At 45.3% G+C, this 102,298-nt stretch carries 82 protein-coding genes, 1 tRNA gene and 1 other RNA gene (1 of these 84 running past the window's edge); 49 read left to right on the forward strand and 35 right to left on the reverse strand.

What is annotated here, in order from left to right; translation table 11 throughout:
* The 6 genes from VX941_11915 to hflK form a co-directional block, all read right to left on the reverse strand.
* Window positions 1-399, reverse strand: the beginning of a protein-coding gene (locus VX941_11915) for an MFS transporter (GenBank protein MEE2934111.1). It extends 819 nt beyond the left edge of the window; only the first 399 of its 1,218 coding nucleotides appear in the window; the start codon lies at window positions 397-399; its stop codon lies off the left edge, out of view.
* A 118-nt stretch (window positions 400-517) separates the two neighbouring features.
* Window positions 518-1,747, reverse strand: a complete 1,230-nt coding sequence (locus tag VX941_11920; GenBank protein MEE2934112.1) for an MFS transporter — start codon at window positions 1,745-1,747, stop codon at window positions 518-520.
* 237 nt (window positions 1,748-1,984) lie between these two features.
* The gene (locus tag VX941_11925) at window positions 1,985-3,472 is read right to left on the reverse strand and encodes a DegQ family serine endoprotease (protein MEE2934113.1); all 1,488 of its coding nucleotides are present in this window, start codon (window positions 3,470-3,472) and stop codon (window positions 1,985-1,987) included.
* A gap of 168 nt (window positions 3,473-3,640) precedes the next feature.
* Entirely contained in the window at window positions 3,641-4,000 is a 360-nt protein-coding gene (locus tag VX941_11930; GenBank protein ID MEE2934114.1) for a DUF2065 family protein, read from the reverse strand.
* 13 nt (window positions 4,001-4,013) lie between these two features.
* Complete coding sequence (locus VX941_11935; protein ID MEE2934115.1) at window positions 4,014-4,895, reverse strand: protease modulator HflC; 882 nt, start codon at window positions 4,893-4,895, stop codon at window positions 4,014-4,016.
* A gap of 12 nt (window positions 4,896-4,907) precedes the next feature.
* Window positions 4,908-6,089 (reverse strand): FtsH protease activity modulator HflK, encoded by a 1,182-nt coding sequence (hflK, locus tag VX941_11940; GenBank protein MEE2934116.1) that lies wholly within the window; start codon window positions 6,087-6,089, stop codon window positions 4,908-4,910.
* 160 nt (window positions 6,090-6,249) lie between these two features.
* On the opposite strand from hflK, the gene apbC reads away from it, so the two are divergent.
* A complete protein-coding gene (gene apbC / locus VX941_11945; protein ID MEE2934117.1) occupies window positions 6,250-7,380 on the forward strand; it encodes an iron-sulfur cluster carrier protein ApbC in 1,131 nt (376 codons plus the stop codon).
* A 194-nt stretch (window positions 7,381-7,574) separates the two neighbouring features.
* Here apbC and VX941_11950 read toward each other — a convergent pair whose 3' ends face one another.
* Entirely contained in the window at window positions 7,575-8,066 is a 492-nt protein-coding gene (locus tag VX941_11950) for a dihydrofolate reductase (protein ID MEE2934118.1), read from the reverse strand.
* Between the two features lie 6 nt (window positions 8,067-8,072).
* The gene (locus VX941_11955) at window positions 8,073-8,867 is read right to left on the reverse strand and encodes a thymidylate synthase (protein MEE2934119.1); all 795 of its coding nucleotides are present in this window, start codon (window positions 8,865-8,867) and stop codon (window positions 8,073-8,075) included.
* A gap of 522 nt (window positions 8,868-9,389) precedes the next feature.
* On the opposite strand from VX941_11955, the gene VX941_11960 reads away from it, so the two are divergent.
* From VX941_11960 to VX941_11970, 3 genes are all read left to right on the forward strand, one after another.
* Window positions 9,390-9,893 (forward strand): ClpXP protease specificity-enhancing factor SspB, encoded by a 504-nt coding sequence (locus tag VX941_11960; protein ID MEE2934120.1) that lies wholly within the window; start codon window positions 9,390-9,392, stop codon window positions 9,891-9,893.
* A gap of 239 nt (window positions 9,894-10,132) precedes the next feature.
* Window positions 10,133-10,765 carry an alpha/beta fold hydrolase gene (locus tag VX941_11965; GenBank protein MEE2934121.1) on the forward strand — a complete coding sequence of 211 codons (633 nt, stop codon included), beginning with the start codon at window positions 10,133-10,135 and terminating at the stop codon, window positions 10,763-10,765.
* A gap of 44 nt (window positions 10,766-10,809) precedes the next feature.
* On the forward strand, window positions 10,810-11,055 hold the full coding sequence (locus tag VX941_11970; protein ID MEE2934122.1) for a ribbon-helix-helix domain-containing protein: 246 nt from the start codon (window positions 10,810-10,812) through the stop codon (window positions 11,053-11,055).
* A gap of 3 nt (window positions 11,056-11,058) precedes the next feature.
* Here the strand turns inward: VX941_11970 and VX941_11975 are convergent, their stop codons facing one another.
* From VX941_11975 to VX941_11985, 3 genes are all read right to left on the reverse strand, one after another.
* Entirely contained in the window at window positions 11,059-14,562 is a 3,504-nt protein-coding gene (locus VX941_11975) for an AsmA family protein (GenBank protein MEE2934123.1), read from the reverse strand.
* Between the two features lie 140 nt (window positions 14,563-14,702).
* Complete coding sequence (locus VX941_11980; protein MEE2934124.1) at window positions 14,703-15,497, reverse strand: enoyl-CoA hydratase; 795 nt, start codon at window positions 15,495-15,497, stop codon at window positions 14,703-14,705.
* A 47-nt stretch (window positions 15,498-15,544) separates the two neighbouring features.
* Entirely contained in the window at window positions 15,545-16,741 is a 1,197-nt protein-coding gene (locus tag VX941_11985; protein MEE2934125.1) for a CoA transferase, read from the reverse strand.
* A 122-nt stretch (window positions 16,742-16,863) separates the two neighbouring features.
* Between VX941_11985 and VX941_11990 the strand changes: the two genes are divergently transcribed.
* Window positions 16,864-18,237: an amidase family protein gene (locus tag VX941_11990; protein MEE2934126.1), complete on the forward strand. Its 1,374-nt coding sequence runs from the start codon at window positions 16,864-16,866 to the stop codon at window positions 18,235-18,237.
* Here the strand turns inward: VX941_11990 and VX941_11995 are convergent.
* The gene (locus VX941_11995; protein MEE2934127.1) at window positions 18,234-19,628 is read right to left on the reverse strand and encodes an FAD-linked oxidase C-terminal domain-containing protein; all 1,395 of its coding nucleotides are present in this window, start codon (window positions 19,626-19,628) and stop codon (window positions 18,234-18,236) included. The two genes, VX941_11990 and VX941_11995, sit on opposite strands and share 4 nt — an antisense overlap.
* 98 nt (window positions 19,629-19,726) lie before the next feature.
* Here VX941_11995 and VX941_12000 point away from each other — a divergent pair, with 98 nt between their 5' ends.
* Window positions 19,727-20,872: a tetratricopeptide repeat protein gene (locus VX941_12000; GenBank protein MEE2934128.1), complete on the forward strand. Its 1,146-nt coding sequence runs from the start codon at window positions 19,727-19,729 to the stop codon at window positions 20,870-20,872.
* A gap of 100 nt (window positions 20,873-20,972) precedes the next feature.
* Here the strand turns inward: VX941_12000 and VX941_12005 are convergent, their stop codons facing one another.
* From VX941_12005 to VX941_12015, 3 genes are all read right to left on the reverse strand, one after another.
* Window positions 20,973-21,632 (reverse strand): DUF6134 family protein, encoded by a 660-nt coding sequence (locus VX941_12005; GenBank protein MEE2934129.1) that lies wholly within the window; start codon window positions 21,630-21,632, stop codon window positions 20,973-20,975.
* Between the two features lie 72 nt (window positions 21,633-21,704).
* On the reverse strand, window positions 21,705-25,343 hold the full coding sequence (locus VX941_12010) for a hydantoinase B/oxoprolinase family protein (protein MEE2934130.1): 3,639 nt from the start codon (window positions 25,341-25,343) through the stop codon (window positions 21,705-21,707).
* Window positions 25,344-26,167: 824 nt separating this feature from the next.
* On the reverse strand, window positions 26,168-28,030 hold the full coding sequence (locus VX941_12015; protein MEE2934131.1) for a sulfotransferase: 1,863 nt from the start codon (window positions 28,028-28,030) through the stop codon (window positions 26,168-26,170).
* A 302-nt stretch (window positions 28,031-28,332) separates the two neighbouring features.
* On the opposite strand from VX941_12015, the gene VX941_12020 reads away from it, so the two are divergent.
* The 22 genes from VX941_12020 to ligA all read left to right on the forward strand — a co-directional run bounded on the left by VX941_12020 (window position 28,333) and on the right by ligA (window position 54,337).
* Window positions 28,333-28,992 carry an N-acetylmuramoyl-L-alanine amidase gene (locus VX941_12020; protein MEE2934132.1) on the forward strand — a complete coding sequence of 220 codons (660 nt, stop codon included), beginning with the start codon at window positions 28,333-28,335 and terminating at the stop codon, window positions 28,990-28,992.
* Window positions 28,993-29,057: 65 nt separating this feature from the next.
* Window positions 29,058-29,438: RNase P RNA component class A (gene rnpB / locus VX941_12025), an RNA gene on the forward strand.
* A gap of 359 nt (window positions 29,439-29,797) precedes the next feature.
* Window positions 29,798-30,274, forward strand: coding sequence for a division/cell wall cluster transcriptional repressor MraZ (locus VX941_12030; GenBank protein MEE2934133.1), 477 nt, complete (start codon window positions 29,798-29,800; stop codon window positions 30,272-30,274).
* Window positions 30,274-31,251, forward strand: a complete 978-nt coding sequence (rsmH, locus tag VX941_12035) for a 16S rRNA (cytosine(1402)-N(4))-methyltransferase RsmH (protein ID MEE2934134.1) — start codon at window positions 30,274-30,276, stop codon at window positions 31,249-31,251. The genes VX941_12030 and rsmH overlap by 1 nt, the downstream gene beginning before the upstream one ends.
* Window positions 31,248-31,622, forward strand: coding sequence for a hypothetical protein (locus tag VX941_12040; GenBank protein ID MEE2934135.1), 375 nt, complete (start codon window positions 31,248-31,250; stop codon window positions 31,620-31,622). The genes rsmH and VX941_12040 overlap by 4 nt, the downstream gene beginning before the upstream one ends.
* Window positions 31,609-33,384: a penicillin-binding protein 2 gene (locus VX941_12045; protein MEE2934136.1), complete on the forward strand. Its 1,776-nt coding sequence runs from the start codon at window positions 31,609-31,611 to the stop codon at window positions 33,382-33,384. Before VX941_12040 ends, VX941_12045 begins: the two co-directional genes overlap by 14 nt.
* On the forward strand, window positions 33,362-34,822 hold the full coding sequence (locus VX941_12050) for a UDP-N-acetylmuramoyl-L-alanyl-D-glutamate--2,6-diaminopimelate ligase (GenBank protein MEE2934137.1): 1,461 nt from the start codon (window positions 33,362-33,364) through the stop codon (window positions 34,820-34,822). The genes VX941_12045 and VX941_12050 overlap by 23 nt, the downstream gene beginning before the upstream one ends.
* Entirely contained in the window at window positions 34,819-36,240 is a 1,422-nt protein-coding gene (gene murF / locus VX941_12055; GenBank protein ID MEE2934138.1) for a UDP-N-acetylmuramoyl-tripeptide--D-alanyl-D-alanine ligase, read from the forward strand. Before VX941_12050 ends, murF begins: the two co-directional genes overlap by 4 nt.
* Complete coding sequence (gene mraY, locus VX941_12060; protein ID MEE2934139.1) at window positions 36,241-37,326, forward strand: phospho-N-acetylmuramoyl-pentapeptide-transferase; 1,086 nt, start codon at window positions 36,241-36,243, stop codon at window positions 37,324-37,326. It begins immediately after the preceding gene.
* Window positions 37,327-37,345: 19 nt separating this feature from the next.
* A complete protein-coding gene (gene murD / locus VX941_12065) occupies window positions 37,346-38,767 on the forward strand; it encodes a UDP-N-acetylmuramoyl-L-alanine--D-glutamate ligase (protein MEE2934140.1) in 1,422 nt (473 codons plus the stop codon).
* Window positions 38,767-39,885 carry a putative lipid II flippase FtsW gene (ftsW, locus tag VX941_12070; GenBank protein ID MEE2934141.1) on the forward strand — a complete coding sequence of 373 codons (1,119 nt, stop codon included), beginning with the start codon at window positions 38,767-38,769 and terminating at the stop codon, window positions 39,883-39,885. The genes murD and ftsW overlap by 1 nt, the downstream gene beginning before the upstream one ends.
* On the forward strand, window positions 39,882-41,021 hold the full coding sequence (gene murG / locus VX941_12075; protein ID MEE2934142.1) for an undecaprenyldiphospho-muramoylpentapeptide beta-N-acetylglucosaminyltransferase: 1,140 nt from the start codon (window positions 39,882-39,884) through the stop codon (window positions 41,019-41,021). Before ftsW ends, murG begins: the two co-directional genes overlap by 4 nt.
* Complete coding sequence (gene murC, locus VX941_12080) at window positions 41,018-42,442, forward strand: UDP-N-acetylmuramate--L-alanine ligase (GenBank protein ID MEE2934143.1); 1,425 nt, start codon at window positions 41,018-41,020, stop codon at window positions 42,440-42,442. Before murG ends, murC begins: the two co-directional genes overlap by 4 nt.
* A gap of 5 nt (window positions 42,443-42,447) precedes the next feature.
* The gene (gene murB, locus VX941_12085) at window positions 42,448-43,380 is read left to right on the forward strand and encodes a UDP-N-acetylmuramate dehydrogenase (GenBank protein ID MEE2934144.1); all 933 of its coding nucleotides are present in this window, start codon (window positions 42,448-42,450) and stop codon (window positions 43,378-43,380) included.
* Complete coding sequence (locus tag VX941_12090) at window positions 43,377-44,300, forward strand: D-alanine--D-alanine ligase (GenBank protein ID MEE2934145.1); 924 nt, start codon at window positions 43,377-43,379, stop codon at window positions 44,298-44,300. Before murB ends, VX941_12090 begins: the two co-directional genes overlap by 4 nt.
* Window positions 44,300-45,163 (forward strand): cell division protein FtsQ/DivIB, encoded by an 864-nt coding sequence (locus tag VX941_12095; protein ID MEE2934146.1) that lies wholly within the window; start codon window positions 44,300-44,302, stop codon window positions 45,161-45,163. Before VX941_12090 ends, VX941_12095 begins: the two co-directional genes overlap by 1 nt.
* Window positions 45,164-45,204: 41 nt before the next feature.
* The gene (ftsA, locus tag VX941_12100; GenBank protein ID MEE2934147.1) at window positions 45,205-46,443 is read left to right on the forward strand and encodes a cell division protein FtsA; all 1,239 of its coding nucleotides are present in this window, start codon (window positions 45,205-45,207) and stop codon (window positions 46,441-46,443) included.
* Between the two features lie 102 nt (window positions 46,444-46,545).
* Window positions 46,546-48,393: a cell division protein FtsZ gene (ftsZ, locus tag VX941_12105; protein ID MEE2934148.1), complete on the forward strand. Its 1,848-nt coding sequence runs from the start codon at window positions 46,546-46,548 to the stop codon at window positions 48,391-48,393.
* A gap of 246 nt (window positions 48,394-48,639) precedes the next feature.
* Entirely contained in the window at window positions 48,640-49,569 is a 930-nt protein-coding gene (lpxC, locus tag VX941_12110; protein MEE2934149.1) for a UDP-3-O-acyl-N-acetylglucosamine deacetylase, read from the forward strand.
* 202 nt (window positions 49,570-49,771) lie between these two features.
* Window positions 49,772-50,596, forward strand: a complete 825-nt coding sequence (locus VX941_12115) for an outer membrane protein assembly factor BamD (protein MEE2934150.1) — start codon at window positions 49,772-49,774, stop codon at window positions 50,594-50,596.
* Window positions 50,597-50,606: 10 nt separating this feature from the next.
* On the forward strand, window positions 50,607-52,277 hold the full coding sequence (gene recN / locus VX941_12120) for a DNA repair protein RecN (GenBank protein ID MEE2934151.1): 1,671 nt from the start codon (window positions 50,607-50,609) through the stop codon (window positions 52,275-52,277).
* Complete coding sequence (gene ligA, locus VX941_12125) at window positions 52,274-54,337, forward strand: NAD-dependent DNA ligase LigA (GenBank protein MEE2934152.1); 2,064 nt, start codon at window positions 52,274-52,276, stop codon at window positions 54,335-54,337. Before recN ends, ligA begins: the two co-directional genes overlap by 4 nt.
* Before the next feature lie 86 nt (window positions 54,338-54,423).
* Here the strand turns inward: ligA and VX941_12130 are convergent, their stop codons facing one another.
* From VX941_12130 to VX941_12160, 7 genes are all read right to left on the reverse strand, one after another.
* Entirely contained in the window at window positions 54,424-56,457 is a 2,034-nt protein-coding gene (locus VX941_12130; GenBank protein ID MEE2934153.1) for an aminopeptidase P family protein, read from the reverse strand.
* Complete coding sequence (locus tag VX941_12135; GenBank protein MEE2934154.1) at window positions 56,458-57,357, reverse strand: 50S ribosomal protein L11 methyltransferase; 900 nt, start codon at window positions 57,355-57,357, stop codon at window positions 56,458-56,460.
* Window positions 57,358-57,591: 234 nt separating this feature from the next.
* Window positions 57,592-59,880: a UvrD-helicase domain-containing protein gene (locus VX941_12140; GenBank protein MEE2934155.1), complete on the reverse strand. Its 2,289-nt coding sequence runs from the start codon at window positions 59,878-59,880 to the stop codon at window positions 57,592-57,594.
* Between the two features lie 76 nt (window positions 59,881-59,956).
* Complete coding sequence (locus VX941_12145) at window positions 59,957-60,457, reverse strand: thioesterase family protein (protein ID MEE2934156.1); 501 nt, start codon at window positions 60,455-60,457, stop codon at window positions 59,957-59,959.
* Between the two features lie 46 nt (window positions 60,458-60,503).
* On the reverse strand, window positions 60,504-64,223 hold the full coding sequence (gene metH / locus VX941_12150) for a methionine synthase (GenBank protein ID MEE2934157.1): 3,720 nt from the start codon (window positions 64,221-64,223) through the stop codon (window positions 60,504-60,506).
* 8 nt (window positions 64,224-64,231) lie between these two features.
* A complete protein-coding gene (gene metF, locus VX941_12155) occupies window positions 64,232-65,092 on the reverse strand; it encodes a methylenetetrahydrofolate reductase [NAD(P)H] (protein MEE2934158.1) in 861 nt (286 codons plus the stop codon).
* Entirely contained in the window at window positions 65,089-66,051 is a 963-nt protein-coding gene (locus tag VX941_12160; protein MEE2934159.1) for a metalloregulator ArsR/SmtB family transcription factor, read from the reverse strand. The genes metF and VX941_12160 overlap by 4 nt, the downstream gene beginning before the upstream one ends.
* Window positions 66,052-66,378: 327 nt before the next feature.
* Between VX941_12160 and VX941_12165 the strand changes: the two genes are divergently transcribed.
* A complete protein-coding gene (locus tag VX941_12165; protein MEE2934160.1) occupies window positions 66,379-67,194 on the forward strand; it encodes a VacJ family lipoprotein in 816 nt (271 codons plus the stop codon).
* Between the two features lie 24 nt (window positions 67,195-67,218).
* Complete coding sequence (locus VX941_12170) at window positions 67,219-67,929, forward strand: ABC transporter substrate-binding protein (protein ID MEE2934161.1); 711 nt, start codon at window positions 67,219-67,221, stop codon at window positions 67,927-67,929.
* A gap of 44 nt (window positions 67,930-67,973) precedes the next feature.
* Here the strand turns inward: VX941_12170 and ettA are convergent, their stop codons facing one another.
* Window positions 67,974-69,653 carry an energy-dependent translational throttle protein EttA gene (ettA, locus tag VX941_12175; protein ID MEE2934162.1) on the reverse strand — a complete coding sequence of 560 codons (1,680 nt, stop codon included), beginning with the start codon at window positions 69,651-69,653 and terminating at the stop codon, window positions 67,974-67,976.
* A gap of 402 nt (window positions 69,654-70,055) precedes the next feature.
* On the opposite strand from ettA, the gene VX941_12180 reads away from it, so the two are divergent.
* The gene (locus tag VX941_12180) at window positions 70,056-70,952 is read left to right on the forward strand and encodes a TauD/TfdA family dioxygenase (GenBank protein MEE2934163.1); all 897 of its coding nucleotides are present in this window, start codon (window positions 70,056-70,058) and stop codon (window positions 70,950-70,952) included.
* Window positions 70,953-71,000: 48 nt separating this feature from the next.
* Window positions 71,001-72,029 carry an NADP-dependent oxidoreductase gene (locus tag VX941_12185; protein ID MEE2934164.1) on the forward strand — a complete coding sequence of 343 codons (1,029 nt, stop codon included), beginning with the start codon at window positions 71,001-71,003 and terminating at the stop codon, window positions 72,027-72,029.
* A gap of 46 nt (window positions 72,030-72,075) precedes the next feature.
* Here the strand turns inward: VX941_12185 and VX941_12190 are convergent, their stop codons facing one another.
* Together VX941_12190 and VX941_12195 are read right to left on the reverse strand one after the other, a co-directional pair.
* Window positions 72,076-72,519, reverse strand: a complete 444-nt coding sequence (locus VX941_12190) for a peroxiredoxin (protein ID MEE2934165.1) — start codon at window positions 72,517-72,519, stop codon at window positions 72,076-72,078.
* Window positions 72,520-72,638: 119 nt separating this feature from the next.
* Window positions 72,639-73,082, reverse strand: coding sequence for a peroxiredoxin (locus VX941_12195; protein ID MEE2934166.1), 444 nt, complete (start codon window positions 73,080-73,082; stop codon window positions 72,639-72,641).
* Between the two features lie 339 nt (window positions 73,083-73,421).
* Between VX941_12195 and VX941_12200 the strand changes: the two genes are divergently transcribed.
* A complete protein-coding gene (locus VX941_12200; protein MEE2934167.1) occupies window positions 73,422-74,144 on the forward strand; it encodes a dienelactone hydrolase family protein in 723 nt (240 codons plus the stop codon).
* An 81-nt stretch (window positions 74,145-74,225) separates the two neighbouring features.
* A complete protein-coding gene (locus VX941_12205; GenBank protein ID MEE2934168.1) occupies window positions 74,226-74,732 on the forward strand; it encodes a hypothetical protein in 507 nt (168 codons plus the stop codon).
* Between the two features lie 101 nt (window positions 74,733-74,833).
* Here the strand turns inward: VX941_12205 and VX941_12210 are convergent, their stop codons facing one another.
* Both VX941_12210 and VX941_12215 read right to left on the reverse strand, forming a co-directional pair.
* Window positions 74,834-75,499: a ChrR family anti-sigma-E factor gene (locus VX941_12210; protein ID MEE2934169.1), complete on the reverse strand. Its 666-nt coding sequence runs from the start codon at window positions 75,497-75,499 to the stop codon at window positions 74,834-74,836.
* The gene (locus VX941_12215) at window positions 75,496-76,158 is read right to left on the reverse strand and encodes a sigma-70 family RNA polymerase sigma factor (protein MEE2934170.1); all 663 of its coding nucleotides are present in this window, start codon (window positions 76,156-76,158) and stop codon (window positions 75,496-75,498) included. The genes VX941_12210 and VX941_12215 overlap by 4 nt, the downstream gene beginning before the upstream one ends.
* A 105-nt stretch (window positions 76,159-76,263) precedes the next feature.
* Between VX941_12215 and VX941_12220 the strand changes: the two genes are divergently transcribed.
* The 5 genes from VX941_12220 to VX941_12240 are packed head-to-tail and all read left to right on the forward strand — an operon-like array spanning window position 76,264 to window position 81,570.
* Window positions 76,264-77,628, forward strand: a complete 1,365-nt coding sequence (locus VX941_12220) for an FAD-dependent oxidoreductase (GenBank protein MEE2934171.1) — start codon at window positions 76,264-76,266, stop codon at window positions 77,626-77,628.
* On the forward strand, window positions 77,625-78,446 hold the full coding sequence (locus VX941_12225) for a DUF1365 domain-containing protein (protein ID MEE2934172.1): 822 nt from the start codon (window positions 77,625-77,627) through the stop codon (window positions 78,444-78,446). The genes VX941_12220 and VX941_12225 overlap by 4 nt, the downstream gene beginning before the upstream one ends.
* 12 nt (window positions 78,447-78,458) lie before the next feature.
* Entirely contained in the window at window positions 78,459-79,673 is a 1,215-nt protein-coding gene (locus VX941_12230; GenBank protein MEE2934173.1) for a cyclopropane-fatty-acyl-phospholipid synthase family protein, read from the forward strand.
* A gap of 36 nt (window positions 79,674-79,709) precedes the next feature.
* Window positions 79,710-81,062 carry an MFS transporter gene (locus tag VX941_12235; protein ID MEE2934174.1) on the forward strand — a complete coding sequence of 451 codons (1,353 nt, stop codon included), beginning with the start codon at window positions 79,710-79,712 and terminating at the stop codon, window positions 81,060-81,062.
* The gene (locus VX941_12240) at window positions 81,052-81,570 is read left to right on the forward strand and encodes a DUF3833 domain-containing protein (protein ID MEE2934175.1); all 519 of its coding nucleotides are present in this window, start codon (window positions 81,052-81,054) and stop codon (window positions 81,568-81,570) included. The genes VX941_12235 and VX941_12240 overlap by 11 nt, the downstream gene beginning before the upstream one ends.
* A 20-nt stretch (window positions 81,571-81,590) precedes the next feature.
* On the opposite strand, the gene VX941_12245 is transcribed toward VX941_12240, so the two are convergent.
* Together VX941_12245 and VX941_12250 are read right to left on the reverse strand one after the other, a co-directional pair.
* Complete coding sequence (locus VX941_12245; GenBank protein ID MEE2934176.1) at window positions 81,591-82,361, reverse strand: SDR family NAD(P)-dependent oxidoreductase; 771 nt, start codon at window positions 82,359-82,361, stop codon at window positions 81,591-81,593.
* A 46-nt stretch (window positions 82,362-82,407) separates the two neighbouring features.
* The gene (locus VX941_12250; protein ID MEE2934177.1) at window positions 82,408-83,097 is read right to left on the reverse strand and encodes a DUF6134 family protein; all 690 of its coding nucleotides are present in this window, start codon (window positions 83,095-83,097) and stop codon (window positions 82,408-82,410) included.
* Between the two features lie 126 nt (window positions 83,098-83,223).
* On the opposite strand from VX941_12250, the gene VX941_12255 reads away from it, so the two are divergent.
* Together VX941_12255 and VX941_12260 are read left to right on the forward strand one after the other, a co-directional pair.
* Window positions 83,224-83,664 carry a pyridoxamine 5'-phosphate oxidase family protein gene (locus tag VX941_12255; GenBank protein ID MEE2934178.1) on the forward strand — a complete coding sequence of 147 codons (441 nt, stop codon included), beginning with the start codon at window positions 83,224-83,226 and terminating at the stop codon, window positions 83,662-83,664.
* A gap of 52 nt (window positions 83,665-83,716) precedes the next feature.
* A complete protein-coding gene (locus tag VX941_12260; protein ID MEE2934179.1) occupies window positions 83,717-84,436 on the forward strand; it encodes an SDR family NAD(P)-dependent oxidoreductase in 720 nt (239 codons plus the stop codon).
* A gap of 26 nt (window positions 84,437-84,462) precedes the next feature.
* Here VX941_12260 and VX941_12265 read toward each other — a convergent pair.
* The 4 genes from VX941_12265 to VX941_12280 all read right to left on the reverse strand — a co-directional run bounded on the left by VX941_12265 (window position 84,463) and on the right by VX941_12280 (window position 89,057).
* Window positions 84,463-84,540, reverse strand: a tRNA-Ile gene (locus tag VX941_12265).
* A gap of 35 nt (window positions 84,541-84,575) precedes the next feature.
* Complete coding sequence (gene rpoD / locus VX941_12270; protein MEE2934180.1) at window positions 84,576-86,573, reverse strand: RNA polymerase sigma factor RpoD; 1,998 nt, start codon at window positions 86,571-86,573, stop codon at window positions 84,576-84,578.
* Between the two features lie 57 nt (window positions 86,574-86,630).
* The gene (dnaG, locus tag VX941_12275) at window positions 86,631-88,502 is read right to left on the reverse strand and encodes a DNA primase (GenBank protein ID MEE2934181.1); all 1,872 of its coding nucleotides are present in this window, start codon (window positions 88,500-88,502) and stop codon (window positions 86,631-86,633) included.
* A 99-nt stretch (window positions 88,503-88,601) separates the two neighbouring features.
* Window positions 88,602-89,057, reverse strand: coding sequence for a GatB/YqeY domain-containing protein (locus VX941_12280; protein MEE2934182.1), 456 nt, complete (start codon window positions 89,055-89,057; stop codon window positions 88,602-88,604).
* 250 nt (window positions 89,058-89,307) lie between these two features.
* Between VX941_12280 and carA the strand changes: the two genes are divergently transcribed.
* From carA to greA, 3 genes are all read left to right on the forward strand, one after another.
* Window positions 89,308-90,492, forward strand: a complete 1,185-nt coding sequence (gene carA, locus VX941_12285; protein MEE2934183.1) for a glutamine-hydrolyzing carbamoyl-phosphate synthase small subunit — start codon at window positions 89,308-89,310, stop codon at window positions 90,490-90,492.
* Window positions 90,485-93,727 (forward strand): carbamoyl-phosphate synthase large subunit, encoded by a 3,243-nt coding sequence (gene carB / locus VX941_12290; GenBank protein ID MEE2934184.1) that lies wholly within the window; start codon window positions 90,485-90,487, stop codon window positions 93,725-93,727. Before carA ends, carB begins: the two co-directional genes overlap by 8 nt.
* Window positions 93,728-93,830: 103 nt before the next feature.
* Complete coding sequence (gene greA / locus VX941_12295; protein ID MEE2934185.1) at window positions 93,831-94,304, forward strand: transcription elongation factor GreA; 474 nt, start codon at window positions 93,831-93,833, stop codon at window positions 94,302-94,304.
* A gap of 253 nt (window positions 94,305-94,557) precedes the next feature.
* Here the strand turns inward: greA and VX941_12300 are convergent, their stop codons facing one another.
* On the reverse strand, window positions 94,558-95,061 hold the full coding sequence (locus VX941_12300; protein MEE2934186.1) for an Lrp/AsnC family transcriptional regulator: 504 nt from the start codon (window positions 95,059-95,061) through the stop codon (window positions 94,558-94,560).
* Window positions 95,062-95,175: 114 nt separating this feature from the next.
* Here VX941_12300 and VX941_12305 point away from each other — a divergent pair, with 114 nt between their 5' ends.
* Genes VX941_12305 through VX941_12320 form a run of 4 tightly spaced genes read left to right on the forward strand, consistent with a single transcriptional unit; the run spans window position 95,176 to window position 99,739 of the window.
* Window positions 95,176-96,159 (forward strand): mitochondrial fission ELM1 family protein, encoded by a 984-nt coding sequence (locus VX941_12305; GenBank protein ID MEE2934187.1) that lies wholly within the window; start codon window positions 95,176-95,178, stop codon window positions 96,157-96,159.
* Between the two features lie 39 nt (window positions 96,160-96,198).
* On the forward strand, window positions 96,199-96,867 hold the full coding sequence (locus VX941_12310) for a 2OG-Fe(II) oxygenase (GenBank protein MEE2934188.1): 669 nt from the start codon (window positions 96,199-96,201) through the stop codon (window positions 96,865-96,867).
* Between the two features lie 28 nt (window positions 96,868-96,895).
* Window positions 96,896-98,812, forward strand: coding sequence for a hypothetical protein (locus VX941_12315; protein MEE2934189.1), 1,917 nt, complete (start codon window positions 96,896-96,898; stop codon window positions 98,810-98,812).
* A gap of 21 nt (window positions 98,813-98,833) precedes the next feature.
* Entirely contained in the window at window positions 98,834-99,739 is a 906-nt protein-coding gene (locus VX941_12320) for a LysR family transcriptional regulator (GenBank protein MEE2934190.1), read from the forward strand.
* A 175-nt stretch (window positions 99,740-99,914) separates the two neighbouring features.
* On the opposite strand, the gene msrP is transcribed toward VX941_12320, so the two are convergent.
* Complete coding sequence (gene msrP, locus VX941_12325; protein ID MEE2934191.1) at window positions 99,915-100,898, reverse strand: protein-methionine-sulfoxide reductase catalytic subunit MsrP; 984 nt, start codon at window positions 100,896-100,898, stop codon at window positions 99,915-99,917.
* Window positions 100,899-101,085: 187 nt separating this feature from the next.
* On the opposite strand from msrP, the gene VX941_12330 reads away from it, so the two are divergent.
* Window positions 101,086-101,835 carry a DUF6445 family protein gene (locus tag VX941_12330; GenBank protein ID MEE2934192.1) on the forward strand — a complete coding sequence of 250 codons (750 nt, stop codon included), beginning with the start codon at window positions 101,086-101,088 and terminating at the stop codon, window positions 101,833-101,835.
* The last annotated feature ends 463 nt before the right edge of the window (window positions 101,836-102,298 follow it).

Genomic DNA, 102,298 nt, shown 5'->3' on the forward strand with positions numbered 1-102,298 from the left:
GGTATAATAAAACGAAAGGAAAGCGGTAGCCGGAGCATGCCAAAATTGTGTCATGCCACCCAATAATGCGGCTAGAATACAGAATGTTAAAATATTAGAGGCTACGGAAAATGCCACCATCGCTAAACCCCCAACAGCCAAAGCACATACCTGGAAGACCACACGTCGACCAGACATATCTACCACGGGGCCACTTACGAGGCTAAAAATTAACACTCCAGCCTCAAATGAGGTTAGCAGCCAGCCAATTTGCAAATAAGTGAATTGGTATTCTTCCCTTATAAAAGGCAAAAGAATATAAAACACGCCGATCATCCAGTGGGTTGCTGCATGTCCGGCTAGCATTCCGAATGCAGGCCCGGGATCCCGGAGTTTGAACGCAGCAAGAATTTTTTGCATAGGCTTAAAGACAATCTACAAAATATATTGCTACTGCAGAATTCAGTAACTTAGAAAAGGACATTAGGCCTCAATTGAGAATAATGCAAAAAATGCAGAAAACAGTTACTGGGAGTACCTAGGGGTTATCCTTCGGCAAAAAGAATACTACTGCATTGGCAAGCAAAAGCATGATTGCAAACCAATAAAATATTGCAGCAATACCATATATGTCTGCTATGATGCCGGTTATCGCCATGCTCGGGATAGAGAAAGCAGACTGGGTAGCAAACATTAGACTGGTGGCAGTACCCCGAAACTGACTCTCCACGGTGTCCATCATCCAACTTATTAGCACTGGACGCGTAGCATAGATTGAAAACCCAACTAGACAAATTCCAATAACTATTAAAAATTCGTCCTGTAAGAGAGGCAACATTAATATGAATATTGTGGCTGCGGCAATTGCAGCCAGCATAACCTTTCGACGACCACAGCGATCTGAAGCAATACCTGCTGGCACTGCAGCAACCGACCCTCCCAAATTAAGCAAAAGAAGTGCGATCCCAGCTTGAGTGAGACTCCAATTAAATTGATCCACCAAGTATACCGGAAGGAAATTTCTTGAACCAGATTGTGCCGTCGTCCTCAAGCCAGCTATTAAACCTATCCCCAGTACCGTCTTATTTTTCCCTTGTTCAATGATACCCGCTATATAATGGCTAAAATTTATACTATTTTCACTCGTATCTCCGGTCCGTTCCCGAATCGCCCTTACCATTAACGGGGGAAGGATCAATAAACCAGGTACCGTATTAATGAGCATCACATTCCGCCAGGACATCGGTTCGAGCTGAATGATCATATAATTGCCGGTGAGCATTGCAGGAACTAGGAGCGGCACCAAGATGTCACCGATATTTGAACCCATACCGTGAATGGACATGACATAACCGCGATGAGAATGAAAACGCGTGGCGAGATAGGGAATAGCGGCAGGGTGCCATAACTGGTTAGAAAACGCTATGAATACGCCAAGGACCAGAAGAACTGCATACTCATTGGCAAAGCCAAGAAATATGACAGCTAACGATAAAATTGCTATCGAGAGCACCTGTAGTAATTGTCTCCGGCCTGTAAGGTCAGCAAAGGGCCCACCAGTAATTGCCGAAAAAAAACTTCCAGTTGTGTATATAGTAAAGAATAAGCCTAGCTCAGTGTAAGAGAGATTAAATTTTTCTTTTATAAGTGGACTAACAACTAGCACGATGGAATGCAAGTAGTGGGTCACTCCATGCCCTGTGCTGATCAATGCCACAACACCCTGTTCACGAAAAGTGAGTGGTGGCACACTATCAACCTGTACCATAAATCCATTCCTTACGAACGACTAATGACCACCTCAGTTATAAACTCTTTTTCAATAAGCGAAAAACCCTGCTTTAAAAAAGGTACGAGTGCAACTAGGCCATCGCAAACAAGGACGTTTAAACAAATTGAATGGCATTTTGGGTCAAACACTTTATAGATGTTATATGCACGAAGCTAAAATGCCCGTTCAAACCTACCCTAGTTGGCGTGTCTTTTTTGCACAATTAAAAATTCTCTATTTCTCTAACTTCAAGCCAACAAATCGTACTTCTTCTCCTTCTTTAATCAAAAGTAGAATTGACTTTTGATTTGAACCTTTAGCTTTTTCCAAAGCTGCAGAAAAGTCCTTTGGATTTTTTATCTTAACTTGATTCACTTCGACGATGATTGATCCCGGCCTCAATCCTTTGTCAGCTGCCAAACTGCCTGGTTTTACCGCAGTGACAACGGCGCCCTCTGCTGAGTCGGGTAATTTGAAGCGTTTGACGAGATCATCACTTACTGGTGCCACACTTAGCCCAAGGGCATCAAATTTGCTCACTTTACCATTTGTACGGGGTTTCCCAGTACGAGCGACTGTCTGGTCTACCTTCTCGAGTTCACCGAGTTGCACATATAATTGACGGTTTCGTTTGTTACGCCAAATGACAACTCGGACACTCTTTCCGACATTAGTTTCAGCGACCATACGTGGCAAACGGCGTGATTCATCCACTCGCTTTCCATCAAACTTCAATATCACATCCCCGCTCTTAAATCCGGCACGATCGGCGGGGCTCCCTTTCACCACGCCAGCTACAAGCGCACCGTAAACTTCGCTCAAGCCCAAGCTGTCAGCAATATCCTGTGAAACAGTCTGGATCTGCACGCCAAGCCACCCACGTTTTGTAACGCCAAATCTTTTTAGTTGACTGATGACGCCCTTAGCCAATTGTGACGGTATTGAAAATCCTATGCCTATACTACCCCCGTTTGGAGACAGTATTGCCGTGTTAATGCCTATCACACGGCCCTTCATATCAAACAAGGGTCCCCCTGAATTTCCCCGATTTATAGGAGCGTCAGTCTGGATAAAGTCATCATACGGACCGGACCTAATATCACGTCCGCGAGCTGAAATTATGCCGGCAGAAACCGACCCCCCCAAGCCAAGCGGATTACCTATAGCAAGCACCCAATCACCAACACGAGCTTTATCTGAGTCGCCCCATTCCAACGCAGGTAGAGGTTTTGCCGATTCAACCTTTAGCAAGGCTAAGTCTGTTTTCTCATCCTTTCCAACCACCTTCGCTTCCAGACGCCTCTTATCCTTCATAACTACTGTGATCTGATCAGCCCCATCGATAACGTGATTGTTAGTCACAATCAGGCCGCTACTATCTATAACGAAACCAGAGCCAAGGGAGGTAGCCTTTTCACTAGGCTCAGGAGAACCTTTACGCTGTTGTTTAAACTGATCAAAGAACTCCTTGAATGGAGATCCCGGAGGAAGATCAAAATCTGGAAAGCCCTGAGGACTTTTCCGAGTTACCTTTTGGCTTGTCGAGATATTTACCACCGCAGGTAACATTTTTTCTACCAAATCAGCGAAACTGTCAGGCGCGCTGCGTGCCAGCGCCGATGGATAATGAAACATTACCGCAGCAAAAATCATCAACTTTAAAAAAGCAGGTATGAAAGCTGCTTTAAGAAAAGTTAATCTAATCGAACCTATTCGGCTCATTGGCTCCTCCATATTCAAAACAGCGTGCGAAGAGATTTACACACTACAACCACACTTCCTCGCCTCTTAACATGTGCACCGCCGACGGATGCAAACTTATCTAAAACGCACAACATATTAGTGACCCCAAAACAGTGGCTGAAATATGGCGCGTGAAGTGCCTTAAAGTCATATAAAAATTGCGAGGCCAGCTGCCCCGATACCTAATGCCGTCTCTCCCCATATTTTTACAACTGCCATGCTGGCCTTAGAGCCGTGATGCATAGCCCTTTTCATAACTACTGGGAACAAACCGTAGAGTGTGCCCTCCAACACAATGGTGAGGCAAGCTATTTGCAGTATGCCATCAGTTATGCCAGCGAGCACTCCGCCGAAAGCAACAAAAAAGAGCCCGACAAAACCCAACGTTTTTATCGGCACATCCTGTAGATCCGCCATTTTGCGACGCGTCCAACCTGGCCAAAAAGCAGCAATAGCGCCCTCAATCGCTAGAAATAAAGCCACCGCTAAAAATATGAGCTGGAACATGCAGCCCTTCTTACTACTTCCTTTTCTTCCCAAGATTGAAGTTGTTAAAAAATCTAAAAAACTCGCTATCCGGACTTAAAACCATAGTTGTATCATTTCCGATTAAAGCCTTCTGATACTGTTCCAGCGACTTGTAAAATGCAAAAAATTGGGGGTCTCTACCATAAGCTTCCCCCAATATATTGTTACGACCGGCTTCTCCTTGGCCACGCTGGATTTGAGCATCTCGCTCAGCATTAGCTAATATAACGGTACGTTCCTTATCAGCCTGAGCGCGTATTTTTTGAGCGATCTCCTTACCCTCAGCACGGGCCTCACGGGCCTGGCGCTCTCTTTCTGTACGCATGCGGTTAAACACCGCTTGGCTAGTTTGTTCGGGCAGGTCCGTACGACCTATTCGTATATCAACAATCTTGATACCAAACCGCAATGCATCGGCTTCGATATCTTTTTGAATTTGCTCCATCAGGTCAGTACGTTTCGCGGACAGAACTTCTTTAAGTGAAACCCGAGCGATTACTGCACGCAGTGCCGGATTAACAAGTGCTGCCAACCTATCGCGGGCACCTATTTCGTTTTGAACGGTTTTGAAAAATTCCAACGCATTTACAATTCTGTACCGTGCGAAAGCATCTACATTTATACGCTTTTTGTCGGTCAAAAGAACCTCAAAAGGAGGTGGGTCCAGATCGAGGGTCCGTTTCTCATAAAACGTAACGTTCTGCACAAACGGAACTTTCCAATGCAGACCAGGTTTATCTTTCACTGCACGGGGATCTCCAAATTGGAGAACTATCGCCTGCTGCGTTTCATGGACAGTAAAAAAGGTTTGGGAAATCACTACCAATGTAACGAGTGCGAATACGCCAAAGATGACTGGTTTTTTGCTCTTCATACTACTACCCCTTTACCGCTGACTCGGTGTGGTTTGCGCATCTGATTCGTTAAGCTGCTCATTCCGTTCCTCCGAGCTTTCACGAATTCGGCGCTGAACTTCTGGCAGAGGTAGATAGGGAACCACACCCGACCCCTGCCCGGTTTTTTGGTCTATAATGACCTTTTGAGCATCTCCGTAGACCTGACCAATCACTTCTAAATACATACGCCGTTTTGTGACCTCGGGTGCCGCTTTATAAGACGCATACACATCTTCGAACCGCTTTGCCTCACCAGTTGCTTCCTGAATTTGCTGCTCTCTGTAGGCCTCTGCTTCTTTTATTTTTTGTTCCGCCTGACCTCGCGCCTCAGGCACTATCGAGTTCGCGTAAGCCTCAGCCTCATTTCTCATTCGGCTGCGATCTTGGCGCGCACGTTGTACGTCGTTAAAAGCATCGATGACTTCTTTTGGAGGATCGGACTGCTCGAGTTGTACATTCACGATGTCGATGCCCGATTTGTAATCATCGAGGTATTTTTGCATCAGCGCTTTGGTCCGACTTTGAATTAGCTCACGCCCGACCGTCACTGCATCATCAAACGATGTTTGCCCTACGACTTCGCGCATAGCGCTCTCAGCTACGACTTTGACTGTGCCCTCTGGGTCTCGTATGTTAAATAAATAATCTGTACCATTTTTAATGCGCCACAGAACAGCGAAATCCATGTCAACGATATTCTCATCTTGAGTTAGCATCAAGCTTTCAGCTGGGACATCTTGAGGAGAGCCTCGACCACCTCGACGGTCAGTTCGGCTTATGTAGCCAACGTCGACCCTGTTCACGCGCGTCACCTTCGGAGTAAGGACTTCCCCAAAAGGAGCCGGATAAAAGTAATGCAAACCAGGTGGGGTAGGTTGTTTTGTCCGATCGACCTTGCCAAATAGCACTTCTACGCCTTGCTCATCTGCTTGGACACGATAGAAACCGGTAGCAAGCCAAACGGCTATTAAACCGGCAATGATTAAAGCTAGAAGCTTTCCAGAGCCGCCTCCCGGAAAAATTTGTTTCAAGCGGTCTTGGCTTTTGCGCAACACCTCATCTAAGTCTGGAGGGGTCCCACTGCCACCGCTGCCACCGCCCCATGGTCCCTGTCCTCCACCGCCGGAGCCCCCCCATGGGCCTCCACCGCCACTCTGATTTTGCCAAGGCATACTTTTTCCCCGTCGTAATTAATTTGTTCGAGCCAATACAGACCTTTAACTCTGCGCAATCTAACCATATATGACACTGCGAGCACAAATGCGCAAATAACGAAATTGTTGCGCTTACCCCGCCAACATCATATTAGAGCGGTCGAAAGGAATTTCAACAATGTCTTCAGTAACAAAAGCGCAAATTGTAGAAGCTTTAAAGACTGTAAAAGAACCGGCTAGCGGCAAAGACTTAATAACGTTGAATATGGTCAGCGGATTAGTGATCAAAGATGGCAACGTTGGTTTTTCAATCGAAGTTCAACCAGATAAAGGCGCCGAAATGGAACCAGTTCGGCGCGCAGCAACTACGGCTGTGAATAAAATCAATGGTGTAGCTTCCGTTACCGCAGTTTTAACTGCTCACCGTGCTGCCTCACAGAATAAGACAGATGCAGGCCCACAGGCGCAACCTCAAAAAACCATCCCATCAAACAAGCAATCGGTTGCAGGGGTTAAAAATATTATAGCGGTAGCAAGCGGAAAGGGCGGCGTCGGAAAATCAACAGTAGCCACAAATCTCGCATTAGCATTTAACACAATCGGCTTGAAAACAGCTTTGTTAGACGCCGATATATATGGTCCATCGCAACCTCGAATGATGGGTCTGGCGGGCGAAAAACCGTCAGGCGGCGACGGGGAAAAACTCAAGCCCATTGAAAAATATGGTTTAAAATTAATGTCAATGGGTTTCCTGGTTGAAGAGGAAACCCCCATGATTTGGCGCGGCCCCATGGTGATGAGCGCTCTGCAACAATTCATGCGAGATGTTGAATGGGGCGATTGTGACATTATGGTAGTTGATATGCCGCCGGGAACTGGGGATGCGCAATTAACACTGGCGCAACAAGTGCCGCTAGCAGGAGCCGTTATTGTCTCTACGCCCCAAGATATAGCGCTTATTGATGCCAGAAAGGGTCTCAATATGTTCCGTAAGGTTGAGATCCCTGTACTCGGAATAGTCGAGAACATGAGCTATTTTCTCTGCCCTAACTGCGACCACCAAGCTGATATTTTTGGTCATGGAGGCGCGAGAGCGGAAGCAGAAAAACTTGACGTCCAATTTCTGGGTGAAATTCCGCTCCACATGCAAATACGCGAGACCTCAGATGGTGGGGCGCCCGTAGTCGTAAGTGACCCAGCAAGTTTAAATTCGGAGGTTTTTCTCTCAATTGCAAGCAAGGTTTGGGCAATTTTGGAAGACGATTCGGCAGACTCACGGCCTGCCCCTAACATAATTATCGAAAAATGAGTTGCAATTTTGGATAGGCAGACCAGCTATCTTCCGTTCTATATCGTTTGACGTTCATATCGGATGTGTTCCCGCAGTTTGGGAAAACAGTGTAAGGTGGCTTAGGCAATTTCGATATCGGTTTTATTGATTTTTATCACAGAATGATGTGAAAGTTCCTTCCACGAAGCCGCATATGCTGGTTTGAACAAATTTCATTCCTGCAGCAACGTCACGAAGCTGTACGTTAAGCCGCTTTGCTCATCTTGAAAAGGGCCTTGGCGCTCCGTTTCAATCCAAGCATCACGATTAAATCGAGGGAAAAATGTGTCGCCAGATATAGATCTATGGATTTCCGTGAGGTAGATACAATTCACGTAGCAGAGTGCTGCGCGATATATTTCTGCTCCACCTATAATCATAATTTCATGCTCTGTTAAACTTTCAGCTATAGTTAGCGCATCCTCCAAAGTATGCGCGCTGGACACCCCATCAACGGCAAAATTTGGATCTCGGCTTAGCACAATATGTGGACGACCTGGCAATATTCTTCCCAGCGAATCCCATGTCCGACGACCCATGATTATTGGCTTACCCATTGTAATTGACTTGAAATGTTTCAGATCTTCCGGAATATGCCATGGTAACGCGTCACCACGACCGATAACGCCGTTCTTAGCCATCGCAACTATAAGCGAGAGTGTCATCGGCCCTTAAATCGCTACTTTTGCAGCAATGTGCGGATGGAATTTGTAACCTTCAAGCGAGAAATCATCAAACTTAAAAGCAAACAAATCCTTCACATCTGGATTCAAAAACATCTTCGGCAAGTCGTAAGGCTTTCGTCTTAGCTGTTCATCGGCCTGCTCAAGGTGGTTGGAGTAGATGTGTGCATCTCCAAACGTATGGACGAAATCGCCGAGTTCTAAGCCGCATACTTGCGCTATCATTCCAGTTAATAAAGAGTATGAGGCAATATTGAATGGCACGCCCAGAAATATGTCAGCGCTCCGTTGATACAACTGACAAGAGAGTTTTCCATTAGCAATATAGAACTGGAACAAGCAATGACAGGGGGGCAAGGCCATTCTGTCAACTTCACTCACGTTCCACGCACAAACGATTAACCGTCGTGAGTTAGGATTGTTATTAATTTGCTCCAACAACTTCGTAATTTGATCAATACTACCTCCATTCGGGTTCGGCCACGATCTCCATTGATGCCCATAAACTGGCCCGAGCTCGCCATATTCGTCGGCCCACTCATCCCAGATCGAAACCCCATTATCATTCAAATATTTGATGTTGGTGTCACCGCTTAAAAACCAGAGCAACTCGTGTATTATGGATTTTAAGTGTAGCTTTTTGGTAGTTAGTATAGGAAACCCTCTACCCAAGTCGAAGCGCATTTGATACCCAAATATTGAATGGGTACCAACACCGGTGCGGTCATTTTTAAAGACCCCTTCGGTTTTAACGTAACGTAACATGTCTAAGTACTGCAGCATAATTGTATTTTATTCCTGACAATTTGTATGAAAAAAACCGTAAAATACTGTGAATTAGGTGAAAGATGGGGAAGATATTTTTAAGTTAAGAAAAAAGTTAAATTTTTGTTCAACTATTTATATCTTTTCTGATTCAAACTATAGTTGAGGTGCCGGTTCACCGGCTATGGCGCTAAACGGTTTGCGGAATAAGCGTTGCGGACCCGGGGGCGGTACCCGGCGCCTCCACCATTACACCGATTGGATATGAGTCAGGTGGTTCTGTGGGGGCGAAATAGGATCGACGCATGTAGTAAAGGCAAACTTTGTTCCCGGCATTGTACCACCGTTATCGGGCTATAGTCGTTAAATGCCAACGACAACTTTGCGGGCGAAGCCCGCCTCGCTGCTTAACTTCGGTTAAGCAAGCGCGGTTCGGGGGGCACCGGGCAACAGAAGCCCCCCACTTTTAATATTCGGTGGATTTTATTCTCATGGAAGATCGCACCGTACAAAGTGAATAGCTGGGAACATAGAAACGATATGGATTCAATTGCATTACGATATGACCAATTAATAGACACCGCGTTAAAAGGCGTTGTTAGGGAAGCGCTACGTCAAATTCAAGAGACCGGCCTTCCGGGTTCACACCATATTTATGTAACGTTCTCAACTCAGTATCCGGGAGTCGACATACCAGAATTTCTGCAAGAAAAATATCCCACCGAAATGACCATAGTGCTGCAACACCAGTTCTGGAATTTGGACGTGGAAGAAAATAAATTCGCCGTTTCTCTAAGTTTTAACGATAATCAAGAAAGACTTCATATCCCATTCGCTGCCGTGACGGCTTTTGCAGATCCATCCGTAAATTTCGAACTACAATTTCAACTCGTTGTCCAAGATGTCCAAACACCCAGCAACACTGCATCATATGCAGTTCCATCAAATAAGCTCAACCGAAAGGAGCCACGTGCTGCCAGCACTGATCCGTCGATAGGGGATGATAATAATGTCGTGGCACTCGATGTATTTCGGAAGGATTGAAGGGTGCATAAAAATTACCGATGAGCGACGAGAAAAACTTTGTGGGTCACTTATATAAACTAGGGAGCAGTGATCTCTCAAAAAACCCTTTTAGGATAATAAGTGTTAGTGAGGCTTAACATGTCTGAGAGAAAACGTGTATTGCAAAATTCGGTATGAATTTGAGTCCTTCGGCATGTTTTTTCTTATTACTCAGGAGATGTCTAATTTTTTCTTACCTACTATGAGAGATTTGGATAATGTTAAACGTATTCATTGATGGCGCCTTAAAAGCAGACCGAACTCTCATCCTTGCTCACGGAGCGGGAGCAGGCAAGGACCATTACTTCATGAATTTTTTTGCCCGCGAACTTGCAACCGATCAATTCCGAGTCGTCCGGTTTGACTTCCCGTACATGGCACGGTCTCGTTTGACTGGCAAAAGAACTCCACCGGATCGTCAAATTAAATTAATGACCTCGTGGCAGGAAATAATTTCCAAATTCAGGACCAAGGAGCTCATTATTGGCGGAAAATCGTTGGGCGGCCGAATCGCAAGTATTATTGCGGACTCACAGGGGGTGGATGGTTTAGTCTGCCTTGGTTACCCCTTTCACGCGCCAGGCAAGTTTGATAGACCCCGCGTAGCGCACCTTCGCTTACTTCAAACGCCTACTCTTATTTGCCAAGGCACCCGAGATCCATTTGGAAATATAGATGATGTTGGCACTTATCAACTTCCAGAAAACATATTTTTTAAATGGCTTAAGGATGGCGACCACAGCTTTAAACCTCGCAAGAGTTCAGGTCTAACTGAGGCTGACAATCTTTCAACAAGCCTGAAAGCTGTTAAAACGTTTTCTCAAAATTTATTTGAAGGTAAGAAGACGTAAGCCTTACATATGTTGTCACCTTTAGTTCTGAAGCAATAGACCGTATGAAAAACAAGCCTGACCCTAAAGATATCAAAAAACACTCTGTCAATCTTAGCGGCCATAGAACAAGCATAACTTTAGAGAATATTTTTTGGGATCAAATCAAAACTCTCGCCACCGATCGTGGTGTAACTGTGAATCAATTGCTTACCGAAATTGATCTTGACCGCAAAGGTAACCTATCGAGTGCAGCTCGGGTTTATGTCCTTGAACATATCACAAACAAAACCGTTACCACTAATCGATGAATCTTATGGTTTGAAAATGCCTTTGAAAATATCTTGGGGCTTCGGAGGTGTTCCTTGCGAAGCAGAGGGCTGACCGGGTTTCCTGGGCTGGGCCGGTGTTCGGGAAGATTTCCCAGCTTTCAGCCATCTTCCACCGATTTTTACCTTCGGTCGATCTAAATCGCCTTTAACCGCAGCACTTATAAAAGTTTCTCCCTTGCGGCCAGTCTCGATAACTTGGGAATTGCTCTGAATCTGCCAAGGCGAGAGGGCTGCATTCCCGGCTGTAAGCAAAACTGCACCACGACCTAATAATTGCAGGTTCTGAGTACTAACCGTGCCATTTAAGATGGTGAGATCACCCAAGAACTTGTTAGGAGCATTCCCAAAGTATCCAATCAGCCGGTTCGTTGTTTTAGACACCCGGCCTATTGTTCCCAGTCCCTTCACTTTGTTACCAAACAGAACTGCAGCGATGCCAGCCGCATTATTGACATTCTGACTTCCCTTAGACAACGTAATGTTAAGTACACCATCAATGCGGCCCGCACCGTTGAGAGACGAAATAATTTCTGCTGTACTCGAACCTTGAGCAAGTAGGTTCAAATTTCTTATGTTTGCTTTACCGCTGATTTTCCCGCCAAGACGAAACGGGCCCGCATTAATGCGTACCTTTTCCAGTTCTGGGATAAGTTTATTTACCGGAATATTTTCTGCGCTCATTGAAAGTGAGAACTTTGGTATCTTAGTCTTGACGTCGAATTTTGCACCACCAACAAAAGACCCACCGCCCATTCTTGCTTTCAATACCTTAAGGTTTAGAATACCCTCGCTGAGATTGCCTCGCGCCTCCAATCTGTTCAATTGTTTTTGAGACAAGCGGAACCTTTCAATTCGGACTTTAAAGTCCGCCTCAATATTCTTGAGAAGCTCAAAACTAGCTTGTTTCCGTGACCACCGCGGATGTACGCCAATCGAATTCTTACCGACTGTAAACTTGCGCCGCGAATAAGACCTTTTAGGTGTTTGTATCCGGTTGGGACTCTTGGTAGCGGTATTCGCCCCTTTCCTGTTTCGGTTCTGAAACCTGTCAAAATCAAGGTCTCCAAAACTCAAATTTACCTTCAATCTCGGCGTAGTATGGCCCAATTTCAACGCTGCAGTACCTGCTATTGACGTTTTACTTATGTTTCCCTTGATGTCAGATATTAAGAGCTGATTTTTATCTCCACCCGCGCGAAAAGTAAGAACTGATGGGCCCAATCTACCTGAAACCACGCGATAGCCAGGTTCAAAAATTTTTGCTAACTTTCCGGTCTCTAAAGTACTCAGGCCTACCCGAACATCAAAACCTAAGTCACTTAAAAGATTTCTAAACTCCCCGCGCAGTTTTGCCTCCGCACCGCCAAGCTTCATGATGGTGTTAAGTTTGAGAACCCTAAAATCACCATTGAATGTGCCTTTCGCCGAAAATTTACCAGCTCGCCGCACAGCGGCTGGAGGCCATCCGCCAAAATACTTAAATAACCGCTTGCTATCATTGACTGTAACGTTAAACCCTATTGCGGATTCTTTAGTGCCTCTTGGACCAAATAATCGACCGCTTATTGCACCAGATGCGCCAGCGAAATCGAGGACACTTATTCTCTTTGCTGTTACCAAGCCATCTATTACAGATAATTCGGCGTTAACATTGGTAAATTTATTTTTCTTAAATAATAAGTCTTTGACAGTTAACGCAATATTTGCGTTAAATTCGCTCAATATTTTAGCAAATTCAAGTTGAGTAGTCCCCTTTTTCTGGTTTGAAAGTGTCTTGGTTTGTGCCACGTACACATTGCTATTTTGGTTGCTTGGAGCCTGACCTTTTACGGGCCTGACATCATCTTTCAGGTAGGAATCTAAATTTAAGCGATCAATAGCAAGTCGTGCTCCAAATGCTATTTTTGGACCGATCACTAGCGAAAGTCCTCCACGAATATCCGTGTTATCAAGCCTTGACTTTATAGCGTGCACCCTCAATCTTGGAGCGCTTCCAAACAATATCATCTCAAGCGAAAAACTACGTAATCGTGACGGAGGAATATGGTGTAGCTCTATCCCGGCCCAGCTCAGCAAGTTGCGCAGTCGTTTTGATTTTACTTGGATTCTTATGTTTGCAAATGGCTTGCCCTTCACAAGCTGGACTGTCCCCGCCATTCCAGCAGAACTATCACCAGGCAAAAGAATACCTATTTGCTGAATTTGAAGTTTCCCGTTTGCAAAACGAATTTTAGCGGATGCCTGGCGTAAAAGTTCAGACCGATATTTTATAGAATCCGCAAAAGCCGTAATAGTGAAATCAATATTTGAAGGAATTACAGCCTTAGAACCGGAAGGGCCAGATTTAGACTCACTGTTACTATTTTTTTCAACGCCCTTTTCCTGAGATTGAGATGATATTGACCCTGGTTTTTTAGTCACAGGATAATTCATTTCAGCCAAGAGTTCATCGAAATCGAGGCTCTCCGCAGTAAATCGAAGAGAACCAGATAATCCGTCACTCCATGATAACGAGGTTTCCGCTTCTCCCTGCATTGACCCTAGTTTCAAATTAGCTGCCGACAATTTGATCTGGGCAAGACCACCCCTTAATTCCCCGGAAACATCAAATTTCTTTGCAAGAGACTTCGGTGTGATACCCGTTAGAGAAGCATATGTAGTCGCGAAGTTTTCTGCACTTGCAGATAGCGTACCCTTCAATTCAGGAGAGCCAGTCGAATAGTCGATCACCCCATCTAATGCGACTTTGCTCCCAAGACTGCTCAAATGTAATTTTGCAGCAACTGCCATGGCATTTTCAAATTCTTCCTTGCGCATTACAATATCAAATATAAGCGGATATTTGTGCAACTCGGCCTCGCCCTTAACAAAAAAGGGGCCTTTGAGAGAAGCGAAAGAAACCTCCGAATTAAGGTTGGTCACACTTTCCATTTTGCCGGTTTGCCCATCTAGAAAAGTGAGAGCCCCTTCTTTTATAAGAAAGCTATCGAGTTGCAAATCAAACGGACGCGACTCCTCTTTGAGAGAACGATTGGTTTTTATATCTTTTTCCGGGAAAGCATTCTGTACCGGAGAACTATTTTTTATTACCTGTCTCCTTGGCACAAAATCCCAACTAGCGTTGCCGTCTTTGGTCACTTCAAGTGCGACAACAGGCTTGTTGAGAGTTATAACCAATCGGAGGTGTCCCTTTAGCAAATCACCAAAAGCAATGCCCATACGCATATCTTCTGCCACGAGCATGTCTTTTTTGACTGCCCCAGCAACGTTAGCAAACCTCACTCGGGTTATTTTCAATGCGAGTTCAGGAAACATAGTTACCACAATGTCTCCGTCGACGGTCAACCTACGCCCTGTGGCATTTTGCACCGCTGAAATAATAGTGGGCTTGTATGAACTCCAATTGATAAATTGGGGAACAATTGTCAAAGCAGCCGCGATAATTAGCAGTGCTGCCATGAAGGTGATAGTTAATTTCTTTACCATTATTCCTAAGTGCAAAAACTGACCCACAAATAATACATTAAACTTCACACCTAAACATGAATTAAAATGCTACAACTAGAATTACTGCGCAATTGTGGGGAGCATTTAACCCTTGCAGAAACATAGCGAGGGACTTGATGTTATTCCCCCGTAAAAACTGGTTTCCTTTTCTCCATAAAGGCTGTGCGACCCTCTCTGTAGTCCTTGCTGTTAAAACAAGTTTTACCAATCTCTTCAATGGCAACAAGGTTTCGGTCTGCCGGATTTTTAAGAATTTCATCAACTGTAAGTTTGCTAGCTTGCATAGAGAGGGGTGCATTTTCAAGTATGGCTTGGGTGTATTCGGCTACCTTTTCCTCCAGACCAGCCAATGTTGTAACCTGATTCACAAGCCCAATACGAAGTGCCTCGGGCGCCTTTATGCGACGCGCGGTAATTAAAATATCTTTCGCAATAGATGGGCCAACAAGGCTACAGAGCCGATGAATTGCATCGAATGAGTAAGCAATACTCAATCGAGCTGCTGGAATACCAAGCTGTGAGTCCTCGGAACAAATACGAAAGTCTGTCGACAAAGCAACCTCCATACCTCCGCCAAGACAGTACCCCTGAATCATTGAAATGGATGGCTTGGGAAAGTTTTTCAAAGCCTTTTTCCCCTCCGAGGATATGCGTGCGTATTCAGCAGCAGCATTTGCATCTGACCTTGCCTTTTCGAACTCTGATATATCCGCTCCAGCGACGAAACTCTTATCGCCTGCCCCGGAAACCACTAGGCATTTAACGTCAGGATCTTTTGAGAAATCATCCAGAGCAACTTTCGCTGCTTGCCACATCTCGAGTGACGTTGCATTTCTCTTTTCAGGATTATTGAAGATAAGGTGACCTACACCGTTTCTTTTTTCTCCGATCATTTTATCGGTTTTTAAACCCATATCAGTCTCCGATTAATTTTGTTTGAGAGAAGCCTTGATAAGACAAATCATACAATATTGCGTTCATGAAAATCTTTGATTTTGTCATCGCCAAACCCCAATTCTTTTAAAACCTCGTCAGTATGTTGGCCTAAGTCGGGCGTCGGCTTTCGAACGTGATTCTCGACGTTAGTCCTACTCATGACAATTGGAGTACGAACAACCGGAAAATCGCCAGCTGACCCACCCTCCATCGACCATGCCATTCCTAGATGCTTGACCTGTGGATCTTCGAATACGTCACCCATGTTGTATATGGGGCCACAGGGAACGCCAATGTCTTGCATCATATCTACCCAGTGCTCCGATGTCTGTTTCCGTGTTTCTCCCTCTATTTCTACTCTCAGTGCATCCCGATTATCGGATCTCTCCTGAAAACCATTAAACCGCGGGTCCTCTATCAGATCCTCGCGCTTGATAGCCTTGCAAAAGCGCTCGTATAGGACACCGCCAGATGCTGCAATGTTAATGTGCCCATCTTTGGTCTCAAACACACCTGTGGGTACTGACGTGGGATGGTCGTTCCCCATTTGTCTCGGAATATCACCATCTTTTAAGACACGCGCTGCCTGAAAATCCATCATCGCGATAATTGCCTGCAAAAGCGACGTCTGTACCCATTGACCCTTACCCGAACGTTCACGCTCAAACAAAGCAGAAGCTAATCCAAACCCGAGGAACATTCCCGATGTCAGATCGCAAATAGGAATGCCTACCCTCACGGGTCCCTGTCCAGGAATACCGGTGACTGACATTAATCCACCCATGCCTTGTAAAATCTGATCCACACCAGGACGATTGTCGTAAGGGCCATCTTGCCCAAACCCAGACAATGAGCCATACACAATTTGTGGGTTTATTTTTGCACAGCTTTCATAATCAACTTTGAGGCGATGTTTGGTTTGTGACCGAAAGTTTTCAACAACAACGTCAGAGACCTTCACCAAATCATAAAACAAGTCGAGTCCATCGGGGTTCTTGAGATCAATGGTCATACTCCGCTTGTTACGGTGCAGGTTTTGTAGGTCAAATCCGTTTCGAGCACCCAAAATGCTGCCCTTGTCTTTGCTGATTGATTCGGGTTGTTCGATTTTTATAGTGTCAGCACCCCAATCAGATAATAAACGTACGGCAGTGGGGCCAGCGCGATGAGCAGTCAGGTCCAGAACCTTTACACCAGCGAACGGTAAACTGTATTCAGACATTACATTCTCCTATTAAGTCATCAAAACTGAAACTATAGTTTTAAACAGACATTTTTCTCTTTTGTCGCCGGTTATAACAAGAAAACTTTCATTTGAAAGCAACTCAAGGAGTTACCCCATTTATGGAGAGAGCCAAAGCACCAAAATACAATCCGCAAAAACCAATGTTACTTCAATTTCATAATGCAATCCCAGACTTCCTTGATTGCGTTGATACACCGCGCGACTATCTTGAGAGATGTCTTAATGTGATTGAAAAAAAGGAACCGAACGTTGCCGCTTGGGTTTGTTTAGCTATAGAAAATGCGCGCGCGGCAGCCGATGCCGCCACTGAAAGATATAAAATGGGCCGACCACGCTCTTTACTTGATGGATGCCCCATGGCGATTAAAGATATTATTGAGACCATCGACATGCCCACACAAATGAACAGCGGCATTTACGAAGGTTGGCAATCCAAAAGTGATGCTGCGGCCGTGTATGCTTTGAGGCAGAGCGGGGCTGTCATACTAGGTAAGACTGTAACAACCGAGTTCGCAACTGGTGCGGCTGGCCCTACCAAAAATCCGTTCGACTATGCTCGAACACCCGGAGGATCATCGAGTGGAACAGCAGCAGCAGTGGGATGTGGAATGGTGCCCGCTGGGTTAGGCACGCAAACCGCCGGTTCTGTAGTGCGCCCTGCTGCCTACTGTGGGGCTTTTGGCTTCAAGCCGACGCATGCCTCACTCAATATGGGTGGTATTCACCCCATCTCTAATAGCCATGATACACTTGGAACAATAGCCGGAAGCATTGAAGATTGCTGGCGTGTTGCTCATAAAATTGCCGAAACTGTTGGCGGAACTGCACCCCATTCCGGAATAAGTGGACCGGAAAAACTTGGGGCCGGTATAAAGCCATCACGTCTTATACGACTGTATACCGATGGTTGGGCCGAGGTTGAAGAAACGACCCGCAGTGGCTTTGAGAGTCTTCTTATTAAGCTTGAGGATTCGAATGTAGAGATTATTGATAACCGAAAAGATTCACACGTAGCAGAACTCGAAAGGCTCCTTAAAGGCGTCGGCCCGGTTGCGCGCACCATCACTCAGTATGAGCGTCGATGGCCCTTCGAACATTATTATGAACAGTGGAAGGATAAACTGAGCCAAGAACTTCGAGAGAGTATTAAAAATTCAAAAAATATAACACACCTAGAATATTGCAAAGCTATTGATCAGCGTAAAAAAATTCGTCAAAAAATTACTTGCCTACGGAAAAAATGTGATGGGTTCATAACGCTCACAGCTGCCGGCCCTGCACCTCTTGGTCTAAAAAATACCGGCAATCGTTCATTTCAAATTGCGTGGACCCTCACTGCAGCGCCATGTTTTACGCTTCCTTTGCTAGACCTCGACGGGTTACCAATGGGCATTCAGTTGATGGGTTTCCCTAACAATGACAAAGCTCTTGCACTTCACGCGAAATGGGTCGCCCAAGCGTCGCTCACTTAGGAGTCGATCATCTTTCCTGGGTTCATAATATTGTTGGGATCAAGAGCATGCTTCAAAGTTCGCATGATCGTTAAGCTCTCACCGTGTTCATCAAGCAAATAGGGCATTTTGCCCAAGCCAACTCCGTGTTCACCTGAACAAGTACCACCCATAGCAAGTGTCCGACGGATTAACCGTTTATTGATTGCATGAGCCCGAGCAATTTCGTCTTCATCGTTTGGATCGTATAAGATAATAAGGTGAAAGTTTCCATCACCCGCATGGCTGACGATCGGGACAGTGAGTTTATACTTTTTAATGTCCGCGCGAGTTTCAATCATACAATCTGCAAGACGTGAAATTGGCACGCATGCATCGGTGGTAAGCGCCTTTTTCCCTGGCTGTAATGCTAGGCCGGCATAATATGCATCATGCCGTGCTTGCCATAATTGATTACGTTCTTCAGATTTTATTGCCCATTGAAAGGCTTTGCCCCCTAGGTCTCTAGAAATCGTGCCAACCATTTCAGCTTGTTCTACCACCGATTTTTCAGTGCCATGAAACTCAAAGAATAAAGTTGGACTGGCAGAGAATCCTTTTAACCTAGAATATTGAATGCAAGCATCCATTTGGACCTCATCTAAGAGCTCAATACGTGCTACTGGAATACAATTTTGAATAGTGGAAATAACCGTATTTAAAGCTGCCTCGAGATTTGGATATTGACAGACTGCAACTGAAGTGTTCTGAGGTATTCCAAATAGACGAAGTTGAACTTCAGTGATCACGCCAAGAGTACCTTCCGAGCCGACGTAAAGCCGGGTTAGGTCATAACCGGCGGCAGATTTTTTTGTTCTCCCCCCTGTCTTGATTATCCGCCCGTCAGGCAACACAACTGTAAGGCCGAGCACATTCTCTCGCATAGTTCCATATCGAACAGCATTGGTGCCGCTTGCTCGAGTTGCACTCATACCTCCAATTGAGGCATCGGCGCCAGGATCAATCGGGAAAAAAAGCCCGGTATCACGGAGGTGCGTATTCAATTGCTTACGAGTGACTCCCGCCTGAACACGGCAGTCTGAGTCCTCCACATTTACAACAAGTATCTTATTCATAGGGGTCAAAGCAATAGAGACGCCGCCTCTAACTGCTTGAACGTGCCCCTCTAATGACGTGCCTGTTCCATAAGGTATGATAGGAACATTGTTCTCGGCACAGAGCCTCACAATTTCAGATACCTCTTCCGTACTGTTAGCAAAACAGACTGCGTCTGGTGGCTGGGTTGTATGGTGTCCCTCACTCTTACCGTGGTGCTCAAGGACAGCGGGAGCTGTTGTCAAACGTTTGCCCAGGAGCGCACGCAGCGCATCTTCTAAAACAGGCTGAAAGCTAGCTTTACTTGGTATTACCATAGCACCTAAATTATCCTGTGCGACTTGACAGGGCAATGCGTTTGAACGAAAAGGCAACGATGAACAAAAAAAGGAAGAGCATTACGAAGAATCTACGGATGGGAAGACTCCATGCTGAAGCTGGTCGTTTAGATAGTGCAGAAGCGTCGTTCTCTGAAGCGGCAACCGAGGATCCAACATGCTCAGAAGCCCATTTCAACCTTGCTGTTTTATTTTTAGAAAAAGGGAGAGCTGATCACGCAATCGAAAAATTCCTCAAAGTTATCACACTATCACCTGATATAGTTTCAGTTCATAAAGAATTCGGTGAGACAATCATTGATTATGAAGTGCCTTATTTCGACTCTAAAACCGAATTTAAAAATATGAGTGCCCTTAATTCTGCCATGGCGTCATACCGTGAGGCAATCGACGCGATCCCGATCTTGCGTGAATGCCACCGAAATATTGGCGAAATTTTAATGACAAAGGGGCAATATTCCGAAGCCGACACAGCATTCGCGGAAGCCACCAAAATACCCGGCGATCTTCAGGAGGTATTCCACAATGTCGGTGCAACGATTCATTGCCCGGGAAATTTAGATAATGCCATTTCGATGCATCGGTCTGTAATGTCCGGCGCGCCTGATTACGAAGGAGATGAAATATCGGAACAATCATATTTAGAAACAGATCTAACGTTTACTGACAATGAAATATTATTACCGGACGGGTTTGAAGTAATGATGGAATGGGAGCGCCCTATAATGGAACGCTCAGCAGAAATTATCACTATAAACAGCGGTGATGTTCTGAATGTAGGTCATGGAATGGCGATTATTGATACAGCAATTCAAACCCACGACGTATCCACGCACTCAATAATTGAAGCGCACCCTCAAGTGGTTCGTAGGGCAAGAGCTTGGGCCCGAGATAAAAATGGAATCAATATCATAGCAAAACGTTGGCAAGATGCTATTGGCGATATAGGCCCTTTTGATGGTATATATTTCGACACCTTAATGCCTCCAATGGTACCATTTCTCCTTGAATCCCCTAATCTTCTTAAAAAGGGTGGAGTTCTTACGTTTTTCCAAATGATGGTGCAGTTTGAAAACATGGAGGCAATGGCTACCACAGGATTGAACTTCGTGCTCGAACGACTGTCCTTTGAAGCGGTAGAAAAAAATCGGTACTACCGGCTACTAGAGAAGGATAGCTCAGGGCACTACTCAGCTCCGTTATTTATATACCGCAAGATTTAATATTAATGATCAATTACAATAATATAAAACCAATTCCACGCGAACTTTCGAGGCTTGGAAAACGGCTATGCACGTGCATTATTCATAGCAGCTTTCACCCTCATTTGAGCTGGTATTCCACAATGGACCCGTCTTTTGCCTCAAATTTGAGGTACACCAACGACATATTATCCGAGCTATCAAACCAAAGATCGCGCTCAACGCCCCCTGTCATCCTATAATGCTTTGTGGGCCGAGGCTCGCCTTTTACCTCCAAGATTTGATCGCCAATATATTCAACCTCTATGGGCAGAATCCCGCCACGAAGGGTGCTGAATAGGGTCTCAGAATTTAACATCGCCGCACTCCAGAAACTGGCGGGTAGCGTTGTTCCGGGTAATTTTTCTCGCCCTTGAAGACTTTCAATTATAAGCCCGTCATCTGACACCTGAACAGAGAGAACTAATCTCTCACCATCATCATTTGTTGTGGCTTCCATAGATATCAAACGCCCATCTTGCCATATCTCCGTCGCTACGTGGCTATGGGTATAAATCGGTATAGAGAACAGACGATAATTTATTTCTGCACTTACCCCTACTTTGAGACGTTGCTGATTTGTAATAAACTTAAATCTATGGTGACCTAGGACTTTGCCATTTCGAACTACTTCGAAATTAGAACTTCCCGATTTTGGAACACTCAGAAACGTTGTGTCAGCGAGCGATGCAGAATGCCAAAACAGAATCAAAATTAATAAGGTGAGAAAACGAGAAAACATGATCAATTTTTTTTGTTCACACGCAAATCGTTAATGCGAAGGATACGACTTTGATAATTGAGGAGATGGAGACTATTTTTTCCCAAAACCGCCGCCCCCAGGTGTCTCGACCTCAAACACATCGCCCGGCGATACATCTAAACTGACGCAGCCTGGCAAACCTTTGCGCCTACCGTCAACATATTCAATCCAATTTTGCCCTACGCTACCGGGGCAACCCCCCGCTTGGCCATGCGGGGCAACTTTGCGCCGCCCCGATAAAATAGAGAGCGTCATGGCTTCCTCAAATCGAAGTCTTCGACGCACTCCATTCCCACCACGCCATTTCCCGGCCCCACCGGACCCATCGCGGATTTCAAACTTTTCTACCAGTATCGGAAAACGCGATTCCAGCACTTCCGGGTCAGTAAGTCTTGAGTTTGTCATATGAGTTTGCACTGCATCGACACCATTAAAGCCGACCCCACGAAACACTCCTGCACCTGAACCGCCACATATAGTTTCATAGTACTGATAATTTTCATTTCCAAATGTAATATTATTCATAGTTCCTTGAGCACCGGCCATTATGCCAAGGGCTCCATAAAGAGCATCAGTTATGGCTTGTGAAATCTCAACATTACCGGCAACCACAGCAGCTGGATATCGGGGATTGAGCATTGATCCCTCGGGAACTATCAATTTCAATGGCTTTAAACAGCCCTCGTTCATAGGAATTTCAGAAGATACCAATGTCCTAAACACATAAAGCACCGAAGCCCGACAAACCGCCAGAGGAGCATTAAAATTCGTACTACATTGCCCACTAGTTCCGGTAAAATCAATTTTTGCCGTTCGCGTGTCACGGTCTACTGTTACGCGTACTTTCACTGCAGAGTTGTTATCCAAAGTGCACACAAATTCACCGGGCTCAAGAATATTTATTATTTTTCTGACTGCTTCCTCAGCGTTCATCTGCACGTGATCCATATAAGCTTGGACAGTAGCAAGGCCAAAATGATCGATCATGCGCCAAATCTCTGAAGCTCCCGTTTCATTTGCGGCAATCTGCGCCTTGATATCAGCGATGTTTTGGTCGGGATTTCGTGCCGGATATTTCCCGTGGCCTAACAAATCACGAAACTTTTGTTCTTGAAAAGAACCGCGCTTTACAAGCTTGAAATTATCAATCACGACCCCCTCTTCTTCAATGCTCCGGCTCAACGGGGGCACAGAACCTGGCGTAATACCTCCGATATCCGCTTGATGGCCGCGACTACCCAAGAAAAATAGTACTTCGGATCCAGATTTATTGAATACCGGTGTTATGACAGTGACGTCTGGAAGATGTGTACCGCCATTGTATGGTGCATTCAGAGCAAATACATCGCCCGGCATGATGGATTCTTTGTTATTTGATATTACAGAACGGACACTCTCACTCATTGATCCCAGGTGAACGGGTACATGCGGTGCATTTGCAATTAAATGCCCCTTCGAATCAAAAAGCGCACAAGAAAAATCAAGCCTCTCTTTTATATTCACAGACGAAGCAGTATTTTGAAGCGTAAACCCCATCTGTTCCGCTATTGAAACAAAAAGATTGTTGAAAATCTCGAGCATTACTGGGTCACATTCAGTTCCGATGGAAAATTTTGTTTTACGGGGTGTGACACGCCGAAGCCTCATTACTCCATTCTCCGTCATTCGCAGCTGCCAGCCTGGCTCTACAACCGTTGTTGCAAGCTGCCCCGCAATAATTGCGGGTCCATCAAACCTTACCCCAGGCGTTAAGTCTTCAAACCGATAAACTGCGGTTTTGTATACCATCCCATCGAAAGTGACTGGTCTTACTGCAGCAGCTTTTGCGGCAGAAGGCTTATTGTCAGACCCCCGCTTGATTGGAGTTTCAGATCTCGCAATTACTTCCGCCTCTAAAGTCTCAGCAATCAATTCCTTTTTGGGTATGGTAAAACCGTAACGTTTTCGGTGTGCAGCTTCAAAATCTGTCCTCATTACCTCCATCTTTGAAAAATTAACGGGTTCAGCAATATCTGTCCCAACATATTTAAGATATAGGCGTTTCTTGATGATAACCTCCGCCCCTAGCACGCCTTGTTCTACTAATTCAGATTTGGCAGCAGCTGAAAGACGATCAAGACGTTTTCTGATACGCGCTATTTGCTGATTATTAAGACCGGTCTCGAGAGTTTCCTGTCGAAGCACACGTAAATGAGCAAGGCCTATACCGTAGGCCGAAAGCACGCCGGCCATCGGATGGACCAATATTTCTTCCAATCCAAGTGCATCAGCCACAAGGCATGCGTGCTGTCCTCCAGCTCCGCCGAATGAACATAGGGCATATTCCGTAACATCATGCCCCTTTTGAACGGAAATCTTCTTAATTCCATTTGCCATATTATCAACTGCTATTCTAAGAAAACCCTCTGCCACCTCCGTTGGGGTACGCTTATCTCCGTTGTTCGACTGAATTTCTTCTGCTAACTTGCTGAATTTTTTTGTAACAATATTTACATCCAAAGATTGATCCTGTTTCGGACCAAATACCTTGGGAAAGAAATCCGGCTGCAGCTTGCCTAATATCAAATTACAATCAGTAACAGTAAGTGGCCCGTTTTTACGATAACATGCTGGTCCTGGCTCGGCACCGGCCGAAGCAGGGCCAACGCGATAACGCCCACCCTCAAAAGAACAGATTGAACCACCGCCAGCAGCAATAGTATGAATTTGCATCATTGGAGCGCGAATGCAAATTCCATCCACCTTAGTTTCAAGCGATCGCTCATATTCGCCACCGTAGTGCGCCACATCAGTTGAGGTACCTCCCATATCAAAACTAATTATGCGATTGAGACCAGCTGCCTTCATTACCGAAACAGCACCAATCACGCCCGCTGCTGGACCGGATAGAATTGCATCCTTACCTTGGAACCGCCACCCCTCCGTAAGCCCTCCATGCGACTGCATAAAGTAGAGCGGTATATTGCCCAATTTTTTTGTAATTCGATCTACATAACTACGCAGGCTGGGAGTAAGGTATGCATCAGCTACTGTAGTATCGCCGCGCCCTACGAACTTCATCAGTGGGCTAGTACCATGGCTTGTCGAAATTTGGTTGAAACCTAGCTCAGCGGCAATCTCTGCAGCCCTCGCTTCGTGATCATTATATTGGTATCCATGCATGAAAAGAATTGCAACCGAACGAAAGCCACAGCCATATGCCCTCTCAAGGGATGTACGCGTACTCTTTTGGTCTAGCTTTTTTAATACAGATCCGTCAGCCGAGATTCTTTCGTTTACCTCTATAACCTGATCATACAAAATAGGTGGAAGTTTTATTTTTAAGTCAAAAAGTTTCGGGCGTGATTGATACCCTATGCGGAGAGCATCTTTAAAGCCTTTCGTAACCAATAATAGTGTACGTTCCCCTTTTCGCTCTAGGAGAGCATTTGTTGCAATAGTTGTACCTATACGTACATCTATGATTGGCTTCTCGCTGAGCATTGTTTCAGAATTGATATTCAACGCTCGACGTATACCTTCCTCGGCAGGATCTTCATATTTGCCGGGATTACTTGAAAGAAGTTTTTCTGTAGTGATCGACCCGTTGGGGTGACAGGCTACAACATCCGTAAATGTACCGCCTCGGTCTATCCAAAAGCGCCAGCCTTTTTGATTGCATGGCACTGCCTTTGAATATTTTTTTTCCAATTGTCTATCCAAATCTCAGTAGTGTTCATCGAAATTTTTTCAGAATCCCATATCGAAGTAATAATCGCTCCGTCCGTGGAATAAATCAATGAATTCTATTAGTCTTATGTAAATAAAGGCTGTGATAATTCCACATTTATTTTTATTTAAATATTATAGTTTAATTTATATAGAAATACTATTCACTGCCGTATACAATAATATTATTTTTAAAAATTCATTTATTATTCTAATATGCATAAGACCTTTGTAATATGTATAAAGAAGGGAGGACGCTATCCTCCCTTCCGTGAATATGCAGGCACTGAAGCCAGACAAACCCAAAATATTAGGAAGAATTACAAGGTCTCCTTTGCAATCCCATCTGGCGAATTCGACTAACCTTCGGTGCATCAATATCACTAGACATTAGATCACCTCCTTTCTGCTGTTTCAGTCCGGTCAGTATACCAGAAAAAATGAACGCCGTAGATCAAATGCAAAAATTTTTTGCGCTCGCAACGTGGAGTTTCAAGTCACGACAATCTCAATTTATCGACTTATACGATGCTGAAACATTCAAAATATGGGGGGATATTGTGTTATTACCTTTCAATATGATATCGCATTTGGACAAACCAATTTTTCCGAAATTCTTTTCCATGCCCAACATGGCGTAAATGAATTGATGTGGACTACGGATTCTAATAATTCAACCAGGTATAAGAACCTCAAGATCAATATTTCGATTCTATCTTTCACGGGTAGTAGCAGTTGTTGAATTAAGAAATAGACTCCGTCAGACACTTCCGTGCAAACAAGACACATAACTACGTGCGCGAGGTTTATTTTAATAGCCCGCCTCCCCTAAGTGAGCGAACGAGCGGTTGCAAATGGCTCTCGTATTGCTCCCATCGCCGAACTGCATCGCTGTAAATCGGACGTCGCACACCTTCGGGGTTAGTAAACACTGGCCGTTCTGTTTTATAAAAATGGAGGCATTTTTCGTCCCAGTTGAGGCCACAAGCTGCAATTAAACGGCGGCTTTCAATTTCAAAGCTTTCGACCAAATCTTCATATACAACCTCGACTATCCGACCGGGAAATACTGAATTCCAGTGGCTCATTATGCGCTGGTACAAACCGTAGAACTGTCCAAGCTCTCGAAGGTCATAGCTATATGGATGATTATGCGAAAAAAGACGCTTATAGCACGAAAGACAGGTGTCTATCGGGTCACGCCGGCAATGCACTATAGTTGCAGCCGGCATTGCCAATGCTATTGGTCCAAGGAACAGAAAATTAGTTGGCATTTTATCTACAATATATGCGGCTTTCGGAGCAAGCTTACTTATTGCAGATACATACGTTTTCCCGATTTTTATTAGTTGATCCATGCATATATTTTCAAAATTATCGGTGGAAGGAAACCGTTCTCTGAAAAGTCTCTCAAACAAGTCAAGCTCGCCAGCCCCATGAACCGAGGAGTGGCTCGCAAGCACTTGCTCTACCAAGGTAGTCCCTGAACGCGGCATGCCCAAAACGAAAATTGGTTTTTTGCCATCCCGACTCGTATCAAATGCAGCAGGTCTTAGTTTATCAGCGTCAAACGATTTGATCATTATCTCTACAAATGCTTCATCCTCACCTATATTGTATGTCAATGAGGATCGATAACGCTGATTTGCCGCTTTGAAGGCCGCAAAAGCTTGATCGAATTCTCCAATATCCTCTCTAATTTTACCTAACGCAAATCCTATCTGCACCGCCTCATTTTGCGAAATATTATCCCGTTTCGATTGCGAATAAACTGCCGCAGCATCTCCATCAAAAGCTTCAAACCGTTTAATTTCAGCCAAGTTACAATGTGCGATTACTAAATTCTTTTCGGCAGATAAAGATTTCCGAAAAAATTGCTCCGCCAACCTGATATTTCCAAGTGAGACTTGTATAGTTCCTAACCCATTCAGAGCAACAGCACAAAATGGGTCAGCCGAAAGTGCATTTTCATATGCGCGCTTTGCTTCTGCTAATTTTCCTATGTCAGCAAGCAAGCAACCAAGGTTACAATAGGCCTCTGAATAATCGGAATCAATTTCCGTAGCTTCATAAAGTAATCGTATTGCTTGGGGATCGTTGCCAAGCTCGTGCATTACTTTAGCGTAATAGAATTTTGCCTCAGCATCGTTTGGAGCAAAATGCACTGCCCGGGCAAAGGCGGCATTGGCAACATCAAATTTTTCCAAAATAATGGCCGCCCTACCTTGACCAAAATACGCATCACCATGCTCAATATCTTCAGCTAAGATACAGTCAAAGGCTGCCAACGCCTCTTCGGCATCACCCACCTCCAATAACAAAAACCCATAATTGAGCCAATCGTCCAAAGATGCATTGGGAAGTGAAACTATTTTTTTTGCAAAACTCTTAGCCTCAGATAGTTGTCCAGATCTCTGATACGCAATTGCCATGGGTCGTAAGATGTCAGGGGAAATTTCCTCGTAATCGATAAAACTCAGCAGGCGGTCGAAGCATTTTGCAGATTGTTTTGGTTGGTCGCGCTCGAGGAGGATAATAGCACTTAAATGAAGAACATCTAAGTTTTCTGATGACGGCCCACCGAGGGTTTTCAAAACTGCTTCAGCGCCAACCAAGTCACCTGACTTAAATCTTTGCATAGCTTTTGAAAATTCAGGCGAATTATTCATTCCTATTTCAATGTATTTGTTATTAATTGGGATTAATTATATCTTTAATTTAAGTTTAACGAAACGCGTATGCTTCATCCGAGGAAATAACAAAAAAGCTATATTTAAACGGCAATATACTACTTTATGGCATGATGGCAAAAACGGACTTACCGTTAAGTAGTATTCAGAACGTTCCTGCTCGTTTTACCCAGGATTGTCGGGTAGCGTCGTCAATTTTAAGGCTGACGGTAATTTACAAAAGTTGTTCGGGGCTGCCATGACCAAAGCTATGAAGAATTTGCTGAGCTTAGACCTACGAAATGCGTAGCGTATATTCACCCAACTTTGGTCCGCGCCGCAGAAATACACCAGTCGATATGTTAGTGTTTCATTACACGGGGATGCAAACAGCGCAATCTGCCATTAACAAGCTATGCGATCCCGATTCAAATGTAAGCGCGCATTATTGTATAGACGAAAACGGCCTTATCTTTTCATTAGTAGATGAGAGCAAACGTGCGTGGCATGCAGGTGAGAGTTACTGGCGCGGGGAAACCGATATTAATAGTCGCTCAATCGGCATTGAAATCGTAAATCCAGGGCATCATTTCGGTTACTGTTCCTTTCCAGAGAGTCAAATGAACTCTGTTGTAAATCTCTCTAAGGATATTCTGTCTCGTTTTTCTATTCCCGCTTGGAATGTTGTAGGCCATTCTGATATCGCACCCGATCGTAAAATAGACCCAGGCGAATTTTTTGACTGGAAAAAACTCGCGGCTGCGGGAGTTGGTGTTTGGCCAACACCCAGAGCTTCCAAATTATGCAACTTAAAATTAATGCTTACTAACTACGGTTATGACAGCGAGGCATACAATACGATTGCAGCTTTCCAAAGACATTTTCGCCCGTCTGCAATAACTGGCAAAGCCGATGAAGAGAGTTGTCGGATTGCTGCTGGGCTACTCGAATTGGTTACTTAATTTTGACCTTTTTCATTTCGTAATGCTAGCATCTTCCTTCAAAAACACGCATAATATTATCTGTGCCAGATGGCCGTATGGCTGCCTTTCGACAATGGGGAAACTCGTCGAGGGGAGGAAAGTCCGGGCTCCATAAGAACACGATGCCGGGTAACACCCGGCGGGGGAAACCCTAGGGAAAGTGCCACAGAAAGGAAACCGCCAAACAATGCCAAGCAGTGTTATGGTAAGGATGAAAGGGTGTGGTAAGAGCGCACCGCGGCATTGGTAACAGTGTCGGCATGGCAAACCCCATTGGGAGCAAGACCGAATAGGAGTGGCTAATGCGAGTTCTTACGCCGCTACTCGGGTAGGTCGCATGAGGCGCTTGGTAACAGGCGTCCCAGATGAATGGCCATACGTCAAATTTTTGACGACAGAACCCGGCTTACAGGCCATCTGGTGCATACCCATGTGAGCCGAATCAAACAAATTGTGCACCATAACCCCGATTATTTCTCTGTAGTTACCATTTTTATTTACTCACCTTCAGCAGAACAAAAGAAGAATACTTGTGGGTTTTTTGATGACGATCTTTAAATATAGCTTCAGAATACTAGGATTTGTGAATGAAATTTCCAAATAACAATATTGAGTAGATAAAATTTATTGTAAAAAGATAAGTTTTACCGGCATATTTACTTAAGAATTGTTGACTTCCCATAAAAACCCATGATATCCCATACCATCCCATGCAGAAGGCGCGGGTGTATTGTTATGCTTTCAAGGCAAAAGTTCAGCGAGGACAATACAGAGGCTGGAGAAAATGGCGCTATTTATTTCAGAGCAGACAAATAAGGTGGATAAAAAAGGTCGAGTATCAGTTCCGGCCCAATTTCGATCTGCGCTTGGCGAAGCCCTGTCGTTGGGTATTGCTGCATTTCCATCTTTCAGCCTCCAAAAACAAGCTATCGATGTTTGGCCATTAGCTAGGTTGGAACAACTACAAAACAGCTTGGATGCAAATTCTGATCGTTTTACGGCGGGTCAAAAAAATCTGGCTCAGCTGATATTTGCTGATGCCAGACAATTGAGCTTTGACGACAATGGTAGAGTGTTATTGCCGCCTTTGTTGCTTGAATCCGCTGGAATTAAGGAAGAGGCATTGTTCGTTGGCCAAGGTCGCACCTTTCAAATTTGGTCGCCAGATCGCTACACGCCCTACAAAGCCGGAATAGAAAGCTTGGTTTCTGATGGCGAAAAGTCACTTTCCATATTTCCTTCTGCTGAGGTGCACGGTTGATGAAATTTTCCCACCAACCAGTAATGCTGTGCGAAATGCTGCAGGCTCTAAATCCTGTTGATGGCGAGACATATTTAGACGCAACCTTTGGCGGTGGTGGCTATTCAAAAGCAATCCTTAGTAAGGCTACTTGCATGGTTTGGGCAATCGACCGGGATCCAGATGCCGTAGCGCGAGCATTAAAAATGTCAGAGCCAAGGCTCACAATTCTCCATGGGAATTTCGGCGACATGGAGAATTTGTTGTCTGACCATAGGATTGAGCGACTAAATGGCATCGTCATGGATCTTGGAATTTCCTCACCGCAAATTGATGATGCAGCGCGCGGTTTTTCTTTTCGTTATGACGGCCCGCTTGACATGCGTATGAGCCAGGAGGGGCCGACCGCAGCAGAACTCATCAACGAAGCCGACGAAGAGAATCTCGCTGGAATTATAAGAATCTTTGGAGAAGAACGCTTCGCGCGCCGCATAGCGAAGGCAATAGTTGCCGCGCGAATTCATAAATCCATTAAGAATACCCACGCACTTGTCGATATAATAAAATCTGCGGTGCCAAAAACTAAAGACGGGTTAAATCCAGCAACGCGCACATTTATGGCGCTCCGCATTTATATAAATGATGAGCTTGGTCAGCTGGAACGTGCGCTTGATGCTGCTGAGCGGCTTCTCGCTCCAGGGGGGCGGCTAGTAGTTGTTTCTTTTCACTCGTTGGAGGACCGCCGAGTCAAGCAATTCCTAGACTCGCGTACGGGCCACGGCATCTCGAGATCACGTCACCTGCCACCGATTGATGTTGAAAATAAACCCACTTTTTATCAAGCAAAACGTCAGGCGCTGAAACCCTTAGAGAATGAGATCGAGGTTAACCCGAGGGCACGATCAGCACGGCTCCGAATTGCGCATCGCACGGATGTCGCAGCAGGTGGATTTCCACCTTTCCAAACCTCATCCATCCAAATTGGAGCATCAGCATGAAAACCTTAAGCCTTACAGTTTGGCTCACACTCGCCGCTATGACTGGTTATGCAATGTTTCACGTAACATTCGAAGTTGAACGGTTGGAGTCAGAACTGAGAGATGTCAATCGGCTTTCTGAAAAGGGAAAGGACGAAGTTCATCATTTGAAAGCAGAATGGAGCTATCTCAATCGTCCCGACCGGTTGTCTGAATTAACGCGGAATTTTCTCCCAGATTGGGCTCCGCCTGAGACCGATCAAATTATTGCAATTGACAATTTATCTGAAAATTTAGCCGATAGAAAAAAACCCTCAAAAACAAAGTCAAACATGACAAAAACAAAGCACGGTTCAAAAAAGCCAGAAAGGCGACGCTATGCAAAACACTGATGGAAGAAAAGGATATCCTTTCATTCGTTCTGGGGGTGTCAATAAGCCAGCTGGGATACGCACTATTAATGATAGTTTTCAACCATTTCATGCTGCCATCGAAACTGGTCGCAACCGACTCTTAATCGCGGCAACCGTAATCAGCCTTACCTTTGCCGCCATTGGTACCAAACTTGTCGAACTATCGATTCTTGATAACGCTGGTAAAGTTGCTAGCAAGAACGGCACACATGCTACTAAGCGCCAAGCGAGGTCAGACATATTAGATCGCAACGGTAACGTTCTAGCAACCGACTTGACTATGGCCTCACTATATGCGGACCCTTTCAACATTATTGAGCCAGCGAAGGCTGCTGCTGCGATAACTGGCATATTACCGGAACTTGATGCAAATAAGGTGCTCTCACTTCTTAAACGTGAGCGCAGGTTCGTCTGGATAAAACGCCATCTTAGTCCTAGACAGCAACAAGCAATACATCAGCTCGGAATTCCCGGACTTGATTTCCGGCGCGAATATAAGCGCGTTTATCCACACGGCACACTTATGGCGCATGCGCTAGGTTACGTCGACATTGACAATAATGGCATTGCGGGCATTGAAAAAAGTTTCAATGTACGCCTTCGAAAGGAAAATCGTCCCATACACCTATCATTAGATGTACGAGTACAGCATAAGCTGCGCACTGAACTTTTAACTAGCATGGCACACCACCAGGCAAAGGGAGCCGCTGGATTGGTGCTCGATGTAACTAACGGCGAAATTATATCGATGGTCTCACTTCCAGACTTCGATCCTAATATACCCGGGAAAGTTTTAGATGGGCGACACTTTAATAAAGCGAGTCTTGGTGTTTATGAGTTAGGCTCCGCTTTCAAAATTCTAACCTCTGCCATTGCATTTAATGAGGGCATAATTACTTTTCGTGACGGTTACGACACCAGCAAGCCTATACGCATTTCTGGTTTCACTATAAGAGATCACTATGGCAAAAATCGCTGGTTATCTGTGCCGGAAATTTTTATTTACTCTTCAAATATTGGGGCTGGTCGTATGGCTCTGGATATAGGGGCTAAAACCCAGCAACTATATTTTGGAAGACTTGGCTTGCTCGAACCGGCCGACACTGAGCTGCCGGAGATAGGGTTACCTATTATTCCAACTAATTGGAGCCGCACTCAGGCTGTAACAATTGGTTTTGGTCACGGAATATCTGTCAGCCCACTGCAATTGTCTGCATCAGTGGCAGCATCCGTTAATGGGGGTGTTTTCTTCCAGCCTACATTTATAAAGCGGAGCGAAAAAAATCTTTTGGATGGTGGCTTACGCGTCTTTACCGAGGCGACATCAAGTAAAATACGACGTTTGCTAAGACTATCGGTGCTTGACGGAACCGGAAAAAATGCGGATGCGAAAGGTTATCTTGTTGGCGGCAAAACAGGAACTGCCGAAAAGAAAATAGGGGGTGGCTACAGTAAAGATATGTTGATTTCATCATTTGTAGGCGTCTTTCCCATGACAAAGCCGCGTTACGCTATCTTCGCGATGCTCGATGAGCCCATCGGCACCAAAGAGACATTTGGACGTGCCACGGGTGGTTGGGTTGCGGCGCCTATAGTCAAACGAGTAGTTGAACAAATTGCGCCAATTTTGAGCATAGCTCCTCTTGACGAAGACAGCCAAATAATCCGGCGTACCCTTGCTATAGACGAGTTCCAATCGAAAGTGGAGGCACGTACGCTTGCATCTTTCAAAGCTCATTGAAAAAGAAACGACTAAACTGCGACAAGGCTGGACCGACGTAGAGATAAGCGGCCTTAGTGCAGATAGCAGAAATATTCGGCCGGGGAATTTATTTGCTGCAATTCCCGGTGCTGCAATTGATGGACGCCGTTTCATAGACGAGGCAATTGCCAAGGGTGCAAGTGCAATTTTGGCACCACCGAACACACATCTCGATGCCTCACACAAAAAGATACCGCTTGTGATCGAGGCAAACCCACGCCGCGCGCTTGCTAAAATTTCTGCCCGTTTCTTTAATACCCAACCCAAAACAACGGTCGCTATCACCGGCACTAACGGAAAAACCTCGGTAGCTCATATCACACAACAACTATGGAACAACCTTGGGAAGAAGGCTGCAAGCCTTGGTACTTTGGGTGTAGTTGGATCTTGCAACCTAAACCTCAGCAAGCTTACCACGCCGGATCCTGTAGAGCTCCATCGTTTGCTTCACAAGCTCGCCTCGAAAAGAATAAATCACCTAGCACTTGAGGCCTCGAGCCATGGCCTCAGCCAATACCGTCTTGATGGCGTCGTTATTCAAGCAGCTGTCTTTACTAACTTTAGCCGTGATCATTTAGATTATCACAAAACTATGGCCGCTTATCTAAACGCCAAGCTTAGGCTTTTCCACGAATTAGTATGCGATGGCGGAACCGCCATTGCTTACTCCGGCGCTCCCGAGGCTGCTATCATAGAATCCATTGCTAAGCGAAAGCGCCAGAATTACATAAGTTACGGATCAGTTTCTGCGGATATTTCAGTTGTTGAGAAATATCAGACGAATGAGGGCTGGTCCGCAAACATTCAAGCATTCGGGAAGACCTATCCAGTGATGCTAGGTTTTGCGGGGGGATTCCAGATACAAAATCTGCTCGCCGCAATAGCTTTGGTGCACTCAACTGGCACACCACTGGAAAATATCATCCCTAAAATTGAAACACTCACAGGAGTGCCGGGTAGGATGCAACGCGCTGGCAAGTCGATCGCCGGCGGCACAGTTTATATTGACTATGCCCATACGCCCGATGCTCTCAAGAATGCTCTCTTTGCATTACGGCCTCTTATTGCGAACAAACTTATATTAATTTTTGGCTGTGGCGGCGATCGTGACATTGGAAAACGCACTAAGATGGGTGCAATAGCTTGCCAGTTTGCTGACCGAGTGATTGTTACTGATGACAATCCCAGAACTGAAGATGCTGCTGCCATCCGTCGCAGTATATTGAAAGGATGTGCAAGTGCCTGCGAAATAAGCGACCGACGCGAAGCCATTGAAAATACTATTGCTCAATTAGAATGTGGTGATGGGCTCTTGATCGCTGGGAAAGGCCATGAAACGGGCCAGATAATGGGCAATGAAGTATTACCGTTTAATGACCTTGAAATAGCTAAAGCTGCGTTAGGGGGTGCCACGTGAGTACCCTTTGGACACATACGGAGGCATCAAAAGCGACAGGCGGGAAAGCGTATGGCGCTTGGCAAGCAAACGGTGTGTCAATCGACAGCAGGACTGCCAAAGCCGGTGACCTCTTCGTTGCGATTAAAGGACTAAATTCCGATGGTCATGATTATGTAACCTCAGCAATCGCCCGAGGTGCAGCCGCAGCAATGGTCACTAAAAGGCGTGCAAATTGGGACAAAAATATGCCGTTATTAGAGGTGCCAGATGCTAATTTGGGACTTTCTGCTTTAGGCCAATTTGCACGACAGCGACTCAGCAAGAAAGGGCGTATTATTGGTGTCACAGGAAGCGTTGGTAAAACCGGAATAAAAGAAGCGCTTCGGCATTGTTTGAGCCAACAAGCTCCTACTTCTGCGACTAAAGGAAATCTAAATAATAAATGGGGACTGCCGCTCAGCCTTGCGCGCATGCCGGCTTCAACGGTGTATGGCATTTTCGAAATAGGCATGAATTGCTCTGGAGAGATCTCTTCGCTTTCCAAGATACTGAAACCCGAAATAGCAATTATCTCAAACATAGAGGCGGTTCACATTGAATTTTTTGACAGTGTTGGCGACATAGCCAACGCGAAAGCTGAGATCTTTCATGGAATGGGAAAAAACGGGATTGCAATTCTGAACCGCGACAATCACTATTTCAAAAAACTCGAAAATCACGCCGAAATTGCCCATCTCTCTGAAGTAATCAGTTTTGGCAGCAGTAAAAATGCAGATGCTCGGCTACTGAATTTTAATCTTGAAGCAAACTTCACTACAGTCCAAGCAGATATCTTCGGTGAGATTTTAAAATATCAGATCGGAGTGCCAGGAGACCATTGGGCCCTGAATAGCCTAGCCGTTCTGGCCGCTGTGAAAGCCAGCGGTGGCAATATTTTTCTTGCCGCAGATTCACTCCGTGAAATGCCCCAACTCAAAGGGCGTGGCGAACAAACTAAAATTTCAATGCCTGATGGCGATTTCATTCTCATCGATGAAAGTTATAATGCTAGCCCTGTTTCAGTTCGAGCTGCACTCAAAGTGCTGTCGAATATGCAGCCGGCTCCACCTGGTAGAAGAATAGCTGTTCTTGGCGATATGCTTGAGCTGGGCGATTGCTCTAATAAGCTTCACGCAGAACTCGCAGTCGAAATTGAAGAAGCCGGCGTAGACGTTGTTTTCACCGTTGGAAACAGAATGGCAGCGCTAGCAGAAAAACTGCCTGGCCAGATCATCTCATGGCATGAAATTACCAGCGATAAAATCATTCCTAAGGTTGTAAGTGAGGTGCGAGCCGGAGACGTCATCACGATCAAAGGCTCATTTGGAAGCCGCATGGGCCTAGTTGCAGATGCACTGAGAACTCTCTGCAAAGATAAAAGAGAGGAATTTAAATAGATGCTTTATAACCTCCTCGCCCCACTCGCCGATGATTTTGGGCCGCTAAATCTTTTCCGTTATCTGACCTTTCGCACAGGTGGTGCGATAATGACTGCGCTGATAGTCAGCTTCATACTTGGCCCAACTATAATCATGTGGCTCAAAGGACGACAAGAAGGAGCGACTAATATCCGGGAAGATGTGCCTCGAGGGCATTTAAAAAAAGCGGGCACGCCAACGATGGGAGGCTTTCTCATCCTAATTGCTATTTTAACTAGCACGCTTCTTTGGGCTGACTTAAGCAACACCTATGTTTGGCTGGTTATATTGGTAACATTAGGCTTCGGGGCAATCGGATTTGCTGACGATTATTTGAAATTAACAGAAAAAACTTCAAAGGGTTTGGAGGGGCGCACCAAGCTAGCATTAGAGATTTTGATAGCAACCGCGGCTGCGTACTGGCTAACTTCACTTACTCCCACACCCCTTGATAAAGGGCTTACTATCCCATTTTTCAAAAATGTCCTGATTGATTTGGGCTGGTTCTTCATCCCTTTCGCTGTTTTTGTTGTAGTTGGAGCTTCAAATGCAGTGAATTTGACTGATGGCCTGGATGGCCTTGCTATTGTGCCCGTGATGATAGCTGCTGGCTGTTTCGGCATCATTTCATATTTGGTTGGACACTTTGTCTATTCTGGTTATCTGCAAATTTACCATCTACCCGGAACAGGTGAATTGTCGATCTTCTGTGGAGCCCTTGTCGGGGCCAGCCTCGGGTTTCTTTGGTATAATGCGCCGCCAGCTATGGTGTTTATGGGAGATACCGGCTCACTCGCTGTAGGTGCCGCTCTTGGTGTCCTCTCCGTTGTTACGAAACACGAACTAGTTCTTGCTATTATAGGCGGCCTATTTGTACTCGAAACGATTTCGGTCATGGTGCAAGTCATCTCATTCAAACTAACTGGCAAACGAGTTTTCGCTATGGCACCTCTGCACCATCATTTCGAGAAAAAGGGGTGGGCAGAATCAACAATTGTCATCCGATTTTGGATTATCGCGATGGTTTTGGCATTAATTGGCCTCTCAACTTTAAAACTGCGTTAAGGAAACTTTCTAAAGAATTATGATTGACCTTTCATCACACAGCGGCAGAACTATTGCATTGATGGGGCTTGGAAAGTCTGGCCTAGCGACTGCTCAAAGACTTTGTGATGCAGGCGCAAAAGTATTAGCGTGGGACGATTCTGAAATCGCAAGGAAAAACGCAACGGATGCCGGCATCCCAATTTCCAACCTCATGTGTGATGATTGGACAGAAATAGATCACTTAATTCTAAGCCCGGGCATACCACATACCCATCCGAAGCCACACGCTGCTGCCATCGCAGCGAAAAAAGCAGGTAAAAAGATAATTGGAGACATAGAACTTCTGATTCGTGCCAACAAAGAAGCACGTGTGGTGGCAATTACTGGCACTAATGGGAAATCAACCACGACGGCATTAATCGGACATATTTTAAAATCTGCGGGCATTGAGACTGGTATCGGTGGAAACCTTGGAACACCCGCCCTTGATCTGCCCGCATTAAATACGAAGGGTGTGTATGTGTTAGAACTATCCTCTTATCAGTTGGAGCTTACTCCATCACTATGCCCCCAAGTCGCCGTCTTGCTAAATATTTCTCCCGACCACCTCGACCGTCACGGTGGATTAGAGGGCTATATTGATGCCAAGAGCCTTATATTCAAAAACCAATCAATTGATGACACAACATTAATCGGCATAGACGAGGCAATCGGTAAAGATTTATATGACGATGCCATGGCGAGGAATGAGCAGCAGGTCATTCCTCTCTCTGGGCACCAACAAGCTCAAGGTGGCATTTTTGGTGTAGATAGAGTGCTTTACGATGACCGCAACCATCTCAAAAAGCCAATCGTTTCACTTCACGGTAGTAACAACTTACCTGGCAACCATAATGTCCAAAATGCAGCAGCAGCAGCGGGCACTGCACTAACACTTGGGCTCACACCAAATATCATTGCCGATGGCATACGAAGCTTTCCTGGTCTTGCCCACCGTCAACAATTAGCAGCAACTATTGATGGTGTGCGATATGTTAACGACAGTAAGGCGACAAATGTAGACGCTGCCGCTCGTGCATTACATTCGTATAAAAAGATTTATTGGATAGCAGGAGGACTTGCCAAAGAAGGTGGTCTTGATAGCCTATTGGATAAGATTAGTGCAGTCCGACATGCATTTCTTATAGGTGAAGCGGAACGAGAATTTGAGAAGGCGCTCAGAAATAAAGTTCCTGTCACATGCTGTGGTAAAATGGAAACGGCAATTTATGCAGCGCACAAGCTATCCCATCGCGAACGACTCTCAAATGCAGTCGTGCTATTGTCGCCCGCATGCGCCTCCTGGGACCAATATAGCAGCTTCGAAGAACGTGGTTCCGAATTCTGCCGATTGATAGCTCAATTGCCCGGAACTGAAAGAGAAATTTACTGGAGTGGCGATATGGAAGGCTCAGCGTGATGTCTGCTTTCGCCCGCTCAGATATATCTGTGCTTGGCCGTTGGTGGTGGACTGTAGATCGCCTATCCCTTTTGGTTGTTGTCGCATTAGCTGCTTTTGGCCTTTTACTGGCAGCCTCAGCTAGCCCGTCCGTGGCGGAACGCCTAGGCCTTGACTCCACCTATTTTCTCAGACGCCAGGCACTCTACCTATTTCCAGCTTTGTTATTAATGTTTTTCATCTCTCTTTTGAATATCACTCAGGTTCGGCGGCTTGGCCTGTTAATTTTTGCGGGATCCTTCGGTTTACTTTGTGCAACCCCGTTAATTGGCACAGAGATCAATGGGGCGATACGTTGGATAAGCATTGCAGGCTTTTCCTTGCAGCCGTCTGAGTTTATCAAGCCCGGTTTTGCTATTTTTTCAGCTTGGATTTTTTCAATTAGCAGGCTGCGGGCAAACATGCCTGGCGCTAGAATTGTCTTTTATAGTTATGCGTTGGTTGTTGCTTTGCTGATGGTTCAGCCAGACTTGGGCCAATCGGTTATCGTAACTGCTATTTGGTTTTCACAGTGGTTCCTTGCAGGCTTACCGACAACCATGATTTGCGGGTTAATATTGTTGACTACAATATTTCTGTTTGGCGCTTATTTATCTTTCCCACACGTAACCAGTCGCATTGATCGGTTTTTTGACCCTAAGACAGGTGATACCTATCAAATTGATAAGGCATTGGAAGCATTCACAAATGGCGGGATTCTAGGAACTGGCCCGGGACAAGGAATTGTTAAAACACGTCTGCCCGATGCGCACACAGATTTTATATTCGCTGTGGTTGGCGAGGAATACGGTCTTATTGCGTGCCTCGTCTTGGTGATAGCATTTGCCTTTGTTGTTCTTCGCGGACTATTCCGCCTGATGCGTGAAACAGATCTCTTTGTTGTATTGGCCGCAGCTGGATTGCTTGTACAATTTGGAATCCAAGCACTCATAAATATGGGTTCCACAGTCAACCTCCTGCCAACTAAGGGTATGACACTACCCTTCATTTCCTATGGCGGTTCTTCACTGTTTGGATTAGCTGCTGGAATGGGAATGGCGCTAGCCTTAACTCGTGCTCGTCCTAGAGGTGTAGAATGAAGAGAACTGAAAAAACAGTTGTTCTTGCTGCCGGCGGCACTGGAGGACACCTATTTCCAGCCGAAGCTTTGGCTGAACAATTGGGACGCCAAGGGGTTCGTTTGAGCTTAATTACTGACAAGCGTGCGACAGAAATCAGCGGCGCACTTGCTGAAGCAGACATCTACCGTATCAGTGCATCCGGTGTTAGCGGACGTAGTATATTTCGCCGTCTATGTGCCATTTTTGGCCTATGTCTTGGCTTCATTCAAGCGATACTATTTCTGCGCACGATTAAACCAGATGTTGTGGTGGGGTTCGGGTCATATGCATCTTTTCCTACAGTGGCAGCCGCAACATTACTAGGTTGTCGCACAGTCATCCACGAACAAAACGCCATACTTGGCCGTGCAAATCGATTTTTGGCTCCAAGAGTAACGCGAATAGCTACCGCCTTTGAATTTGTTTCAAATCTAAAAGCAAAAGACCGACGGAAAATGGTGTGGACAGGAAATCCGCTGCGCCCCGACATAGTCGCAATATCGCATAAGCCGTACCCAAAATTCGACCAGAACTCAAATATCAACATATTGATTTTTGGCGGAAGTCAGGGCGCGACAATTTTTTCAAATATTATCCCTAAAGCTTTGCTGCTTCTACCACAAGAAATGATGATACGAATTCGCGTCGTCCAGCAATGCCGAGAAGAAGATGTGGCCAGAGTTCAGAAAATTTATAGAGAAGCGAATATAGAGGCAATTGTTGAACCATTCTTCAATGATATCGCAACCCACATTAATTGGTCTCACCTTGTAATCTGCCGAGCCGGTGCGTCTACACTTGCGGAATTAGCCGCGGCTGGAAGGCCAGCGATTTTAGTGCCTTTTCCCCATGCCATAGACGACCATCAGACACGTAATGCACAAGGTCTCTGTGATGCAGGAGGTGGATGGATGATTGCACAAGATGCTTTCACCGCCAAGACACTAGCGAGCCGCCTCGAAGCACTCTGTTCAATCGAACACACACTCGCAATGGCAGCTGAGTGCGCGACCAAAATAGGTGTGTCAAGCGCTGCGGAGCGACTGTCGAGTTTAGTTATGGAAACATTAGAGTCTGACCAAATAAGCCGGACAGAGAAGAGGCCTGCTATATGAATGCCTTACCTCTTAATATTGGAATGGTTCATTTCGTTGGGATAGGGGGAATCGGTATGTCCGGCATCGCCGAAATACTCCATAATCTAGGGCATCAGGTGCAAGGCAGCGATATCTCGGAAAACCAAAATGTCAGCCGTCTCAGGGAGTTAGGGATTAAAATTCATGTGGGGCACCACGAGGACAATATTAATCAAGCCAGCGTAGTTGTGATTTCTTCGGCTATCAAAATTGAAAATCCAGAAATCGCAGCAGCCCGCACGCGCCGCATTCCAGTGGTCCGTCGCGCTGAAATGTTAGCTGAATTAATGCGCCTTAAATCGTCAATTGCAGTTGGCGGTACTCACGGAAAAACTACTACTACATCAATAATCGCTGCAGTTCTTGATGGTGCAGGGCTTGATCCTACCGTTATAAATGGCGGCATAATAAATTCTTATGGAACGAATGCACGACTTGGAGATGGAAAGTGGATGGTGGTTGAGGCTGATGAGTCCGATGGAACCTTTATCCGTCTGCCTGCTACAATCTCCGTAGTCACCAATCTTGACCCGGAACACCTCGATTTCTATGGTGATTTCGAGACCGAAAAAGATGCTTTCCACCGCTTCATAGCGAATATTCCCTTCTACGGATTTGGAGTTCTTTGCATAGATCATCCAGAGGTCCAGAATCTGATAGGCAGAATCTCGGATAGGCGTTTGGTTACCTATGGCTTCAGCCCACAAGCAGAAGTACGCGCAATCAATCTGGTGCCGGCGGCTGATGGTGTTGCATTTGAAGTCATGATTACGCGACCGGAAGGGTCAAAGCATTTTGCCAATCGCATATGTTTGCCAATGTTTGGTGAACACAATGTTCTTAATGCACTAGCTGCCATCGCAATCGCCATAGAGCTTGAGATTAATGAAAAAGTAATTTTGAGAACACTAGCCGGTTTTGAAGGAGTTAAGCGTCGCTTCACAAAAATAGGTGAACCAGGAGGCGTTGCGATTGTCGATGATTACGGGCACCATCCAGTTGAAATTACTGCAGCACTAAAAGCTGCCCGTTCAGCGAGCGAAGGAAATATCATCGCAGTAATCCAACCGCACCGCTATAGCCGTGTTAAAAAGTTGTTTGAAGAATTTTGTACCTGCTTCAATGATGCGGATACAGTAATTATTGCTGATATTTATTCTGCAGGTGAACAACCTATTCCCGGGATAGACAAGTTGGCCCTTGTTGATGGCATCAAATCACGCAGCCATAGAAACGTTTTGGCCTTGGAAAAGCCTAGTGAATTACCCGCGCTGATACATTCAATTTCTAATGCAGGCGATCTAGTTATTTGCTTGGGGGCAGGTAACATCACTAAATGGGCCGCGAGCTTGCCTGATGCCCTCGCTGAACACCAAGCAGCCGCAGGGAAGGTAGATTGATGATAATGTCTCGAACACATAGGAGGAAAAATACACCCGAATACCTCCCTCCTGTGCGTGGAGAATTACTTTTTGGCGAGGACTTGGCTCGTTATGCTTGGTTTCGAGTAGGTGGTCCTGCCGAAATTCTTTTCCGCCCGGCCGACACCAAAGATCTGCAAGAGTTTCTGCAAAATGTACCTGCAAAACTCTCAATTACTGTTATCGGGGTCGCGTCAAACCTCCTTATACGTGACGGAGGCGTTCCTGGTGTAGTGATACAGCTACGAAAACCATTTAATACTATTTCGCTTACCAAAGATGCCATCACAGCGGGGGCCGGAGCACTTGATATAAGTGTTGCACGATATGCGCTTTCCAATGGACGCAAGAATTTAGAATTCCTGTCAGGGATTCCTGGCACCATCGGTGGAGCACTACGCACGAATGCAGGTGCTTATGGTTCTGAACTTAAGGATATTCTTATCAACGCGGAAGCTATTGATCGAGAAGGCAATATACATACGGTAAACAATGATGAACTTCAGCTCACTTACCGCCACTGTCACGCACCTCAAGATTGGATATTCCTCAAAGCGAACTTGGCTGCAGTGCCCGGTAAAAAGGAAAAAATAGCTGCTAAAATGTCCGAAATCGCTGAAGCTCGTGCGCATAGTCAACCAATAAGACAACGCACGGGAGGTTCGACATTTAAAAATACTTTAGAGAAACCAGCTTGGCAGCTCATCGATGAGGCTGGATGCCGTGGCCTGCGCGTGGGCGAGGCGCAGGTTTCTGAGCACCACTGCAACTTCCTTATCAATTGCGGCCACGCGAAAGCATATGATCTGGAACACCTTGCCATCGAAGTGCGCCGCAGAGTCCAGGAACAATCCGGAGTACTGTTGCAATGGGAACTTGATCGAATTGGTCTTGAAGAAGAGGAGGCCAATTCATGAGCCAAAACAAAGATAAACATATAGTAGTATTAAAAGGGGGTTGGTCTGCCGAACGAAAAGTCTCATTAGACAGTGGCAAAGCATGTGCCAGCGCACTAAGGACAATAGGCTACAGGGTCACTGAGATCGATATCAAACGCGACTTGACCCAATTTTTAAACGCTCTCAAACCCAAACCGGATATCGTTTTCAATGCGCTTCATGGAAGATATGGTGAGGATGGCTCAATATCCGCCATTCTAAATATCCTTGAGATCCCCTATACACATTCTGGGCTGCTACCTTCAGCGCTAGCTATGGACAAATTCCAAGCTAAACGGCTACTGCTAACAGCTGGGATACCGTTTCCAGCCGGTACTATTACCGACCGCGAAACCCTTGCCTGTCGTCTTCCTATTGATCCGCCGATTGTTGTAAAGCCAATAAACGAAGGCTCAAGCGTAGGAGTCCAAATCATTCGTGAAAATGCATCTTTTGTCGATTTTGATCAATGGCAAGAGGGCCAAAAATTATTAGTTGAAGAATTCATCCCTGGACGGGAACTAACAGTGGCAGTAATGGGTGATAAAGCTCTGGGAGTCACCGAACTACAGCCTAAATCAGATTTCTATGATTTTGAAGCAAAGTATACTGATGGGAAAACAGTGCATAAGTGCCCCGCTCTTATCGACGACAATGTCTCAGCTGAAGCAATGAAATACGCAGAATTAGCGCATAAAACCCTTGGCTGTAGGGGGATAAGTAGATCCGACTTTCGTTACAATGATACTGCTGGAGAACCCGGGAAACTTTTTATGTTAGAGGTCAATACTCAGCCTGGCATGACTTCACTTTCCCTTGTACCAGAGCAAGCTGCTATGGCTGGCATAACTTTTGCTGGGTTAGTTGAGTGGATGGTAAAGCAAGCGAGGTTTGATTAGTGAGACGCAATAGGGATAAAAATTCCAGTAAGAATGCTGAGAAAATTCGATCTATTCAGCGTGAAAGGGCTTTAATGGTTCCTTTGCGCGCGAAAACAATGCTTCTCTCAATTACAGCTCTAGTCATTCTAGTTAGCTGTAGTGCTGGTATAGCAGTAATTCGGTATACAGGGGCGGGTAATGCTCTGTTTGAGGCGGTTAATCAAATTAAGAAGAATACTGCGACCACACTTGGACTTACTATTAATGAGGTTTTAGTCACCGGCAGAAATGAAATATCTCGGAGTAAACTGATTACAATCCTGAACGTTCGTCGAGGGGACCCTATCCTGGGGTTTGACCCGCACGCCGCACGGGAACGGCTGCTATCTATTGGCTGGGTTGCAGATGCGGATGTCCAGAGGAGATTACCAAATACCATATATGTGCGTATTACTGAACAAAAACCTGCTGCCATATGGCAACATAATGGAAAATTTAAATTAATTGCCCGGGATGGCAAAGTAATTAGCAAGAAGATTTCAACACAGCATAGAGCTTTGAAGGTGCTAGTCGGAGAGGACGCGCCAACATACGCAGCACAATTAATAAAAATGCTCGAGACAGAGCATGATTTAATGAAGCAAGTCACACACGCAACTCGAGTTGGCTCTCGTCGTTGGAACCTACTTCTTAAACAAGGAATTGATGTACGACTACCAGCTGAACATGCCGAAACAGCATGGCGCTATCTGGCAACTTTGCAGCGAAATCATCAGATCTTGCAACAGGAAATTCGGGCGGTTGACTTACGTATACCCAATCGATTGACGGTTCAGGTCTTGCATAAAAAAACGAGCACACGAGCTGGGAATGAAACATGAGCCCGAACGAAACAGTATGTGAACATAGGAGTTAATTGGTCTTGGCACAAGATGAAGTGATAAGTGCATTAGATGTTGGCAGCAGCAAAGTTACCTGTTTTATCGCCGAAAATGACTCCGTTAACGGGCTAAGAGTGCTCGGGATAGGTCACCATGCGAGTAACGGAGTAAAAGCTGGTAATATCGTAGATATGGACTCGGCCGAAACGGCTGTACGAGCGGCAGTCACAGGTGCTGAAGAGATGGCTGAGAAAACAGTCCGCAAGATTACTGTGAATATGAGTGCAGGCCAAATGCAAAGTTCAGTAACTGAGCACCGGGTGCCCGTGGGCGGTGCGACAATTTCAGAAAGTGATCTTAACAAATTATTGATGGAGTGTCGATCAACACAAGATACACAAGACCGCGCCCTTGTTCATGCTATTCCTATCGGATTCGATGTTGATGGAGAAGCAGGCATACATGACCCTCGAGGCCTGCACGGCCGAGAACTTGGTGTGAAAATGCATAGTGTTTCTATCACCACCTCAGCATTACATAATCTTGCAACCTGCATTTCACGCTGTCACTTGGAGTTACGTGATCTTGTTATAACGCCATACGCGGCGGGCCTTGGGTGTTTGGTCGAAGACGAATTGGACCTAGGGGCAACCATAGTTGACATAGGCGCGGGCACTACTAGCCTTGCAATCTTTTTTGACGGTGCTCTCATTCACGTTGACTCAATCCCATTAGGTGGTTGGCACATAACCAGCGATATCGCCCGCGGTCTGTCAACTCCTATTAATCAAGCTGAGCGCATTAAAACACTGTATGGAAGCTGTGAGGGCATGCTATCAGACGAGCGTACTATGATTGCTGTCCAGCAAATTGGGGAAGAAGATGAGATTGCGCCAGAGCAAGTTCCCAAATCTATGCTAACTGGAATTATAACGCCGCGTGTCGAAGAAATACTTGAAATTGTGCGCTCCCAGCTCCTAGCGAGCGGGCTAGATAAAATTGCCGGACGCCGTGCAGTTCTTACCGGAGGAGCCTGTCAACTAGAGGGCATTCCTGAGTTGGCATCAAAAATCCTTAAAAAACAGGTGCGCATTGGGCGCCCTCGCGGTATCGCTGGGCTAGGCGATGCTATGGATGGCCCAGCTTTTTCTGTAAATGCGGGCTTGTTAGCCTTCGCCATCGATGATCAAGGCGAAATACGACAAATCGCAAATGAAACCTACACAACAAGTGGTGGCCTACTCGGCCGCCTTGGAGGTTGGTTCCGTGAGAATTTCTGACCTCCCATACAAGTTTCGTATGTTTTCTCATGTCAGAGAGGACAACGGAATGCCAGCTTACGCTGGTAACCCCTGGCACCTCAAATTAAAGTGGAGGCTCTGATGACCATTAAGTTATCGATGCCCATTTCAGAACAACAACTGAAACCAAGGATCACAGTAATCGGTGTTGGCGGCGCAGGTGGAAACGCTGTCAACAATATGATTAGCTCGAGCCTTGAGGGCGTAGAATTTCTCGTTTGTAATACGGACTCACAAGCGCTTGATCAATCAATCGCAGAAAATAAGTTGCAGCTCGGGGTGTCGATTACCCAAGGCCTGGGGGCAGGTGCCCGACCTGAAGTGGGTCGAGCAGCAGCTGAAGAAGTACTTGATACCATCCTCGATCAGGTCATCGGAAGCCACATGTGCTTTGTTACAGCGGGAATGGGCGGAGGTACGGGTACTGGAGCAGCTCCCGTCATTGCCCGAGCTGCACGAGAAAACGGCATGTTGACTGTCGGTGTCGTTACCAAGCCATTTCATTTCGAAGGCGCCCAACGCATGCGTACCGCAGAAAAGGGAATTGAAGAATTAGCACAATATGTTGATACTTTGATTATTATTCCAAACCAGAATCTTTTTCGAATAGCAAATGAAAAAACCACGTTTGCCGAAGCCTTTAATATGGCTGATGAGGTTCTTAATTCAGGCGTTCGCGGCGTCACTGATCTTATGGTAATGCCCGGTTTGATAAATCTCGACTTTGCAGATATTCGGACTGTAATGAGTGAAATGGGCAAGGCAATGATGGGTACGGGCGAGGCCGAAGGCGACAGTCGCGCCATCGATGCAGCGGAGTCCGCTATCTCAAATCCATTACTTGATGACATCACAATGGAGGGAGCCAAGGGTGTGCTTATTAACATAACAGGCGGCCCAGATATAACGCTATTTGAAGTTGATGAGGCGGCAAACCGAATTCGGCAGGAAGTGGATGACAATGCTAATATTCTCTTTGGATCGACGTTTGAAGATACCATGGAGGGGAAAATCCGCGTTTCAGTTGTAGCGACAGGCATTGATGTTGACTCAGCAGCTCAACCGCGACCGATAGTGAAAGAAGATGAGCAGTCCAATACCGTTGGAGACTTGGGAGAGAACAGAATCTCAACTGTGGAACCCACGCCGATTGAATTGGCGGTGGAAGCCGCTAAACAATTGGATTCCAGCCAAGCATCTCACCCTAAAAATGCGCTTGGCCGGCTTGAACAATATGCAAACGACAAAGGATCGCCAACATCTATGCCGGAAAAGGCAAAAATTGATCAAAATCTGGCTAACTCCGAAACTACAAGCCGCGACCCATTCATTCCTCCCCAACCAGTAGATGTTGGGATATCGTTAAGCGGAGAGAATGAACTTGATCCATTCAGTGAAGCTGACTTTACAAATGCACAAAGCGTCAAGGATCAATCCCAGAAAAGAAAACGGCCCAGTTTCTTTAAAAGACTAACAGGGGCAGCAAAGCGTGAGGAGGAATCTCAGCGTTTGGCAATGACAGCACAGCTCAACCGCCAGCATGCAAAAACAGAGGCAAGAGAGCCTATATCTTCTAAAGCGGTAGGCCCTTATGCCACCCCTACTCTAGAAAGTGCTACTGAACCTTCCGTGCCAGCTCCAAATTCAGAGACCATGACGGAGAGATCTTCCCATTTAAACAGTAGTCCACTGCCTGACATGCAAGTTGAAGAAATATCGATCACTGCGGCAGCTCCAGAAATTAAAGCTGCGCAGAGCTCACCTCCAGCGCCTGTCAGCTTACCGCAAAAAGTGCCTGTATCTAGTCCGGACACTTCATTCCCAGAAAAATCGCCGAAGGAAGCTGCTCCAACCGATCAATTCTCTTTATCTCAAGCTGAAACAGAGATGCTCGAAATACCGGCCTTCCTTCGTAGACAGGCAAATTAAGACTCGTTGACAACTCAAGGCATGACAGATGGCAGCCGCGCAAGCTCAGTGCGGCTGCTACGTCTAGACATAGAAGAAACAAATAGTAACAAAGAGTGATTTGAGGTCCAAAGCGGAGGTTGATAAAGAATGATAGAGGTTTTTGTGATAGCACATACGGATTATGTATGAATGCCATACTGAGCTATCACGTAGAGCGAGTACTATATTGAAAATCAAAGCACCATAATACCTTTTGGGATGAGCATGCGCCAAACAACCATTGAAAACGAAGTCCATTGCTCGGGTATAGGTCTTCACTCTGGCAAAGAAGTTTCAATGTCACTCCATCCAGCGGAAGCGGATACGGGTATTATCTTTCGACGTCTTGATGTCCCAGACAATAGATCAAAAATACCAGCCCTTTTCGATCAGGTTATTGATACTCGTTTATGCACTACACTCGCGAATGATAGGGGTACTTCAGTTGCAACTATTGAACACCTTATGGCTGCATTAGCTGGGTGCCAGATTGATAATGTAATTGTCGCTATTGATGGATGCGAAGTGCCAATTATGGATGGCAGTGCAGGACCCTTTGTATCTCTTATTGAGTGCGCTGGGATTGTAGAATTAGACTCGCAGCGAAACATAATACAGATATTGCATGAAGTCTCAGTTAATGAAGGAAATGGTAGAGCTTCTATTTCCCCAATAAGCCAACAGGGCTCTAGCCTAAACATCAATTTAAATATCGATTTCGATAATGCAGCGATAGGGTACCAAACACTTCTCATAAGCCTGTCATCTTGGAATTTCAAACGAGATATATGCAACGCCCGTACATTCGGTTTTTTAGAGGATGTAGAAGCGCTTCGCCAAGCAGGCCTTGCCCAAGGTGGTTCACTAGATAATGCGATTGTTATAAGTGAAAACGGTATCCTTAACAAAGATGGCTTACGATATGATGATGAATTCGTTAGGCACAAGGCCCTAGATTGTATTGGAGATCTTTACTTGGCTGGTAATCAGATAGCTGGATGTTTTTCTGGATATCGCACTGGGCATAGCATTCATAACAAATTACTGCGTCGTTTATTTGCAGATCGTGAGGCTTGGAGACTAGTCCCTGTGGATGAGTCGACAGAAATTCGTGCTCCACATTGGAATGTCGAAAGCCAAAGAGCAATCGCCTGAGTAAAAAACACCGCGATACCGGGCAATCAACAAAAAACTGTTAGTATGAATATGTCCCGGGGAGTGGTATGTATAAGTGTGGGTTTACGCAAACTGACTCGTGATTACCCCTTATTTATTATTAAACAAATAAATTTGTCTAACAAAGGTCTGAACCCTAATGAAAGTGAGACACAGCCTAACATATTTTCTTAGAATTTGTATGTTTCCTGCCTTGTTAGTCCTTAGTGCCATTCCTTTAATCGGGTGTAGCGATACTATGGACTCTATATTCGGAAAGCCTGAAGAAGAAAAAAAACTAGCGCCACGAACGGTAGAACAAATCTATAATGACGCTATGGATCACTTGCACGGGGGCTGGTACGAAACAGCTGCAGAACATTTCGACGAAGTGGAGCGTCAATATCCTTATTCTGCTTGGGCAACAAAATCCCAACTGATGGCTGCCTATTCTCAATACTTAGAAAACCACTACGACGAAGCCATAATTGCACTAGATCGTTTCATTGAGCTTCATCCGGGTAACCGTGATGTAGCCTATGCTCTTTACCTAAAAGCCCTGAGTTATTACGAACAGATATCTGACGTAGGGCGAGACCAAAAAATGACACAGCTAGCGCTCAAATCACTCAAAGAAGTAGTGCGCAGGTATCCAAAAACGCCTTATGCACGCGACGCGCGCATAAAAATTGACCTAACAACTGACCACCTTGCCGGGAAAGAAATGAACATTGGTCGATATTATCAACGTAAAGGTGAATTTCTCGCCGCGATAAATCGCTTCCGACGTATTATTGAACGTTATCAGATGACAAGTCAGACTCCCGAGGCACTGCACCGTCTAACAGAATGCTACCTTGCTCTCGGCATTACTGATGAGGCGCAAATGGCAGCCGCAGTATTAGGGCACAACTACCCCGGCAACTCATGGTATAAAAGCAGCTTCGCCCTCCTCGAAGGGCAAAGACTCAGACCTCTCAAAAAAGATGGTTCATGGCTTAGCTGGATGTGGGATTGGGCATTATAGGGGTGATATCATGCTGATGACGCTCAGCATTCGTAATGTAGTCCTTATCAAACGATTAGAAATATCCTTTGCTGGAGGTTTATCAGTACTAACTGGAGAGACTGGAGCCGGAAAATCAATATTATTAGATGCTTTGGGGCTGGCCTTGGGTGCACGCTCCGATTCAAATCTTTTACGCCTAGGGAGCAAGCAAGCAACCGTCGTTGCAGAATTCTCCGCATGTCCGGGCGATCCGCCCACTACTCTGCTTCATGAGAATGACATTGAGCACGACGGAATTATTTTATTACGTCGCGTACTTGGTATGGATGGCCGCACCCGAGCATTTGTAAATGACCAACAGGTAAGTATAAATTTTCTTCGCAGAGTTGGCGATTCACTCGTGGAAATTCAGGGTCAATTTGACGAACGTGGCCTTATGGATCAAAACACACACCACGCTATTCTGGACGCCTTTGGCAATCACCAAGAGATGGTTAAGGCTACACGGGCATCATTCTTAGCTATGAGAGATGCAAATACCAAATTAGTCCAGGCAAAAGCAGCCCTCAAAAAAGTCCAAGAAGACGAAGATTATCTTCGTCATTCAGCCGATGAGCTTATAAAACTTGATCCGGTTCTAGGGGAGGAAACAGAACTTACCAATTTGCGGCAGCTTTTGACGTATTCTGAAAAAATACTATCGGCTGCAAATGAAGCTTTTACAGAACTAGAGGGTGAATCTGGCGCCGAGAATAAGCTCAGGAAAGCGCTGAGTAGTCTTGAACGCTGTTCCAAAATAGCGGGTGACTCGCTAAAACCCGCAATAAAAATCATCGAGCGTGCCTTAATTGATACTGAAGAAGCAATGGCAAATTTACGGGACACAGCGGACGGAGTCGACTTAGATGGTAAACGCCTAGAACAGATTGAGGACCGTTTACATGCACTGCGCGACGCTGCTCGAAAACACCGAGTTGAAGTTGACGCATTGCCGGAGTTGAAAAATATGCTCGAATCAAAGGTTTTACTAATAAACGACCAATCCGATCACCTGGTAGCGCTCCAACAATCATTAGAAGCCGCTCGCACAGATTTTATCAATCATGCTAGTGATTTGCGGCAAGAACGATATCGAACGAGCAAAATACTCGACAACTCAGTTAACGAAGAATTGATTCCACTTAAATTAGAGAAAGCCTTCTTCGAAACCAAGATCGAAGAGCTTCCGGAACAAAAATGGGGTGAAACAGGGATGGATAGTGTAGGATTTTTAGTTAGCACTAATCCCGGAAATTCCCCTGGTCCATTATCAAAGATTGCATCGGGTGGAGAACTATCTCGGTTTATGTTGGCCCTACGTGTTGTTGTCACAGCGAAAGGCGTACCAAACACCCTGATCTTCGATGAAGTAGATAGCGGGATAGGCGGAGCAACTGCTGATGCAGTTGGCGCCCGTTTGGCCGACCTTGCCAAAGAACTACAGGTTTTAGTAGTAACACATTCTCCACAAGTTGCTGCCCGTGGAAATAGCCATTTCAAAGTCGCGAAGTATTCAACCACTGAAGACACAGTCACAAATGTTCAGGAACTTTTTGAAGAAGAAAAATGTGAAGAAGTTGCACGTATGCTCTCGGGCAAAGAAGTAACAAATGAAGCCCGGGCCGCTGCCAGAAAACTGCTTCAGGAGAAAAATTCGTGACGCCAAAGCTAATCTCAGCGTTAAACGAGGACGAGGCAAGAACAGAACTCGAACGACTTGCTAAAGAGATCGCTTATCATGATCGCCTGTATCATACAGAAGATGCACCTGAGATATTGGACGGTGATTACGATAAACTCCGCCGCAGGAATGAAGCTATCGAGGCTCAATTTCCTACTCTAGTACGCCCGGATAGCCCTAGTAAACAAATTGGGGGTAAAGCTTCGGCACGATTTAAAAAAGTTGAACATTCAATTCCGATGCTTTCGCTCTCAAATGCCTTCAGTAACGATGATGTTTTAGAGTTTGATAATCGTATTCGACGTTTTTTAGGTCTTGCATCCGGAACAAAACTCCACCTAGTAGCCGAACCAAAAATAGATGGTCTTTCTGCCACATTGCGTTACGAACGCGGGCAATTTACCTTAGGTGCTACTCGGGGTGATGGCACTATTGGCGAGGAGGTAACCCAAAACTTACGCACTATTTCTGACATTCCCAACGCACTACCCCCTGATGCAGGGTCCATTCTTGAAATACGTGGCGAAGTCTATATGGCTAAAAGCGATTTCCACGCATTAAATGCTCGACAGAAGACATTAAACCAAAAACAATTTTCTAATCCTCGGAATGCTGCAGCTGGCAGTTTGCGCCAACTTAACCCTTATATTACGGCCGAAAGGCCACTACGGTTTTTTGCCTACAATGTCGGTGAGCAATCCCTGCCTATCAGCGACACCCAATGGGGTTTCTTCCAAACCTTGAAGCGTTGGGGTTTTCAAGTTAACCCACTTACACGACGCTGTACATCAATTGAGGAAATACTTTTTGCATACAATGAAATCGGTGCGAAACGAAGCGAGCTCGACTATGAAATAGATGGAGTCGTCTACAAGGTTGATAACTTTGATTATCAGAAACGTCTTGGGACAGTGAGCCGCGCACCAAGGTGGGCGGTGGCTCACAAATTCCCTGCGGAACAGGCTGATACAGTCTTGGATGAGATAACTATACAAGTTGGCCGCACCGGAGCGTTAACTCCCGTCGCTCATTTGAGACCAGTCTCCGTAGGCGGAGTAATGGTAAGCCGTGCAACTCTTCACAATGAAGATGAAATTGAACGGTTGGGCGTAACTCCAGGCGATACCGTGCGCATCCAACGTGCTGGTGATGTGATCCCGCAGTTAGTCCAGCGTGTCTCAAAAGGTTGCGGCAAGGCGTTCGAATTCCCCAAATGTTGTCCAGTATGCGGAAGCGCTGCAGTGCGAGAGCCTGACAAAGCAGTTCGGCGGTGCACAGGTGGGTTCAGTTGCCCCGCACAAACAGTTGAGCGGTTGAAACATTTCATTTCGCGTGATGCCTTCGATATAGAGGGCTTAGGTGCCACACATATCAAAGATTTTTATGCCGATGGTATCATAAACACGCCATCAGATATTTTTAATTTAAAGAACCAACACAAGGCTCTCTTGTGTCGCGATGGCTGGGGGGAACAATCAACGTCGAAACTACTGCAGAATATCGAGGAGCGACGGCAAATTTCCCTCGATCGTTTCATCTATGCTCTTGGCATTCCTTCAGTGGGCCGCGTCACCTCCAGGCTATTGGCAAAGCATCTTGGATGCTTCACTGTGTTAAGAGAAATTGCTTCTGCAGCCACTAACACTAACGCGACAAGTCATCAACAACTCCTCAGCATTGATGGCCTAGGCCCCATTGTGGCAAAGGATATTGCAGGCTTCTTTTCTAATGAGAAAAACCAAAAACTCCTTGATGACCTCAATACTATACTAGAAATACAAGATTTCTCAGCACCTGACTTCAACGGCTCACCTATCTATGGAAAAATTATAGTGTTTACCGGCACCCTCGAAAAAATGAGCCGGAATGAAGCAAAGGCACGGGCCGAAGAATTCGGCGCAAGGGTGACCGGCTCAATCTCTCAAAAAACTGATTTTGTTGTCGCCGGCAGCAAACCAGGAACCAAAGTTGAGAAAGCAGCAGCCCTTGGGGTCAAAATACTTAATGAAAAAGAATGGCTCACAATGCTCGATATCTAAAATCTTTTTTTCGTGTTTTCTCTACGAGAGCTTTTTACGACTCTAGGAATACAAAAAACGCGACGTAACGTGGTGTCCTTTGCGCCTTATGGTTGAAGTGGTCGTGTTGCAGTTTTTAACCATTGAGCTGTCTCGGATTCTACCATTGGCTCAATCAATCGACGCACTGAAGAATGGTAATTGTCCAACCATTCTATCTCACTCGATGTGAGCAATGATCGCTCCACCAGACGTGTATCTATTGGGACACACGTCAGAGTATCGAGGCCCAGCCATGCTCCCGCACTGCACCCGTTTTCATCACGCTTACAAACTACTACGAGATTTTCGATTCTAACGCCAAACTCACCGGCTTTATAATATCCAGGTTCATTGGAAATGATCATGCCAGCTCTAAGCGTTACTCCACCGGGTGCTTTAGAAATTCTGTGAGGACCTTCATGAACGCATAAATAGGAACCAACACCATGGCCCGTTCCGTGATCGTAATCTAACCCTGCCTTCCACAGGGGTAACCGCCCAAGAGTATCAAGCTGGCTTCCGCGGGTACCGACAGGAAACTCAACCGAAGCAACTGCAATATGCCCTTTCAAGACCCTCGTAAAACGATCTTTCTCTTCACAAGACGGCCTACCACCATCAGAATCCTCAATATAGACAGTACGAGTTACATCAGTAGTGCCATCCAAATATTGGGCGCCGGAGTCAATCAAATACAAATCACCGGGCTTGAGAAGTTTGTTCGTTTGCGGTGTCACATCGTAGTGTACAATCGCAGCATTAGCACCCGCAGCAGATATTGTCCTGAAGCTAAGATCGCGAATCAAATCGCAACGAGATCGGCATGCTTTTAGATATTCACTGGCACTGATTTCTGAAACTTCTCCCTTGGGTGCCATTTTGTCGAGCCAGGCCAAAAAATTCACCATTGCAACACCATCTCTAATATGGGCTGCGCGCGACCCTTTCACCTCAATATTGTTTTTGCTGGCTTTAGGCAGTGAACAAGGATCTTTTCCCATTATTACGCATGCACCAGAATTCTGGAGGACAGAAACCAGGTAAGCGGGTGCTACGGTTTTGTCTACGACGACCGTTTTGAGTTTGGCTCCGATCTTCTGAAGAAAGGGGCCAATATGGCTGATATCATCAATAATGATTTCTCCGCGTAATGACTCCACGACTTCAGGCAGTAATTTTCTTTTGTCGATAAACCAGTACACATCTTCATTTGCAAAGATGACTAGAAAAGAATGGGCAAGCGGTGAGTAAGGTACATCTCCACCACGTATATTTAGCATCCAAGCTATCGAGTCTGGGCTTGTAATGAGCGCGGCATCATGATTTTCTTGCAATAATTCATTTGATATGGACCTACGTTTCTTTCGTGATGATTTTCCAGCAAAACAGATACTGTGGTTGGTGACGGGGGCTAAGGGTGGTGCCGGTTGATTATCCCAGACTGCATCGACCAGATTTTTTTCGACTGCAACGAATTCGGCACCTATCTCAATAAGCTTCCGTTGATAATTATTCTGGGTTGTATCGGTTATTAACCAAGGATCAAAAGCCAAACGAGAACCTTCCCTAAGATTATTGGCTGACCAAGTCCACGGAGTCATTTCGGATATGTTAAAAATATCATAAATCGCAGGGTCAACCTGTTTCCGAACTTGCAGAGTATAACGCCCATCTACAAAAATCGCTGCCCTATCAATCAGAACCACCGCCACACCGGCTGAACCGGAAAACCCTGTCAACCACCTAAGCCTTTCGCTATGCACAGGCACTGATTCCCCCATAAATTCGTCAGCACGAGGTACAACGAACCCGTCGACATCTGAAGCCCTGAGTCTTTCACGTAGCTTCGCAATCCGATCCTTCGGCGATGGCCCTTCACTGAACTCGGATTGGATACAGGCGGCTAACTCGGCCCTAGCAGACACCAAAACGTCTTTCAATGAAGGACATGCATTAGGTGCGATCAGCTGAACCCAATCGCATTCCCATAAATGGTCAGGCGTAGCGGCTACCCCAGCAAGAAGGTCTTCAAGATCAGAAGATTTTATCTTTAAACCAGACTTGCGAACTGCTTCAATTGCTATTTTTAATTTTGACATTCATGACTTCCGCGTAAGAACTCGTTCTGGTCTTTTAAGAAGTAGTGTGACCCAGTCACCTAGTTGATAGGTTTTTACTAATAATAGCCCGCGTCCTCGATAAACATTCAAGACCGCTGATCTCTGATGGGACAAGAGACCGGAGAGCACAATGAACCCCGACCTTTCGATGTACCCGGCTAAATTTGCCGCCAATTTAATTAGAGGGCCCGATAAGATATTGGCAATAACCAAGTCAAACGGTCCCGCTTGCGAAACCCATCGCCCTGTTAAACCATTACTTTCCTTAACAGTCATATAGGCGTGGACTCTATTCATACGTGCATTAGCACGAGCGACTTTGACCGCCTCAGGATCAATGTCCACCGCCATTATTTTTTTTGTCCAGATTTTTGCCGCTGCTATAGACAAGATACCCGAGCCACACCCGAGATCAAGAATTCTTTTGGGGCGAAAGTTTCGAGCTAATTTTGATAACATTAGAAGACAACCGGCAGTACTCTCGTGCTCACCACTGCCAAAGGCTGTGGCTGCATCAAGCCAAATTACCTTATCAATTGCCGAAACTGCACCCTTATGGTGGGTAGGGCAAATGCAAAATTTGCCGATGTGCTTCGGCTCAAAAGAGGCACGATTTTCAGCTAACCAATCTTTTTCAGGTAGTGGCTCACAGATTATATTGGGCTCGTCAACACCAGCAGCAGCCGCTGCAATGGCTATCGCAGCATCAAGGCTTGTTCTGTCTGGCATACTGGCCGAGTAAGAGATCAGCTGCAAACGGTCACTACCTGTTATCTCAAAGCTACTAGTGGCAAGTGAGAAGCGTTCTAGGGCCTCCTCAAAAATATATGCGGTGGTCCGCGGTATTACTAATTCAATTTTCCAAAAAGACTGCTTCACAATGCATTATCCACCTTTCAGTAAATCTAATTCATTTCAAAACCGTTTGGGGTTAAAGAACAAAAAGCCGTGTGTTTAACAAAACTTAAAACCCCACAAACAATTTTGAAAATAACGAGCATCGTTGTCGGATATAAAGTCCCTACCATGCTCGGGAATCTACAACAAATCGTAGGAGACCCCCCTTAGGGCTTACTCGATACTTTCTTAATCCACGGTCCATATGAAAATCGGCTAGTGTTTTTTTACAAAAGCTGCAATGACTTTTTTTGTACCTGCTCGGTCAAATTTGATGGTTAAGTGGTCACCCTCTAAATCTGAAATGATCCCCATTCCAAATTTCTGATGGAAACATCGATCTCCCTCACTAAAATCATCACTAGTTTCCTGATTGTTATTTGCATCTACATCGATAAGCGGTAGTCCGGGGCCGCGTCTCTGAAATCTCAACCAACCAGGCCCACCGGACGAAGTTTCATTGAATGAAGGTCCCGATCCCACTGAATTACCGATCCCATCAAGCGCATTGCCATACTGCGCTTTCTCACACTCCATCTCAATGTGTTCTTGCGGTAACTCCTGGATAAAACGAGACGGAATTGCGCTATGCCATTGATTGTGTATGCGTCTATTGGCGGTAAAACTTATCCATAGATTCTTCTTTGCGCGGGTGATTCCAACATAAGCAAGACGGCGTTCCTCTTCCAATCCTGCCAATCCATCTTGGTCCAAAGACCGCTGATGTGGAAAAAGCCCCTCTTCCCAGCCGGGCAAAAAAACACTTTCGAACTCTAGGCCCTTGGCGCTGTGGAGAGTCATTAGATTAACCATGTCATCTTCGGAGTTATCAGAATTATCCATAACAAGGCTCACGTGTTCCAGAAAATTTGCAAGTGAGTCATAATCCTCTAATGCCGCGATCAACTCCTTGAGATTTTCTAATTTTCCCGGAGCTTCCGGTTTCTTGCTATTTTTCCAAAACTCAGTATAGCCAGATTCATCCAAGATAATTTCTGTTAGTTCAATATGAGGCAAATTTTCTGCCATTGCACGCCATCGGTCTACATTGTCGATGAATCGTCTCAAAGCGTTCCGAGAAGAAGGTTTAAGCTCATCAGATTCAATGAGCTTAGTTGATGCTAGATAAAGAGAGACTTTAAGATGGCGTGCGAGGCTGTGCACTGCTTGCACCGTTGCAGTTCCAATTCCACGAGCTGGCTTGTTCACAATCCGTTCAAAAGCAAGATCATCATCCTGCATGTTGATAATGCGAAGATAGGCAATTGAGTCTCTTATTTCCTCACGTTCATAAAAGCGTGGACCCCCTATCACACGATATGGCACCCCAAGGGTTATAAAACGTTCTTCAAACTCACGGGTCTGAAAACCGGCGCGAACTAAAATTGCTATCTCGTTGAGATTATGTTTTTTTCGTTGAAGTCCTTCTACTTCGTCCGCTATCGAGCGCGCCTCCTCCTCCCCATCCCATAGGCCTTGTATTTTCACTCTTTCTCCGTGTTTTGCTTCTGTCCACAGCGTCTTGCCAAGTCGGCTTTTGTTATTTGCGATAAGTCCTGATGCAGTCCCAAGGATATGCGATGTGGATCGATAGTTTTGCTCAAGCCGTACAACTTTTGCACCTGAGAAATCAGTCTCAAATTTCAAAATGTTTTCTACCTCAGCACCACGCCAACCATAAATCGATTGATCATCGTCGCCGACACAGCAAATATTCTTATGTTTCTGAGCCAAGAGCCTTAACCATAAATACTGAGACACATTAGTATCTTGATATTCATCCACTAAAATAAAACGGAATAAACTTTGATACTCAGTTAAAACCTCAGGAGACCGGTTGAATATGATCAAACAATGCAAGAGCAAATCTCCAAAATCCACTGCATTCAAGGTTTTTAAGCGGTCCTGATATTGAGTGTATATCTCTGTCGCACGTCCATCAGCCAGCTCACCTGCTTCGCCTGAGCCGACTTTTCCAGGGGTAAGTCCTTTATCCTTCCATCGCTGGATCGCGTTCGCCAATACACGAGCAGGCCATCTTTTATCATCAATATTTTCAGCCTTGAGGATTTGTTTAAGTAATCTGATCTGATCATCGCTATCTAAGATTGTGAAGTTTGTCTTGAGCCCCACAAGTTCAGCATGCCTTCGCAGAATTCGCACTCCAAGTGAGTGAAAAGTACCAAGCCAAAGCCCATCAACCGCGCGCCCGATCAGTGTTGCCAACCGCTTTTTCATTTCTCGGGCGGCCTTATTAGTAAATGTCACAGCAAGCACCTGATATGGGCTAGCACGCCCCTCGCGAAGGATATGCGCAAGACGTGTTGTAAGAACACGCGTCTTGCCGGTGCCAGCGCCAGCCAATACCAGCACTGGACCGTCTATCGCAGCAACAGCCTGCCCCTGCTCCTCATTAAGATCAGTCAAATAACTAATTTGGTGTTGTCTCTGGGTCCCACCCGAATGCAGATTATCTAAGGGATCGCAGTCTAATGGTTCAGTCATCGGCGAATGCGGTAGTTCGGCGAAATGAATTTATTATGCCCTGTCATTTATCAATTACTCACCGGTCAATGCCAACTTATTTCTGCCTAATACCAATAGTTCGGCCTACCAGTTGCGGACAATCTAAAGCCTTGTGGATTTTGCATGTGTTGCTAACTCTTACCTGAACATCGGGCGCCATTGGAGCTACTCTGCGCGTTTCCATATCCATATGCATAGAAAGAACCTCGTTGGTGGCGGCTAAAAATGATTCCTCCGCATGATACATCTCATGAAAATAATGCAGCGCTTTTTTGCTGCAGTCAATTAACCTTGTTTCAATACGAAATGCTTCCCCTAGTCTCAATTCGCGTTTGTACGATACATTCATATCAACCGCAAATGTGGAGACCTTATTCTTAAGTTTGTAGTCACTAGAAAGACCTACAAAGTTAAATAATGCGTCGGTAGCAAAATCGAATGCCAGAACGTAATATGCAACATTCATGTGATTATTATCATCAATCCATTCTTTTTGGACGGTGCCACTATATGAGTTGAGAGGCGTAGGTACTGTGCTTAAATCCTTGATTGCCATCTGATATTGCCCTTAATAATGTGATAGGAATACCGCGGTGTTATCCTTAAATAGCATAACCGAGATTGGGTGCGAGTAAACGTTCTGCATCAACACGAGATAATCCCCTCCGTTTCGCATAATCTAGCACCTGATCTTCTCCTATCTTACCAATACCAAAATATCGCGCTTCAGGATGAGCCAGGTAATAACCAGAGACGGATGCTGCGGGCATCATTGCAAAGCTCTCTGTAAGACTTACTCCTGCATTTTTTTCTGCGTCTAAGAGTTGGAAGAGGCCAGGCTTGTCACTATGGTCGGGACAAGCTGGATAACCCGGCGCGGGTCGAATACCCCGATACTTCTCGCGAATCAGATCTTCATTATCAAAAGTCTCATCAGGCGAGTAGCCCCAAAATTCGGTTCTCACTCGTTCGTGCATTAGTTCAGCAAAAGCCTCGGCCAACCGATCAGCCAACGCCTTCAACAAGATATTATTGTAATCGTCGTTATCGGCAGTAAATTGAGCGATTTTTTCTTCTATGCCTATACCTGCGGTTACAGCAAAAGCTCCTATATAATCATTCACATCCGTCTTCCGGGGCGCAATAAAATCCGCGAGTGAGTAATTAGGACGTCCCGCTCTTTTTTTCATCTGTTGACGTAAGAAAAAAATACGTGTGCGCTCCGTCATTCGTGTATCATCGTCATAAACTATTACATCATCCCCATCACTATTCGCGGGGAAAAATCCAATGACGCCTCTTGCGGCAAGCCAGCTGTCCTCAACAATCTTTTCCAGCATTTCCTGTGCGTCGCTATATAAACCGCGAGCCGCATCTCCGACGATCTTGTCATCCAGTATAGCTGGAAAATTGCCCGCCAACTCCCATGTCCGAAAAAATGGGGTCCAATCTATTCTGGGAACCAAGTCACTGAGATCATAATTTTCAAAAGATCTCAGCCCTAAGAAGCTTGGCGGAACGACCTGGTCGTACCCTACCCCGGGACGATTAGCTCTTGCTTCCTCCAACCCGAAGCGTTTGCTTGCTCGATCGTGACCGTTATAGTCATTTAACGTCGCTTTATTATCCGCTGCAATTTCTGCAAGGTAAGACTGACGCCGTGTCTCACTCGTAAGGTTTGTTGCGACTGCCACTGAACGAGATGCATCCAAAACATGCAGTACAGGGCCGCTGTATTTTGGTGCAATTTTGACGGCTGTGTGAACTTTTGATGTGGTAGCACCGCCGATCAGTAACGGGAGATCCATGCCAATCCGCTCCATTTCGAGTGCAACTCCGGCCATTTCTTCAAGGGAGGGTGTTATCAAACCACTCAAGCCAATCATATCCACTTCTTCGTCGCGAGCGACCTCTAATATTTTCTGATATGGCACCATGACGCCGAGATCTACGACCTCAAAGTTATTACACTGTAAAACAACCCCTACAATATTTTTACCAATATCGTGTACATCGCCTTTCACTGTCGCCAGAAGAATTTTGCCTTTAGAGTGTGTGTTGGAACCCTCACATTTTTCCGCCTCAATGAAAGGCAACAAGTGAGCCACCGACTGCTTCATTACCCGCGCACTCTTCACTACTTGGGGCAAAAACATCTGGCCGGAACCAAACAAGTCCCCCACAACATTCATGCCCTCCATCAACGGCCCTTCAATTACCTCAATCGGGCGATCATGCTTGAGGCGTGCCTCTTCAGTATCCTCTTCGATGTACTCATTCATGCCTTTGACCAAGGCATAGGTCAAACGCTCACCAACAGTACCTTCACGCCACGACAAGTCCTCTTTTTTTTCCTTTTTACCGCCCTCAACATCATCAGCAATTTGAAGTATGCGTTCAGTCGCATCGCTACGACGGGCGAATATAACGTCTTCAATACGCTCTTTCAGATCATCTGGTAGATCCGCATAGACACCGAGTTGCCCCGCATTGACAATTCCCATGTCCATACCTGCTTCGACTGCATGAAACAGGAATGCTGCATGCATAGCTTGCCGCAGCGGTTCATTACCTCGGAAAGAAAAGGATAGATTACTGACTCCCCCGCTCACTTTTGCGAATGGCAATTGTTTTTTTATGTCACGAGTTGCCTCAATAAAATCTAAAGCGTACCGTGAATGTTCCTCAATGCCTGTAGCGACTGCGAAAATATTCGGGTCGAAAATTATGTCTTCGGGTGGAAACCCAACTATTTCGGTTAAGATACGGTACGATCGTTCACAGATTTCGAATTTGCGCTCGCGATTGTCGGCTTGCCCAGCTTCATCGAAGGCCATGACGATGACAGCAGCCCCAAACCTTCGAATTTTCCTAGCCTGCTCTATGAATGGTTCCTCACCCTCTTTAAGGCTTATTGAATTAACCACCCCTTTGCCTTGAATACATTTCAACCCGGTTTCAATTACGTCCCATTTGGATGAGTCGACCATTATAGGAACCCGGGATATATCTGGCTCCGAAGCAACGAGATTCAAAAATGTTCCCATAGCCTGCTCGGCGTCGAGCATGGCCTCATCCATATTCACATCAATGATTTGTGCGCCGTTTTCAACTTGGTCGCGAGCCACATCCAAAGCAGCGCTGAAATCACCATCCATAATTAATTTCTTAAAACGCGCTGAACCTGCAACATTGGTACGTTCACCAACATTCACAAACCCAGTTACCTCATTGAGTGGCATTGGCTCAAGTCCCGCCAAAGTACAAACGTGTCTATCTTTTGTTATTTCTCTAGGAGCTAGCCCATTCATCGAATCAACGATTGCTGAAAGATGTTCAGGTGTAGTGCCACAACATCCACCAACAATGTTTACTAATCCACTCTCGGCAAACTCGGTTAAAGCGCTCGCCATATATTCAGGTGTGTCATCGTAGCCACCAAATTCATTCGGCAGGCCAGCATTCGGGTGAACACTGACAAAGGTATTAGCTAGGTTGCTCACTTCTTGTACGTGTGGTCGAAGATCTCCAACTCCAAGAGCACAATTAAAGCCTATACTCATAGGTTCTGCATGCGCAACTGAGTGCCAGAATGCCCCTGCTGTTTGCCCTGACAGAGTTCTACCAGATGCGTCTGTAATCGTACCAGAAATCATGATTGGCAACCGTATCCCAAGCTGCGCAAAAACTTCTAAAATAGCGTAAATTGCAGCCTTGCAATTCAGTGTATCGAAAACGGTTTCAACGAAGATGGTGTCAGCCCCGCCATCAACTAATGCGCGAGTAGCTAGGGAATAAGCACTCACCAGCTCATCAAAATTAACATTCCGGAAGCCGGGATCATTTACGTCGGGCGATATGGACGCAGTCCGACTTGTTGGGCCGAGAACCCCAGCAACGAACCGAGGCCGTGACGGATTCTGCTTTACTGCGTCGTCAGTGATTTGACGCGCCAAACGCGCACCCTCATAATTAAGTTCGTAGACCAAGTCTTGCATACCGTAATCAGCCTGAGAGGTCTCCGTGGAGTTGAATGTGTTTGTCTCAATGATATCCGTTCCAGCAGCCACAAAAGCTCGATGAATGTCCGAAATTAGATCGGGCTGAGTCAAAGTTAAAAGATCATTGTTTCCCTTTAAATCTTCGGGCCAGTCGGCAAAACGCTTGCCCCGAAAATCGTCCTCCTCTAATTGTTCCTGCTGTATCATGGTGCCCATGGCGCCATCGAGCACGAGGATACGTTCTCGCAGCAATTGAGTTAGTTCGCGACTACGATCGATCGGAGTCACGATTTTTTGTGGCTTAAAGGTTCCCTTATTCATTTTTCTTTTCAAACCCCTACCTCACCATTAACTCCGAGGTTCCGACAAATCTCGAGTGCAAGGTCCGCTTGGTTTAGGGTGTAAAAGTGAAATTGCTTAACACCGCCAGAACTAAGATCTTGACAAAGTTTCGTGGCTATATCAGCGGCGATCGTTTTCCTAGCTGCCACATCATCATCCAGCCCAATAAACCGTTCCTCCAACCATGGCGGAACTTCTGTTCCGCATTTTGCGGCAAACGATTTTATACGGGCCAAATTGAACACTGGAATAATACCTGGGATTATAGGAATTGAAATACCTGCAGCGGCAACTTTGTCTCGATAACGAAAGTATTGTTCGGGGTTAAAGAAAAATTGGGTTATTGCCTGTTTTGCTCCAGCATCTGTTTTCTTTTTAAGCATTTCGATATCTGCAGTGGGTGAAGGAGACTCTGGGTGCGTTTCGGGATACGCTGCGACACTTATAAAGAAATCACCGATAGCTCTTATCCCTGCTGTCAATGCGGCAGCGTTTTCGTATCCCCTCGGGTGTGGTTTATAGCATCCCGTTGACCGATCAGGTGGATCGCCCCTCAACGCTACAATATGTCGAACACCAACCTCCCAGTATCCCCGTATTATCGTATTCACCTCTTCAACCGTTGCCCCCACGCAAGTTAAGTGCGCCGCAGGTTCAAGCCCGGTCATTTCTTGCATCTGCTTAACCGTTGCATGTGTTCTATCCCGTGTACTTCCTCCCGCACCGTACGTTATTGAGACAAATTTTGGTTTTAGAGGAGCTAACAGATCAACCGCTTTCCAAAGACTTTTCTCCATTTTTTCTGATGCCGGCGGGAAAAATTCGAAACTCACAGTGGTTTTGCTCATGAATAAATCCTTTCCTGCTTGGCAACACTTTTCACTGCTGGCCACAACTTAATTTTCAATGAGCTCCCGGAAAGCGTAACCGCAGACCGACGCTCAAGTCCGGCCTCTTCTTGCCAAGTGAGCATTTCCTCATCTGCAAAGCCTAGCCATTTGTGCCCCCGCTCCTCAGCCAAATCGGCCTGTTGGTGTGTTGTAAAATCAATTACAACTATGCTGCCACCTGCCCGCAGTACTCTCGCAGCCTCACGCAATGCGTGACCCGGACTTTCTGCATAATGAAGCACTAGGTGAAACGTTATAAGATCAAAACTTTCATCTCTGAATGCAAGGCCATTCATATTTCCATGACGGACGTGGCAGTTTTTAATTCCCGCGCGCTCCAAATTCACTCTCGCAACGGCCAACATGTCTCGCGACATGTCGATGCCAATACCTGCCTCCACTTTGTGGGCGACCATTTCAAGGATTCTACCAGTGCCCGTTCCAATGTCTAGAAACCGGTGGACTGATTTTTGGGGCCACAAGGCCTCAAACGCGTACTCAACCTGACTGTCGTCTATGTGTAATGCACGTATTGCATCCCATTGACCGGCATTACGATTAAAAAATTCTATAGCTTTTGAAGCTCGGTCCCTTTTCACGTCATTAAGACGCGTAACATCCTTAGAAATAAGATGGTCATCAAAAGGCACTGAGGTCACCAAAGTTTGCAGTAACTCGGGCCATTTGCCAGATTCCGAAAGCCGGTAATAGGCGTGGGTGCCCTCCCGAAACCGAGTCAGAAGGCCCGCGTCGACTAGCACCCTGAGGTGCCTAGATATTCTAGGCTGGCTTTGCCCCGTAATTTGCATTAGTTCACTTACCGACAATTCGCCCTCGCGACAGAGCAGTAAAAGCCGAAGGCGCGTTTTTTCGGCCACCGCTCTCAAAATTTGTAATAAGTTATCTATTTGATTCATGACAATTTTCCAGCTTTCTTACATCAATATATAAACATATCGTTATGTAGTAAAGAAAAAATGAAATAATCGGATAAACTGGATCATTCATGTGGCATGATATTTTTGCAACACAACGCATAAAGATAAAGTATTCACTGCCCGGCCGCTTTCAATTTTAAACCCACTTGCTATACTAATTATTAACGTTGGTTGAACAAATTGCAGACTACGATGACTGGGTGGTGCATTTTGCAAAACGCTGGAGAGTTGGGGTAAAAAGATTTCTGGCTCTAGGGTGTTTGACCTAGTCAATTTGGTTTAAGCCTGCGACTGAGGGGTTTTGAAGTGGCAAAAAACAAAAAATCAATAAGGTTGGGTATTGTTCGCCTTACAGTTGTTTTAGTGGCAGCACTAACACTGTCTAGTTGTGCCGGTAAGCCGGGTGATGGAACGAATGATCCCTTCGAAACGGTCAACCGTGAGATTTTTGACATTAATATGTCACTAGACAAGGCAATTCTCAGACCAGTAACTCAGGCGTACGTAGATGTTGTACCAGATCCGATCCGTGATATGGTTAATAACTTGTTGTTCCACCTGAAAGAACCTGTGACCCTTGCCAGTGACATTTTGCAAGGAGAGTGGGATAGAGCCGGCCAAACGACCGCGCGGATAGTTGGAAATACTGCCATAGGGTTTGGCATGTGGGATGTAATGGGATCCTCCGATGCTAAAGGTCATAAAGAAGACTTAGGACAAACGCTGGCTGTTTGGGGCGTGCCTGAGGGTCCTTATTTGGTACTGCCAATTCTGGGACCTTCAAATATTCGTGATGGCGTGGCCGAGCTAGCACAATCGTTATACGATCCAGTCGATTTCGTTACAGACACTTACCTCGATTACAATACCAATTTTTATGTGTCTGGCTCACGAACAACGTTTACAGCGATAGATAAGCGTGCACAAGTTCTGGGTAAACTTGCAGAGCTTGAGAAGACTTCTTTAGATTTTTATGCCACAATACGCAGCTTATACAGGCAAAAACGGGCGGACGAAATACGTAATGGAGAATCGGGGGATGCTGTTCCAATACCAGAGATCACACTGGAGTTGGATGAGCCCATGCCTAACGAGCCGATTGCACAAACCAGCAAAAAATAGGCCCGTTAGTTTCTATACCACCGTATGAAACGGATAATCTATCTCAGCGTCACTCTGTTTTTGGCGCAGGCGATCAGTGCAAATTGTTTTGCTGCGTCCCCTAAACTTTTGCCGACCCCCTCTGAGCCAGGTGCTTTTATTGAACATCTCGGACAAAGAGCAATTAAACTACTAGGAGACAAAACCGCTACAGAGCAACAGCAAAAAAGTGGTTTCAGAGCATTACTTCGGGAAGGGTTTGCAACGAGAGCTATTGGGTTTTTTGTGATTGGGAAGTATAGACGCTCAAGCAACCAGTCCGACATCGACGAATTCGTCGCTACGTTCGAAAATTATATTGTCGAATTGTATTCATCTCAGTTTCGTAATTATTCTGGGCAAACCTTTCGAGTGGCCAGAGTACAAGCAACCAGTCGGCCTTCAGACTTTATCGTTACAACAAATATCCTTCGGGCCAACGGTGATTTAATCTTCAAAGTAGCTTTTCAAGTCCGCCAGCGCAGAGGGAAGCCAAATAAGATAGTTGACGTCAAAATCAAGGGCGTAAGCATGATTTTAGCCCAACGCGATGAGTTTACGGCGTTTATCTCACGTAATGATGGCAAATTGAGAGCGCTTGTAGAGGTGCTCAAAGAACGCATCGGAAGCCTTAAAATAAAAAGACAGAAAACTGATAAATCTTCTGCTGAACCAACGAATGGTCGCCCACCACCGGAGGGTGATGGAGATTTTTAAACCCTGAAAATACAACAACCTTTGCCCTTAGTGCTCTTTTTAGTTTAGCGGGTCAGCGGCCTATACTTAATTCTGTGTGGCTGATCGGCGTCAGCTCCTAATCTTTTGCGTCGGTCGGCCTCATAGTCCTGATAATTACCCTCAAACCACGTCACCTGACTATTTCCTTCGAAAGCGAGTATATGAGTGGAAATTCGGTCGAGGAACCAACGGTCGTGACTGATGACAAGCGCAGAACCAGCATAATTTTGGATGGCTTCCTCGAGTGCACGCAAAGTATCGACGTCTAAATCATTAGTCGGCTCATCAAGTAACAAAAAATTAGCGCCCGATCTTAGCATCTTTGCAAGGTGGACCCGATTGCGTTCACCCCCGGAGAGTTGCCCCACCTTTTTCTGCTGATCTTGTCCCTTGAAATTAAAAGCCCCGACATAGGCTCGGCTTTGCATTTTCTTTTTGCCTAAGTCAATCTCAGCTTCTCCTTGCGCTATTTCTTCCCACACGTTTTTATCGTTGTCGAGAGAATCGCGGCTTTGATCAACGTAACCTAGCTCTACCGTCTCACCCAATCGGATATCACCGGAATCAGGCTTCTCCTCCCCGGTAATCATGCGCACTAGAGTTGATTTACCAGCACCATTTGAACCTATTACACCCATTACTCCTCCTGCCGGCAACCTAAAGTGAAGCTTCTCCATCAACAAGTGCTCACCGAATCCTTTGCAAAGGTCATTAGCCTCTATAACAAAGTCACCAAGCCGAGGGCCGGATGGAATTATTATTTGTGCTGAGCCTACTTCACGTTCCTCACTCTCAGCCAGTAGCTTTTCATAAGCCGTTATGCGGGCCTGTGATTTCGCCTGACGCGCCCGCGGGCTAGCATTGATCCACTCCCGTTCACGAGAAATTGTGCGTGCCCTTGAAGCCTCAGACCGCTCCTCTTGTTCAAGGCGTTTTTGTTTCTGTTCTATCCAAGCGGAGTAATTTCCTTCATAGGGGAATCCACGACCGCGATCAATTTCAAGGATCCAACCAGTGACATTATCCAAAAAATAGCGGTCGTGGGTAACCATAATCACCGTGCCCTCATATTCACGAAGGTGCCGTTCCAGCCACGCTACCGATTCTGCATCAAGATGATTTGTTGGCTCATCTAACAACAGGAGATCTGGCTTTTGTAGCAGTAATCTGCAAAGAGCAACTCGACGGCGCTCACCGCCTGAAAGGGTGGTCACATCAATACCACCTGTAGGACAGCGAAGCGCATCCATTGCAATTTCTATTTTACGGTCAAGATCCCACGCATCTGCCACATCTATTTTTTCCTGTAATTCAGCCTGTTCTTCAATGAGCGTGTTCATTTCAGAATCATCGGTGACCTCACCAAGCCTCTTATTAACAGCCTCAAACCGATCAATAAGCGCTTTCTGTTCTCCAAGTCCCTCTAAAATATTTTCCTCTACCGTCTTCGAAGGATCGAGTTCAGGTTCTTGGGCCAAAAGTCCCCTGGTTATACCCTCTGCCGCCCAAGCCTCCCCGACAAATTCTGTGTCGGTACCCGCCATTATTCTCAGAAGGGTTGACTTCCCGGCCCCGTTATAACCTAGAACCCCTATTTTTGCCCCCGGAATGAATGAAAGCGTAATATCCTTTAAGACTTCCCTGTTACCAGGAAAGGTCTTGCTCATTTGTTTCATCACATAGACGTATTGATAAGAATTCATATTCGTTAAGCACCTCAATGGTCTGCGGTTATGGTGTCTTAAACAAAGCACATTCTTGTTTCAACTGCGCTTTGGATAAATATCCCTCAGTATTTTAAAGGGTAAATATATTCGCCCGTCTTTGATAAGCTATAAGAATGACTTTACGGCGTTCGTTTTAGTGAATCCTCTCAAAAAGCCCCACTTTTCTAACAAATTAGATGACTGTGAATCTCATGAACTCACACCGCCGCCATTTTTTTATGAGGAAGACAAGTATATTAGGATATAAAGTAGGTGGGCATTTTTCTGGCGATAACATAAGAATCTCGTAATAATAACGCGGTAGGTTTTTGTCCTAATTGACACCTTGTTATGGATCTCAGTATCTGTACCTTTTACCTTTGAAGCAGGGACTACTGAATGGTCTTTCATACTCGTACTCTTTCTGATTATCTTGGGCTTGAAATACTTGAAGCCGATCTCTCAAATATTGACGAACCAAGTTTTGAATCGATTAGAGCGTTGTGGCAACGGCATCCACTCCTATTACTTCGACGCCAAACTCCTACAGATGAGGAATTTCTTGGATTTTGTCGACGATTCGGTGAAATTGACGTAGTGATAGGTGGAAGCCGGCCAAGCACCCGAAATCCTGAGCTTCTTTATATTTCTAATCTCTTGTCAAGCGATGGCAGACCACTTGGAGGCCTTGGCAATAACGAACTGGTCTGGCATACCGATCAGATTTACAGAGAAAAACCAGCCAGTGGATCGATATTTTATGGCGTTGAAATGCCGCCCGGAACAGGGAAAACGTCTTTTTGCAATACTGCCGCAGCTTATGATGCGCTCCCACATCGACTAAAGAATCGCGTCGATCATTTAAAATCAATCTGCAGGTATGGCACTAAAAAACCGCTCTCAACTTTAATGAGAGGCCAGATTGATAAAACCTGGCGGCGTAGTGTGAAATCTCAAGAGGAACTGAAAGTCATTGAGAAGCGAACACCACCAGTAAGCCACCAAATGGTCCTTGAAAGCAAGATAACCGGACAGAAATCTCTATACTTTTCTCCAAATCACACGGAGTCAATCGAGGGGCTGGACAAGGATCAGGGCCAAGAGCTTATAGATGAGTTGATTGAAAATACGATTAGAGATGACTTCATCTATGTTCATGATTGGCGGAATGGTGATATTATCTTGTGGGATAATGCCCGGCTCCTACACCGCCGCGATGGCTTCGATAACACACTACCACGGTTCGCTAAAAGGGCATCAGTATTCATGGATCCAAATTACTTCGCAGTCCCTTAACAAAAGTTAGGACACGACGAACTGACATTTAAACCAAGAAAGTTTTTCATGACTGTAAATATTCAAGTTCTTCTTAAATCACGCCCCACTGGGCAACCATCAACAGATAATTTTGAGATAAAAGAAATTAAAATTCCAGATATTCAAAACGGTCAGATACTAACGCGTACTATATATCTCTCACTTGATCCTTACATGAGAGGAAGGATGAGCGACGCCAAATCTTATGCTGAGCCAGTACCGCTAGGCAGTGTTATGATTGGTGGTGCTGTCGGTATTGTAGAAAAGTCAAAAAATGACAGATTTGACGAGGGGGACATCGTTGTAACTCATACAGGCTGGCAATCTTATGCAATTTGCGATGGGCGCGGGGTAAGGAAACTTAATCCATCATCTGCTCCCATTTCAACAGCACTTGGAGTGCTTGGTATGCCGGGAATGACTTCATATGTGGGGCTTAAGCATATTGGGGTGCCCGTGGAGGGTGAAACATTGGTAGTGGCCGCAGCAACGGGGCCGGTTGGGGCCACAGTGGGCCAAATCGCAAAAATAAACGGATGCAGGACTGTCGGCATTGCTGGTGGAGCTGAAAAATGTGCCTATGCCGAGAGTGAATTTGGTTTTGATATTTGTATCAACCATAAATCCAATAATTTTACAGATGAACTTGCTGCAGCCTGTCCAAATGGAATTGATATTTACTGGGAAAATGTAGCCGGTCCGGTTCTCGAGGCAGTAATACCACACCTCAATTTCTTTTCACGTATGCCTGTCTGTGGCCTCATATCTCAATATTCAATGACTGACCCGCCCAACGGGAAGGACTATTTACCACTTTTAATGCGCTGTATACTAACAAATCGAACCAAAGTACAAGGGTTCATAGTCACTGATTACAATACTGATTTTAAGGAATTCATTTCAACGATGACTGACTGGGTCGAAAGTAAACGTATTGTTTTCAAAGAACACCGTGTCATAGGCCTCGAGAGTGCACCTGAAGGCCTATTAGAATTGCTAGAGGGAAATAACTTTGGGAAGACAATAGTTGAGGTATCTGAAGATCCTACTGTTTAATCTACTTAACAGATGTCACGTCGCGTAAACGACCCTAAATCTAACGTTAGATGTCAGCCAAGATAGCATCTGGATGTCCAGAGGCATCCTCTACCTCAAAGATTTTGCTTACAACCCCGTCAGTGTCTACTAGAATAGATATTCGGGTAGCCTTCTCCTGATCCGGACTGGATGCGGCACCGTATGTGATTGCTACCGATCTATCAGCATCCGAAAGAAGCACTCCCGAGTACCCGGTTTCGGCACTCCACTTTTTTAAATCTTCCGGCGTACTAAAGGTTACCCCTAACAACTCAGTATTTTTGAGTGCATATTCTTGGATTCGATCACGGAACCCCTGAATTTGCTTGGTTCATCCGCCGCCAAAAGCCCGTGGAAAAAACCATATCAATACTTTTTTTCCCGCATAATCTGAGAGGCAAACTTGCTCACCGTTTTGGTTGGGCAATGAGAATGGCGGTGCTGGGGTTCCTACTTCTAATAGTGGCATATCTTTCTCTTTCTACTGTCTAACAAATATGAGATGGATAAACTTCGTTACAAGATATACTAACTACATTAAGCCATTATGATTGATCACACTTCTCATCTTCAATTATAGAACTGCAGCTAGGTTAAATCCTGTAATACTTCATCCGGGTGTTCCGCAGGCTTCACAGGTGAATAGACTTTTACCACACGACCATCGGATCCGATTAATACGGATATACGTCCCGCCTTGTCTGCCCCCGCTTCAGCTGCTCCGTAACGACTGGAGACCGCACCACCTTCATCACTTAAGAGGTCAAAGGGAAAACTGAATTTATCCCTAAACGCCTTGTTATCGTCAGTGCTATCGAGACTAATGCCAAAAATCTCACAGTCCTTTGCTTTGAAAAGTTGGATTCGATCACGGAACCCTTTACCTTCAATCGTTCAGCCCGGAGTATCAGCTTTCGGATACCACCACAGTAAAATATTTTTCCCCTCATAATCTGCTAATCTTATACTATGCCCATCTTGATTGGGTAAAACAAATTGAGGCGCCATAGATCCCATATCTAATAATACCATAAAAAATGTTCCTCTGTGATTATGATAGGCTCGGTTGGAGTTTAACCGTGAACCAGACAGTTGAAAAGTAATTTTGCTTCAATCAGGGCAAAAGCCAATTTTAGCTCCAGAAAATCATAGCTTGGTAAAAAATGTATTACACACCAAATCGAGGTTTACATGTCAGATACATCACATAATACAAATCCTTAAACTGAACCCGTTCTGTGACACGGAGACAAAGCGCTTCTTACCTTTTCGAATAATCTTTAAACTGTAGGTTGCGTAATTCAATTATACACTACTTGGCCTGTCGTATGTTTCAAATACATATGTAATTACTTATCAAGGAGGCTAGAAATGCAACATAAAATAGAAATTTTGACTGTTAACAACAGCCAAATGGAGTTGTTTACATTTTTGCCCGAGGGTGAGGGCCCGCATCCTGGCCTTGTTGTCGCGATGCACCTGCCGGTCGGTCATACTGGTATAGAAAATGACAAATTCACACTGGACGCGTGCAAACGTTATTGTGACGCAGGTTATGCAATTGCGTGCCCGTTTATTTTTCATTATTGGCCAAAAGAAGCTGAAATGCAGATAAAAAGAGATGAGTTTCGGGATGATCGTGTCATAGATGACTGTCAAGCAGCATTTGATTGGCTTACCGAGGATGAAAGTGTGGATGCACAGCGTATAGGAATAGTCGGCCATTGTTGGGGTGGCAGAGTTGCATGGGTGAGTGCGGTAAATAATCCGAAATATAGAGCCTGCGCAATCTTCTATGGCGGACGCATTAAATTGCCGATGGGAGAAAATGCCCATCGACCAATTGAGCTTGCAAATCAGATGCCTTGCCCCGTTTTGGGGTTGTTTGGTAACGAAGATGAAGGGCCCTCGCCAAAAGATGTTGACGATTATGCAGCTGCTCTGAGTGCGGCGGGTATTGAACATCAATTTCACAGATACGATGGCGCAGGGCATGGTTTTCAGGATGAGTATGCTAAAGATCGTTATAATAAAGAAGCAAGTGAGGATGCTTGGGGCAAGGCACTAGCCTTTTTCAACTCCAAACTTAAGTGAGTACGCGAGCTAAAGATTGCCGGTTTTATTCATACAATTATTCGCTTGGATGCGTACATAGCTCTGGGCATGCGAGGCAAAATGGAAGAAATAGAAAAATACCTTGAGTTTTATTGGGCTTTCCTATTTGTTTTTTCCGCGGGCTGTGCATTTGGGTACGTAATCGCAAATAACATACGTGTCACAGAAATTGCACTTGATCTGTGGCAAGATGGCGCGAGAGATTGCGTGCCTTTTTTGACGCCACCATGGAACGGCCCATTGAAATTTTTCTGTATTCTTTTGGCTTTTTGGATTACTTACGCAGAGGCCCAAAGCGTGGGGTCTGAGAGCTGGTTGTATGGAGTTACATCCTTTTTGATTGGTTTCGCCACTATATACGGTTGGGTCGGAGATAGTGCAAAAACTGATAGATGGCTACCGGGAATGCATTCAAGACTTGTGCTACGTTACGGACAATTAAAGACAATGGGCCAACCACAAAAAGCAGATGCGTTAAAAACACTCGAGACGAAATTTGTCGCACGATATCCTCAATACCGAAGGCGTGCTCTGAGTAAAAACACTTCTGGACCTTTTAGAGAATAGTTTTTCTCATCTCTTTACCTGTTGCCTCAGATAGCCAAGCAACAAAAATAAGAATTTACCAGTGGCGCACCATGACGCCCGGAGCTGTAATACTCGGCTGCCTAACTACCTATGAAAGGATTAAGAAAACGCCCCATAGAACCGGTTAATGACACAGGTGCTTCTGCAACAACAAGGCAAATACAATCTTTCCCAGCATCTGCAATGGGTTGGTGCTCTTCACCTTCTCTCATTTCAACTATATCACCACGACTAAAGTGGCCAGATTCATCAGTGAAGGCCCCGTCCAATACTAAAGTCCACTCACTACCGCCGTGATCGTGAGAGGGTACTTTTTTACCTCCGCGTATGGCCAACATATAACACTCAAATTTATCGTGCCTTTCCAGCAAAGGTATTTTTTTGATCCCAAAGCCAGCCCACTGCCACATGTCCGCATCATCTATATCTCCGCAGTATCCGCTCAACGGTCGTGGTATACAAGACTTTAATTCAGCTGAGTTTGAACCAACTGGTGTATTGTGACAAATTTCCACTTCTGCAAGATTATCGAGGGACGCGAGTGTATCTGACTTAAGTTCATCACTAATTTTCTCTGAAACACAGTTGTCAACAAAGGCACCACCGATAGCCTCGTAATCTTCAACTTTACGCCTACAAACCGGGCATAACGCGAGGTGCGTTGCGACTAAAAGGCTTATGGGCTCCGATGCCGCGCCACTAGCATAATCTAACAGCAATGCGTCGTTTGGATGATGAGTTATCATATGTCCAACTCCGTTAACGTCTTTTTTAAACGTTGAAATGCCAATCTAATCCGAGATTTTACGGTACCAAGAGGCAGGCCGGTCTGCATCGCGATTTCCGCATGAGACTTTTCTTCATAAAAAGCATATTTTAAAATTTCCTGCTGCTCGTCAGGCAACTCGTCAATCGCCTCAGAAATTCGAGTAGAGTTTTGTTTTGAAAGTAGTATATCATCGGATCCACGAGGGTATTCCTTAACCAAGGCCGGATCGTTTATGTCAGGTTCTGGCCTTTTTTCCTTTCTTATCAGGTCAATGCGAGCGTTACGTGCTATAGTAAACACCCAAGTGGTAACTTTACCTTTTCTTTGATCAAAGTGTCCCGCATATCTCCAAAGCTTGAACATAACTTCCTGTGTTAGGTCATCCAACGAATCTTCTGGGGTACCGTTTTTACGCAAAAACCCCTTAACTTTGGGTGCCAGATGATCAAACAGATATCCAAACGCTTTTTTATCCCTGCATACGGCCACCGATGACAACCATTGTGCAAGGCAATCATCATGGTTTTCCCTCACTGCGGCCGGGGGCTGACTAGAATTCATGCTTTCCACATACCCGCCTAACTCGGATAAATCCAAGCATGAAGAAGCAATTTGTTGTGTATTATCAAGTGACATACAGGTAAAACGTAAAACATTTTTGTTTGGATCACTTTCATTTTTTTGTTGATCCAACCAGACTGATCAGACGTTAATCATGAATACATAAGAAACAAATATTAAATGTCAAAAGTAAATCCAAAAAAGATGAAAATAGCTGTTATAGGCGGCGGGATTAGTGGTCTCAGCTGCGCTTGGTGCCTGTCTGCTCAACATTCGGTAACACTTTTTGAACGCGATTCACAATTTGGCGGCCACGCTAAAACAGTTTTTTTAAAAAACGAGGATGACTACATCCCAATAGATGTTGGATTTATAGTGTATAACCAACGCAACTATCCTAATCTTGTTGCGCTCTTCAATCATCTAGGCGTTCGATCGGAACAAAGTAACATGTCTTTTAGCTTTTCCAATCGTGAACAAGATTTAGAATATGAAGGCAGTCTTCGTGGCTTTTTAACCCAGCCACAAAACCTTTTGAAAAAGCGTTACAGGAAAATGCTTTTTGACATTTTCAGGTTTTTTAGAAAAGCAGAGGAGTTTTTAGACAACAAAGGGGCTACCAGCCTTAGTCTTAAAGATTATTTAGAGATTGAAAAATATTCCGATGGCTTCATTTATGATCATTTGTTACCGATGGGCGCATCGATATGGTCGGCAAAATGCTCTGATATGCTGTCATTTCCGGCCGAAACTTTCATTAATTTTTTTAAAAATCATGCGTTACTTGAGCTAGGGGCGCGGCCTAAATGGATGACGGTGTCTGGGGGTAGTGTAAACTACGTCAATAATCTCCTCTCAACCTTCGCCGGCATACCTAAATTAAATTGCAGGGTCGACTCGATTGAGCGAGATTGTGATGGCCTTATAGTGGAAGCTAATAATAAACGAACTCGTTTCGATACGGTCGTTTTCGCTTGTCATGCTGATCAAGCTTTGGAAATACTGGGAGAACAGGCAACGAACGCACAACGAAAAATTTTATCATCATTTCGTTATGCAGAAAACCTTGGAGTTTTGCACAGAGACCCAGCTTTAATGCCCGACCGACGCCGCGCTTGGGCGAGTTGGAACTTTATATCAGACAGCGGTGTTTCCGATGAGAATATTGAACAAACGAAGTCTGTGTGTGTGACTTATTGGATGAATAAGCTTCAAAACATAAAGAGCCCCGAAAATCTCTTCGTGACCCTGAACCCAACCCAACTAATCGAAAAAAACAAAATTATAGACAAGTTTAAATATGCGCATCCTCAGTTTGACCGCAAAGCCCTAGCTGGCCAACGTGATCTCCCAAGAATACAGGGGCAAGGAGGGCTCTGGTTCTGCGGTAGTTATTGTGGCAACGGATTTCATGAAGACGGCTTGAGAGCTGGCCTCGAAGTAGCCGAAGCTTTAGGTTCACCAGCACCCTGGTGTACAAATGCAATCCCCGGACTGGCAACTACTGCGAGTAGTTCTGGGCCATTCGTCAAAGCAGACCAATGAAAATACAAGCACTTAAAAATCTAAGTTCGTGTTTGTATTGGGGCAGGGTCATGCACTGCAGATTACGTCCCTCCCGACATCGTTTTACATATCGAGTGTTTTGGTTTTTATTCGATTTGGATGAATTGCAAACGCTTGACCACAATCTAACGTTTTTTGCACATAATCGCTGGGATATTTTATCTTTTTACGATAGCGATCATGGCCCACGCGATGGCACTCACCTAAGGAGTTGGATTGATCAACATTTAGAAACGGCTGGAATTAATTTGCGCGGTGGATCGATTAAACTGCTGTGTTTTCCTCGGATATTTGGTTTCGTATTTAACCCCCTCTCGATATGGTATTGCTATGACAATGATGGTTTATTGCGTGCACTGTTATACGAGGTGCGGAACACATTCAATGAGAGTCATAGCTATCTCATAAAAATCAACTGCCCGGCACATTTGTCTATCCCCCCTCATGCCGTGCGAAAACGTTTTTATGTATCGCCATTCCTTAAAATGGCCTGTACCTACAAATTCCGGTTAACGGAACCCAAGAAAGCAGTTACCGTGCATATCCGTCAATCGGATGAGGAAGAAACAGTCCTCCTTGCTACAATGATGGGCAAACAAAAAAGACTTGATGCCAAAACCTTAGCGTTGTCTATCGTTGTATTCCCACTTATGACTATTAAAGTGGTCGCCGCCATTCATTGGGAAGCGCTTAAGCTCTGGACAAAAAAGGTACCACGAGTCCCAAAACCATTTCCTCCAACAAATACTGTCACAGTTGGGCAAACTGGCTCAGACAAACAAACAATTTCTGCGTGACCGGAGTTCGAAATGGCAGGCACAAAATTCGAGAGCACTACTATGAAAAACAAACAAAGTGGAAAAAAATTCGTTGAACGACTAGGTAACGCCATCACATTTGGGCGTCTCACCATAAAAACGCGTAAAGGCGGCACTTTCCATTTTGTTGGTGAGGAAGATGGCCCCGACGCGGAACTTATACTTAAAAAACCTGGATTTGCGCGCAAACTTTTTACTGGCGGTGATGTTGGTTTTGCAGAAGCATATATGGAGGGCATCTGTGACACACCTGATCTGACTGCGCTAATTCAACTAGGGGCTCTAAACGAAGATGTTGCGTGGGCTAATTTTCTGAAAGGTATACCTTTTTTTCGATGGTTCGCTCGTTTTGGGCACGCGTTACGTGCGAACAGCCGTAGTGGGGCTAAGCGTAACATAAAAAGCCATTATGACCTCGGCAACGAATTCTATGCTTCATGGCTCGACCCCTCAATGACTTACTCCTCTGCAGCTTTTCCCGAATGCAACGCCTCTCTCGAAAAAGCTCAGGAATACAAATATCATCTATTGTTAAGTAAACTAAATGTGGACGCATCTCACCACATCCTAGAGATTGGGTGCGGTTGGGGGGGGTTTGCAATCTATGCGGTCAAGACAAAAGGCTGTAAAGTAACCGCTTTAACAATTTCTCCGGCGCAATATGACTACGCCAAAAAGAATGTCGCAAAATTAGGACTTGAGGGACAAATTAGCATCAAGCTGTGCGACTATCGTGATATAAATGAAAAATTCGACCGAATAGTTTCTATAGAAATGCTAGAAGCCGTTGGAGAAGCTTATTGGGCCAGCTACTTCCAGAAATTTTACTCTCTTTTGCGTAGTGGTGGTCGAGCAGCTATTCAAGCCATTACTATAGATCAAGCATACTGGCAGAGTTACCGCCGGAATCCCGATTTTATTCAGCAATATATCTTTCCAGGCGGCATGCTACCGACAATTGAAAGATTACAAAAAGAAGTTCAAGCCGCACAGCTTAATTGGGAAAATTGCAGTAAATTTGGGGCAGATTACGCCAAAACTCTCCGGATTTGGTGCGAGACCTTCGACATGAAGTGGGCTCATATAAAAAGTTTGGGGTTCGATGAGCACTTTCGTCGCATGTGGCGATACTATTTTTGTTATTGCGAGGCGGGTTTTAACATAGGCCGCATCGATGTCGTCCATGCAATTTTGAGTCGAGACTAATTTATGAGAAATCCGACGAATCGTGGAAGCATTCACATGCATAACGCAAAACTAATGGCTTATGGTCAAATGGGTTTGCCACTGGCTGGGATAAGCCTGCCACTTTATGTTTATTTGCCGACATTTTACTCCACAAGTGTGGGGCTAAGTTTGACAACTGTTGGTTTGGTATTGTTAGTCGCGCGCATTTGGGACTTTATTAGTGATCCATTAGTCGGTGTGCTTTCTGACCGAATAGGTGAACATAAAAACCGTCGCAAAAAATGGATCGTAGCAGGGAGTCCGGTATTCCTCACGGGTTTAGTATTGCTCTTCATGCCATTAACGGGCGCAGGGGCAACATATTTATTAGTAGTGAGCGTGATTTTCTATCTAGGTATCACTATGGTTACGATACCCTATTTGGCTTGGGGAGCCGAATTGGCAAAGGGGTATCACGAGCGTAGTCGCGTAACGGGTATCCGTGAGTGCTTTGTAATAATTGGAACAATTCTAGCAGCCGCCATTCCCTACCTAGCAGGCGATGACATGCGCTTTGCAATGCAGATATTTGCAATATCTATAACGCTGATATTCATAATAAGCGTTGTTTTGTTGATAACAACAACTCAAGACCAGGTAGCGCAAAACTTATCAAATTGGAGGTGGCGGAGCTCTTTAAAAACTATTTCCCAAGACGAACCCTTTAAAAGACTATTGCTTGCCTATTTCTTGAATGGATTTGCAAACGGACTACCTGCCACATTATTTATTCTTTTCGTAAGTCACATTCTAGGAGCTCCTGATGAGGTCGGCCCTCTTTTAATGCTGTATTTTGCTTGTGGCATAATTGGAATTCCGGGCTGGTTAGTCCTTAGCCGCTGCATCGATAAGCATCGTGCATGGTCAGCAGCAATGGTGATGGCTTGTGTTTGCTTTGTCTCAGTACAATTTTTAGAACAAGGTGATATTTTTTACTTTGCTTGCATCTGTGCGCTTACTGGTTTTTGCCTTGGTGCTGACCTCACCTTACCACCATCAATCCAAGCAGATATCATAGCACGGGATAGCATTAAAAGCGGAGAGGACAGAGCAGGAGCTTTTTTTGGCTTCTGGAATTTTGCTACCAAACTTGCTTTGGCGGGAGCGGTAGGCATCTCATTTCCGTTACTCGAGTGGTCTGGGTTTAGCCCAAAAGCCACTAATCAAACAGAGAATGGATTATTTATGTTGACCCTGCTCTATGGCGGCCTACCTATATTGTTTAAAGTAGGGGCTATAGCGTTGATGTGGAGGTATCGCCTAGATAAAGATGGGTTCAACAATGGGGATATTCATGAAGAAAATATTATTTCTCATTCTCCCAGCCTTAGGGCTTATGACCGTGGGATGCAGCAATATGAAAATTGAAGATTTCAAAGGAAAACAGCCAAAATTTGCTTTAGAGCAATATTTTAATGGCAAAACCCGGGCGTGGGGAATAGTCAAGGATCGATTTGGCAATATTCGCAGGCAGTTCACTGTTGATATGACGGGTACTTGGGACGGGCAAGTTCTCACACTTGATGAGTCGTTCAATTATGATGACGGTGAAACTGATAAACGCGTCTGGAAGATTCGCAAGATAAATGACAACGACTACGTGGGTGAAGCTGAAGACGTTATCGGCAAGGCTGTCGGGAAAGCTTATGGCAGTGCGTTGAATTGGTCTTACACCCTTGCTCTTAAAATCGGCGGGCGTATCTGGAACGTGAATTTTGATGATTGGATGTTTTTACAGCCGGATGGCGTTCTGTTCAATACAGCCGAAATGAGTAAATTTGGAATTACCATCGGTGAAATTACATTGTTTTTCAGAAAACCTGACGAGAGAGGCCAAGCCAGCGTCGAAAACACACTAGCTGTTGCCGCTGAGTAGTAAAACGTGCCCTCAACTGCTCATGACGGTAACAGACGTTTTGTAATAGAAAAAAACAGTTTATACGGCATGTACCTTAGTAATTTGATTATTATTGAGAAACGCGTAGGGAAGGTGATTTCAAACCTGTTAGACTTCAGTCCCTTGTAGAGAGCGTCGGCTGCATCATCAACTTCCATCAAAAAAGGCATTTTAAACTGATTTTTGTCAGTCAACGGTGTTTTTACGAACCCGGGGTTAACAATCTGTAATTTTATTCCATATTCAGAAAGCTCCGGGTGTAGGGATTCCGTGAGGTTGATAAGCGCTGCCTTTGATGCCCCATAACCTGCAGCTCCAGGAAGCCCAACGTACCCAGACAGAGAGGAGACGACAGCAATCGCGCCCGCACCTCTTGAACGCATTTTTTTTGCTAGAGGGTGCAGACAGTTTACCGTTCCAACGAAATTCAGCTGCATTAACGCCGTAACATTTTTCCCGCATGTCGTCTTTGCCGTATCTGCAACATAAGTTCCGGCATTGAGTACTGCTAGGTCAATCGCACCGCAGCTAGTTTCGATCCTTTCTAATATTGAACAGATTTCAGAACTGGCTGTCACGTCAGCGGCAAACGGATATATTGTGCCTGGGAGCATTTTAGACTCGTCCGCCAATGTCTCTAACCTTGCCACTGAGCGAGCTGTAGCCGCTACGGTCCATTCTTCAGACGCCATCTTAAGCGCTAAAGCACGACCAATACCTGAACTAGCACCAGTAATCCAAACAATTTTGGATTTCGTTGTCTCAGGCATTGTCAACAGTGACTACATTTTTGCTGTAATCCACCAAGTAACAATCTTAATCCTCCTTAACGAATTTACGGTCAAGAGTGTAGCTGAATTCGGCGCCGCCTACTTGAAAAGCTGTTTTAACCCAATCCCCAGATTGGGAGTACCAGAGGGAGAGTTCCAAGTCGCCGGTAATAACAAAATGCCTAGCAGGAATATTAGCGCTGGGGGTCAACAGCGTAGTGTTGTCTAATTGCTTTATGGTAACATCAAGCAACTTTCCGTGTTGTGTGTCCAAGAGTATTGATTGTGCAGTAGTTTTTGGCGACCAGTAACTAGTAGGGATTATAGTGGGAGGCGCCACGAAGTCCCCGCTTGAGCTTGAAATCCTGAACAAACCGTTTTCAGCTTTCCCCTTCACCCAGTGCTTTTCGCCATCATCATTAGTTTCCGTCGTTATAGAGAGAAGTTTTCCATCCCGCCAAATTTCTGTGTTGCGATGTCTATAACTATAAATGGGAATAAATAGTACTTTAATGTTAATGTCGATCGCTATGTCGACATGCAAATCGCGACCAATTTTGTAAAACTCTAGCGTGTGACGACCGACTTCCGATCCGTCTTGATTAATCTTAAATGCGATTGAGCTGCGCTCTTTCCCATAGCCCTCACCAAAAGCCAAACCAAATATAAGAAATCCGAAAATAAAAATAGCTGGCTTAAAAGATCCAACTGACCACTTTGAAATCTTTTTTCTCATTAGTTCCTTCATTGGGAGTAAATACTCTTGCGCAGAGTCTGATAATCGTCCTATCGATCTCAAAACAAGTTTAGTTGATCCAGAGACCCTCATAATACGTATACCTGTTATATTAGGAGAAGCAACATGAAGATCAATGGTCCTATGTCCCTCTCTGATATTGAGGAACATCTTATAGTTACTAGTCTTCCGTTGCGCCTGGCAGCGAATTCTCCGACGGGATGGCCCATGGTTGTTTCACTTTGGTTTATTTACGACGGCGGAACATTGTTTTGTGCAACGAAACGTCAGGCTAGAATAGCAAGTAGCATTGCACAATCACCCCGGTGTGCCTTTGAGGTCGCTAGGGAAACTGCACCATACTTCGGGGTGCGGGGACAGGGCGTAGCATCCATATCTAATGAGAATGCACATGAGATGCTTGAAAGGCTTGCTAATAGGTATATTTCGAAAGACAAAGCGCAGTTTAAAAAATGGTTGTTAAAACCGTCCGAGGACGAAGTCGTTATAAGTATTAGGCCAGTTGCATTTCACAGCTGGGATTATCGTAAGCGTATGGCAGCCTGACTGATTGGTTCCGACAAGTGCTTTGAAAAACAAAACTTGAAGGGAGCAACGCATGGATTTTAGTGACGAGATGCGTGTGGCCGTGTTTGGTGCTTCCGGTGGAATTGGTAGTGCTCTCGTTGATCAGCTTAACACTGACCCTCGAGTATCGCAGCTTTATCCAATTAGCCGGACAAAAACCTGTGCCAACGCAATAATAATTGATTACGATGACGAAAGCACTATTTCAGGTGCGGCTGAATTGATTAGGGAAGATGGGTCACTGGATTTAGTCATAGTTGCTACCGGACTCCTCCATAACAATAACGGATTATACCCCGAAAAGACTTTCCGAAGCATTGACTCAGGTTCTCTCGAGCAACTTTATCGGGTAAACGTGATCGGACCTGCATTAGTGGCAAAGTATTTTGTTCCACTCCTATCACCTGGTCGTAAAAATGTCTTTGCAATTCTTGGCGCCCGTGTTGGCAGTATTACAGACAATAACATGGGTGGGTGGTATGGTTACAGGATGGCTAAAGCAGCACTTGTTATGCTAACCCGTACGCTTGCGATTGAAAGTGCTAGACGCAACTCGCACACAGTTTGCGTCGCCCTCCACCCAGGCACCGTCAATACCGCGTTATCAAAGCCTTTCCAACGATCCGTGCCAGAAGGCGGTTTAGTGTCATCTTTAGATGCTGCAGCCAACTTACTTAGGGTTATAAATGGCGTTACCCCTGATCAATCAGGGTATCACTTAGCGTGGGACGGCACCCGAATACCGTACTAATAAAAAAGCCTACAAGGTAGTTTAAGTGGTGGGCCCGGCAGGACTTGAACCTGCAACCAAACCGTTATGAGCGGTTTGCTCTAACCAAATTGAGCTACGGGCCCAAGAAGAAGTGACTATAACCTGAGGTCTGTCGGTATTAGTAATCTAAGAAACTACGCAGCTTGCGGGACCGGCTCGGATGCTTCAGTTTTCGCAGTGCTTTTGCTTCTATTTGGCGAATACGCTCTCTAGTGACTGAGAATTGTTGGCCAACCTCCTCTAATGTATGATCAGTGTTCATTCCAATTCCAAATCGCATACGAAGCACTCTTTCTTCTCTTGGAGTCAAACTAGAAAGAACTCGCGTAGTGGTTTCACGAAGGTTAGAGTGAATTGCAGCATCAGAGGGCAAAATTGCATTTTTATCTTCAATGAAATCGCCGAGATGGCTGTCTTCCTCATCACCAATCGGAGTTTCTAGGCTAATAGGCTCTTTCGCAATTTTGAGTACTTTGCGAACTTTCTCAAGTGGCATATGAAGTTTTTCAGATAACTCCTCCGGCGTCGGTTCTCGACCTATCTCATGCAGCATTTGACGCGACGTTCTTACCAGCTTATTTATAGTTTCAATCATATGTACCGGAATACGTATCGTACGCGCCTGATCTGCTATCGAGCGCGTAATTGCTTGGCGTATCCACCACGTTGCATATGTCGAAAACTTATAGCCGCGACGATACTCGAACTTGTCGACCGCCTTCATAAGGCCAATATTCCCTTCCTGTATAAGATCAAGAAACTGAAGGCCCCGGTTGGTGTACTTTTTCGCGATTGATATCACGAGACGAAGATTAGCCTCGACCATTTCTTTTTTGGCCCGACTTGCTTCCCGCTCTCCCTGCTGTACAGATTGAACAATGCGACGGAACTCAGGCAACGGCATAGAAATCTCGCCAGCAGTCTTGGCAATCTCTCCTCGCAACGTTGAGACATCCTCGCTGTGCTTTCTAACAAAACTCTGCCACGGCCGTTTGCGCAAACCTTTCAAATGATCGAACCAGCCGGGATTTAATTCGTGACCGAAATATTGCTCCATAAATGTTTTACGCTCGACACCGCAATTGACGGCCATCCGTAAAATGCGTCCTTCACGACGGTTGAGGCCTTTATTCAGGTCGTAGAGTTGGTGCACCAATTGCTCTATCCGAGAGTTGTTCAGTTGTACACCGTCCATCAGGCCGACGAGTGTTTTTCGGTGTCGTTCATAAGTGCGCTCAGTCGATTTCGAGACCTCTTTTCCACTCTGGATCATATTAAGGCGTTTGTCCTGAGCGCGGTTTAACTTCTTATAAACAGCGCTTATTTCTTTAAACTTTGATAGAATTTCGGGCTTCAGTGTTTCTTCCATTGCAGCTAATGATACCGAAACCTCATCATCATCAGTTTCTTCGTCCTCCGATGTACCCTCATCATCGTGATCATCTGAAAGAGTGTTATTGCTTGCAGATGTAGTTGGTTTGTCGACGCTCAAGTTGTTATTAGCCGCAGTCGGAGGAGGAGTCCCGTACGAAGCTCCGTATGTACTATCTAGATCTATAATGTCCCTAAGTAGAACTTCGCCCTCAACAATAGCATCTTGCCAACGCGCAATCGCACGCATCGTTAGTGCACTTTCACACAACGACCCTATCATCTTCTCACGACCTGCCTCTATTCGCTTTGCAATGGCAATTTCACCCTCTCGCGAGAGCAACTCAACACTTCCCATTTCTCGTAAATACATTCTTACCGGGTCATCTGTGCGCCCGATGTCATCATCAGAGAGGTTCCCAGCAACAGGCGAGTCCTGTTTCTCGTTGCTTGCCGCCTCTGGAGGCCCCCCATTCTCTTCAGATTCTTCGCTGTCAATCACGTTTATATCCATCTCCGCAAAAAGAGTCATCGTGTCTTCAATTTGTTCGGGAGAAACCTGCCCCTGAGGCAGCGCTTTATTTAATTCGTCAATTGTAATATAACCACGTTCTTTAGCTTTCGTAATTAGCTTCTTCAAAGCTGCGCGTCCTATATCCAACAGGGGACGGTCCACAGCTTCGGCGTTAGGTTTACCGTTTACCTTTTGGTTTTTGGTTTTTTTGGCTGCTACTGAATTTGCCATTACCTAATGCTCCCAATCGCATTTTTAATTTTATATCTAATCACAGAGACAATTTAACTAATCAGAATCGATACCGTTACCACCTAACATATCAGCCGTTTCATCTTCCATAACCCGCCGAAAAGCAAGAAAGCGCCGTTCACTTTCTTCGGTTCCATCACCAGCAGCAACTCTGGCACTGGCTAACACCTCTTGCTTTCGCTTAGCCTGCATAAACATGTTCAATGTCTGCTCAAACCCTTTCCGAGCGCGGCTCAACATAACATTATAATCGCCGCTGCCGTCCGATGTGTCACGAGCAAATGCTGCATGTGACATTACTTCTTTACTGCTCAGGCAATTAACAATTGTTTTAAATCCCTGTGCATAGAGGTGGCTTTTTAACTCATCTGCGTCAAGCCCCTGCGTTTTTGTATACCACTGTTGAATTTCCTGAAGCAATTTGTCAAGGTCCGGCGATATGGTTATTTCTGCCAGCGCTTCACCAAACTCATCTAGCAGGACGGGAAAGTTAAGTATCGTCGCAAGCAGGACCTGCATCCGTCGAGACCGCATTGCAGCGACATTTGCCCTCAAATGACCGGTAGACGGCTCTGTAATCTTTCGCGAGTAGTCAACCGGGCGTATAAATTGATTTTTGTGTGAATTGCCACCTACCCGTTTATTTCGGAAGACCTGCCACACTCTATCTCTAAAAATTTGCCTGTAATGTTGCTGCACACTGCCATCCGCGATTACAGAAGCTCTCTTGCCAAGACGAACCTCTAAGTCTGCTCGCCGCTCGGGTGTATCCAGTGTTTTTAACGTATATTCATAAGCCCAAAGCATATCGACGAGAGGCCTCGCGCTAGTTATCACTTCCGAGATTGCTTGCGGTCCTTGTGCCGCAATCAAACTATCCGGGTCGTCGCCTGCCGGCAGATAAGCAAACTGAACTGAACGTCCAGGCCTTAACAATTCTAACGAACGTTCAGCAGCTTTCATAGCGGCCCGCGCACCCGCAGAGTCTCCATCGAAACACAGCACTGGCTCCGAATTCAGCCTCCAAACCTCTTCCAGTTGATTTTCCGTTAAAGCAGTACCTAGAGGCGCCACTGCACCTTTAAAGCCGGCTCGGTCTAGAGAAATCACATCCATGTATCCCTCGACGACAATGACAGGATGACCCTCGTGAGCGGCTTGGCGCGCATTAGCGAGATTGTATAATGTGCGGCCTTTGCTAAAAAGAATTGTATCTGGTGAATTAATATATTTTGCAGTGTTTCCATCTCCCATTAAACGTCCGCCGAACCCTATAACCCGCCCACTGCGATCTGTTATTGGGAAAAGAACCCGGTCACGGAAAAAGGCATAAGCCGGCTGCCCATTATCAGAAGCTCGCAGCAGCCCGCACTCGAGTAGTGAGCTCTCGGAGACTCCTGACTTCCTGAGCGCCACAGGCATTGCATTCCCGGGTGGTGCATAGCCCAAACGAAATTTTGAAATCGTCTCGGCATCCAGTCCTCGCCCCTCAATGTATTTTCGCGCATGATCCCCACACCGCTCTAGTAAGCTTTGTTGAAAAAACTTACATGCCAGATCCATTACTTCATGTAACCCTGACCGCATGTCGCTTCTGGCCCGCTCAGCAGCCGTCGCCCGAGGAACTTCTAGCCCGGCATCTCTAGCGAGCTTTTCAACAGCCTCCGGAAAGCTCAGTCCTTCCACAGCCATGACAAAAGAAAAAATATCTCCATGCTTTCCGCTAGAGAAACAATGATAAAAACCCTTCTCATCATTAACGGTAAAAGAAGGCGTTTTTTCATTGTTAAAAGGGCTTAATCCAATGAACTCGCGACCTTGCTTTTTTAGATTTACCCGCTTGCCACAAATCTCTGAAACCAGTAACCGGGTCCTAATTTCGTCAAGAAAATTTGGTGGGAAGTTCATATATAGATACCAATGTGATACAGGCTAATCTGCCCCATTGTTGGTTTAAACCGAGATAATTTTGCAAGCCTACTCCCACGACGATCAATTCTGCAACCACTAAGCCAAGCTTTGCTTGACCATTGCGCTTGCCTTGCTGAAATCCATCCTACCAGCATAACGTTGGCGGAGAGCAGACATCACTGAGCCCATTTCCTTAAGACCCGAAGCATTGAGTTCCTCTACCATCTGAACGACTGCGGATTTTATTTCTATTTCATCCATTTGTTCTGGCATAAAGGATTTGATAATCTCAATTTCTTGCAATTCACGTGCTGCAAGTTCCGGGCGATTACCTTTCTTATACAAAGCACTGCTATCATGCCGCTGCTTTACCATTGTTTGCAATAGCTGAAGTATCGAATCATCGCCAACACCATCCGCATTGCCCTTGGAACGCGCGGCGATATCTCGGTCTTTTAAGGCCGCTAAGATCAATCGAATTGTCGAAATAGCACAGGTTTCTTGTGATTTAATAGCTTTTTTCAACGACTCGTTGAGCTCTTCGCGCAACATACTATTTACCCTCCCAATTTTATTCCTAAAACCGTAACTAATCTAATTTACTAGTGCAACCTTTTGAAAATAAATAACACGCTGATAAATAGGCACTTTTATATTTTCTCACTTTTACAAGGTCGATTGATCACTTTTGGGGTTTATGTTTTTTTCACACATGTTGATTTTTTAAGTCATAGTGAGGTAGGTCCCTGTCCTATAGCTGTAAGAAATTTGTGGCGCCTGCCCTTTAAAGAGAAAATCCCATATGGCCGTTGCATTAAAGTCTTCGTATATCCCGCCGCCCCAGGCAACGGGGGCTCTAGTTCTATCGGATGGGTCAGTAATGTGGGGGCTCGGAGCTGGAGCGCAGGGAGAGGCACTAGGCGAGATATGCTTCAACACATCGATGACTGGGTATCAAGAAATCATGACCGACCCCTCTTACGCGGGTCAGTTAATCTGTTTCACGTTCCCCCATATCGGCAATGTTGGAACCAACAATGAAGATCTCGAGTCGTTAACGCCGGCTGCACAAGGCTGCATAATTAAGGCAGACATCACTGAACCTTCGAATTGGCGTTCAACCCAAAACTTAAGCGAATGGATGAAAATTCATAAGTTAGTGGCTCTGACTGGCCTCGATACTAGAAAGCTTACCAGATATATTAGGGATAAGGGAGCTACCAACGGTCTACTAATACATTCCAAAAAGAGACGTTTTGATATTTGCAACGCAATAGAAAAAGCGGCGTCCTTTGAAGGTCTCAAAGGCATGGACCTCGCGAAAGAAGTCAGTTGCAAAAATAGTTACGAGTGGCATGAAGGCTTTTGGTCGCCAGTGAAGGATAAAACTACGCCCCCCCCCTCTCAGCATCATGTAGTTGCAATCGATTACGGTGCAAAACACAATATTCTTCGGTGCCTCGCTCAATTCCGATGCAAAATTACCGTTGTACCGGCGACGACAGATGCAACAACTATTCTGGATCTAAAGCCGGATGGTGTTTTTCTTTCAAATGGCCCGGGGGACCCTGCAGCAACAGGGGTTTATGCCGAACCTACCATTAAAAAATTGCTTTATGCAGAAAAACCATTGTTCGGTATCTGCCTAGGGCATCAGCTTCTTGCACGTGCATTAGGAGCTAATACAGAAAAAATGCATCACGGCCATCGAGGCGCAAATCATCCGGTTAAAAATATCACAAATGGCAGAGTTGAAATAACCAGCCAAAACCATGGATTTGTAGTCTTAAAAGATTCACTTCCGGATGAAGTTTCAGTGAGTCATGTATCATTATTCGACAACAGCCTCGAAGGCATACAACTCAAAAACAGACCCGTATTTTCGGTGCAATACCACCCCGAAGCATCCCCGGGGCCACAAGACAGCCACTACCTATTTCAAAGTTTCATTCAAAACATAGAGAAAGCGTCCAAAATCCGTGCCTAAACGTACTGATCTCAAGTCAATCTGCATCATCGGGGCTGGACCAATCGTCATTGGGCAAGCTTGTGAGTTTGACTATTCGGGGACACAAGCGTGCAAAGCATTAAGAGACGAGGGATACCGTGTAATTCTAATAAACTCTAATCCTGCCACGATTATGACTGACCCCGAAACAGCCGATGCTACTTACGTTGAACCAATCACACCCAAAACTGTCGCAAAAGTCCTTGAACGTGAGAAACCAGACGCTGTCCTACCAACGATGGGAGGACAGACAGCACTCAACACCGCACTCGACCTTTTCCATGACGGCACTTTAAAACGACTTGATGTGGAATTGATAGGAGCAAGAGCCGACGTAATAGCTAAAGCTGAAGATCGCAAATTATTTCGAGAAGCAATGACAAAAATTGGACTCCAAACACCACGAAGTGCGCTGGTAAATAATTTGGGGGACGCTTGTGAAGCAATGAAAGAGATAGGATTGCCCGCTATTCTGCGTCCCTCTTTTACGCTCGGTGGTACAGGTGGCGGAATTGCATACAATCGTCAACAATATATGGAGTTGTTGGAAACAGGTCTGCGCGCATCTCCTACCTCTGAAGTATTGGTGGAAGAGTCTGTGCTCGGTTGGAAAGAATTTGAGATGGAGGTGGTTCGAGATAATCTAGATAATTGTATTATAATCTGCTCTATCGAAAACATTGATCCAATGGGAATTCATACTGGAGATTCAATTACTGTCGCGCCAGCCCTTACACTCAGCGATAAAGAATATCAAATCTTGCGTGACGCTTCGATTGCGTGCCTTCGAGAAATAGGTGTTGACACCGGCGGGTCTAACGTGCAGTTCGCGATCAATCCAAAAAATGGCCGCATGGTTATCATTGAAATGAACCCGCGAGTATCACGTTCCTCTGCATTGGCCTCTAAAGCTACCGGCTTTCCTATTGCAAAGATTGCCGCCAAACTAGCTATAGGATACACGCTCGACGAACTGACCAATGATATAACCGAAGTGACGCCCGCAAGTTTTGAGCCGACAATCGATTATATTGTTACAAAAATACCACGCTTTACTTTTGAGAAATTTTCTGGTGCAGAGCCCACACTAACTACAGCTATGAAGTCAGTTGGCGAGGCGATGTCAATAGGCCGAAGTTTTCCGGAAAGCCTTCAAAAAGCACTGCGCTCGATGGAGACGGGCCTTTCGGGCTTTGACGAGGTCACGCTGGCTGGAGCCGAGGATAATGATAAAAGCAAAATGTTAGGAGCATTACGCCAGCCGATACCCTTTCGAATTCTTTTAATTGCACAAGCATTCCGACATGATCTGGAACTGGAAGAAATTTATGAAGCCTGCAAGGTGGACCCTTGGTTTCTAAGGCAGATAAGTGTTATTGTCGAAGCGGAAGCAGCGATTGCAAAATCGGGATTGCCCAAAACAGCTTCAGAATTTCTTCGTATCAAAAAACTGGGGTTTAGTGACTCTCGGCTAGCCAAATTAGTGAGGACATCTGAACAATTAGTTGCTAAGGCACGCCTAAAATTGGGGGTAGCTCCCGTATTTAAACAGATAGATACGTGCGCGGCAGAATTCCCATCTAAAACACCGTACCTTTATTCCACTTATGAGGGTGACGGTTTTGAGCCAGCCGAGACTGAAGCTGAGGTTTCAGATCGCAAAAAAGTTATTATTCTCGGCGGTGGCCCAAATAGGATAGGTCAAGGTATTGAATTTGATTATTGTTGTGTCCACGCTGTCTATGCGCTGCGAGATGCGGGTTATGAAACCATCATGATTAACTGTAATCCAGAAACTGTATCAACGGACTATGATACTTCTGACAGGCTTTATTTTGAACCTCTGACTGCGGAAGATGTCATCTCTATTATCCGTGCCGAACAAGGAAAAGGGGACTTAGTAGGGGTGATAGTTCAATTCGGTGGTCAGACGCCACTGAAGCTAGCCAATGATCTAGAAAAGATTGGAGTGCCTATCCTTGGGACTTCACCTGACGCAATTGATTTGGCCGAGGATCGATCACGATTCCAATGTCTTTTAAAGAAACTTAAACTACGACAGCCAGATGCGGGAACTGCAACCTCACTCCCAGAAGCACGCAAAATTGCATCAAAAGTTGGTTATCCCGTTTTATTGAGGCCATCCTACGTGCTTGGTGGCAGGGCGATGGAGTTGATCCACGATGAAACTGAATTGAAACGCTACATGACAACTGCAGTGCGCGTTTCCGGGGATCACCCCGTTCTAGTGGACCACTTCCTCGCCGGTGCCATTGAGGTTGACGTGGATGCCCTGTCTGACGGCGAAGAAGTGTTGATCGCGGGCATCATGGAACATATTGAAGAAGCCGGTATTCATTCTGGTGACAGCGCGTGCTCCCTACCACCATACTCGCTCTCAGGCGATATCATCACCGAGATTAAACGGCAAACCAAAGAACTTGCTATGGCTCTTGGTGTTGTCGGGTTAATGAATGTACAATACGCAATAAAAGATAAGAAAGTGCTACTTATAGAGGTCAATCCGCGCGCAAGTAGAACAGTTCCATTCGTTGCGAAGGCCACAGGTATAGCTATCGCTAAAATTGCTGCGAGATTAATGACTGGAGAAAAAATAAGGAACTTCCAGTTCGCGTCGACTGCAAATTCTCATCATGTGGCAGTGAAAGAAGCAGTGTTTCCGTTCGCACGTTTCCCGGGGGTCGATGTGGTGCTTGGCCCCGAAATGAAATCCACTGGTGAAGTTATGGGTATCGACTGTGATTTTGGCCGCGCATTTGCCAAGTCACAAATAGGAAGTGGCATTAAGCTCCCAAAAACTGGCTGCGTTTTCATCTCAGTTAAAGATCAAGATAAAGGCTTATTTATCGAGCCTGCGCGCGATTTAATAAAACTCGGCTTTACTTTGATCGCCACCCGAGGCACCGCAAAGTTCCTAGCGGCAGAAGGCATACCAATCAGTAATGTCAACAAAGTCGCCGAGGGACAGCCGCATGTTGTAGACGCGATGATTAACGGTGATGTGCAACTTGTATTCAACACTACTGAAGACGTTCAAGCTATAAAGGACAGTTTTAGCATTCGTCGCACAGCTCTCTCGCATTCGGTACCCTATTACACGACATTCGCTGGTGCTCGCGCGGCAATCAAGGCAATCATGGCAATAAAACAGGGCACTCTTGATGTGGCACCGTTGCAATCCTACTTCAATTGAGTAAAGTACACGACTATCTCCTTTTCCACGAAGATTATGGTATAATACATCCTTTTGAGTGTATGATGCGAGTTTGCGCAGATAAATAAAGTGGTGATTCAAAATGGAACGCTTCCCAATTACAGCCGATGGAGCATCGCGGATGCAAGACGAGTTGCGAAATCTAAAAACAGTCGACCGGCCGGCAATAATCAAAGCTATAGCAGCAGCGCGTGAGCATGGAGATTTGTCCGAAAATGCTGAATACCATGCTGCACGTGAGCAACAGAGTTTCATCGAAGGACGTATCATGGAGCTTGAAGATAAAACAAGTCGCATGGATATAATCGACGTCAAAGCTTTGAAAGGAAAACAAGTAAAATTTGGAGCAACAGTCACTGTTGCCGACGAGGATACGGACGAAAAGTCAACATTCCAAATTGTTGGCGAGTATGAGGCTGATCCAGGCAACGGCCGCATATCGGTAACGTCACCAATTGCGCGCGCATTAATTGGAAAATCAGCAGGTGATAGCGCAGAGGTAAACACACCCCGCGGTCAAAAAGACTACGAAATTATAAAAGTTGGCTACAAATAATATTTTGCAACAATATCTGACGTTTCCATTTATAAAATGGCGTTCTTGAACAGGCGTTAACAAAACGGATAAAACGTCTTTTTTAATCGAAAACCTGTATTGCACATCATCATACTGTTGTTTTGGGGTAGCGCCAACATTTGCCAATATACAATGGCAATAATCGCTGTTTTGCACCAATTTAACATGCAGGGCGTCGCCCATCTACCGTTATCGTTTAATGTTATAGGTGGTAGCTATCAAAAAAGCTGAATCAATCCAGTGTAGTACCGATAGTATCCACATCTTTTTCTATTGGCACACCGAAGTCCTGCTTCGAAGCTCTTATTGCTAGTGCCGACTTAACATGACTAACATTAGGGGCTGCAGTAAGCGTGGAAGTTAAAAAATTATTGTAAGATTCCCAATCACCGGCCACGACACGCAGTAGAAAGTCCGTGTCCCCAGCAAGCATATAGCAATCGCGAACTTGCGGCCACCCTTCAACCAGCGCCTCAAATGCGGCAAGGTCATTGTCAGCTTGGCTTTTGAGACCCACCTGTGCAAACACTGTGACTCCGTAACCCAGCATTTCGCCATCAATATCCGCATGATACCCGCGGATAACGCCAGATTTTTCGAGTGCCCTAACTCGACGCAAACACGGGGGAGCGGAAATTTTCGCACGACGTGCTAAATCTACGTTAGTCATGCGTCCACTAGCCTGTAAATCTCGTAGAATACTCAAATCAATATTGTCTAACTTGACCCTGCCCATAGTGATGTTCCTTTTTTTGTCGCGCAATAATATTACAAAGATTAAGATGTGCGAAACACTATTTAGACCGAAATGACACAACGGTAACAAAGCAACAAAGGATCTGTATTACCTTTGACTACCACTTCTCTCTCGATCTGGACTTTGACCGATGGTAAAATCGGCATGGCTAATCAGTGCCTTGGTTTAGCCGAAGCATTGCTTGGTCGAGTTGATGAGGGAACCATCGTAGAAAAAGTCATTCTCCCAAAGGCACCATGGAAATGGCTGCCCGCCAGAGTGTGGCCCTCTTTCATAGACTTCGCAGGTCCAGGTAGCGATGCGATCGAAATGCCGTGGCCGGATGTTGTTATCAGCTGTGGACGTAATGCCGTGGGTCCGGCTCTAGCGATCAAATCACGGAGTTCTGGCACAACATTCATTATTCATGTCCAACACCCTCGAGTAAAAATATCGCATTTTGACCTAATTTCTGCCCCGATCCACGATGGGCTACGTGGTCATAATGTTATTCAAGTTAATGGATCCATGCACCGTGTCACACCTGACGCGCTTAGACGTGCCTCACGTCAGTTTTCAAAAATAATTGATCCATTGCCCCACCCCAGAATTGCAGTTCTCATTGGCGGAAGCAACAGTAGTTATAACATGACTGCTGGGACCATAAGGCGTATTGCGCGAGACTTGGTTGCCATTAACAGACAAACGGGGGCCGGGCTGATGATTACTACGTCACGGCGGACAACCGAGGCCAATTTCAAACTTTTAAGCAACGCAGTAGAGGATATTCCAAATGTCTTTTGGAATGGGAAAGGCAAAAACCCCTACTTCGCTTTTTTATCTGCCGCTGACGCAATTATCGTAACGTGCGACTCTGTCAATATGATTACAGAGGCAGCTGCTTCAGGCAAACCATTACTTATAGCTGAGCTCGAGGGGAAAAATCGCAAATTTGAAATCTTTCATCAGTCGCTTTATCTTCAAGGTATTGCTAGACCATTCAAAGGGTACCTAGAAGAATGGAGCTACCAGCCCTTAAATGAACCAGCACGGGTAGCAAAAGAAGCACTGCGGCGTATCGAAGCAACCCAAAGGTAATTAACTTCTCTGGGTTTCACTTACTAAAGCAGTTCGATTATGCTATCAATCGTCAATGCAACACACAACAACCACGTTCAAGTATGTCCGATGTTAAATTTAGCGGCTTTTCGTGACATGCCTCTCGAGCGCGCCCCTTTTGATCATTTAATAGTCCCAAATTTTATTTGCGATTCGGCTCTTGCCGATATAAATGAAAGTTTTCCTTCAATCCGACATCCAGGCAGTTTCCCAATAAGCGCTCTGAAAATACGAGGGGTTTTTGAAAATTTTGTCGATCAACTCAGAGGAAAAGAGTTCGAACAGGCAATAGGTAATAAGTTCTCAATCGACCTCTCAAACCAGCCAAACATGTTGACAGTCCGGGGACAATGTCGAGCTCAAGATGGAAAAATACACCGTGACTCCGGAGGGAAAATTATTACTGTCTTAGTTTATTTGAATGGGCACTGGGATCAATCGGGCGGACAGCTTCGCCTTTTACGGTCAGAAAATGATATCGAAGACTATTCAGTAATAGTTCCTCCTGTCGCAGGGACGCTGCTCGCCTTCCGTTGTGACGATAATGCGTGGCACGGCCACAAATCATATGAGGGAGAACGACGTTCTATGCAATTAAACTGGGTGAGGGGCCGTACCTATTTGTGGAGGGAAGCATTACGGCACAACTTATCCGCAATGTTGAAAAACTTTAGTGGCCGGAATTAGGCAGGAAACCCATAAAAATGGAACCAGAATGGCGCTAAATATAGAAACATTTAATAATAAGAGCGGCGGTTTCAGTGCATTTAAAGCTATTGGCCACCCATTGGTTATGAAAAAAGCAGTGGCCTTGATAAATCAGCTCGCTGAGAGTGGGCAAATAGCTATCTTTGATCCTCAGGGACTGGCTAACGCTTTCGCGGAGATGCATGACTGCAGTCGATTGCAGGTTAACGGCTGCTACATACAAGACGTTGAGATGATAGGTACTAAAGTGTTCGGACTAGAGGCACAATCCATTACCAAATTATCTCCTAGCGTGGCGGATACAATTTTTGTTGTAACCTTTGACGCCGCTAGAGTAATGGAAAATATTAGTCACATCGTAGGCTGTAATGCCAAAATCTTCAGTCTCGATGATATGCGTCTTGATGATGCGATGCTTACAAATCGACGTCATTATTTGGATCCGATCAATTTCGCCACAAACTTCGCATTTTTCAGAGACACGGGCACAAAACACACCCGTCTAGTAAGCGCTAACTATTGGGCAGGTTATGGGGCCAAAAATATAAAGATTTGGTGTAGGCTTTTTGGCAGCACGGGCGAAATTCTTGCAGACTGGGAGCAATCCTTGGATGATAAAGTTTCAACGATTGTTATTGATTCGGAAGAAATACGTCGTCGATTTGAGCTCGGAGATTTTTCAGGCCAACTATTTATTCATATTGTAGGTGCAGCTGGGCATGACGTAGTCAAATATGCGCTAGATACCTATGGTAATGATGAAACGGTGCTTTCATGCACACACGACGCCAATGCATGGCCTGCAGACTTATATGGGGGTCTGCCAGCCCCGAGATTGGGTGAGAAGGTGCTGCTTTGGGTACAAAATAGTCATCCGTGTCCAATTAAAAAGGGTGCAATTGGACTAAATCGGATGGGTGATAAAGATATAGTCTGGCTCGACAAAGAAATACCCGCATTTGCCTCCTTGCCATTAGATGTTTCAAGTCTGCTACCCGATGTAAAATGGCCGGCCCAGATTGAGATCAATGCTGGTAAACATTTTGTTAGGCCGCGTTACGAAATAACAACAGCCCAAGGTAGGAGCCGCATAAGCCATCCTAATGTAGAACGCAGTGACCTAGAAACAGACGCCAAAATTCCCGAGCTTAATATTCATTTAGGCAAGGGTTACCTTTTACCTGCTCCATTATTGCCCTTCGAACGGTTCAAGACAACAATTCTTCCAACGCCCATGGCTACTAACCAGGAGAATTTGCCAGTCGCAGCTGTCGCTTATGATCATCAGGGTAATGAAATTGCGCGACATAGATTCGGATGTTTAAGACGAAATCACGAGGAATATTTAGACGCAGACCTTTGGTTAGGTAGCAACCAAAAGCATTGTTTAAAGGCTGGTTATGGCCATGTCGAATTGGTTTATGATTTCTCCGATGGCGGTGAGGCGGATGGGTGGCTTCACGGATTGTTCCGTTACGAAGACCGGCATAATGGCCATGCCGCAGAGACCAGTTTTGGAGCACACATTTTCAATAGCATCCTCACATACAAGAATGAACCACAATCGTATGTTGGTCCCCCGCCTGGATTAAGTACTCGTCTTTTTCTTCGTACCGGACGAAAAACACAAGAAGCGTTATGTCATTTAATCTATCCCGCCTCCACTCCATGGCATGAATTTAGTCGAACAGAGCTAATCTTGCACAACCGAAACGGCCAGATCATTACAACCGAGAACATTAGTATTCCTTGTGGCGGATCATTGCATTTCCGGTACAGTGAAACATTTGACATCGCCAGCATTACAGAAGCTGGCGAGGATTCCTACGTGCTCATCCGAGACACGACTTGCCGGCTTTTCGGATACCACGGACTCAGTGACCGCGAAAATAGTTTTAGCCTAGACCACATGTTTGGTTTTTAAAAAGAGGTCGCTAGGATGGCAATCGACTGGGATAAACTTCGTGTCTTTCACGCAGTTGCAGAGGCTGGAAGTTTCACACATGCGGCGGACACGTTAAATTTGAGCCAATCAGCAATTAGCAGACAAATAAGTACACTAGAAACCAGCCTTGAAAATACTTTGTTTCATCGCCACGCGCGGGGTTTGATGCTCACCGAGCACGGAGAGAACCTTTACCGAACGACCCATGATGTTTTCCACAAACTTGCCATGGTTGAGGCCCAAATCACGGAAGATAAAAAACGCCCAAGTGGACCTTTGAAGATTACTACCACTGTAGCACTCGGATCGCTTTGGCTTACTCCGCGAATAAAGAAATTCATAGACACCTACCCGGAAGTCGAGGTGCATTTAGTTTTAACCGATGGTGAGCTTGACCTCGGCATGCGAGAGGCTGATATTGGGATTCGGCTCTCGGCACCACAACAACCGGACCTCATTCAACGGACCCTAATGCCGGTGAGATCACATGTGTATGCATCGCCAGAATACCTCGAAGAAAAGGGCACTCCTCAAACACCCGAAGAGCTTGACAACCACAGATTGATTGTTTACGGCAGCGACTTATCGCCACCGGTCCCCTCTATTAACTGGCTTCTCGACTTGGGTGCAAAGACAGGACAAAAAAGAGAACCCGTGCTAACCGTAAACAATCTCTACGGCGTTTATCGAGCAGCACGCGGTGGGCTTGGCCTTGCGGGCTTACCCGATTATATGATCGCTCACGACAGTAATTTAGTGAAAGTTTTGCCTCAATTCGGTGGACCTAAAATTCAAACCTTTTTTGTTTACCCAGAGGAATTACGCCACTCAAAAAGGATAGCGGTTTTCAGAGAATTCTTACTTCGTCAAGTTAATCAGAAACCCTTTCAGTCCTCCCCAGACTAACGTCGGCTTCGCTTTGGGATGAAGTTAGACTGAATAGCTCAATTTCGTGGCACAAAATAAAGAACCAAGGACGTGCCTGCCCCTAAAACAGCGATTACGTTTTTTTAAAAAACTAAGTGCCTAATTCGAATGAAATTTACATTACCCACAATATTGTTTTCGCTTAATGTTTCGATCAACGGTACAGCTTGGCACCCAACTCCGTCCTCATTCCAGTGTACAAACCAGCTACGAAATCCCCATACCCGTTATACATTAATGTGGGAATTCTGTTTGCTTTACCGAGAGGCTGTTCAGTTGCCTGGCTCCAACGCGGATGAGCCACCGACGGATTGACGTTTGCCCAGAATCCATATTCCCCACCTTGCGCTCTCTCCCAAAATGTTTTCGGGCGATTTTTCACGAAAGTAAACCGTGTGATTGATTTGATTGACTTAAATCCGTACTTCCAAGGGACCACAAGTCGAAGTGGCGCTCCATTTTGTTTGGGGATAGGCCTGCCATACATGCCGGTTGCGATAAAAGACAACTCATTTGCAGCTTCAGCCATAGTAAGACATTCCACATATGGCCAATCATACCATGTTTGACGAACACCTGGCATGTATGAATCGTCTGCGATTGTTTCCATTCTCAGATACTTTGCATCCAAAGTAGGTTTGGCAAGATCAAGTAATGAACGTAATGAAAACCCACTCCAAGGAACAATCATTGACCAAGCTTCAACACAACGAAAACGGTACACCCTTTCTTCGAGTTGCATCTGCCGTAACAAGCCGTCGATGTCAATTTTGATTACTTTTTCAACCTCACCGTCAATGAGAATTTGCCAAGGGTAAATTTTCATAGCCTGAGCAGCGGGCGCGATATTTTTATGACTTCCGAATTCATAGAAATTGTTATAACGGGTAACTAAGTTTTCCTCCGTCACAGAGCGATCCACCATGTATCGTAGGTTTCGTAAAACCGGATACAGGTTTGATTTTGACTTGACATCTGGACTGGCTAAACAGGGATTTGATTTCAAAAAGGTGGCAAAACCCGTCGACGCTCCCAAAAGCCCTGCTGCTTTTAAGATTTTTCGTCTTGCTACGAATGTTTTTTCATCAGTTGTGGAGTGTTCTGCCAGCTCCCAACCGTACCTTCGCTTTATCAACATTCCAAAACTCCACAGGTTTGCCTCTTGGTACAGACTAGTTAGCTTGGCCTTCGATGCAATATGACGTTTAGATTAACGGGATGCCATTTTTAGTGATTTAACTTTACACCAATGGCTAGGCAACCCCTAATAGACGCAAGAAGCGAGTGCAGACAAACTAACAATAAACCAATTGAGGAGCATCTCAATGTTTCCGTTCAAGCCAGCTGAGGCTTTCGCCGTCAACAAAGACCTGAATATTGAAATTCTTACACTTGAAGGCACCGATAATACTGTAGTCATAGCGGATGAATTCTACCAAAATCCAGATATCGTGAGAAATATTATCCTGCAAACCCCTTACCCGGTTTGGAAGGATCAGCCAGACACACGAAACTTCATCGATTACTATGATTGTCGGCAGTCTCAGAAGTTACCGTATTTGGAGGCCCAGCAAGCAGTGAAGCAAATTGCTGAGCAATTCCTCCACATACAAATTCACTCTCCGTCCACTTTCTTCAATAGCAACATATTTCGGCTTATAAATGATCAACCCAAAAATAGCCAAGCATACCCCCATGATGACGGAAATCTTGTTACAGCGTTAGTAATGCTTAACACCGAACAAGAGTGTTCCGGAGGAACTGCTTTCTATCGATCAAAAAAACCACCGCTTGATCGTATGCCGGCTGACCCGACTATGCATGAGGCGATTCACAAAACTATTTTTACTAAAAATAACTATGAAACGGGTAGTGACTATTTTCTGGAGAATTTCGAACAATATTGGGAAGTCCTCGGTATCATTCCCATGGTTTACAACCGTCTCTTAGTTTATCCTGGCGTTATGTTTCATGGGGCTTGGCATGAACGCAACTCATTCAGAGATCATTATCGTATTAATCAGGCCATGTTCATTGGCGATGTTACTTACGATATGAATTTCTGGGACAAGTAACTAATTGGTAGGAAAACTTTACCTAGAGCCTTTTTTTTGATGGCGTCGCCTAACTCAACTGCCATGGGTAAAAGATATCGCCGAAAATCAGATAGTCTTTGCTTGTTTTTCAGCACACAATCCACGTTTGTTAGATTGCGGCCATTCAGGGTTTATTACTTCATTAATATAGAAACTTTGCTGCTCCAAGAGGCTTAAATAATAAAATTTATATTTGCTTGGGTTTGAATTAACGTACCAATTCCGCACCACCAAATTGGTCTGTAGAAAGACTATAACAAGCAACAGGCCGCTAAAAATTGCAAACGTTGAGTTTTTGGAGAAGAGCAAATTTGCTTATTAACTGAGGGGTTTTGGAGAAAAATCTTGCTGATTGGGCTCAGAACTAGGGGGGCGGTTGATCCTGCCATCTTTTATGCATGTGACAGATTTGCAACAGTGTTGAACAAGAATATTGCAAAAT

The organism is Pseudomonadota bacterium, from assembly GCA_036339585.1.
In the GTDB taxonomy this organism is placed as follows: domain Bacteria; phylum Pseudomonadota; class Alphaproteobacteria; order UBA8366; family UBA8366; genus UBA8366.

Coding starts and splice junctions, on each gene's coding strand:
- VX941_12215 (MEE2934170.1), bottom strand. CDS start 76,158: ATGTCACTTGATAATACACAACAAATTGCTTCTTCATGCTTGGATTTA.
- VX941_12260 (MEE2934179.1), top strand. CDS start 83,717: ATGGATTTTAGTGACGAGATGCGTGTGGCCGTGTTTGGTGCTTCCGGT.
- lpxC (MEE2934149.1), top strand. CDS start 48,640: ATGCGCCAAACAACCATTGAAAACGAAGTCCATTGCTCGGGTATAGGT.
- apbC (MEE2934117.1), top strand. CDS start 6,250: ATGTCTTCAGTAACAAAAGCGCAAATTGTAGAAGCTTTAAAGACTGTA.
- metH (MEE2934157.1), bottom strand. CDS start 64,223: ATGAATAAGGGAACCTTTAAGCCACAAAAAATCGTGACTCCGATCGAT.
- VX941_12005 (MEE2934129.1), bottom strand. CDS start 21,632: ATGTTTTCTCGTTTTCTCACCTTATTAATTTTGATTCTGTTTTGGCAT.
- VX941_12225 (MEE2934172.1), top strand. CDS start 77,625: ATGAAAATACAAGCACTTAAAAATCTAAGTTCGTGTTTGTATTGGGGC.
- VX941_12000 (MEE2934128.1), top strand. CDS start 19,727: ATGGGAAGACTCCATGCTGAAGCTGGTCGTTTAGATAGTGCAGAAGCG.
- rpoD (MEE2934180.1), bottom strand. CDS start 86,573: ATGGCAAATTCAGTAGCAGCCAAAAAAACCAAAAACCAAAAGGTAAAC.
- murC (MEE2934143.1), top strand. CDS start 41,018: ATGAATGCCTTACCTCTTAATATTGGAATGGTTCATTTCGTTGGGATA.
- VX941_11965 (MEE2934121.1), top strand. CDS start 10,133: ATGTTAAACGTATTCATTGATGGCGCCTTAAAAGCAGACCGAACTCTC.
- VX941_11995 (MEE2934127.1), bottom strand. CDS start 19,628: ATGGTAATACCAAGTAAAGCTAGCTTTCAGCCTGTTTTAGAAGATGCG.
- murB (MEE2934144.1), top strand. CDS start 42,448: ATGTCTCGAACACATAGGAGGAAAAATACACCCGAATACCTCCCTCCT.
- VX941_12220 (MEE2934171.1), top strand. CDS start 76,264: ATGTCAAAAGTAAATCCAAAAAAGATGAAAATAGCTGTTATAGGCGGC.
- VX941_11950 (MEE2934118.1), bottom strand. CDS start 8,066: ATGACACTCTCGCTTATAGTTGCGATGGCTAAGAACGGCGTTATCGGT.
- VX941_12020 (MEE2934132.1), top strand. CDS start 28,333: ATGCGTAGCGTATATTCACCCAACTTTGGTCCGCGCCGCAGAAATACA.
- VX941_11935 (MEE2934115.1), bottom strand. CDS start 4,895: ATGAAGAGCAAAAAACCAGTCATCTTTGGCGTATTCGCACTCGTTACA.
- VX941_12180 (MEE2934163.1), top strand. CDS start 70,056: ATGGTCTTTCATACTCGTACTCTTTCTGATTATCTTGGGCTTGAAATA.
- metF (MEE2934158.1), bottom strand. CDS start 65,092: ATGAGCAAAACCACTGTGAGTTTCGAATTTTTCCCGCCGGCATCAGAA.
- VX941_12170 (MEE2934161.1), top strand. CDS start 67,219: ATGAAACGGATAATCTATCTCAGCGTCACTCTGTTTTTGGCGCAGGCG.
- murG (MEE2934142.1), top strand. CDS start 39,882: ATGAAGAGAACTGAAAAAACAGTTGTTCTTGCTGCCGGCGGCACTGGA.
- recN (MEE2934151.1), top strand. CDS start 50,607: ATGCTGATGACGCTCAGCATTCGTAATGTAGTCCTTATCAAACGATTA.
- VX941_12040 (MEE2934135.1), top strand. CDS start 31,248: ATGAAAACCTTAAGCCTTACAGTTTGGCTCACACTCGCCGCTATGACT.
- carA (MEE2934183.1), top strand. CDS start 89,308: ATGGCCGTTGCATTAAAGTCTTCGTATATCCCGCCGCCCCAGGCAACG.
- VX941_11985 (MEE2934125.1), bottom strand. CDS start 16,741: ATGTCTGAATACAGTTTACCGTTCGCTGGTGTAAAGGTTCTGGACCTG.
- VX941_12240 (MEE2934175.1), top strand. CDS start 81,052: ATGAAAATTGAAGATTTCAAAGGAAAACAGCCAAAATTTGCTTTAGAG.
- VX941_12140 (MEE2934155.1), bottom strand. CDS start 59,880: ATGACTGAACCATTAGACTGCGATCCCTTAGATAATCTGCATTCGGGT.
- VX941_12210 (MEE2934169.1), bottom strand. CDS start 75,499: ATGATAACTCATCATCCAAACGACGCATTGCTGTTAGATTATGCTAGT.
- msrP (MEE2934191.1), bottom strand. CDS start 100,898: ATGTTGATAAAGCGAAGGTACGGTTGGGAGCTGGCAGAACACTCCACA.
- VX941_11955 (MEE2934119.1), bottom strand. CDS start 8,867: ATGCTGCAGTACTTAGACATGTTACGTTACGTTAAAACCGAAGGGGTC.
- VX941_11975 (MEE2934123.1), bottom strand. CDS start 14,562: ATGGTAAAGAAATTAACTATCACCTTCATGGCAGCACTGCTAATTATC.
- dnaG (MEE2934181.1), bottom strand. CDS start 88,502: ATGAACTTCCCACCAAATTTTCTTGACGAAATTAGGACCCGGTTACTG.
- VX941_12185 (MEE2934164.1), top strand. CDS start 71,001: ATGACTGTAAATATTCAAGTTCTTCTTAAATCACGCCCCACTGGGCAA.
- rsmH (MEE2934134.1), top strand. CDS start 30,274: ATGAAATTTTCCCACCAACCAGTAATGCTGTGCGAAATGCTGCAGGCT.
- VX941_12205 (MEE2934168.1), top strand. CDS start 74,226: ATGGAAGAAATAGAAAAATACCTTGAGTTTTATTGGGCTTTCCTATTT.
- VX941_12160 (MEE2934159.1), bottom strand. CDS start 66,051: ATGAATCAAATAGATAACTTATTACAAATTTTGAGAGCGGTGGCCGAA.
- VX941_11920 (MEE2934112.1), bottom strand. CDS start 1,747: ATGGTACAGGTTGATAGTGTGCCACCACTCACTTTTCGTGAACAGGGT.
- VX941_12245 (MEE2934176.1), bottom strand. CDS start 82,361: ATGCCTGAGACAACGAAATCCAAAATTGTTTGGATTACTGGTGCTAGT.
- VX941_12145 (MEE2934156.1), bottom strand. CDS start 60,457: ATGGCAATCAAGGATTTAAGCACAGTACCTACGCCTCTCAACTCATAT.
- VX941_12030 (MEE2934133.1), top strand. CDS start 29,798: ATGGCGCTATTTATTTCAGAGCAGACAAATAAGGTGGATAAAAAAGGT.
- greA (MEE2934185.1), top strand. CDS start 93,831: ATGGAACGCTTCCCAATTACAGCCGATGGAGCATCGCGGATGCAAGAC.
- VX941_12250 (MEE2934177.1), bottom strand. CDS start 83,097: ATGAGAAAAAAGATTTCAAAGTGGTCAGTTGGATCTTTTAAGCCAGCT.
- ftsW (MEE2934141.1), top strand. CDS start 38,767: ATGTCTGCTTTCGCCCGCTCAGATATATCTGTGCTTGGCCGTTGGTGG.
- VX941_12330 (MEE2934192.1), top strand. CDS start 101,086: ATGTTTCCGTTCAAGCCAGCTGAGGCTTTCGCCGTCAACAAAGACCTG.
- VX941_12315 (MEE2934189.1), top strand. CDS start 96,896: ATGGCGCTAAATATAGAAACATTTAATAATAAGAGCGGCGGTTTCAGT.
- VX941_12235 (MEE2934174.1), top strand. CDS start 79,710: ATGCATAACGCAAAACTAATGGCTTATGGTCAAATGGGTTTGCCACTG.
- ettA (MEE2934162.1), bottom strand. CDS start 69,653: ATGAATTCTTATCAATACGTCTATGTGATGAAACAAATGAGCAAGACC.
- VX941_12310 (MEE2934188.1), top strand. CDS start 96,199: ATGCTATCAATCGTCAATGCAACACACAACAACCACGTTCAAGTATGT.
- VX941_12200 (MEE2934167.1), top strand. CDS start 73,422: ATGCAACATAAAATAGAAATTTTGACTGTTAACAACAGCCAAATGGAG.
- VX941_12115 (MEE2934150.1), top strand. CDS start 49,772: ATGTTTCCTGCCTTGTTAGTCCTTAGTGCCATTCCTTTAATCGGGTGT.
- VX941_11990 (MEE2934126.1), top strand. CDS start 16,864: ATGGAGAGAGCCAAAGCACCAAAATACAATCCGCAAAAACCAATGTTA.
- murD (MEE2934140.1), top strand. CDS start 37,346: ATGATTGACCTTTCATCACACAGCGGCAGAACTATTGCATTGATGGGG.
- VX941_12300 (MEE2934186.1), bottom strand. CDS start 95,061: ATGGGCAGGGTCAAGTTAGACAATATTGATTTGAGTATTCTACGAGAT.
- hflK (MEE2934116.1), bottom strand. CDS start 6,089: ATGCCTTGGCAAAATCAGAGTGGCGGTGGAGGCCCATGGGGGGGCTCC.
- ftsZ (MEE2934148.1), top strand. CDS start 46,546: ATGACCATTAAGTTATCGATGCCCATTTCAGAACAACAACTGAAACCA.
- VX941_12280 (MEE2934182.1), bottom strand. CDS start 89,057: ATGTTGCGCGAAGAGCTCAACGAGTCGTTGAAAAAAGCTATTAAATCA.
- VX941_12045 (MEE2934136.1), top strand. CDS start 31,609: ATGCAAAACACTGATGGAAGAAAAGGATATCCTTTCATTCGTTCTGGG.
- VX941_12255 (MEE2934178.1), top strand. CDS start 83,224: ATGAAGATCAATGGTCCTATGTCCCTCTCTGATATTGAGGAACATCTT.
- VX941_11970 (MEE2934122.1), top strand. CDS start 10,810: ATGAAAAACAAGCCTGACCCTAAAGATATCAAAAAACACTCTGTCAAT.
- mraY (MEE2934139.1), top strand. CDS start 36,241: ATGCTTTATAACCTCCTCGCCCCACTCGCCGATGATTTTGGGCCGCTA.
- VX941_12230 (MEE2934173.1), top strand. CDS start 78,459: ATGGCAGGCACAAAATTCGAGAGCACTACTATGAAAAACAAACAAAGT.
- VX941_12130 (MEE2934153.1), bottom strand. CDS start 56,457: ATGTCAAAATTAAAAATAGCAATTGAAGCAGTTCGCAAGTCTGGTTTA.
- VX941_12015 (MEE2934131.1), bottom strand. CDS start 28,030: ATGAATAATTCGCCTGAATTTTCAAAAGCTATGCAAAGATTTAAGTCA.
- VX941_11930 (MEE2934114.1), bottom strand. CDS start 4,000: ATGTTCCAGCTCATATTTTTAGCGGTGGCTTTATTTCTAGCGATTGAG.
- VX941_11960 (MEE2934120.1), top strand. CDS start 9,390: ATGGATTCAATTGCATTACGATATGACCAATTAATAGACACCGCGTTA.
- VX941_11980 (MEE2934124.1), bottom strand. CDS start 15,497: ATGGGTTTAAAAACCGATAAAATGATCGGAGAAAAAAGAAACGGTGTA.
- VX941_12090 (MEE2934145.1), top strand. CDS start 43,377: ATGAGCCAAAACAAAGATAAACATATAGTAGTATTAAAAGGGGGTTGG.
- VX941_11925 (MEE2934113.1), bottom strand. CDS start 3,472: ATGAGCCGAATAGGTTCGATTAGATTAACTTTTCTTAAAGCAGCTTTC.